This is a genomic window from Streptomyces sp. NPDC057438 (assembly GCF_042802995.1).
Taxonomy (GTDB): domain Bacteria; phylum Actinomycetota; class Actinomycetes; order Streptomycetales; family Streptomycetaceae; genus Streptomyces.
In genome coordinates this window covers 1-113,100 of sequence record NZ_JBHVDD010000020.1, presented here as the reverse complement: position 1 = coordinate 113,100, position 113,100 = coordinate 1, and the positions used below count along the sequence as shown (strand labels likewise).

Genomic DNA, 113,100 nt, shown 5'->3' with positions numbered 1-113,100 from the left:
AGGCCTGGCGGTCGCGCGCCGGATCCGGGCCGGCATCGTGCACGTCAGCGACCAGTCCGTCGCCGACGAGCCGATGGTCCCCTTCGGCGGTGTGAAGCCTCCGGTCACGGCCGCTTCGGCGTCCGCTGGTGCATCGAGGCTTTCCCCGCCCGTACCTCCTCACGGAGGTACGGGCGCTGTGGCGTTTCCGGCCGATCAGCCCCCCGGGGTGCCGTCGGCGCTCCGCTGCGCACCATCCGGCGCACTCACCGTCAGCCCTCTGACCGCCCGGCGGAATTCGATCGGGGACCGGCCGGCGCGTTGGGCGAAGTACTTGCTGAACTGGGAGGCGGTGACGAAGCCGAGGTGGTCCGAGATCTGGGCCGCGGTCTCCTCGCCGTGCGCGAGCAGGCGCTTCGCCTCCAGCACGACCCGGCGGTCGATGAACTCCTTCGCGCTGAGCCCGGCGTTGGCCAGCGTAGCCCGCGCGAGGGTGCGCCCCGAATAGCCCAGCATCCTGGCGTAGTCCTCCACTCTCCGGGTGTCGGTGAAGTGCTGTTCGACCGCGTCACGGAAGCGCAGGTAGGTCTCGTCCGGGTCCGGCGCGGAGTCGCCGGCCGGGACGGTGAGATGGGCCAGCCGCAGCAGGAGTACGGCGAGGAGATGGCGCAGCGCCGCGATGTGCACCTCCAGGGGCAGGTGGCCGAGCGCCTGGAACTCGCTGCTCAGGTGCTCCGCGGCCATGGTCACCGCCTCCGCGTCGGCGGTCACGGGGGTGGTGACGACCGGTGCGTGCGGGTCGTCCACCCGGGCGGCCGTCGCCGTGGCCGCGTCCAGCACGTCCTGCCGGAAGAGGACCAGGGTGCCCTCGGCCCGGGTGACGTCGCCCCACTGGTGCACCTGCCCCGGGCGCGCCCACAGCCAGTCCCCCGGCCTCAGGGCGTAGCCGCTGAAGTCGACGACCTGCCGGAGGTCTCCCTCGGTGAGCGTGAGCAGATGATGGAAATCGGGGCGCTGGGGCCCTGCCAGGCTCTGCGCGGGAACGCGGCGCCGCAGCTCGGCCAGTGACATGACCTCGACTCCGGCGGGCGTGCCCGCGGGTGCGGCGAAGGGGAGCTCCGGGATCTCCCGCGGCGCGTCATGTCGGTTTTTGGCCATCATCAGTCGGAAGTTTATCCGGCTTCCTGCCTGACATCGCCCTATGTTGATCCTGTCGCCGCGAACCCGGGACCTCTCCCTGGCGGAAAGAGGAAAGGGAGACGTGTGGCGACGACGTGGGTGGGAGCCGCGTCGGCCCCCGTTCTCGACGCCCGCCGCGCGTGTGCCGCCACGGCTTCGCTGCGCCCCCGCGTCCCTTCCGCCGCCGCTCACCCCGTGCCGCCCACGCGCGCGGGCTGGAGCCGGGCCGCGCAGTCCGGCGACCGTGGGCGGAAGGCTCGCCGACGGTGCCGCTCGGCTCCGCCGGCGGCCACCTGAACCCGTCATCCGTGGCACCGGAAAGGACCCGTACGCCGTGAGTACCGCGCCCCGTCCACTCGCCCCGACGGCGAGCAGCACTCCCACCCCGACCGCCTCGCCCGCATCGCCCGCATCGGCCACAGCGGCCCGCGAGACCGTGCGCGCCTGGCTGGCGGAAGCAGACCGCGTCCTGATCGCGGCCGGCGCGGGTCTGAGCGCCGCCGCCGGCTACGACTACGGCGACACCGAACGCTTCCGGGAACTGCTCCCGGCGCTGTACCGGCTCGGCCTGCGTTCGCGTTACCTGTTCGGGGCGCCCCTCCCGGCGGACATGATGTGGGGCTACTGGGCCGTCCACATCGACGACATCCGCTACGGCTCCGAGCCCAACCGTCTCTACCGCGCGCTGAGGGAGAGCGTCGGCGATCGTGACCACGGGGTGATGACGTCCAACGTCGACGCCCTCTTCGCCCGCAACGGCTTCGAGGCGGACCGGGTCTTCACCCCGCAGGGAGACTACGGGCGCCTCCAGTGCACGGTCCCGTGCTCGCGGGAGACCTGGCCCAGCAGACCCTTCCTCGACGCGATCCTGGCCGCCTACGACCGTGACACCGGCCGGGTGGCCGACCCCCGGGCGCTGCCGCGCTGTCCCCGCTGCGGCGCCGACGTCTTCCCCAACGTCCGGGTCGGCCCGGAGTTCGTCGACGACGCCTATCTGCCCGCGGGCCGGCGGCTGGTCCGGTGGCTCGACGACGCGCCCGCGGACAGCGCCTTGCTCGTGGTGGAGATCGGGGCCGGATTCAATACGCCCGGCGTGATCCGCCGTCCCATGGAGAACCTGGTGCGCCACACCCCTCGGGCCCGGCTCGTCCGGATCAATCCCGCCCATCCCGACGTCCCGTGGGACCTCGGGGCACGAGCGCTGTCCGTGCCTTTCGGAGCGGACTTGCTGCTCGACGGACTCCGCCCCTGACACCCGGGCGGCAGCGCCCCCCTCGTCACCACAGGAAGAGAGGCACCATGTCCGAGGAATCCGCCACGTCCCTCCCCGCCATCGCCGTCACCGGTTCCACCGGGCGGCTCGGCGGGCGCGTCGCCCAGCGGCTGGCCGCACGGGGAGTCCCGCAGCAACTCCTGGTCCGCACCCCGGAACGCGCCCCACGGCTGCCCGGCGCGGTGGCCGTGCGAGCCGACTACGCCGATCGGGGTGCCGCGCGGGAGGCCCTCCTCGCCACCCGCACGGTCTTCATGGTGTCCGCCTCCGAGAGCGCCGACCGGCTCGCCCAGCACAGGGCGTTCGTGGACGCCGCGGCGGAGGCGGGCGTCCGGCACCTGGTCTACGTCTCGTTCTACGGTGCGGCACCCGACGCCGCCTTCACACTGGCCCGGGATCACTTCCACACCGAGCAGCACATCCGCGCGAGCGGCCTGGCGTACACCTTCCTGCGGGACAACTTCTACGCGGAGTTCGTCCCCGATCTCGTCGGGGAGGACGGTGTCATCCGTGGCCCGGCCGGGAACGGGCGCGCCGCGTTCGTCGGGCAGGACGACATCGCCGACGCCGCCGCCGCGGTGCTGCTGCGGCCGGACGACCACGCGGGCTCGACCTACGACCTGACAGGCCCCGAATCCCTCTCGCTGGACCAGGCCGCCGCCCTGCTGTCCGAGCGGTTCGGGCGCACCGTCACCTACCGGCAGGAGACGGTCGAGGAAGCCTACGCCTCCCGCAGTTCCTACGGCGCCGCGCCGTGGCAGCTGGACGCCTGGGTGTCCACCTACACGGCCATCGCCTCCGGCGCTCTCGACGGGGTCAGCGACGCGGTCCCCCGCCTCACCGGCCGCCCCGCCACGTCCCTCGCCGACGTCCTGCGCGGGACGGAACGCTGACCCGGCTCGCCGACCGCGCACCGGAGCAGCAAGTCAGTTATTGACCATAGCAGGGCGGTCTTTGTCCCGGTGGTCGTCGCCGTCCCGGCATAGTTTGAACACAGGGAGCCGCGATCGCCGGCCCACCATCCCCCTCGGATTCCACAGCAGGAAAGACAGTCATGAGCAACGCGAAGAACACCGTCCTGCAGGCCGCCGCCGAACTGTTCGAAGACAAGGATCCCTCCGCCGTCGACCGCTGGGTGGCCGCGGACTACCGGCAGCACAGCGCGCTCGCCGCCGACGGCCCCGAGGCCCTGCGCGGGCTCGTCGCCGGGCTCGGCGAGGACTTCCGCTACGACGGCGCACGCGTCATCGCCGACGGCGACCTGGTCGCCCTGCACGGCACCTACCACGGCTTCGGCCCGGACCCGCTCGTCGGGTTCGACCTCTTCCGCGTCGATGCCGACGGCAAGCTGGCCGAGCACTGGGACGCCCTGACCCCGCTGGTCGAGGACACGGTCTCCGGCCGCTCCCAGACCGACGGCCCGGCCGCGGTCACCGAGCCCGACAGGGCCGACGCCAACCGTGCCCTGGTGGCCGAGTTCGCCGAGAAGGTCCTCGTCGGCGCCGACTACTCGGTGCTCACCGACTACATCTCCACCGAGACCTACCACCAGCACAACACCGAGGCCGCCGATGGCCTGGACGGGTTCGGCGCGGCGGCGGCCACCTGGGCGGAGGCGGGCAAGAACCTCGTCTACAAGAAGGTCCACAAGGTCGTCGCCGAGGGTGAGTTCGTGCTGACGCAGTCCGAGGGCGAGTTCGGTGGGGCGGTCGCCTACTACGACCTGTTCCGCGTGGCCGACGGCAAGATCGTCGAGCACTGGGACGTCATCGCACCCGTCCCGGCCGAACTTCCGCACGGCAACAGCCTGTTCTGACCGTCCCGCCATGACATCGCCAGGATCGCGGGGCGCGTCGAGTGATCCCTCCGCCGATGGCTCGGCCCTGCGCACGCCCGCGCGTGGCCGGGCCATCGGCACCCCCCGTACCCGCCCACCCGGAGCCCTTGATGATCCCGATCCGCGCCGAGTCCGACGCCCTCGCCGGCGGGGAGGCACGAGTACTGCCCTTGTCCGCGTACCGGGCGGCGGTCGCCCTCGACGACCCGTTTCGCCCGACGGCCGCGCCGGCCGCCGGCTCCCTGCGGGACGCGCATGCGCGCTCGGCACTCCGCCTGCTCAGCAGCGACCCGGCGGTGTCCCGGCCTGCACCCCGACTCGCTGAGGAACCTCGCCGACAGCGCACCCCGGACGGAGTCCGACGCGGCGACGGCCCGCGGCGTGCTGCGCGCCCTGCTGACCGTCCGCGATCCCGGCCCTCTGCCGGAGGGGGCGGACCGGGAGCTGGACGCCCTCCTCGGCGCGGAGCGCCGGCTGCGGCCCAGGTTCTCCCCCCGGGAACTGCCCACGATCGAGACCGAGTTCCCCGGCTGGGCCCACCGGTCCGGCGGCCCGGACCGTGCTGTGGCGGGGCGACATCACCGCGTTGACCGCGGACGCCGTGGTCAACGCGGCCAACAGCCGACTGCTCGGCTGCTTCCGGCCTCGGCATCCCTGTATCGACAACGCCCTCCACAACGCCGCCGGACCCCGGCTGCGCGACGACTGCCACACGATCGTCACGGCGCAGGGAACCCGGGAACCCACCGGCACAGCCAAGATCACCCGCGGCTACCACCTTCCGGCCCGCTACGTCCTGCACACCGTCGGTCCGGTCGTCCAGGGCGAACCGCACGCGTACGACGCGCAGGCGCTCGCCTCCTCCTACCGGGCATGTCTGGACCTCGCCGCGCAGGTGGAGGACATCCGCACCCTCGCCTTCTGCGCCATCAGCACCGGCGTCTTCGGCTACCCCAAGGAAGAGGCCGCGCCGGTCGCGCTGCGGGCCGTCGGGGACTGGATCGCGGCACGGCCGGACCGCTTCGACCGCGTGGTGTTCGCCGTCTTCGAGGACGCCGACGAACAGGCCTACCGGCACGCGCTCGACGAAGGCACCCGCCCCTGACGCACGCCGTGCTTTGCCGGTGGCCGCGCCGGGTGGAATAGTGGTGCGCTGCGGAATCGGCGGAGCTTACGGGGGCGCGATGAGCCGGGCGGTGACCGCAGCCATGCTGCGGGTGACGGATGTACACAAGTCGTACGGCCGAGGTGCCGGCACCGTGCACGCGCTGCGCGGCGTTTCCTTCGAGATCCCCCGGGGGGAACTCGTCGCGGTGAAGGGACGGTCCGGGTCGGGCAAGACCACCCTGCTCAACATCGTCGGCGGTCTGGACGAGCCGGACAGCGGACAGGTCACCGTCGACGGACTGGATCTGCGGGAACAGGGTGAGGACGCCCTCCTCGCGCTGCGCCGGGAACGCATCGGCTTCGTCTTCCAGTCGTTCGGCCTCCTCCCCCTCCTCACGGCAGCCGAGAACGTGGGCGTACCGCTGCGGCTGCGGAGGGCGGACCCGCGTGAGCGGCGGGAGCGTGTCGACCTGCTGCTGTCTCTCGTGGGGCTCGCGGACCATGCCGCGCAGCGCCCGGGCGAGTTGTCGGGCGGTCAGCGGCAGCGCGTGGCCATCGCCCGCGCCCTGGCCAACAGCCCCTCGATCCTCATCGCCGACGAGCCGACCGGGCAACTGGACGCGGAGACGGGGCACTCCGTGATGGAGCTGCTGCGCGCGGTCGTCCGCAGCGAACAGATCACGGCTCTCGTGGCCACCCACGACGCGACACTCCTCGACCTCGCCGACCGTGTGCTGGAGCTGAGGGACGGGGAGATCACCGAGGTCACGAGGAGCTAGGCACCGTGTCCGCGGCCGGGCCCCGGCCGTGCCGGTCGTCGCGGGCCTCGTCCGGGCGGACGGTGATGTGGTCGGGCTCCAGTTCGAGGGCGACGCGGTCGCGCATCCCCAGGGCCCGGGTGTACTCGGCGGGCAGTTGGAGGCGGCCGGCCCGGTCGAGCATGGCGTATTCGCGGGCGACCACGTTCTCCTGGCCGGTGGCGGAGTCGACCTCGCTGTGGCGCAGGACCTCCGTCGAGGTACGGCCGTCCCGGATGGCCACCGTGCGGCGGACCTCGCCGGCGACGGACTGGTCGTGGGTGACGATCACGATGGTGGTCCCCAGCTCCTCGTTGGCCGTGCGGAACGCCGCGAAGACCTGCTCGCCCGTGTGGGAGTCGAGTTCGCCGGTGGGTTCGTCGGCGAGCAGGACCGCGGGATCGTTGGCGAGGGCGACCGCCAGGGCGACGCGCTGCTGCTGGCCACCGGACATCTGGTGCGGCCGCCGGTCACGGCAGTCGGCGACGCCCAGGAGGTCCAGGAGTTCCCCGGCACGTTCTGCCCGGGCCCGGCGCCGGCCCGCGGTGCGCGCCAACTGCAGGGGCAGGGCGACGTTCTGCGCGGCGGTGAGATACGACAGGAGGTTGTGGGAGGTCTGCTGCCGTACGAAGCCGACGGTCCTGCGGCGGTAGGCGAGGCGTTCCTTGGAGGACATCGCGCCCAGGTCGTGGCCGGCGACGCGGGCGGCACCGGCGGTGGGTCTGTCCAGCCCCGCCAGGATGTTCATGAGCGTCGACTTGCCACTGCCGGAGGCACCGACCAGGGCCATGAGTTCTCCCTGGCGAACGAGGAGGTCAAGACCCTGCAGGGCCTGGACCTCCACACCGTCGGCGGAGAAGATGCGTACCACCCGGTCACAGGTGATCAGGGCGTCGTGCCCGTACGCGGCGGCGTCGCGCTCGGCGCGGGCACGGTCGGCGAGTTCGTGGAAGGTCGGGCTGCTGGTCATCGGCTGCTCCTGGGCGGTCGAAGGGCACGGGCCGGAGCCGGTAGGGCTCGGTCCCGGGGTTCTGCTCCCTGTCCGGTCCCGTACGTCGCGGACCGTCCATGCGGTCGCGTTCGTCGAGGTGGTCGCGCTCGTCGTCGTGGTCGCGGTCGTGGTCGCGGTCGTTGCGGCGGTCGAGGGTGGTCCCTGCGCGTGAGGTGATCCGACTAGGTGTCACCCAGCCGCAGTTCACGCACCGACCCACGTCGGCCGGCCCACCATGCCTGCCCGGCGGGCACACCGACGGCCAGCACCAGCACGGTGAGTGCCGGAACCGCCAGGGACAGCGGATCGGTGCGCAGCGCGGCCCCCTCGGCGGCGGACGGGGACGCCAGGGCGATGGCCGAGAGGTCGATGCCGGGCGACAGCAGCTGAATGCCGACCCAGCCGGTGAGCACGCCGCCCGCCGCCGCCAGGAGTGCTTGTGGGAGGGCCGTGAGGATGAGCAGCCGGCGGCCCTGGGACCGGGTCATGCCCATCGTGCGCAACCGGGCGAGCAGGGCGCCGCGTTCGGGCGCGGTGCGCAGCACGGTCAGCACGAGGGCGAGTACCGCGTACCCGGCACTCGCGGCGACCGCGACACCGTACAGGCGTTCCGCGCCGGACTGCAGCGGTGAGCCGACATGCCGGTCGAGTTCCTCGGTGCGCAGCCGGACGGCCGCCGCGGTGCCCTGCGTCGCCGCGCGCAGAGTACGGCCGTTCAGTGCGTCACCGGTCAGCAGCAGCGTCGTCGTGGGCGCCGCGCCGCGGGGCAGGCCGGCTCGGTCCACGATCAGGAACTCGTCGCCGGACAGGGCCGGGGTGCGGTCCCTGACCAGGGCGATCCGGACGGTGACGGAGGTGCCGTCCGAGAGCAGGACGGAGTGGGGTCCGGTGCCGTACTCGTCGACCAAGCCGGGTGAGGCCAGCGCGGGCAGGGGCCGGTCGGCGCCGCCCGCCGTACCGCCGTCCTCGGGCTCCAGACGGGCCGCGTCGAACGGCCCCAAACCCGTGTGGCGCGACAGGCGCGCGTACGTGTCGGGGTCCACGCCGGCCAGCGGCAGTGGCCGGCTGCCCTGTTCCGGCTTCGCGTCGTAGCTGACACTCGCCTCCGCCATGTCCCGTACGCCGGGCATCCGTTCCACGCGGCCGGGCAGGCTTCGAGGCAGTGCGCCGGTGATGGTCTCGACGCGGCCGTCGGCGCCGACGTCGAGCAGTGCGGCCTGGTCGCGGGCCGCCGTGACCCCGGCCAGGACCGAACCGCCCAACGCCGCCGTGGTGAGGGCGCTGAGCAGGGCGAGCAGGGGCAGTACGGCGAAACCGGGGGCGCGGGCCACCTGGGCCAGCGACAGCGGGATCACCAGGCCCCGCATTTGCGTCGCCGCCCGGCTCAGCGCCCGCAGCGGCAGCGGGTGGAGACGGGCCAGCAGCAGCGCCGCGACCACGCCCGTCAGCAGCGGGGCGGCGGCCACCAGACCGGTGCTGCCGGATCCCTGCCGGCGCAGTGCGACGACCGCCCCCGTCGCGATCACCAGCACAGTCAGTTCCGCCACCGTACGGCGCCGCGACGGCCGGGCGGCGGCGACGTCCTCCCGCCCGTCGTGCATCCGCACGGTGCGGTGTTCCACGACGGCCCGCAGGGGGAGCGCGGCGCAGGCCAGCAGGGTCACGGCGAGGGCGGCCGCGAGGGCGGGCCCGGTGCGCGCACCGGGCAGGGCGAGCAGCGCGGCGGTCAGTCCGAGGGCGCCCGCCGGCACGGCGACCACCGCCGTCTCCGCGAGCAGCCGCAGGGCCAGACCGGTCAGTGAGGCGCCGCGGGCCCGCAGCAGAGCAAGTTCCGCGCGTCGGCGATCGGCCGCGACTCCCCCGGCCATGGACAGGACGATCACGGCGAGGCTGCCGGCCCCGAAGGCGGCGAGGAGCAGCAACGGGACGATCCCCGACCGCAGTCGGGCATGGTCCGCGAGGACCTCGTCGAGGTTCGTCTGGGCCTCCAGATCTTCGTCGACGGCCGACCGCAGTCGCTGCACTCCCGGGCCCGACTCCAGGGCGGCCACGGCGGACGCCAGACGGTCGAGATCGCGGGCGTGCAGGGTGGCGATGTCCGGCGCCACCTGCCAGTACCGCTCCGGACGGCCGGGGGTGCCCAGCAGCGCCGGGCCGGCGCCGGGGGCGAGAAGCAGGCCGCCGAGCCAGTGGACCTCCGTCGGCGGCTGGTTGGGCAGCCGGCTCAGCACGGGGGTGCGCAGCACCGGCAGTGCCGACCAGTAGGCGCCCTCGGGGGCGCGCGGGACGACGATTCCGGTGACCCGGACGGCGAGCGGGGCGTCCGCCGGGCCCGGTACGTGGATCACCGATCCCACCCGGATGCCGAGCTTGCGGGCGGTCTCCACGGTGACGGCCGCCTCGACCCGCGCGGTCGCCGAGGTCACCGGCGCTCCCGAGGTGCGCGGCAGCCGGCCCGCGCTGAGCCGGGCATGGGAGGCCAGGTCCTGCTGGGCGGCCAGCACCAGTTGGGCGGGATACCCGGCGGGTCGGGGGAGCCAGCGGTCGAACGCCTCCAGGGACTCGGTCGTACGCACCCCGTACGACGACTGCGCGCGGTCGGGTACGAGGGGCGACTCGGGGGCGGCGAGAACCTCGGCCCGCGCCGCGGCCAGCGGACCGGGACGCATGGCTGCTTCCATCTCCTCGACCGATTCCATCCAGGACAGTGGCACCTGCACCTGCACGGTCGTCCGGTCGGGCAGGGCCTGCTCGACCGCCCGGCGCAGTCCCGCGTCCCCGTACCGGTCGACGGCACGCGGGTACGCGGCGGCCAGCGCGGCGGTCACGGCCACCAGGAGCGCGAGGGCCACGGACGTACCGGCGAACGCCCTCAGCCGGGTCCACAACCCGGACCGAACCCGTGGCGGCACCGCCTTCGTCACCCCGCCCTGAGGGGGTACCGGCTGCGCGGTCACTGCGTCACCTCGTCCCTGAGCGTCGTCACGGGTTTCGCCCGCCGCACGGCGAGGGCCACGGTCACGAGGGCGGGCCCTGCCGCGAGGGCCACCAGCAGTGCGGTCAGCGGCAGGAGCGGGAGTTCCACCAGCACCGGCGGGACCGGACGGGTGGCCCGCCCGGTCAGGACGACGAGGGGAACCAGCGCATGGGTGAGCACCGCGCCCAGCACCGCGCCGACCAGCAGCGCCAGGGTCACCAGCACGCCGTGCTCCACGGCGACGAGCCGGGTCAGCCTTCGACGCGGTGTCCCCAGGGCGCGGAGCACGGCGAACTCGGCGTCCCGGGACCGTATGGCGCCTGCCGCGCTGACGGCGAAGCCGAGCGAGGCGAACAGCACCGTGACCGCGGCCGCCGCGATCAGCGCCGCCTCCGGTGCCGCCCCGAACGGGTCGCCGCGCAGTTCCGCCGCCGTCTCGTCGCGCACCGTCACCCGTTCCGGATCGACGTCGGGCAGGGCCCGTACGGCCGCTGCCGTGGCGCGGGGCTCGGCCGTGCTGAGCCACCACTCGGTGGGCTTCAGGCTGGTCCCGTAGCGGGCCTGCAGTACCTGGTTCACGGCCCGGAGATCGACCAGCAGCGCCCCGCCGTCCCGTGCGGTGGCCTCGGTGGTGGGCAGGGCGCTCGCGGTGCGGACGATGCGGACGGGCACGGACCGGCCGTCCAACGTCACCTTCATGCGCTGTCCCTCGCGCGCGCCGGAGGCGGTGAGGAACCGGTCGGTGGCGACCGCGGTGATCTCGGGCGCCCGGGGCTGGGCGACCTTGAGGCGGACCTCCAGCGGCAGGGCGGGCGGCGAGATGCCGGACGGCTGGTATCCGGTGCTGTAGGTGAGGGTGACGGGTGCGGTCGACGTGAGCCGGGGGCGGGTCGGCCGGGCGTCGTCCTCGGGCGCGCCGGCCAGGTCGGCCTCCACCGCGGTCGTCCACTTCGCCGGCAGGGACAACTCCCGGACGTCACCGTCGGCCGCCGTCGCGGTGAGCGCGCCGAGGACCAGGCGGTGCCGCTGGGCACGGTCGGTCGGCTGGGGCGTGCTCAGGGTGAGCCCGGTCAGCGCCAACGGGCCCCGAGCGCCGTTCAGTTCCGGGGTCAGCCGGTGCGAGCGGCCGTCGGTGCCGAGGCGGCCGGACGGTATCTCGTAGGTGGTTCCGTGCCGGTCCCGCACCGTCAGGGTGACATCCGCGCCCGGTCCCCGCCCGGTGCTGTGCAGGGCGGCGGTCAGCGTGAGCCGGGTGGTGCCCTTCGGTACCGCGACACCGGCGGGTGCTCCGCGCGGCGCGAGCCCGGCGAACATCGGACCGTCCGTCAGGTCGTGCCGGGCCGGCACCACCCCGGCGGCCTCCGTCGTGTTGACGGCCAGGACGGTCGCGTTGCGGCTGCCGGAGAGCGACACCGTGCCACGGAACGCGGGGGCGACGGCGTCGACGTGCGGAACGTCCGCGTAGACGTCGGTCCGGCCCACGTCACCGCTCCCGGAGCCCTGGACGCGTACGTCGGCGCCCACCCGGAAATCGGCCTGGTCGGCCTGGGAACGGTGCCAGGAGGCGTTCTGCCCGATCGCCATCACGCCCAGCGCCACGGAGATGACCAGGAGCAGGACCGGACCCGCGCCCCGCATCGGCCGGCGGCTGAACTGCCAGCCGACCATGGCCGCGGTCAGCCCGTGCCCGCGGGTCACCAGCCGTTCGCCGACGCGTGCCAGCAGGGGCAGCAGCCGCAGCACCAGCAGCGTTCCGGCGAGCAGTACCAGGGCGGGTGCCACCACCAGCAGCGGGTCGACGCCGAGGACGCCCCCGCGGTCGGCGGTGACGGCACCGGAGTCCTGGTCGCCCAGCAGCCAGAGAGCGACACCCGCCACGGCGAGCAGGCCGACGTCCGCCCCGGCCCGCAGCGGTGCGGCCAGCGCCTGTGCCCGTGTGCCGACGCTGCCCGCGTACGACGCCCGCCACGCCGGGACGGCCACCGCCAGCGCGCACACCGCGGCCACCCCCGCGGCGACCGCCCACACCTCCGGCCGGCCGCCGGCCGGTACGTCCACGCGCACTCCGGTCCCGCCCAGCGCGCCCTGCCCGGCCAGCAGCCGTGTCAACGGCCCCGACAGCAGAGGCGCCACCACCACCGCGGGCAGGGAGATCAGCAGGGACTCCAGCGCGGCCAGACCGGCCAGCCTCGCCCGGGTGGCCCCGCGCGCTCGCAGCAGCCGGGTCTCGGCCGTCCGTTCGGAGCTGAGCAGCCGGGCCACGAGCAGCAGGGCGCAGGCCGCGAGCAGGCCGAGCTGGCCCGCGACGATCAGCATGCTGGAGCGTGTGACGAGCAGGGAGCGTTCGATGCGGTCCAGCACCTCCGGCAACGCGGTGTCCGCCGCGGTCGCGCTGCTGAGCGCGGGGCTCTTGCGCAGCTTCGCGCTGCCCGAGCGGGCCGCCTCGCGCAGCGCGCCGATCCGTTCCGTCGTCAGCGAGGAGTAGTCGGCCGACACCAGCCAGCCGGACGCGCCGACGCTCACCCGCCCCGACGCCGGCACGCCGGCGGCCGTGAGCAGGGGGCCGTACGTCGTGTAGCTCGACGCCTCCGCACCGCGCCCGCCCAGGTCGTCCAACTGCCAGTAGGGTGCCCGGACGTCCACCGGCCGGTACACGCCGGTGATCAGCACACGCACCGCCGGGCCGTTGAGCCGGTCGGTGACGGTCAGCCGGGCGCCGGGCTCCACCCCGAGCCGCCGGGCGGCGCTCTGCGGCAGGGCGGCCTCGACGGTCCCGGCGGTCCCCGCCTCCCGGGGCAGCCGCCCGGCGACGGTCCGCACCTGTGTGCGATCCAGTGCCGCGAAGAAGGTGAGGTCCGGGTTCTCGCCGTGCTCGGAGGCCGGCCGCAGCGCGGGCGGCAGGGCGTAGGGGCCGGACCGCAGCAGGGTCCGCACCCGCAGGGGCAGCCCGTCGAAGACGGTGCGGGCGCCCGCCCGCACCGCTTCGTCGGCCGCCCGCCGCTCATCGGCCGGCACGTCGGCCTTGAGCACCAAGGCGGTCTCGGCGGCGGTCCGTTGCTCGGCGAGCGATCGCCGCAGCGCCGCGTCGCCTATCGCGCCCGAGTAGGCGGTGAGCGCGGCCAGCACGGCCGTGGTCAGCAGCACGGTCAGCAACACCGCACCGACGAGGGCGCGATACGCCCACGCCCGCAGCACAATGAATCGCAACGCGCCCGCAGGCACCGCTCGCTCCCCCACCAAACCCCCCGGTTCCAACCACACCCCGGGTCGTGGGTCAGCGACGACGGCGTGCGGATGCAGAGAGCATTGTAGGACTGACTTTGCTCATCTTGTGATCGGATACGGCGTATCTTGCGGGTGTCTACGGTGATCGACATGTCCATCGGCCTCGTGTGTCATCGACGTGATCGCCGACCGCGGCATCGATCAGGGGTGCTTCGCCGACGAGGGAGGACGTCTCTCCCGCCGGGAACGCGGCACCGAGCTGATCGGCGAGCGTGTCGTCGGCCCTCCCGACGAGAGGCCGAGCGAGCGCGAGTTCGGCTTCCGCGTGCACCGGTGGAGGCGGTCGCCAGTCCCTCGCGGACCGCCCGGAGACCACTTCACCGCACCCTGGGGCACCGCGCCGCCGGAATTGAGTTGCCAGGCCCCCGACGGGGGCCGAACGATGGTTCTTCGTGACAGCCCATGGACAGACACCACCCAGCGATGCCGCACGCCCCGTCGCCCTGGTGACCGGCGTCGGCCGAACCGTCGGCATCGGCGCGGGCGTCGCTGTCCGGCTGGCCGAGGCCGGGTGGAACGTGGCCTTCACCTACTGGACGCCGTACGACGCCCGCATGGCCTGGGGCGCCGAGGCCGGCGCGGCCGACGCCGTCGCCGAGGCGTTGGCCGAACGGGGTGCCGAGACTCTGGCGGTGGAGGCGGACCTCGCCGACCCGGAGGCGGCGGCGCGGGTCTTCGACGCGACCGAGCGTCACCTCGGCGGTGTCACCGCCCTGGTGATGTGCCACTGCGAGTCGGTCGACTCCGGCCTGCTCGACACCACGCTCGAGAGCTTCGACCGACACTTCGCGGTCAACGCGCGAGCCGGCTGGCTGCTGATCCGCGAGTACGGCCGCCGCTTCCAGGGCACTCCGGGAACCGGCCGTGTCATCAGCCTGACCAGCGACCACACGGTCGGCAACCTGCCCTACGGCGCGAGCAAGGGCGCACTCGACCGCATCACGCTGGCGGCCGCCCGTGAGCTCTCCCACCTCGGGATCACCGCCAATGTCATCAACCCGGGCCCGGTGGACACGGGTTGGATGTCCGACGGCATCCGGGAGCACGTCCTGTGCCAGACGCCACTGGGACGCCTGGGCAGCCCGCAGGACACCGCGCACCTCGTGGAATTCCTGTGCTCACCGCAGGGACAGTGGATCAACGGTCAACTGTTGGTGAGCGACGGCGGTTTCGCCGGCTGACCGGGCGGTTCCCCGTCAGTCGTCGCAGGAGACTTCGCTGTCGCCGGGATCCCCGAGGCAGACGTCGCTGCCGTCCTGGCCGTCGGAGTGGTCGTTGCCCCGGATACCCTCCTGGGCGGCGAGGCGGTCGTTGCCCGCGCCGCCCGTCATGATGTCGGAGCCCGCGCCGCCCCACAGTTCGTCGGCGCCGTCCCCGCCGTACAGCGCGTCGTCACCCGCGTCTCCTTCCATGACGACACGGACGTCGCTGGACAGCGCGTCGAAGGTGTCGTCACCCTCCTTCCCGTAGAGGTAGGCGCGTGTTCGGGTGGTCTCCAGGGTCACCGTGTCGTCGAGATCCCCCGTGTCGACGGACAGGGCCCGGACACCGGTCGCGCAGGACACGGAGTGGGGGGTCCGCTGGGTGCACCCCGCGCCGGCGGTGATCGTGTCGCTCTCGTCGGAGATGACGACGGTGCCGCCCGACGGACTGATGGTGATGTGGTTCGCCTTGCCGTCCGCGGCCGTCACGTAGATGAACGCGAAGTTCGCGGTGACGCCCGTCGCGGCGTGAGCCTGTCCCGCCGGCAGCAGAACCGCCGCGCCCACCGCCGCCGCTGTCGCCGCCGCCTGCAACCCCTTGCGGGTCGACGTTCCCATGCTGCTCCTGTTGTCGAGGTGTGCTTCGCCGGCCGCTCGGTCGGGCGGCGGCGATCCGCCTCAGCCTGCTCGTCGCGCGCCCCGGTCACATGGGGGCCCGGCCCCCAACTATGGACGGCCCGTGCCGGGGCACCTGTTGCGCGGGAGGCAGCGCTCCCGTGCAACCACGGCGCTCTGTGACGCGTATGAACCAGTGACCACGACTGACCCACGTCCCGCGTGACACGCGCAGGGGAGCACCGCTCATGGCAAACGTTGTCAGCGACGGGCCGGGACAGCGCAGGGACGGAGTGAACTCCATGCTGACCACGTGGTGTTCACGGAGTACGGCACCGACGGAGGAGAGATGACAGCAACGGGGGCCCGGGCATGAGCGGCGTAGTGATCCACCTTCCGCACGGCAGGGAGAGCGACGGGAGCGGTGACGCCCCCTCGGCGGGGACCGGCGGCCGCACCACGCGCGGGGGCCGGGCGGAACACCGGGCGGGGCCCGTGACCCTGCGGCTGGGGCCGGGTGGCGTGGCACGGTTCGGGCGCGGTTCGGCCGACGCTCCCGTCGAACTGCGGCTCGGTGATCCGGCGGTCTCCCGGCTCGCGGGCGAGATCCGGGTGACCGAGGATCACTGGCAGTTGAGCAACTTCAGCGCCGCCCACAGCTACCTGGTGGAGAACCCGGAAGGGGCGGGAGAGTATCTGCGCGTCCCGCCGCGCCGGGTGGGGGCGCCCATTCCGTTCGAGTTCGCCCGGGTGGTCCTGCCCGCCCGGGAGTCGACGGTGAGCTTCCAGGTGTTCGCGCCGGATCACGCGTACCTCGATCCGGACCGGGCGCAGCACGCGGGCGGCCCGTGGGGAACACAGACCCTCACCGCCTACTCCCTGGACGAGACGGCCACCTACTTCCTGGTCCTGGTCGCGCTCTGCGAACCCCGGCTGCGCGACGAGTCGGCGGTCGCCGTTCCGACCACGCCCCAGGTCGTCGAACGGCTCAGGACCTGTCCGGAGTACGGCGGACTCACCGCCCGCGCCGTCAGCTCCCACATCGCCTACCTCGCCGAGGAGAAACTCCGGCTGGACGTCCCCGCCGCCATCGAACCGGGACAGGGTGCCCGCCGCAACGGCAAGCGTGAGGCGATCGTCGGGCTCGCGCTCCGATTCGGTCTGGTCCACGAGGAACACCTCGCCCTGCTGCCTCCACGAACGGCGGGGAGCCTCGGGGCGCGGGCGTGCGCGACGTGAGCGCGTCCCTGGAGCGGCCCGCGCCCGGCTACCGGGTCGGGAACTGGGAGGTCGGCGAACGGATCGCGAGTGGAGGCTGGGGGACCGTCTACGAGGGTCGCTGCACGATCCCCGAGGACTCGGTGCCGGACGCCCGGTCCGGAGAAGGACGGGGACAAGGACAAGCAGGGCAGGGGCCGGAGAAGGAGCACGGGCGGGTCGTCGCGCTCAAGTTCCTGCCCACCGCCGGGCTGGCCCCGCGTCAGGCGCGCGTCCTCATGGAGACCGCCCGGCGCGAGACCGAGATCGGGCGCCGGACCCGCCATCCACGGCTGATCCGGATGCTCGACTCGATCGTCCTCAGCGAACCCGGCGACCCCGTTCTCGACGGATCCGTCGTCCTGGTCATGGAACGGGCCGAGCACAGTCTGCGCCGGCTCCTCGAACGGGACGGGCCGGGGCCGGCGGAGGCCGAGCGTGCGCGGCTCCTCACCGAGATCTGCGAGGGACTGGCCCATCTGCACGGCACCGGCTGGGTGCACGGAGACCTCAAACCCGACAACGTCCTGATCATGGCCGACGGTTCGGTCCGGCTCTCCGACTTCGGTCTCGCCGTGGAACTGGACGGCACCCACGGCTACATGCCGCCCCTGGGCACCCCTGACTATCTGCCCCCCGAGCGCTGGCGCGCCCCGCTGGGCGAGCGCGGCGTGCGGGTACGGCCCAGCAACGACATCTGGGCCCTCGGCATCATGATCCACCAGATGTTCACCGGGGGTGCCTCACCGTTCCCCGGAGCCACCCCGATGGCGCGCGGGGCAGCGGCCCAGGAGTACGCCGAGGGGCGCGCGCCGCTGCGGCTGGACAGCGCCGTCCCGCCCCACTGGCGCGAACTGGCCGCCGACTGCCTGGCCCCGACACATGCCGAGCGAGCCGTCCACACCGCCGAGAGCCTGCTCGCCCGGATGCGGACGGCGCCCGTCCCGGCATCCGGTGGCCGGCCGAAGCCGCTGCTCGGTCTCGCCCTGGCCGCCGCGTTGTGCGGGGCGGCAGTCGTGGCAGTCGCCGGCTGGGCGTACACCTCCGGCGGCGGGGTGTCCGGGGGCCGGCACGCCTCCGAACCGGCGGACAAGGTCGCCGTGTTCAACGTCGTGGAGCTGTGCCGTGACCGGGCCGAGGACCGCCTTCCGGCGTGCAGCCTCGGCCTGGCCGTGGATCCCGCGCTTCCGTACACCGTCGAGAACGTCGTGGCGACCCGGGTGTGGCACGGGGACGTACTCGCTGTCGACTGTCACATGCGTCGAGGGACGCCGGTCAGCGACGAGACCGGCGTACGCTCGACCCGGTGGTTGCGGGTCCGTCTCCCGGACGGGGCACCGGACCCGACGGCCTGGCTGCCCGCCGTGCGTACCAAGGACGGTCCGGCCCTGCCCGAGTGTCCCTGAGCCGACAGCCGACCGGTCACCTGGGTACTTCGTCGGCCCCGCAGTCACGGATCACACGGCCGTCGTTGTCCTTCGCCTCGTCGTTGCCCCAGCGCGCGAGGTAGTACGCCGACACGTAGGCACGGCCCTTGCCGCCGGGCGCCACCTCGTCGAGATCGGTCAGCAGCCACCAGTGGTTGTACGCGCTGCCCACCTGGAACTTGGCGCCCTTCTTCTTGCACAGGACGTAGTTGGTGCCCTTGTAGAGCTTGCCCTGGGGCGCGCACTGGGGCCTGCTGTCGCCCACGCAGTCGACGGCGGCGTAGCCGATCCCGTCCGCGAAGGTGTCCACCCAGTACTTGGACGGCTCGCTCCCGCCGCAGGCGTTGGTGCTGGTCACCCGCGGGAACGCACCGTCCGGCGACAGCCGGTACTCGGTGCCCTGGATCACCGGGTGGACGATCTCGTCGTTCTCACCGTTGTTGTCGCCGTTGGTGTCGTAGAGCTGCTCGTAGTGCAGATGCGCCGAGGTCGTACCCTCCAGACCGAGCCGCCCGAGCGTGGTCCCGGAGGCCACCCGCTGTCCGACCTGTACGTCGACGCGGTCCATGTGCAGATAGACCGTGAACCAGCCGTTGCCGTGGTTGATCTCCAGGCCGCCCGGGTCGAACCGCTCGGTGACCGTGCCGGCCGCGGACGCGGCCACCAGGGAACCGAGGGTGTTCCCGTCCACCCGGTACATGTCGATCTTCTTGTCGTCGGGCGCATGGCCACGGTACGTCTGCAGCTGCCAGGTCTGCCCGCAGGCGAAGGGCAGCTTGAAGTCGGGCCTGGCCGCCGGTGCCGCGGGCGCGGCCGGTGGCGCGGCGTAGGTCGCCGAGGCCATGGCCGCCAGAGCCGTCAATACCGCCACGAGCATGCCCAGGACCGTGGCCGCCCGGCCCGGACCCCTCCCTCGTCGTAACCGCACGGAACCCCACTCCTCACTCACGCCGGTCCACATGACCGTCCCGTCGGCAGGCTGTCCCATCCGGCGCGGAAAGACACTCCCGCACGTTACGGATGGCCTCCGGCGCCGCCCCGGCCCCGACCGTGGAGGCAGGCCTCAGGCGCCGGTGACCCCGTCGATCTGTTCGCGTATGAGGTCGGCATGGCCGTTGTGCCGGGCGTACTCCTCGATCATGTGCACCATGATCCAGCGCAGGGAGACACCGTGGTCACCGACGTGACCCGCTTCCTGCTCGGGCAGCCGACCGGCCTCGTCCAGCGACGCGTCGGCGACCAGCTCACGGCTTCGGGCGATCTGCTCGCGCCAGGTGGCCGTCGCCTCGGCGAGGCCCAGTTCCGGCCGCAGGGCGAACCCGTCACGGTTGTCCTGCCCGTACACCGGCGGCACCGACCGACCTGCGAAGACGCGCTGAAACCAGTTGCGTTCGACCTCGGCCAGGTGCTGGACGAGACCCAGCAACGTCATCGCCGACGGTGCTGCCGCGGCGCGGCGTGACTGTGCGTCCGTGAGGCCCGCGCACTTCAGGGCGAGCGTCGCACGGTGAAAGTCCAGCCAGGCCTCCAGCATGGCCCGCTCGTCGGCCTGCGCGGGTGGGATCGGCCGTCCGTCCGGTGTCGTCGTCATGGGCACACTCTGTCGGCCGCGGTCACCGTCCGCCATGGTCTTCGCCGGGGACGAACACGCGGCGGGCCCGCCTCGGCCAGGGGGCCCCGGACGCCATCGAGCAGGGGACCCGATGCGACGAATTCCGGTCACACCTCTGTTGCGTGGCCGAATCCAGTGCAAAGCTGTGTCGGCGGTGGCCTCCATTCCCCCGTTGGAGGCCACCACACCTGGCCCCGCCCGCGCGCTCCTGCCCGGGCGGGGCCGCGTCGCCCCTCCCGCCCTCCCCACGGGAGGGTCGACGGCTGCGCCGCGGAGTCCGGCGAGCGCGGCACACAGATCAACGGGACGCTGCCGGCGACCGAGAATGTCCGGGAATCGACTCGCTCACACGGACCCGGTCCTCGTACGCGCGTCCGACCAGGCCCGGGGTTCCCCGTCCACGGCCGGGTCGGCCGGTCCGGGCAGCCTGTCGTGGCCCGTATCCGGGACCGGGCACCCGTCGGCCTCCTCGGCGCTCTCGCCGAGGAACCCGCCCGACTGGTGCTGCCACAGTTTGGCGTAAGCGCCCTCCGACGCGAGCAGTTCCTCGTGGGTGCCCTGCTCCACGACGCTCCCCCGGTCGAGGACGACGAGCCGGTCCATCCCGGCGACGGTACTCAGGCGGTGGGCCACCACGAGGGCCGTGCGTCCGTCCATCAACCGCCACAGGGCGTCCTGGACCAGGAGTTCGCTCTCCGAGTCCAGCGCACTGGTCGCCTCGTCGAGCAGCAGGATCGGAGCGTCACGCAGGATCGCGCGGGCGAGGGCGACACGCTGGCGCTGGCCGCCCGAGAGCTTCACCCCTCGCTCCCCCACCAGCGTGGCGAAACCGTCGGGGAGCTGGTCGGCGAACTCCGTGACGTGCGCGGCCGCCGCCGCCGCACGGACCTCCTCGTCGCCGGCGCCCGGCCGGGCGAAGGCGATGTTGTCCCGCAGGCTGCGGTGGAACATGGCGGGCTCCTGCGGGACGTAGGCGATCAGTGAGCGCAGGTCGGCCTGACGCAGTCGGCTGATGTCCTGACCGCCGATCGCCAGGCGCCCCTGGTCGATGTCCGACATGCGCAGCAGGAGTCGGGTGAGCGTGGTCTTGCCGCCGCCCGACCTGCCGACCAGGCCGATCCGCGCGCCCGCAGGCACGTCCAGGTCGAGGCCCCGGAAGATCGGCTTGGCGCCCGCGTGGGCGAAGGTCACCGCGTCGAAGCGGATGCCGGTGTCCTTGGGTGCGAGCTGTTCGGGTTCCGGCGGGTCGAGCACGGTGGGCGGATCCAGCAGCAGCTCGGTGAACTGCGCGGCCTCGGTCATCGAGCTCTCCAGCCGCCGGTAGATCTGGTTGAACTCGAACATGATCTGGGTCGCGTTGGAGTAGTAGGTGAACGCGATCACGATCTCCTCGACTCCCTGGCCCGAGCTGCCGAAGGCGATGGCGACCACCAGGCCCAGCACATTGGTCAGCACGGACATGGGGGCGATCAGGGTGTCGACGCGCAGGTTGCCGTAGTCCCAGGACCTCAGCGTCAGCCGCCGGGAGTCCGCGACCCGGCTTCGGTGTTCGTCGGCCTCCCGTCGCTCGGCCGCGAACGCCCGGATGGTCTCCATGTTCATGAGGCTGTCGGCGACGTGGCCGGAAACCCGGGCGATCGCCGCCTCACGGTCGTGGACGAGCCGCTGCCGTCGCCGGATCAGCGGCGTCGCGGCCACCACGGTCAGCGCGATCATCACCAGGAGGCCGACGACGAGCATCGGTTCGTAGCTCCACAGCACCACGGCACCGAACAGCAGCGGGACGAGACTGCCCACGATCCGGTAGGTCAGCGTGTCGACGAAGTCCTCGAAGCGCTTGCCGAAGCTGAGGACGCGCTTGGTCAGGGAGCCGGCGAAGTTGTCGTGGAAGAACGCCGCGTCCTTGGCGAGGAGTTCGTCCATGCCGCTCACGTACAGGTGTTCCATGCCGAGGGCGTCCACTCGGTTCAGGCAGTGCTGCCCGACGCGCCACACGGCCTCGGCGAGCAGCAGCGTCACGCCGAAGCCCAGCACGTACGGCAGAGCCGAACCGAGCGTGAGACCGTCGTCGGCCGCCTGTGCCGCCAGCTTGGCGATCAGCAGCGGGGCGACATAGCGGATGCCGATGTTGCCCACGGCCGGCAACAGCAGCGCGGGCAGGGCCAGTCGTCGTAGTCGCAGCAGTTCCCGGCCGTAGTGGCGCAGCGCGAGAACGACCGCGCTCCTGCCCGGCGCCGGCCCTCGCGTATCTGTTGTCCCCATCACACTCCCGGAGGTTCGGAAGTCGGAAGTGTCCCGTCCGGGGAGGTTTCCGGTCCAGGCATTTAACGCGGAACGGCGATAATCGGACACCCATCGCCGTGGTGCGCGCGCCACCCACGACAGGAGGCGGGAGGCGGGAGCCGGGAGGCGTGCGACACGCGGACAGGTCCGGCCCGGCAGGGCGGACCCGCCCGTGGTGCCGCACGAACCCGCCCGCGGTGCGCACCCGGCACCGCTCCCGCGCGGTCAGCCCGTCACGAACGTCGTCATGCTGCGAGCGGGCAGCGTGGCGGTGAAGGTCCCGTTGGACACACCGGTCGCGGCCTGGGGTGCGACGTTCCTGCCGGCGTCGGTCAGCCAGGACGAGACGCGGGACGGCGCACCGCTCGTCAGGGTGAACTGCTGACTCACCGTCGCAGCTCCCTTGTTGACGGCCACGACGGCCACGACGGCCACCGTGGAGCCGGTGCTCCGGTACGCCGAGACGTACACGTCCGACGTCGGCCTCGGCGTCGCGTCGATCCGTACGTAGCCGGGCCGGACGAACCGCGCGAAGTGGGCCATGCAGGCGCCGCGCTTGCTGATCCGACCGTCCTCGCGCATGGGACCGTAGCCGCGCCGGATGTACCACCAGATGTACGCCTGGAACTCGGCGTCCACCATGGCGCGGTGCATGTGCTCGCCCACGTCGAGCGCCTGGGGCCACAGGTCCGCCGAGTCGCTGCTGTTGGGGTAGTAGACCTCGGTCATCCAGAGCTCCTTGCCCCCGCCCTTCTGCTTGAACAGGGGGTAGGGGAAGTTCGAGAACGAGGTGCCGTAGAGGTGTGCGCCGACGATGTCCAGGTTGGCGAGTGCGGCCGGGTCGTTGAGGATCGGGTCCGACATGTTCTTCAGGTACTGGAACGACTCCGGCGCGATGACCCGGGTGCCGATCGCGCCGGCGTTCTCCCGCAGGAACCGGACCATCTCGGAGGGGGTCCACCACGTCCAGTCGTGCGCGTAGTCGGGCTCGTTCTGCACCGATATGCCGTAGAGGTTCACGCCGTTGTCCCGCATGTACGTGGTGAAGTCGTTGAGGTGCTGGGCGTAGGCGCCGTACATGTCGTACCTGAGGCGCCGGGCGTCGGTCTGACTGCCGCGGACGAAGGTCTCGACCATGCGCGCGGGCGGATTCCACGGCGACGCGATGACGGCCGCCCCGAGCTGGGCCGCGCGTTTCGCCGTCGCCAGGTCCCGGCTCCAGGCCGCCCGGTCCTCGGGGACGGGAATCCGCAGCAGCGACAGCCCCAGTTGCCCCTCTCCGGCCCCGAACGCCGTGTCCCGCTGGGCGGTGGTGAGGTCTCCGATCCACGCCGTGTGGGTCATGCCGCCGAAGCCGCGGATCGTCTGGCGCCGCGCGGCCGGATCGATCACGGCCGTCGCGGCCACGGCTTTCGTGGCCCCGGCGGCCGGCGGCGCGACGGCGGTGAGGATCGGCAGGGCTCCCACCGCCGCCAGCACGGTCCTGCGGCTCGGTGATCCCCGGTGTCCGTACTCGGGCTCGTTCCGACGCTCGGGCTCGTTCCGACGCTCCGTCATGTCTTCTCCTCCTGGCAGCCGCCCCGGCTCGAACCCCTCTCGCCCCCTCACTCATGGGAGCGCTCCCACGCGTAGTTGGCGACGCAACATCGAGCCATTTTTCGACGCGCCGCCGCTGCGTGCCCTTCCTGCCCGCCCGAGGCTCGGAGGGGAAAGGTGCCGCACTTCCCGCGGCCGGGCCACTCCGCTCCCCGACGGGCGAATACACTCTGCGCCATGTCGAAGCCTGACAAGCTGCTCGTTGACGTCGCCGCCCTGGTCGAGTCCAAGAAGAGCTACCAGATGTCCCTGACCGTGATCACCAGCGGTGCCGTCATCACCGGTCGACTGGCTCCCGAGACGGTGTGGAGACAGCGGGTGTCGGACGTGCTCAGGGATTCCGATCGCCTGGGCGAGTTCTCCGCCATGTTCGACGCCCAGGAAAGGGCGGACGGAGCGCCCACTCATCTGCACTTCCACGTCGCCCGGATCCTTCAGGGCACCGTGGGCATTCCGGAGACAGGGGGGATGTACCGCGTGGCGATCGAGGACGTCAGCGCCTGGACGGTGGGCGACTTCAGCTATTCCGACAGCTGAGCAGCCGCCGGTCCGACCGCACCGGTGACGGTGCGGTCGGAGTGCGCGGTCGCCCTGGCCGACCGCGGCACGGCGGCCCGCCTCCGGACGACCGGCTCCCTCCCGCGGGCCTTCACACGGACGCCTCGCGCGGGTCAGGCCTTCTTCGCGAAGACGAGCACCTCCGTGGACCCGACGCCCATGGGCGCCAGGAAGCCCGCCTCCAGGGTGCAGTCGAGGGTCTCGAAGAGGTCCACGCAGGTCTGGCGCGGCATGGGAGCCGGATAGGAGTCGTGCCCCGAGCCGCCCTCCGCCGCCCAGGCGCGTACCGCCGCCGGGTCCAGGCAGTTCTCCGTCATGACGTCGAAGACGATCCGGCCACCGGGCTTGGTCACGCGTGCCATTTCCAGGAAGTAGCGGGAGGCGCAGAGGAAGGTCACGGTGTTGAAGACCTTGTGGGCCTGAAGGAGGTCGACGCTGTCGTCGGGTGTCGGGGCGAGACTGCTTCCCTCGGTCGGCTGGGCGACGACACCGAACGTCTCCACCAGGTGGTCGGCCCAGGGCTTCGCCGTCTCGTAGATCTCGTAGCGGTCCGGCGAGCACTCCTTGAGCGTCTTCTCCAGGTACCGACCGGACCCGGGGCCGATCTCCAGCACCCTGCGCGGGTCACCGGCGAAGACCCCGCGGGCGCGCAGTTCGTCGATGGTCTTCTGCGTGGCGCCGGGCGTTCCGTTCATGACCTCGTCGATGTGGTCGCCGATCGACCTGCCGGACGCCCGCGCGGCCCGCATCGTCGCCTCGAACGGGAGGAAGTCGTCGACGCCACCCAGATTGTCGGTGCTGCGCACGATGTCGAATCCGGCGCGCCCCAGGAGCCGCCTGACACCGGACTTCACTACTGACGGACCCTTGCCTATCGCATTCATCAGGCATCCCCCCAGATCGTGTCCACCTTCGGCGTCAGCATAGGAGTGCGATGGCGGGCGCGCAGTGGGATGACGAATTCACTCATCGGCTGCTGTAGGCCGATACACCACATCAGGACCGTATGACCGATATGCACCTCACTGTCGAGCTGGGCCTCGTTGGCGAGGCCATCCCCGGGGCAGGGCCCTGTGGCAGGCCCCGGGTCACGCTGCCTCGGCTGTCCCGAGACCTGACGGAAGGGTTCCGGGACATGGCCGATGCCTCGGAGTGACTCAGTCGTCCCGGCGGAGGAGGTACGCCGACAGGGCGCGCAGCTCGTCGACGGCCGTGTTCCGCGGCGAGAGGTCCGTCAGTGCGGCTTCCGCCGCCGCGACGTGACGTCGCGCCTCGACGAGCGCCGCCGCACGGCCTCCAGCCGCCTCGACGAGGAGGGCCGCCTCCCGCGGGTCCGCCTCCGACGTCAGCAGCTCGGCCAGGCGCCGCGCTTCGGGGGACGCCGAGTCGAGCGCGGCCAGCACGGGAAAGGTCTTCTTGCGCTCGCGGAGGTCGCCGTGCACGGGTTTGCCGGTGATCTCGGGGTCGCCCCAGATGCCCAGCACGTCGTCGACGATCTGGAACGCCAGGCCGAGTCGGCGGCCCGCCCGGTCGAGAGCCGCGACCGCGGTCGGTGGGCCGCCACCGAGCAGGGCCCCGAGCGCTGCCGCACAGCCCAGCAGCGCACCGGTCTTCCGTTCGGCCATGGCCCGGTACTCCGCCGGGCGCACCCGCTCCGGCCCCGTCCAGGGGCGCGCGGCGAACAGCAGGTCGTCGGCCTGCCCGTGCACCAGGTCACCGAGCGCCGCCGACAGGGTCCGTGACGCGGCCGCACCCGCGTCCGCGGTGGCGAGCGTCTCGACGGCGAGCGCGAACAGGGCGTCGCCCGCCAGGACCGCGGGCCCGGTGCCGTACGCCTTCCAGACCGCCGGGCGACGACGGCGGTCCGTGTCGCCGTCCATGATGTCGTCGTGCAGCAGCGAGAAGGCGTGGACCAGTTCCACCGCAACCGCCGCGGGCACCCCGGCCCGGGCGGGGGCACCCACCGCCTCGGCGCCCAGCACGGCCAGTGCCTGCCGTACCCCCTTGCCACCGGACGCGGCAGCGGGAGCTCCGCCCACCTCGCACCAGCCGAACGAGTACGCGGCCATCTCGCCCACCCAGGGGTGTGTCCGGCCGACCGCCTCGCGCAGCGCGGGCCGCACCAGCTCGCGGCAGCGTTCCAGGACGAGCGGGGCGTCGACCGTCAGCCGCAGGGGCGTGGAGAGCGTCGTCACCGAGCCGCCTCCACCCGGACGCCGTCCCGCGGATGGGATCGGATGCCGAGTTCGTCGTGCGCCCGCGCCACCATCTCCCGGGCGTGCCGCAGTCCGATCCTCTCCAACTCCCTTGCCAGTGACGCCAGTTCATCAGCTGTTTCCTCATGGTCGCGGCCGAGCCGGGCGAGTGCCTTCGCCAGCCCCAGCCGGGCCAGTGCCTGGCCGCGTGGCTCGCTCATCTCGCGGAACTCGCCCAGCGCCAGCTCGTAGGTCTCCCGCGCCTCGGCGTAACGCCCGGCCCGGTAGTAGACGTTGCCGCGCATCTTGTGGTTGTAGGCCAGGGCACTCGACAGCCGCATCGCCCGACAGGTGGTCTCCGCCTCCGACAGCAGGGCGAGCGCGCGCTCGACGTCCCCGTCCCGTGCCGAGACGATGTCGGCGAGGCCGCGCAGCGCCCAGGCGTGACCACGCCGGTCGTCGGCACCGGCGGCTATCCCGGCCGCCTCCTCGAACAGCGCGTACGCGCTGTCGAACGACCCCCGTTGGCGGTGGATCTGCGCGATGCCCTCCAGGGCCCACACCGTGTGCCGCGCCTCGCCACGCCGCCGGGCCTCGGCCAGCAACTGCTCGTGCAGCCGGGCGACGGCTTCGTAGTCGCCCTGGATCCTGCCGGTCTCGGCCAGCCCCGCGAGGGAGTAGCCGCGGACGACGACATCGCCTCCCCTCGCACCCATTTCGGCCGCGAGACCGAGCAGCCGCCGGGCCAGTGCGAACGAGCCCCGCTGACGGGCCAGGGTGCCGCCGCTCCAGAGCGCCCAGGCCATCGCCCCCTGGTCCCCCGCCGCCCTGGCCGCCCGGTAACTCGCCTTCCACGCCTGGTCGGCCTCGCCGATCTGCCCCAGCCGCCGGTGCGCCTCGGCCACCGCGAGCCCGGAGCGGGCCGCCTCGCCGTGCTCCCCGGCGTGCTCGGCCTCTCTCAACTGCCGTGTGCCGGCGGCCAGTACCTCGGTGAGCGAGGAATTCACGGACAGGGTGGTCAGGGCGCCCTGATATTCGGGGGCGAACGCCTTGCCGTACATGGTTGCCTTTCGGTCCGGTCGCATGCGTCAGCGCGGGTCGTCTATACATGCGATCTCTACACACCGTGTATACACAATGCGTATAGACGGTCGGAGAGGAGCTCGGTGGCCCCAGGGGCCTCAGCTTCCTCTGTTACCGATCAAGATGCCGTGCGCGCCACGAAGGTTGCCCGTGAGGCGCAGATCACCTTGCGGACCGATCCGGAGAACAGACCTCGGAGACGCAGCGATCCCCAACTCGGCAGCCGGACCGTCGACTTCGGGACCGCGCGACGCGGGTACGGACTCCCGGGCGGCACTCGCCGTCCGAGAGGCCGGCCGACGGCGGGTCAGGAGCCGGTCAGTCGTCCTGCGTTCGCACGTCGCTCGGCAGACAGATCTGACGAGCCCACAGGCCCAGCAGCGCCACACCGCCGACCAGCAGGGGCACCGGGTCGGCGGCGGCGGGCGCCAGCACGTATCCCAGCGCCGTGACCGTGCAGACGGTCAGGGGTACGAACGCCGCGGCGCCCTCCATCCCCGACCGCAGCGCCGGGCGTCCTGCCCCCAGGACGCTCGCCCCGCCGGGCACCCATGGGCCGACGGCGACGATCAGCAGTCCCGCGGTGACACAGACGTCGGCCCAGTGGAAGGACAGCACCTCGCTACCGCCCGGATCGGCCGGCGACAGCGGCAGACTGTCGCCGATCACCATGAACGCCACTCCCACGATCGCCGCCCAGACAGTCGCCCGCTGGTCGTCGCGCACGAGACGCCGCAGGGCGAGCAGGAATCCGAGGAACACGACCTCCGCGGCCCACAGGATGCCGAGCATTCCGGTCCCCGGACGCCACTCCTCACCCGCTCTGCCCAGGAGCACCCAGCCCGCCATGAACGCGGCCCCGGCCATGACCGCCCCGTCGAGCACGCGCCGCAGCCAGGCCCGCCATCCCGAACCGGCGTCCGCCGCGGCCACCAGACCGGCCATCCCCAGCCCGACCGTGATGGTCACGCCCACGATCACGGTCAGACCGGCCGCCCCATCCGCCTGCGGTGCCTGAGCGGGTCGAGCCGACAGCGCGGCGAGCGCGGCGCGGTAGACGCCCCCGGCGGCCGCCGAGCCCGCCACGAGCAGCAGACGCGTCCGTGCTCGCCCACGCACGCCCCGTACCCGCAGCAGCAGGGAGAGGGTCAACACCCAACAGCCGACGGACGGTCCGAGGGACATCATCCGCACCCCCAACCTCTAGGGTCCTTCCGATGGTTCTCCGCGATGTCACGGCGCCCGGCGCACCCTCTCGCCGCGCCCCGGACACGCGGACCTGACCCGCGGCAGCAGTTCATCCGGACGTCGCGCATGTCCAGCTATTTCCCCAACCTCGGCATGCAGGTGTCCCCTTCGAGCGGTGCCCGCCGTCAGGGACTCCCCTCCGGCCGCCGGATCCGTACGCAGACCGTACGGAACGCACATCCGCACCGAGCGACGAAATCGCCAGATTCACTCGTGTTGCGTAAGGAAGGCCCACGAGCTTGCGGGATGCGCATCGGTGGGCGCCGCGCACGTGGCCCGGTGTCCGTCCTCCTTCGCCCCTGTCACAGTGCGAGGGGGCCGAGTTCGGCGGCCGTCCGGGCCAGTGCGCGGACCGTGGGGCTGTCGGCGGTGGTACGCCAGGTGAGCGCCCGTTCGAGGGCGGGGGCGTCCCGCAGCGGCAGGAAGACGACGCCGGGGGGCCTGTTGTAGCGGGCGGGGCCACCTCGCCCAGCGGGTGGACGCAGCGTCCCGCGGCGACCAGGGTGAGGATCTCGTGGAAGGTCCGCGCGGCGGGCTCGCGGGGGATGCGGTGGCCGAGCGGGGTGCGGGTGGGGACCATGGCGGAGACCCAGTACTCGGGGGCGTCGGGGCCCCGGTCGACGACATGGTTGCCGGCGAGGTCCTCCAGGGACGCCGTACGCGCGCGGCGAGCGGATGGTCGGCCGACACGGCCAGCACGCGGCCCCCGGTGAGCCCGGTGGGGCCGACGGTGAGGTCCGGCTCCACGACGGGCAGCCACAGCGCATGCGCGTCGTGCACGCCGGCGCGCAGGGCGGTGAACGCGTCGTTGCCGTTGGTCTCGCCGCACTCCACGGCGCATTCCGGGTGACGGGTGCGGAACGCTTCGACCAGAGGCCGTAGTTCGTGTCCGGCGTGGCCGAAGACCCCCAGCCGCAGGGTCCGTCCCGTGTTCCGGCCGGCCGCCTGGGCCCGGGCGAGTCCTGCGTGGACCGTCTACGAGGTCAGATATCACGACGCCACCCCGCTCACGGGCTCTGCGCCCAGCACCTGAGACCTGCGCGGCCGGAGTCACGCCCCACCTGGGACATGCACCACCTGAGACAGCGACCGCGGAGGAGAACCGGCTCCCTGGCCGACTACGCGCTCCGCCCGGGGCCCGCGACCGACACCGTGCGGGAGCTGCTGGGGCGGCCCGCGCGTTCCTTCGCCGCGTGGGCGCGTGAGAACGCGCCCGCCTTCGGCGGCTGAGTCCGGCGCGCTTACCGCGCCTCGCGGGGCCAGGGCCGCCGGTGAGCGTCCAGACCCCGCGAGGCCGGGCTCACACGCGGTCGGCCGCGATCAGGACGTACTGGAAGGAGCCGTCCCGGTAGGACTCGATGAACGCCTTCTCGATGCCGGTGACCAGCGAGGACGTGGCCCGCAGTTCCCAGTAGGGCAGGGTTTCCGGGGTGAGGTCGACGATGGTCTGCGGCACCAGCCTGTTGTCGGCCATGGCACGCAGATACTCGCGGCGCGAGTGGATGTTGCACTCGAAGTGGGCGTTGATCTCGGAGACCCACTTGGACGGCTGGCCGTAACGGGGGTTCCAGCAGCCGGTGATGGTCACGTACCGGCCGCCCACCTTCAGGAAGCGGGAGTGCTCGGCGAACAGGTCGTGGAGGTCGACGTACATGGTCGACTCGTTGTTCCACGAGGCGGCGACGCTGCCCTTGTCGAAGGGGGTGTCGAGCATGTTGCACACGCGGGAGCGGACGTGGTCCTCGACGCGCAGTTCCCGCGCGCGCCGGTTGCCGAAGTCGGCCTGGGTGGCGGACAGGGTCACCCCCTCGACCCGGCTGCCGAAGCGGCGGTGGGCCATGATCATGGATCCGCCGCGCCCGCAGCCGGCGTCCACGAGGGTGTCGTCGGGGCCGACGGGGCCGAGGTGGTCCAGGAGAAACTCCGCCTGTGCCGACTCCAGTCGGTGCAACTCCGCGATGAGCTTCTTCTCGTACTCGCTGTGGGCCGGGTCGCCGAGCGCGGCCTGGTCCACGTCGCCGATGCCGTAGTGATGGTGGTAGAGACCGTCCACGTCACCGAGGCGGAGGTTGACGGGACGGGCCTCGTTGTTCCAGTAGCGGGCGATGTCTCCCTGGTACGGCGTCGCCGGCCCCGGGATCTTCGCGGTGGGGGTCGCGGGGGCGGTCGGGGTGGCGGTCGTTTCAGTGGTCACAGAGATATCCGTTCTTCACCAGAAATCGGGCAGTGTGTAGCGATAGGTATTGGTGCGGTGCCAGTCGTGGTTGCCGTCGACCCAGGCGGCCACGCCCTTGAGGAAGCGCAGGACCGGGGGCAGGGGGCAGGCTTCCGCGAGTTCGGCCGAGGCCGCCTCGAAGGCGTGCTGGAGTTCGTTGTGGACCTCGACGGCCTTCAGATAGGCATCGCGCACGGACAGCTGCTCGCGCTCCGCGATCACCACCGGGAGGTTGAGGTGGTGTCCCGGGCTGTCGAGTTCCTTGGTGTACGAGTAGAGGTCGTTGACGATGGTGGTCGCGTTGCCGGCCAGGGCGATGACCCGTTGCATGTCGGGCCGGGCGTGCAGGTCCGCGGGCAGTTCGTAGCCGCCGACCGTGTCGGTGATCGTGGGGCAGGGGCGGAAGTTGTTGAACTGGCGCATCGCCAGGTACTCCCAGACCTCGGGGACGTGGCCGGTCTGTGCCCAGGCGGCCTCGGCGAGGTAGCCCATGTGCAGCCGCGCCATGTCGTGCCGGTAGCGGTCGGCCTGGGAGGGCGTGGACGCGCCGACGAAGTAGTCCATGGCGCTGCGGTACGCCCGGCGCGGGGCGTCCGAGGTGAGGGATTGCTGCCACGCCGGCGCGTACTCCGCGGTGGTGTGGAAGTGGTCGAGCGCGGTGTGGGCGAGGAGCAGGCGCCCGCCGAGACCGACGGGGGACCCTCCGTGGTCCTCGCAGTAGCAGTCGTCCACCGCGTTCTCGGCGACCATCAGTCTCGTGGCGAGCATCAGGTGGTCGACCGTGGGGGCGTCGGGGTGGCAGGCGACCATGTAGCGGCCGACGGAGAAGCCGTCGAACTGGCCCTCCCACTCCTCGGGATAGAGCTGGACCTCGTCCTCGGCCCAGCGCTTGATGCGGCGGCTCACCTCTTCGACGCGCACGGGGTCGGGCTCGGGCACGGGGTGGTGGTAGAGCCCGGGGACGGCGCGCCCCTCGGCGGGTGGGGCGGGCTCCGGGGACACCAGGCGCGGGATCGCGGGCTCGAACCGGCCGGCCACGGCGAGCGAGGCCGTCCCCGGTCCGGTCGGTCCCCGCAGGATCCGCTGCAGGGCTGTGACGGCCTCGGTCGTCTCAGGCGTGTCCCGTACGGCGTCGGGCGCCGGTGTGGGCTGGGGCGGCGGTGGGGGCGGCGGCGGGGCGAGGATGGCTACCGGCGGGTGGAGTGCGGCCAGAAAGCCGGGGGTGGCCGGCGCGTCCGGCCGGCGGGCCGGGGCAGCTGGCCCGGAGACCTCCGGTACGGCTGTGGTCGGCCTCGGCAGCTGCTCAGAGGGGGATGGTCCGAGGGGCCCGGAGTGGGGCATCGGCGGCGGCTCCTTGGTACGGCGGGGTGGGCGCTCCGTTGTGCGGGGAGCGGGTGTCGGGCGTGCACCTGCGACGGGTACGGGGTTCAGCTCGCTCTCGGAGCGACCTGCACGTTCTCCATCACGCCCAGGGCGTCGGGCAGAAGCACCGCGGCGGAGAAGTAGGTGCTGACGAGGTAGGAGATGATCGCCTGTTCGTTGATGCCCATGAACCGCACGGAGAGCCCGGGTTCGTACTCGTCCAGCAGGCCGGTCCGCCGCAGGCCGATCACGCCCTGGCTCGTCTCGCCGGTGCGCATCGCGATGATGGAGCTGGTCTGCTCCTTGCTGATCGGGATCTTGTTGCACGGGAGGATGGGCACGCCGCGCCATGCGGGGACGGACTGCCCGTCGAGATCGACCTGGTCGGGGTGGAGACCACAGGCGTTGAAGCCGCGTCCGATGGCGGCGATGGTCCTGGGGTGGGCGAGGAACATCTTGGTGCCGCGCCGTCGGCAGAGCAGATCGTCCATGTCGTCCGGTGTCGGGGGTCCGTGCCGGGGCTGGATCCGCTGCTTGAAGTCGGCGTTGTGCAGCAGCCCGAACTCACGGTTGTTGATCAGCTCGTGTTCCTGGCGCTCGCGCAAGGCCTCGACGGTGAGCCTGAGTTGTTCCTCGCTCTGGTTCATCGGACCGTTGTAGAGGTCGGCGACCCGCGTGTGGACCCTGAGCACGGTCTGGGCGACGGAGAGCTCGTACTCGCGCGGTTGCAGTTCGTAGTCCACGAAGGTGCCCGGCAGATCGGGCTCGCCGACATGGCCGGCCGCCACGGTGATCCGGGCCTCGCCGTGTTTGTTCTGCGGCCGACGGGTGCGGGAGGCGAACTCGTCGATGTGGGCCCGCAGATGCGGCGCCGTGGCCTGGACGGCGGTGAAGTCGGCGCGGGAGAGGGTGAGGAGTGTGCCGGCGGTCTCGGCGGTGACCGTGCAGTCGTGGCGGGCGTCGGGGTCCGACAACGCGTTCTCGCCGAAGTGCTCGCCGTCCGCGAGCACCGCGATCGTGGTCTTCCCGCCGTACCTGCCCTCGGAGGTCTGGCTGACCCGGCCGTGGGCGATCAGATGGATCCGGTCTGCGGGGCTGCCGCGTTCGACGAGCACTTCACCCGCTGTGAAGTCGCGCTGCGCGCAGCGGTCGGCGAGCGCGTCGAGGACGTCCCTGTCCTCGAATCCGCGTAAGAAGGCCAGCTCACCGAGTTCTTGCGGGATGACCCGGACCGTGGCGCCCTCCTGGACGAACCCGATGCGCCCGTTGCCGAGAGTGTGGCGCAGCCGTCGGTTGACCCGGTAGGCGCCGCCCTCGGCCTCGACCCAGGGCAGCATCCGCAACAGCCAGCGGGAGGTGATCTCCTGCATCTGCGGGGCGGACTTGGTGGTGGTGGCGAGGTTGCGGGCGGCGGCGGTGCTCAGGGACTGCTGCGGCGTGGCTGGAGCGGTCTGCGCTTCCGGACTGCTGTCGACGGACATCGGGGGTCTTTCTCCTATGCGCGACGGGCTGTCAGGCGCACACGGGTGCGCCGACCGGGAGACAGGGAGGGGTGGGCAACGGCGAGAAGGATCACTGGAATCCGTTCACCTGCAGAAACCTAGCCTCCGAACCGCCCATATCCACCAGGCGGACGAGATGCTTACCTCGAAGCAGTGACAATCAGCGCGATGCGTTTATCCGTCCGCTGTACGTGACATCCCGTCCTCCCACAGGGCCGCCGCGGTCGGCATCCCGCCGGGCTGGGAACCCGCCGCGGCATGGGACCCGGACACACCCACCGACACCGTGGGCGGACTCGGCACCATGACCGTCCGCCGGGATCGCGTGGCCCGCGGCCCCCGTTCCGGCCAGGACAATGCGCCGGCGGTGGCGTACATCCGTACGGGATGCTGCATGCGTGATCGACCGAGAAGCCGCCGTACGCATGGTCGAGGAACAGTCGGCAGGTGGCTACCGCGCCCCGTGCTTTTCAGGGCCCACAGATGCCTGGTCTTTCAGGGGCGCGGGGAACTGCGCGAGAAGGACCACCGGGCCCGCAGCCGAGAACGCACCCCGGACGGCTGGGGCCCGTCCGACGCGACGCCGCGGAGATCCGTCAGAAGGGCCCTAGGCCGGTTCGTGGTCCGTGTGCGCGGCGTAGCCCAGCACACGGGCCTTGACCAGGTCGGCGATCCGCGGGTCGCGGCGACGGAACGCGGCGACCTACTCCTCGCGCTCCTCGGCGTGGGACTGCGGCGGGGCTGCCCGTCCTGACGCCCGCCGAGGCTCTGGAGTACGTGGGCTCGCTGCTGGACGGTGGCCCCGGGCCGTCTCCTCGCGGTGGCCACCGGCGCTCTCGTCGCCCCCTTCGACCCGGTACTGGCTGTGAAGACCATGCGCTCCGGTGTGTGCGGCAGGGCCGGATGACCGATGGTCGCCAGGGCTACCCGTGGGTGGCGGGAGGTGTGGCCGGTCCGGTGTCGGGGCGGGTGCTGTCGGACGGCTCGGAGGCCTCGCAGGTGATCTCGTCGCGCGGGGTGTAGTGGGTGCGGAACGGCTCCCGCCGCACTTCCTTGCCGTCGTCGTAGAAGACGCGCTCCACGGTGACGTCGAAGCCTTCGAGCGGTGTCTGGGGCACGCATTTCTCGTCGGTGCGCACCTTCTTGCCCGGCGGCTGCACATGGGTGCGCGGACCCTTCACCGACCTGATCTCGTCGTAGTGCCTGGTGCCGATGAAGGTGATGGTCACCGAGGTGTCGGTGGACTCGGCCTGGATGTAGATGGCCTTGCCGGAGTCGTTGGTGAACCTGAGGTCGAGGCTGCCCCAGGCGACCGTCGCCTCACGGCCCTCCGGGTATCGCTCGATGTAGAAGGAGTGGGCGCCGTGTTCCACGGGCTTGACCCCGGCGAAGAACATCGCGTTGTACACGGTGGTGGCCACGGCGGACACACCGCCGCCTGCCGCCTTGGTGAACTGGTCGTCCAGGATCATGATGCCCTCGACGAAGCCGTTGGCCTCGGTGCGTTGGCCCACGGTCCGGTTGAAGCTCCAGGTCTTGCCGGGCATGACGACGGAGCCGTTGATGAGCTGCGCGGCCCGCCCGATGTTCTTCGTGCGGTAGGGGGCCGGTTCGAAGTTGACGGTGAAGGAGGACATCTTCTGCGTCAGCCCCAGCCCTGCGGCGTTCTCGCGGGTCACCTCGGGCTGGATCCGCCGCGCGGCCACCTCTCCGGTGCGGGCGGAGCCCGTCCTGGTGAGCAGGGGCAGCACTGCCTCGCTCAACGCGGTGTCGCTGATCTGTACGCCGGTCCGGGCGTCCTGGACCACCACGGCCCGGTCGCCGTCCAGCCTCAGTCTGGCGTTCTCGGCCGTGGTGGTGACGGCGGCCAGGGGGCCGGCGACAGCGGGGGCGGAGCGCAGGCCCTTCACGTCCAGCTTCGGCTCCAGCCGGCCGGAGCCGTCCGGCACCATCCTCAGGTGTTCGCCGAGGACCGCCTGGTCGACCGTGAAGCGTCTACCGGCCGCGGTGAGGGTGACGGGCGCCGACATGGCGGGCTGAGCGAAGTCGCGCACCGCCCGCCGTACCTCGTCCGCCGCCACCTCGGGCTTGGTCTCGCGGGCGGGAAGCACCGTGACCTTGTCCGCCGCGCCGTGCAGGAAGGAGGTCCGCAGGGTGTCGACGGCGGCGTCCGCGTCCAGCGCGTATCCGCTGTGGGCGGCGACCTGCGCGACCCGGCCGTCCGCGAAGGTGACGGCGCCGTCGCGGACCTTCTGGTCGAGCGTCTTCGCCAGGTCCCCGAGAGCGGTGTGCGCCTTGTCCTCGTCGAGGCGTACGACCGGCTCGACGTCTCCCCCCGAGCGGAAGAAACCGCCGACCACGCTGACGGGGTCGGACGCGGTGCGCGTCGCCCGGTCCACGGTCCGCGCGGCGTCGAAGGCGAGTCCGGCCTGCCGCGTGTCGACGGTGCCGCTACGGTCGCCGACCCGCACGGCCAGCTCGCGCGGGCCGGCGGCCGCCAGGTGATCGTCCAGCTTGCGGATGGCCTCCGCGCGGCTGAGGCCCCCGATGTCCACCCCGCGCACCGTCGTCCCCGCCTCGATGTCACCGCCCGTGACGAGCAGGCCGGCCAGATACAGGCCGCCGAGGCCGACGGTCAGGGCGCCGCCCGTCAGGACGGGGGACGGCAGGGAGGCTATTCGCAGACGCATGGGGCTCCCGGACGGTTCTCGGTAGGCGGTGCGCGCGATGGCGTGACGCCGTGGGCGGGTCGGGCACCTCAAGCTACCCATAACGGACCACAAGGACGTATGTCGCAGAACACGTATGGTTCAGATCACCTCGGCGACATCACCTCGCGGGGACACACGGTGACCACGCGGTGACCCCTGGCACGCATGCGCGCGCCGGGGAGGGCGCGCCCCCGCCGGCCCTGGACACCGCGAGGCATCACGCCGATCATCGGGTACCGGCCCGGGCCCGCCGGGCCAGACTCTCAGTCCGCCAGGGACCATCTCTCCCATCCACGGAAGCGAGGTCGTGTGCACGCCGACGCCGACAGCACCACCGACGCCCCCTCCGGGCCCCGCTCCGGCTCCGGCTCCGGCTCCGGTCATGACAGCTCGAGCGACGACCTCGGCACCTGGTCGATCGAGCAGCTCCGGTCGTTCACCGAGCGGGCTCAGGGCGGTGAGTTCGAGGCCGTGCGGGTCGTCGCGCAGCAACACGCCTATGGCAGCGTCGAGTCTCCCGAAGCCTGCCGCGAGTGGGCCAGACTGTCATTGCGGGCCAACCAGTGCATGAGCAGCGACCGTTCATGGGATCGCGCGCGCAAGGCACACCAGAACTTCATGCTCCGGATGTGGGTGATCGAACGTCTCGGCCCCGATCCCGGAGACCGGCACTGGGACCCCGAGGCATTGGCAGCCGACACCGTCAGCGCACTCGCACTCACTCCCGCCGCGGCACGGGCCCTCGCAGGTCACTGGCGTGACCTCCCGATCGAGAAGATCGGCGAGCTGAGGCGACACAAGAACCTGACGGCTCATGCGGGCGAGCTTGCCGGCCACCTGTCTCCCGGGCCGGTACGAGACCTGCTCCTCACCTGGTCGGAGACGCGCCCTCACCTGCCCTGACGGCGGCGACGAGTATTCCGAATGCCGGCCCGAGCGCCTCACCGCGGAACACGTTTTGCCGTACCGGCAACAGGAGTGGCCGAGGGGGAACGCGGTGGGCGACGGTGGGACCATGACCGACAACATCGCAGCAGACTTCCTCGTGTCCGACGTCGTCCCCCCTGCCGACGGCTACGTCGGTGACCCATCGGTGCGGGCGGAGTGGGACAGCCGTTACGCCGACCGGACACAGTTGTGGAGCGGTCGGCCCAACGGCGCACTCGTGGCCGAGACCGCCGGGCTCACCCCCGGACGAGTGCTCGACGTCGGCTGCGGCGAGGGCGCGGACGCCGTCTGGCTCGCGCGCGGCGGCTGGGACGTGACCGCGCTGGAGGTCTCCGGTGTGGCGCTGGCGCGGGCGGCCGGGCACGCGCGCGACGCCGGCCTCGCGGTGCGGTGGGTCCACGCCGAACTCGCCGAAGCGGCGCTCCCGCCGGGCTCCTTCGATCTGGTCTCCGCCCAGTACCCGGCCCTGCTGCGCACCCCTGATGCCGCGGCCGAACGGGCGCTGCTCGCAGCCGTCGCACCGGGCGGCGTGCTGCTGCTCGTGCACCACGCCGGCATGGAGACACAGCAGGCGCACGAGGGCGGTTTCGACCCGGCCGACTACGTGTGGCCCTCGATGGTCGCCGAACTGCTCGACGACGACTGGGAGATCGAGGTGGACGAGCAGCGGCCGCGCGTGGCGCCCGACGGCGGCGCCGGCGCGCACCACACCGACGACCTGATTCTGCGAGCACGCCGACTGCGCTGACCTTCTCCCCTCACGACGCGGTCGCCGTCGCCCCGCACGGCGAGGCCGCATCAGCAGCCGCCGTGCGGGTGGAGGGCTTGAGCCTGCGTCGGCCCGGCTCAAGCCCCCCACCCTGCACGGCGGCTGCTTTCCCGCCACGAGGCTGTCGACGCCCTCGCCCGTGCCGGTGGCGACCCGCTGGGCGTCGAGAAGCGTGCCGTCCGAAGCGGTCCTGGCCCGCGTCAGGCACCAGGGTGTGTCCTGGGACGGGCCGGGAGAGGTCAGGTCGCCCCGTGCCGTGCCGTCAGACGTGCCAGGTCGGCGCCCGAGATCTTGGGCATCTCGCCCGGACCTGCCAGGCCGACGTCCGCCAGGCCCTCCCTGAATGACGTCCGCCAGGCCCTCCATGAATGCTGCCGGGAAGTCCGCGGCACTGATGTCGATCTCGAACAGCGAGCGGCTCGCGTCGAAGCGCAGAGCCGGGTAACCGACCTCGTCGAGCAGTCGGAGGTTGTCGTCGGCAACCGTCTCCCGGCCTGCGAGAGCCTCCGCCTCCAGCCATCGGGGATCCCTGGTGGATCCGGTCGGACCGGACGCAGGACGTCCTGCGGGACGCCGTAGGCATGGCCGCCTTCGCACCGCACCACACTCGCGCGTGCCGTGGAGTCACACCTGTGCTCCCCCGCCCTCGTCCACCTGCCCCCGCGTTCTCCGTCACTACGCGCGGGAACGCGTTAGGTTGCGTGGTGGCGCGAGTGCGCCGGGGGACGGGAGGAAAGAAGGGGCGGGAATCGCGGAGCCGGACCGCTCCGGCCTGAGCCTGAGCCCGCCCCCCCCCAGGACACCGTCATGACAGTGACGTGCAGGAGGGTTCCCGGCATGACGACCAAGTACGACGTCAAGCGCGCGCTCAAGAGGTGCTATGCGCCGAGGAACACCGACTGGGAACTCGTCGACATCCCCGAACTCCGTTATCTCGCCGTCGACGGGCACGGCGATCCGAACACGGCCGACGCCTACCGCCACGCGGTCGAGGCCCTCTACGCCGTCGCCTATACCGTCAAGTTCACGAGCAAGCGCGAGTTGGGCCAGGACTTCGTCGTGGGCCCGCTCGAAGGACTGTGGTGGGCCGACGACATGGACGACTTCCTGGCCAGGCGCAAGGACAACTGGCGGTGGAGCATGCTCATCAACGTCCCCGACTGGATCACCGACCGCATGATCGAGGACGCCCGCCGGACCGCCCTGGCCAAGAAGGACCGGCCCGCCGTTCAGGACGTGCGGCCGGTGACTCTGCGGGAGGGGGCCAGCGCCCAGGTCCTCCACATCGGCTCCTACGACGACGAGACACCCGTCCTCACCAGACTGCACCGCGACTACCTCCCCGCCAACGGCCTGCGGGAGGCGGGGCTGCATCACGAGATCTACCTCAGCGACCCGCGCAGGACCGACCCGGCCAGGCTGAGAACGGTCCTGCGGCAACCCGTGGAGCGGTGCCGACCCACGGAGCGGTGAGGCGTTCACCCCTCGTACCTCACCTCGTCCCTCACTGCCTCGTACTTCACTGCCTCGTGCCCCACTGCCTCGCGCGGCGCCTCGTGACAAGGGAGCGGGCCATGAGCAGGGCGGCCGCGAGGCCGAGGGCGAGGGCGTAGAGCAGGGCGACGGCCACCGCCACGGCCGGCGCGCCGATCTGCGACGGGCGCAGGAAGTCGTACGGCATCGTCGCCGCGCCGGCCCCGGAGAGGCCGCCCACGACGACCAGGTACAGCGCCGGCCAGCAGGTGAGCAGGACAGCCTCGCGCCGGCTCGGGGCGAGGGCGTACGGGCCGGTCAGGAACTCCGCGACCACCCAGACCGGTGCGACGGCGTGCAGCAGGACCGTGGCGGCACGGGCCCCCACGTCGTCGTGGGCGCCGAACCATGTGCCCGACGGGCTGCTCGGCGCGATCACCGTGCAGTAGACGAGCGCGGACAGGACCACGCCGACCGCCGCCGCGCCCCGGATCCGTTCGCCCCACACACCGTCTCCGGGCCCGCGCGCCAGCCGCCAGGTCTGCACGGCCGCGGCCAGGACCGCCGAGTCGACGGTGAAGTAGAGCAACGGGGGCTTCGGGTCGGCTCGTTGCAGGAACTGGCAGATCACACCGGCCGTGAGCGTGGCGGCGGCCAGGCCGCCGAGCCGGCGGGCCCGCCGCCGCCGGGACGCGACCGGGTCGGCGTCGGGGGCGGGGTTCGGGGTGAGGAGGGTCATGACGAGGTCGTTTCGAGGACGCGGCCCAGTCGTGTCGTCGCGGAGGCGACGGCGGGGAGGGAGTGCCAGAAGGCGTGCGGACCGGGGACGCTCAGCAGGTGCGCCGCCCATCCGTGGCGCTCGGAAGACGACACCAGGGACGCCACTCCCTCGCGCGGTGACAGCGTGCTCCGCTCGCCGCGTACGACGACCAGCCGGCGCTTCTCCGTGCCCGGCCGACGGCGTCCCCCGGCCACGAGGTCCTCTCCGAGGCGCGCGGCCCGCAGGGCGTTCGCGAGGAGCAGCAGATCACCGCGGCGCCGGGTGACCGGCTCGGAGTCCGGGCGGTCCTCCAGGGGGCGGGCGGCCCCGGGGACCGTGGCCGTCTCGTCCAGGTAGGACTGGATCAGACGGTTCTCGCGGCGCACAGCGGCCAGCAGGCCCTTGGCACTCCAGCGTCGTATCGCGACCGGTTCCACCAGGACGACCGTTCTCAAGGGCGGTCCGGTGTGGTCCGTGCCGGACACGGCGGCCATCGCGGCGGCGAACGACGCGCCGAGCGAGTAACCCAACACGCCCGACACACCCGACGCGCCCGACGCACCCGCCCCTCCCGATCCGCCACCGGAGGCGTCCGCACCGAGGACGTCGGTGGCCGCCCGCAGCATGCGCCGTGCGGGGACCGTGAAGTCGCCCCGCAGCAGGGCGCGTCGTTCGGCGGGCAGCAGCCGGGAGGCGGCGAACCCGGCGCCCGGCGTCTCCACGACCACGAGTCGTGCCCGCAGGATCGACGCGATCAGCCGGAACCGCTGCATCTCGAAGGGTTCCACGAATGCCAAGAAGCCCTGTGCGACCAGGAACGTCGGGTCGCCGGCCTCCTGTCGGCCGTCGACGACTCCGAGGAGGGTCTCGCCGCGCGGGCCGTCGGCCGTGGTGACACGGACGGCCTGCCACGGAGGAGTCGCGTGAAGCGTGGGTGTCACGACCGTTCCTCCCCCTCCCGCTCCTTCGCCTCGTTGACGCGGTGGAACGTCAACGCGGCCCGTACGTCCGGGGAGTTGAAGAAGGTCTCGTACGCGCCCGACTTCACGTAGTCCAGCACCGGGTTGCGCTCCGCCCAGGTCTTCGCGGAGACGCCCGTCGTGACGTCCGGCCAGTGCGCGGTGTCCTCGCCCCAGGCCCGCACGAACGCCTCCAGCTCGGTCTGCCACTGCGTCATCATCGGGAAGAAGGTCCGCTCCGCGTCGACCGGGATCCGCAGTCCCAGCAGCCGCTTCACCGAACCCGCGACCTGCCGGTGCGCCCGGGGTCCGTTGCACATCCGGTAGCAGCGCAGCCAGTCGTACGTCTCGGTGAGGTGCTTGCGCTTGAGGCAGCTGTCCATCAGCCGGCGGAAGGGGCCGGTCGAGTCGCTCATCTGCCGGTGGGAGGCCTGGAGGTGGGCCTGTTCCCCGTCGGCGGCGAGGAGCACCCGCCGCAGGATCTCCGGAGGCTCGTTCACGTTCAGCGGGTCCGCGGCCAGCCACACCGCGGCGGCGGCCAGGAACAGTTGCGCATGGCCGTGGGTCAGCTCGGTCATCCCGTACAGGCTCATGTCCGGCACGTGCTGCCTCAGGTACAGCATCGCGCCCATGCCGGTGCGCACCTCGACCGGTCCGTCGAACCGGGCCGGGTCGACGATGGTCAGCGGGCGGTAGCCGGGGCCGGACGGTGTGTTCAGATGGAAGTCGACGATCGCGCCGTCGAACTCCGCGAGGTCCTCCGTGTCGAGGTCCCGCAGCAGTTCGGGGTCGTCCATGATCTCGAATTCGAGCCGGCCCGGCAGCGAGACCTGCTCGTCGAACACCCGGCTGCGCTTGCCCTGGTCGTCGATCAGGAGGTACTTCATCATCGTGTGGACTCCCTCTTGAGCCTCGGGGGACGGACGCTCCATACGCCGTGGATCTCCTTGCCGCCGGCCACCGCGGACTGCGTGATGTCGCCGCCGAGGCGCCGCAGTCTGTCCCGCATGAACGCCAGTGTGCTGCCGTCCACGCACCACGCTGTGTCCGGGATCAGAGGGAGCGGGTCGCTGATCCTGAGGTGGATCATTCCGTCGGACACCTCGCCCGACACCGTGACCGGCCGTTCGTGGATCTCCCGGCGTGCCATCGCCTGGGCGGCGTTGCTGACGACCGTGGTGATCAGCTGGCGTACGAGTTCCCGGTTCGCGGGGCGCAGTTCACCGAGCTGCAGCCGCGTGGTGAGCCGCAGGCTGTGGTCCCGCGCGAGTTGGGCGAGGACCGCGTCGAGAGCGATCTCCTTGTCGCCGGCGTCCCAGGCCCGCTCGTCGGCCATCTCCTTGACCAGGGTGATCATGGGCGCGAAGTCGGCGGCGTCGATCCGCACCTGGGCGCTGACGCCCTCGTCGTCGGCCAGGGCCCGGAAGAGCGAGCGCGCCCCGGTGTGCATGTCGTGGAAGTCCTGTGCCAGTCGGTCGCGGGCCTCGTTCATGGCCACGGCCACCTCCTCGCCGCCGGCTCGCAGGGACCGGTCGCAGTCGCGTGCCTTCAGGCCCACGAAGTACGGCAGTACGCAGGCCGCCCAGGCCAGCGGCACCATCTCGGGGCTCCACCGCCCGAGATGCACCGACAGCCCCACCACGGCCACGAGCACCCCCGTGACCAGCAGCCAGCCGTAGGCCCGCAGGGTGACCAGGAACCGGGGCAGGCTCTGGTTGGCCGAGTAGTAGGTGCCGTCCGTGAGTACGTGGAAGATGCCGGAGTTGGCGTAGGCGAGGGCCACCGCGAGGGCGGCGACCTTGCCCCAGCCCGGGTCGCCGGGGCCGGTGAGGAACAGCACGGCGAGCACGTTGACGGGTACGGCGATGCCGCCGAGCAGCCCGGTGGCGTTGAGCAGGGTGCGCTCCCACTGCCAGTCGTCCTGCCAGGAAAGCAGCATCCGCACCACGGCGAACCGGGAGCGGGCGCCGCCGTGCGCCTGGCCGTCGAGGTAGATCTCCAGCGTCGTCTGCACCACGCCCACCGACAGCAGCGCCCACGCGAGCGGCCGGGCGTCGTCGGCGTATCCGAACAGCACGGCGAGGACGGCGAGCAGGAACCCTCGCGTGGCGAACGGCCGGACCCGGTCGTAGCGGTGGATGCGGGCCGCGGTCACCCGGGTCGACCACACGCTCATCGGCGCCGGCGCCCTCAGGTCCCACACGATCTGGGCCCAGGGGCCGGTCGGCCGGTTCTGCGCGGGCAGGAAGTCGACCAGCGACAACCGGTCTTGCCGGGACAAGGACATTCTTCGTACCCCCGTGACGTTCGTCGGGTTCTGACGCTGCGCACAGTGTGGGGCAGCCCTCGCGCGGGGGGTCGTGGTTTTCACGACCCCGGTGCGGTGGGACCGCGCTGCGCTTGCCCAACTCCCTCGTTGAGCTGGCCTGTTCACGATTTCCACGAGTCCGGCCCGAGACCGCGCGCTATTCCTTCTCGCCAACGGTGGGGCGGTCCACGGTCCGTCCCCACGCCGCGATCGGCGACGGAGGAATCCATGGCCATCACACGACGACCCCGCAGGCCCCGGCGCAACTGGCCGGTCTGCGCCACCACCGGCAAGCGACGTCTCGGCGAACGCAAGGACGCCCGGCTCCTCCTGGCGGCCGCCCGGCGGTCCAGGGCCCGTGCCGAACTCCACGGCATGCGCCCCGAGTGGACCGTGGTCCGGGCCTACCGCTGCCCCCACTGCTCCGGCGGCTGGCATCTGACGTCCGTGGCGCGCCGGGCAGGTGCGGCATGAGCAGGCACAGACCGGTCCCGCGCACCGTCCCCCTGTTTCTCGCGCTCGTCTGCGCTCTGGCCGCCTGCGCCCTCACCGCCTGCGGATCCGTTCCCGGGCCGACCGCGTTGACCGTCGCCGTCACCGGCAGCATGGCCGAACCGGCCCCCTGGGCACCGGTGGTGGACGACATCGCCGTCCGTCACGCCCTGAACGCGGTCGATCCCGGCGACGGAAAGGTCTCCGTGGTCGTGTCGACCAACCCGCGGGTCACCGAGGTCGACCTGACGCCCCTGCGGGACGCGCGGGAGGTGGAACAGGACCAGGCCGCCGCCGGGGAGAAGGCCCGCGCCAAGGCGGCGGGGCTGCGCTCGGCGATGACCGGGGGCCGGCCCGCGGCGGACGGGCTCGACCTCCTCGGCACCTACCGCCGGGCCCTGCGTGTCACCCCGGCCGGCGGCACGGTCGTCCTCGTGTCGTCGGGTGTCCAGACCGTCGATCCGCTCGATCTGCGCACGCTCGGCTGGGACTTCGATCCCGGCGCCGTCGTGCGGGACCTGAAGAACCGCTCGCTGGTGCCCGACGCGGCCGGGCGGCACGTCGAGTTCGTCGGTCTGGGCATCGTCTACGGCACCCAGCCGGAGCTGCCGCTGCCGGCCGCCCGGCGGGTCACCGCGCTGTGGCGGGCGGTGTGCTCGGCCTCGGGAGCGGCGTCGTGCACGGTGCGCGACGACGACGTGCCCCGGCTCATGTCGGCGTCGGAGAGGCCCGTCCCGGTGGTGCCGGTCGGCGCGAGCCCCACCTCCTGCAAGGGCACCTACGTGGTTCCCGCCTCGGTGACGTTCACCGCGGACGACGCGCATCTCGCGCCCGGTGCCGACCGCTATCTGGAACCGATCGCGGACAGCCTCGAACGGTGCGGCTCCGACGTCGCCGTACGGATCACCGGCCACACGGCCCAGGTGGGCACCGGGGCGAGCGGCTTCACCCTGTCCGACCGGCGGGCTCGGGCCGTGAGCGAGCGCCTCGTCCGGCTCGGCGTCTCCCCCGACCTCATCGGATCGGTCGAAGGGGTCGGATCCACCCGGCCCCGTGTCGACAACATGCCCGGCGGAGTCTTCGCCGAGCGACTGGCCCGCCAGAACCGGCGGGTCGAGATCACCGTCACCCCGCAGGAAGGACCCGGCCGGTCATGACATCCAGCAGCCCTCAGGGCGCCATGAGTCCCCCGCACGTCACCCACTCCGCGGCGCCGCACGGGCGAGGCCCGCGCATCCCGCTCGGCGAGACGCTCACCTCCGCGCTGGGGATGGGCCCCATGCCGTTCACGAAGATCGTCCGTTGTCACGCGCTCGTCGGCGAGGCCCGGCGGATCGGCCGGGACCGGCCGGCCGACGCGTGGACGCACTCCGAGGACAGTCTGCGCGGGGTCGCCGAGCGCCGCGCCGACGCGTGGGCCAGGGCGGAGATCGCCAGAACCGTCGAACCCGCCGTCGCGACGATCAAGGGTCTGCACGCCGAGGCCCGCTTCATCGACCACCAGCTCACCGCCCTGCGCGAGCGCCGCTACGTCGGCCCGCACGGCGAGTCCTACTCCACGCCCGAGGCCCACGGCCACCACGCCGACTGGTCCGCGCAGGTCGAGGGGGAGGAGCAGGCCGGCTCCCGGGCGCACCGGCGGTTCCCGCCCCGCGCCAGGAAGCTGCTGCTGTGGCTCCTCGCACTCGACGTCGTCGTCCTGACGTTCCTGATGGCCAAGTTCCTCAACGTGGACCTGCGCAGGGCTCTGATGTCCGCCGACAGCGTGCTCCGCTCGGTCACCGCACTGCTGTTCGGGATTCTCGGCACGGTCGGGGTCGCGCTGACGATGAAGCTGTTCGGCAGACGGCACCGCGCGTACCGGGCCGCGCACGGCGGCTGGGACCTCGGCGGGGGCGGCTCGTCGAAGGGCGGCGTGCGGACCCTGGTGGCCGAACTCCTGCTGTGCGGCCTCCTGGCGCTGGCCCTCGGTGCCGCCATGGCCTGGCGCCTCGTCCTCGACGGCCCCTCCGACGAGCGGTTCCTCACGGGCGTCATGGCCGCGCTGTTCGCCCTCGTGATCGGCGCGGTGGCCTATCTGTCCTACCAGTCGGAGTTCGCGGACGGCTCGACGACGACCGAGGCGATCGACGTGCTGGCCCCCCAACTGCACGGCACGCACCGGACCGAGGAGGCGTTGCGTGCCAAGCGGGAGATCCTGCTGCGCCAGGCCTCCCGACTCACGGCCCAGTTGGTACGGGACTGCGCGCGGCTGCGGACCGAGGCGCGCCGCCGGGCCGTCGAGAGCGCCGAGGACAGGGCCATCAGGTACGCCCGTTCCGTCCACCAGCACTGCGGCCACGGCAGCGCGCTCCCCACCCCTCGGCTGTCCCTCGGCGACCTGGACCTGGCACTGGCCCAGGCGACATCGTGGACGGACATCGAAGCCGTCCCTGCCACGGCCCCCCTCGGCGACAACGACGGCGACGGGCAGGGCGACGAGGGTCTGGCGGTGGTCGCATGAGCCTGTGGAGCAAGGCCAAGAAGGCCTGGAACGTCGGCGAGATCATCGCGACCATCACGGCCGCGGGCCACGCGCCACCACCGCCCGGCATGCCTGACTACCTGCACCAGCAGTACGCGGAACACAGCAGGACCCGTACCGAGCAACTCGGCCGGGACGCCCGACGCCTCACCGCCGAGGACCGCCGGCCCACGACGGGACTGACCCTCGACCGGGACAGCGCCCGGCGGTTGCGCGGCAGGAAGTAGGGCGGGCGGCGGCCCGGGTGTCCGGGCTGCCCCCGCTGGGCAGGTGTCCGGGGCCCCGCTACATGGGAACGGGCCGGGGATCGATCCACAGCGCCTCGGAGACGGCGCACAGTTCGCCCTCGGCCGTGATGAGCGCGACGCCCATCGTGTGTTTGCGGCCGGACTCCGCCAGCAGCCAGGCGAACACGACGTGCGGCTCGCCCGTCACGACCGGCCGCAGGACCGATCCCGTCAGGGATGCGGTGACCGCGCCCGGACGCTGGGTGCCCAGGAAGCGGCCCGCCCAGTTGCCCGGGCAGTCCAGGACGCCCCAGACCAGTCCGGCCGGGAGTCGGCCGTCGCGGTCGGCGAAGACGGGGGACGGGACCCAGGCGGCGGCCACGAGGCCCGGCTCCGGGACCGGCGCGCAGTGCACGCGCAGCCCTCGGTCCGGGGCGCGCAGGCCGCAGCCGAAGCAGTCGACCACGCCCGACGGCGGATCGGACCGGAACCGCTCGGACGCGTCGGCCGCCTCCTCCCAGGAGGGCGCGGCCGGCACGTCGAGCGACAACTCGGCGGGGTGTGCCGCGGCGAGGGGACGCTCCGCCTCGCCCAGCCGAACGCCCCCTTCCACCGTCTCCGCGACCGGCAGGGCCACGCCGACGGGCGCCGGTCCACGGAAGTCCACCCGTGCCGTCCGCACGTCCAGGCGCTGCGCGAGCGCGCCGGCGACGTAGCCGCCGAAGGCGACCCCGGGGTAGCCGACGTACAGCTCCGGCACCACGATCGCGTCACTTCTCGTCATGATCCCCACTTCACCACACGCCGGGGACCGTGCTCCTCCGACGGGGCCGCACCTCGTACGGACCCGGCCTCGTCGGCAGTGACCTCGTGGGGTGTGCCGGGCCTCGTGCTAGCTCGTCCACCGGTGGGCGACGTCGACCACGACACGGTCGTCCAACCGGAGCACGCGGAACGGCAGTCGGGCCCGGACGCCGAGGCCGACCTGGGTCTGGCCCTCGAAGGTGCCGCCGAAGCGGGTGTCCCGGAAGGTGCTGTAGCCGCTGACGTCGACGCCGGGCAGACGCTTGCCCACCACGCCCGGGTACGTCGGCTCGCCGGCCTCCAGGTCGTAGCTCCACGCGCCGATGCGGATGTCGAGGATCGCTCCGCCCTTGACGGGTATGTACTGGCCGCCCCCGTCCGTGTAGAGCCGCTCCACGTACTGGACGTGGTAGCTGATCCGGCCGCCGCCGGGTACGTCGAACACCATGCGGTCGTAGCACGCGTGCCGTCCGGTCCTGATGTCCCGCAGGTGGTCGGCGCCCACCGCGGCGCCGCCCTTGGCGCCGCTGCCCCAGCCCGTCGGGCAGGCCGCCACGGCGCGCGTGGTCTGTGTCCCGGTCTCGGCACCCGCGGTGCCGGCCGCCGTCCCCAGCGTGGTGCCCGCGAGCACGAGCACGGCCGCTGCCGCTCCGATACGTCGCATGTCGTACCCCTTGATCATGTTTTGCGGTGTAGCTCTGGTGCCGAGTGAGACGGCTGGGTGCGCGGGATGGTTGCACGCCGGACGAGGACGGAACCGGAGATCTTGCCGGTACGCGTCGCGGCGTGGCGGAGTCAGGGGCCTGTGGCGGGTACGGCCGTGCCCAGCAGGGCTTTCGTCGCCGCGTGCCGAGGAGCCGCGAAGACATCGGCGGTGGGTCCGGATTCGACCGCCCGGCCCGCCTCCAGCACGGTGACGGTGCTCGTGCGGTCGGCGATGAGCGGCAGGTCGTGGCTGATGAGGACGAGGGTGGTGCCGTCCCGTTCGCGGAGGTCCGTCAGCAGGTCCATGATGGCGCGCCCCGTGTCGGTGTCGAGTGCGGAGGTGACCTCGTCGCAGATCAGGACGTCGGGTTCGGCGGCCAGGGCGCGGGCCACCGCGACCCGCTGCCGCTGCCCGCCCGACAGTTCGTGGGGGTAGCGGTCGGCGAAGGCGGGCGGCAGGCCGACCTGTTCGAGGAGGTGCTCCACGCGCTCCGCGGTCTCCCCGGCCGGGCAGCGGCGGTGCAGTCGCAGCGGACGCCCCACGGCGTCGCCGACGCGGCGGCTGGGGTTCAGCGCGCCGAGCGGGTTCTGGGTGACGAGTTGCAGTCGGCGTCGCTGTTCTCGGGTGCGTCCGCGCAGGCCCGTGCTCAGGGCGGTTCCGGCCAGGTGGACGGTGCCGGAGGTGCCGCGCTGGAGTCCTACGACGGTACGGACCAGGGTGGTCTTGCCCGAGCCGGAGACTCCCACGATGCCGACCGCGGCGCCGGGGGCGACGGTGAGGTCGACGCCGGTGAGCGCGGGCGTTCCGCGGAACGACACGTGCAGGTTCCGTACGTCGAGGGCCGGACGGGCCGGACGGGCCGCGGAGCTCGGCGGGGCAGGGGCGGTGCGGGTCGTGAGCACGGGCGCGGGCACGGGCACGGGCACGGGCAGGGGGCTCGACGGGCGTGATCGCGTGCCGAGTTCCACGATGTCGTCCGCGAAGCGCTCGACCACGGCGGGGTCGTGGCAGGAGAGGATCACGGCCAGGTGGTGCTCGCGGGCGAGTTGGCGCAGCAACTCGGCTATCTCGTCGCGCAGTTCGGGGTGGAGGCCGGCGGTGGGCTCGTCCAGGAGGAGGACGTCGGGGCGGCGGGCCAGGGCGCGGGCGAGGGCCACGCGGCGCTGTTGTCCGCCGGAGAGGGCGCCGGGGCGGCGGGTGGCCAGGCGGCCGTCGTCCGGAAGGCGGACCTCGGCGAGGAGTGCGGCCACCGCCTTCGGGTCGCGGTCGACGGCGAGTTCGCGGACCAGGGTGCGTACGCACATCCGGGGGTTGAGTCCGGAGCCGGGGTCCTGGCCGACGTGGGCGAGGCGGGTGCCGCGCAGGGTGCGCAGTTCCCGGTCGGTGAGGGCGAAGACATCGTGGCCGAGGACGTCGACCCGTCCCGACGTGCGGGTGGTGCCCGGCGGGAGGAGGCCGGTGAGGGCGCGCAGCAGGGTGGTCTTGCCCGCGCCGGAGGGTCCGGTGAGGGCGACGAGACGGCCGGGGCGGGCGGTCAGGGACGCCTCTCTCAGCAGGTGTCGGCCGTCGGGTGCGGTGACGGTGAGGCCGCTGACGCGGACCGCCGGGGAATCGTCACGGGCGTCGTGGCGGGGAGGGTTCTCCGCTTTCGCGTACCGGTCGCGGTCGTGGCTCACAGGACGGTCACCGCCTTCCGGCCGGTCTGGGGGGCGAGGGCGGCGGCCGCGAGGTTGACGCCGAGGGCGAGCAGGCCGATGGCGATGCTGGGGGCGACGACGGACCAGGGGTTGAGGAGGAGGCCGGAGGAGTTCTCGCGGATCATCAGCGCCCAGTCGGCGGCGGGTGGCTGGGGGCCGACCTGGAGGAAGCCGGCGGTGGCGACGAGGTAGACGGCGGCGACGAAGCGCAGGCCGAACAGGGCCAGCAGCGTGGCGCGCAGGTTGGGCAGGATCTCGCGGACGACCAGGTACCAGAGGCGTTCGCCGCCGGCGGCCGCCGCCTCGACGTACCCGGCCTCGGCGATGGGGGTGGCCGCGCTCGCCGTGAGCCGGACGGCGTAGGGCACGCCGAGGACGACGGCGGCGGCGATGACGGCGAGACGGCCGCCGTCGGGCCAGGACAGGGTGACGAGGAGGATGCCGAGCACGGCCGGGAGCAGCATCAGGACGTCGGCGGTGCGTTCCACGAGGCGTCCGACGAGGGGACGTACGGCTCCGATCGCGCCGAGCACCGCGGCCGTGCCGGTGACGAGGAGGGCGACGAGGAGGGAGGAGAGCACGAGATCGCGGCCGCCGGCGAGCAGGCGGCTGAGGACGTCCCGGCCGAGCTGGTCCCCGCCGAGGAGCGCCGCGGAGTCGGGGGTGGCGTAGGGGGCGGTCACCGGCGTGTCCACGGCGTGCGGGGCGATCCAGGGGCCGACGAGGGCGAGCCCGACGAGGAGCAGGGCGGGGGTGACGCGCAGGGCGGCTCTGAGTGTCACCGTCGGCCTCCCGTCGCGAGGTCCCGGACCAGGTCGGCCAGGAGAAGGACGGCGGTGATGACGGCGCCGGAGAGCGCCGTGACGCCGGCGATGACCGGGCTGTCGCGGTCGCTGACGGCGGAGGCCAGGACGGAGCCGATCCCGGGGTGGTTGAAGATGGTCTCGACCACGACCGCGCCGCCCAGCAGCATGCCGGTGGAGGTGGCCAGGCCCGCGGCGATGGCGGGCAGGGCGCCGGGGAGTACGTGGTGGGTGAGGACGCGGTGGGGCGGCAGTCCGTCGAGGACGGCCGTCTCCACGTGGGGGGCGCGGGCCTCGTCGGCGAGTGCGGCGCGCACGATGCGTGCGTTCCAGCCGGCCTGCGGGACGGTGAGGGCGAGGGCGGGCAGCACGAGCATGGTCCAGTCGGCGGGGGTTCCGTCGGCGCCGGTGAGGGTGACGGCGGGCAGCCATCCGGTCCACAGGGAGAACACCAGGACCAGGGCGACGGCGACGACGAACTCGGGCAGGGCGAGGACCGCCGTCGCCGTGCCGGAGACGGCACGGTCGAGGCGGCCGCCGGGGCGCAGTGCGGCCCAGCAGCCCGCGGTGAGGGAGACGACCGCGGTGAGCAGCAGGGCGAGTCCGCCGAGGAGCAGGGTGTTGGGGAAGGCGCTGGAGAGCAGGTCGGTGACCTTCTCGCCGCGGGCCGAGGTGCCGAGGTCGCCGGTGGGCAGACCGGTCATCCAGTCCCCGAAGCGTTCGAGCAGCGGGCGGTCCAGGCCGAGCAGCGCACGGCGGGCGGCGAGGTCGGCGGCGCTCTCGCCGCGTTCGGAGGTGGCCGTGGCGGCGTCGCCGGGCAGCAGTTCGACGGTTCCGAAGACGAGGGCGAGGAGCAGCGCGAGCAGGAGGAGGCGTTTCAGCAGGACCGCGCCCACTCGGGCGAGGACCAGGACAGGGGTGCGCGCCGACCGCCCGCCCGGGGTGACCCGGGAGACGGCCGGCGCGGCGGTGTCGGGGGTCAACTGGCCAGCCACGCGCCTTCCAGCTGCACCCTTCCGTACCCGGGCAGGGTCGGCAGCCCGCGCACCTTGGCCCCGGCGAGGTCGATGCCGTCGGCCATGCCCCACAGGAGATAGCCGGAGGCGTCGTACTCGATCTTCTGGACTTCCTTCAGCAGGGCGGTGCGCTCGGCCGGGGCGGCGGTGCCGATCGCCTTCTCGTACGCCGTGTCGAAGGCCTTGTCCTTCCAGCCGGCCTCGTTGGTGCCGCTGTCGGAGACCATGGTCTTGCTGGCGAAGAAGACGACGGAGTCGTTGGTGCCCCAGTAGGTGGTGTAGAGGTCGCCCTTGAGCCAGGTCTTGTCCCAGAAGGTGGCCGATTCCTGCTTGACGACCTTGATCTTGACGCCGGCCTCGCGGACCTGGGTGGCGAAGAGGGTGGCCGACTCGGCGAGTCCGGCGATGTCCTCGGTGGTGTACAGCTCGTAGGTCCTGGAGGTGTCGAACTTCGCCTCCTTCAGCAGGGCCTTGGCCTTGGTGAGGTCGCGGGTGCGTTGCGGCAGGCCCTTGTCGTAGGCGGGGTCACCGGTGCCGAGGACGTCGTTGGCGACGGTGCCGTAGCCGGAGAGCACCTGCTTGACCATGGCCTCGCGGTCGACGGCCAGGCGCAGTGCCTCGCGGACCCTGGGGTCGGCGAAGGGGCCGTCGGCGGTGCGCATGACGAGGGGCATGGCCATGTCGTTGGGGCGGCGGACGGCCTGGACGTCCTTGCGGCTCTCGGCGGTACGGGCGGCGACGGCGCCGACGTTGGAGGCGAGGTCGATCTGGCCGGCGAGCAGGGCGCTCGCCATGGCCTGGGGGCTCTCGAAGATCTTGACCTCGATGGCGTCGAGGTGGACCTCGCCGCCGTACCAGTCGTCGTTGCGGACGAGGCGGGCGTTGCCGCCGCGGAACCAGTCGAGTTTGAACGGGCCGGTGCCGGGGGCCTTGGCCACGTCCTTGTCGGTGGTGCCCTTGGGGATGACGAAGGTCGTGAGGCGTACCAGCAGGGGCAGTTCGGCGTTGGCGTAGTCGGAGACGATGACGACGGTGTCGGTGCCGTCGGCGGTGATGTTCTTCGCCTGGATGCCGGGCAGGCGGGAGGCGCCGGAGGGGGTGGCGCGCAGTCGCTTCAGCGAGAACACGACGTCCTCGGCGGTGACCGGTGTCCCGTCGTGGAAGGTGGCGCCCTTGGCGAGGGTGAACCGCCAGGTCTTCAGATCCTCGGAGGGCTTCCAGCTCGCGGCGAGGCGGGGCTCGGTGTTGGGCTTGGCGCCGGGGACCGTGAGGGTGTCGTAGAGCAGGCTGATGATGAGGTAGTCGCTCTCGTTGGCCTGACTGCCGTGCGGGTCGCGGGTGATGGCCCCGGCCCGGCCGAGCGCTCCGACGCGCAGGGTGCCGCCCTTGCGGGGCTTGGCCGAGTCGCCGGTGGCGGACGCCGTGGGCTTCTCGTCGTCGCCACCGCAGGCGGTGAGCAGGACGCCCGCGCCGACGGCGCCGCCGGCCCAGAGCAGTTGACGTCGCGTCAGGTCCACTTGTCCCTCAATTTCCCGCTGTTGGCTTGATTTGCTTAGCCTTACCTATCTTGTGCGGCGGCTGTATGACAAGGCCACCCCGCATGTGATCTTCATCAACTTAGGCAAGCCTTCCCTGACCATCTAGGGGCTGGCTATGTTTCCGGAGGTCGACCGGAGCCGCACCTGACCCACGTGGCCCACCTCGGGCGGCCTTCTTCGCCATGCCCGCCGACCTTCTTCCACCACCCCACCCGTAGCCCCCTGCACCGCGCCCGCACACGCATTCCGCACCGGAACGGACGGACCCCCATGCCCACGGGTAGCACTCCCGTACGTCTGCTCGACCGCGACTCGGCGGCAGAACTGACCGCCGCCGCGCATGCCCTCCTCGCCGCACATGACGGCGATTCCACCCACCCCGGCCTGCTGGCCCAAGTCCCCGCCGTCGCGGCCTCGTTGAGCGGACCGATCCGCCACGCCTGCCGCCCCGTCGAGACCGCCGACGGACTGTTCGTCCTGCGCGGCCTGCACGTCGACGACGACGCGGTGGGCCCCACCCCGGACCACTGGTCCACCGCCGGGAACGCCGGCGCCGTCCACGACGTGGTCCTGCTCCTGCTGTCGACCGTGATGGGCACCCCCATCGCCTGGGAGGGGCAGCAGGACGGCCGCTTCGTGCACAACATCGTGCCGAGCCCCGGCCACGAGGAGGAGCAGACCGGCGCCAGCAGCAGCGTGCTGCTCAGCCCGCACACCGAGGACGCCTTCCACCCGGGCCGCGCCCATCTGCTGATCCTCGGCTGCATGCGCAACCCCGACTCCGTCGCCACCACGGCCGCCGGCATCAGGAACGTCGAACTCTCCGACGCCGACGTGGAGTTGCTCAGCCGCCCGGTGCTGCCGATCCTCCCCGACGACGCCTACGAGGAGGCCCAGGCGTACCAGGGCGACCCGCCGCCCGTGCCCACCCTGTGGCAGTCGCGGGAGGGCCTGACCCTGCGCTTCGACCCGGCGTACACCCCGCTGGACCAGGCGCCCGACGACCACCGCGCGGCCTACGCCCGCCTGGAGGACGAACTCGCCCGCGTCAGCGTGGCCGTCAGCCTGGAGCCCGGCGAGGTCCTGGTCGTGGACAACGACCTGGTGGTGCACGGGCGGGTTCCCTTCAAGGCCCGCTACGACGGCACGGACCGCTGGCTGAAACGTTCCTCCGTACGCACGAAGGGGCGCCGGACGCGACCGCCCGCCGAGGAGTCCGAGCACGGCTACGGACAGGCCGCCGTGGAGGCCCACGCATGACCGGCACCGACAGCACCGGAGGACCCGCGATGACGCCCGACGACACGACCCTGCGCATCCTCAGCACCAGCGACGTGGCCGGAATCGACATCTCCCTCGCCGACGTCGTGTCCGTGGTGGAACAGGCCTACCGCACCCTCGCCGACGGACAGTCCGACAACCCCCGCAAGCTCACCGTCAAGCCGCAGGACGGCCACTCGGTGGCGTACGCGATGCTCGGCCGCGACGGCGTGCGCGGCGTGGTCGCGGTGAAGACCTCCTACAAGCACGGGCTGCACGAGGACCGCGACAAGCAGCACTACTACACGACGCTGACGCTGTACGACGACGAGAGCGGGCTGCCGGTCGCGATGCTGGACTGCGGCCGGGTGGGCGCCCTGCGCACCCCGGCGGTCTCCGCGCTGCTGGCCCGCGAACTGGCCGTCCCAGGCGCCCGCAGCGCGCTGGTCATCGGTACCGGCACCCAGGGGCGGCTCGCCCTGCCGTTCCTGCTGACCACCCTGCCCGGCCTGGAGCGGCTGATGCTGTCCGGGACGCACCCGGACGGCATCCGGGCGGTGCGCGAGCAGCTGCGCGCGCACTTCCCCGACCGTGAGCTGGAGGTCGTGACGGATCTGCGGGCGGCGGCCGCGGACGCCGACATCGTGCTGGCCACCGCCGGCCCCAACACCCCCGCCTCCGTGGACGCCGAGTGGCTCAAGCCCGCGGCCCTGTCCGTCCTCATCGGCTACGGCATCGCACCCTCGACCCTGCACCGCGCCGACCGGGTGATCGCCACCAGCGCCGCGCAGATGCGGGTCACCGGCGTGGACATGGCCGACGCCGACGGACGACTCCCCGAGGTGGACGCCGAGTTCCCCGAGGTGCTCGCCGGCCGCGCCGAGGGCCGCACCGACGCCGGGCAGCGGATCTTCGCGTACAACAGCGGGCTCGTCGTCACCGACATCGCCCTCGGCCACCGGTTCGCCCAACTGGCCCTCGCCCAGGGCCTGGGCACGGCGGTGCCCCTGTGGAAATGACGACGGCACTCCCCTCGCACACCACGCCCGAGGTGCGAGCCCTGCTCGGCGACGCACTGCTGCACGAGCTGAGCCACGGTCTGCGCGGCCCGTTCCACGTGCTGCTGGCGGAACGGTTCGACGCCAACGCGGCCGCCTTCCGCCGGGCGTTCGCCGAGGCGGGCGTGGACGGCCGGGTGTACTTCGCGAAGAAGGCCAACAAGGCGGCCGTCTACGCCGAGCGGGCCGCCGTGGCCGGACTGGGCGTCGACGTGGCGAGCCAGGGCGAGCTGCGCGAGGCCCTGGCCGCCGGAGTGCGCGGCGAGGACCTGGTGGTGACCGGCCCCGCCAAGGCGGACGGCCTGCTGCGTGTGGCCGTGCTCCAGGGCGCCCTGATCGCGGTGGACGCGCTCGACGAACTCGACCGGCTCCTGTCACTCGCGGAGCAACTCGGCCGCACCGCACGGGTGCTGCTGCGCAGGCTGCCCCCTCGGCAGCCGCACAGCCGCTTCGGTCTGGACGACGGCGAGCTGGAGCCGGCCCTGCGGCGGTGTGTCACCGGCCCCGCCGACATGGAGGGCTTCAGCTTCCATCTCTCCGGCTACGACACCCGCCAGCGCGCCGATCTGGCGGCCGAGTCGATCGGGCTGTGCGTGCGGGCCCGCGCACTCGGGCTGCGCGCGGACCGGATCAGCATCGGCGGCGGCTTCGCCGTGGACTACGTCGGTGCCGAGCAGTGGCGGCGGTTCGAGGAGAGCCGGCGTCCCGAGCACTTCCACGCCGAGAAGTCCTTCGGTGGCTTCTACCCGTACCACTCCCCCGTCGCCGGCGCCGACGCCCTGCGGACGATCCTGGCGACCGCCCCGGCCGGTGCGGACGAGGGCACCACCCTCGCCGGGCTGCTGCGGGCGGCCGGTGTCACCCTGCTCGTCGAGCCGGGCCGGGCCCTGCTGGACCAGGCCGGATTCACCGTGTTCCGGATCCAGGGCGTCAAGGAGCGCGACGGCTACGCGCTCCTCACCGTCGACGGCAGCAGCCTCAGCCTCTCGGAGCAGTGGTTCGACAGCGAGTTCCTGCCCGATCCGGTGCTGGTGCCGGCGGGTTCCGGTCCGACGGCCGACGCGGGCCCGTACCCGGCCTGCGTGGGGGCGGCGACCTGCCTGGAGTCGGACATGCTGACCTGGCGGAAGATCCCGTTCCCCGTGCGGCCGGCCACCGGTGACCTGCTCGTGTACCTCAACACGGCCGGATACCAGATGGACTCCAACGAGTCGCCGTTCCACGACCTCCCGCTGCCCCCGAAGGTCGTCGTCGAGCCCTCGGCCTCCCCCTTCCGCTGGCGCCTCGACCGCCACCCCCACTGAGAACGCCCCAGGAGCCCTCCATGGACGACCCCCTGTACCGGCCGCCCGTCGTGCGGCAGGTCTCCGAACTCATCGGCGCCACGCCGCTGTTCGAGCTGGCCCGCACCGAGAGCGACACCCGGCTGCTGCTGAAGCTGGAACAGTTCAACCCGACCGGCACCGCCAAGATACGCATGGCCCGGCAGATGGTCATCGACGCCGAGGAACGCGGTCTGCTGCGCCCCGGCGGCCGGATCGTCGAGTCGACCTCCGGCAACACCGGGCTGGGCCTGGCCGTCGTGGCCGCCGAGCGCGGCTACACCTTCACCGCCGTCGTCGACCACCACGCCGCCGTGGACAAGCTGCGCGCGATGAAGGCACTCGGCGCGGAGCTGGTGTACGTCGCCGAGGAGGGCGACGGGGACCTGGCCACCGCCGCCCGCGAGGAGTTCGCGGAGAAGCTGGCCGCCGAGTCCGACAACGCCTACTTCACCGAGCAGCACAACAACATGGCCAACGGAGTGGGCTACCACCCGGTGGCGCGGGAACTCCACGCCGCGCTGGACGGCCGTATCGACATCCTCATCGGGGCGGTCGGCACCGGCGGCGGACTGTTCGGGACCGGGGGCCCGCTGCGGCAGACCGTGCCCGGGCTGCGGATCGTCGGCGTGGAGCCGAAGGGCTCGATCGCGTTCGGGCCGCCCGCGCACGACTACCACCAGTCGGGCACCGGCACACCCGAGGGCGCCACGATCGGCGCGATGGTCGACTACTCGCTGCTGGACGAGGGCGTGAAGGTCGGCGACATCGAGGCGTTCGCCACCGCGCGGGCCGTCGCGCGACGCACCGGACTGCTCCTCGGCGGCTCGGCGGGCGGCGTCGTGCACGCGGCCCTGACCCGGCTGTCCGTGCTGCCGCCCGGCACGACTATGGTCGCGTTGATCAACGACGGCGGGGAGAAGTACATGGACACCGTCTTCGACGACGACTGGATGGCCGCCCGTGCTCTCCTCTCCCCCCAGGTGGAGCGGGAGATCGACGAGCTGCTGACCAAGCTCCGCCGCACCCCTTCACCCGAACCCCCGCAGGAAACCGCCTGATGCCACCCGCCCTGACCCGTCTCCTCACCGACAGCCGCGCCCTGGCGACCCTCGCCGTCCCGCTCGCGCTCACCCAGCTCGCCCAGGTCGCGCTCACCACCACCGACACGATCATGATGGGCCTGCTCGGCACCGAGGCGCTGGCCGCCGGCGGTCTCGCGCTGGTCATCTTCAACCAGCTGCGGACCATGGGGGTCGGCCTGGTGACCGCCGTCGGCAACCAGGTCGCCGCGGCGGACGCGCGCACCGAGTCCCAGGGCACGGAGGGGGGCGCCGGCGCGGCGGAAGCCGCTCACGAGGAGGTCCGGGACCTGGTCCGGGCCAGCCTGCTGCTGTCCACGCTCGCGGGACTCGCGGGCGCGCTGCTGATGGTGGGGATCGGGCACGCCGTGGTCCACCTCGGCCAGGACCCGGACGTCGTCGACGCGGCGAAGCCCGTCCTGTACGCGTTGGCGCCCGGACTGCTGCCCTGCCTGTGGTTCCAGGCGATACGGCAGTTCACCGTCGGCATGCGCCGCCCGCAGGCGCTGCTGCGCATCACCATCGCCTCGATCGCCGTCAACGCCGGGCTCAACTGGGTCTTCATCCACGGCACTTGGGGCCTGCCGAAGCTGGGCCTGCCGGGCATCGGACTCGCCACGACCTCCGTGTACGTGCTGTCGTTCCTGGCGCTGTACCTCTCCGCCCGGCGCGATCCCCGGCTGGCGCCGGTGCTGTCGCTGAGCATCTGGAAGACCCGCCCGGCCACCCTGCGCCGCCTCACCGGGCTGGGCGCGCCGATCGCCGCCACCTACGGCTCCGAGGCCGGGTTCTTCTCCGTCGTCGCCCTGCTGGTGGGCAGTTTCGGCACGGCCGCGCTGGCCGCGCACACCGCCGTCAACCAGCTTGTCTACATCGTCTTCCAGATCGCCGTCGGCCTCTCCCACGCCGCGTCGCTCGGGGTCAGCCGTGAACTGGCGCTCGGCAACACGGCCGCCGCCCAGCGGCTGAAGTCCACGGCTCTGGCGTGCGCGGCCGCCGTCATGGCGGTCGTGGCGCTCCTGTACGCCGCTGTGCCGGGCCTGGTGCTGGCCCCGTTCTTCGAGGGCGAGAGCCGCACGGCCACCGACCTCGCGACGAGCCTTCTCCTGATCGCCGCGGTGATGCAGTTCTTCGACTGTGCGCAGAACATCGGCGTCGGCCTCCTGCGCGGCCTCGACGACACCAAGGGCGGCTTCCGCATCACGCTGGTCGGCTACTGGCTCGTCGGCCTCCCCGCCGCCCTGCTCCTCGGCTTCACCACGGGCTGGGACACGACAGGAATCTGGCTGGGCCTCCTCACCGGCCTCGCCACCACCGCGCTCCTCCTCCTCCGCCGCTTCAACAGGGGCGTACGCCAGCGGAACACGACGGCGGCGATGGCGGCGCCCTGAGGCCGCGACCCGTGACCGGGCGCGGTGCAAGGTGTCGTCCTTGTCAATCCTCGTGCGTCACACCGAGGTCGTGGCGCATGGCGGTTCTCATCTGCCGGAGCATGTCCCAGACCTCGTACTGCGCCCGGGCCGCGGTCTCCATCGTCTCCCCTGGTTCGGGAGCACCACGTTCGAGGCGCTTCACCTGGCCGTAGGCCTTGTTCAGGGCTTGGTTGACGGCGCTCGCCCGCATGAGGACCTCTTCGGGGGCGATCATCTGCGCCTCGGAGTAACGATCGCGATGCGCGTTCTTCGCTTCGTCGAGTACATCTCGGTCGTCGTCCTTCACGCCACCTTCTTTCATGGCGTGCAGGTGTCCGTTGAGTGCGGTGGTGAACTGCCGTGCTTCTCGGTTGAGTTGCACATAGCAGTCACGTCGCAGTGAACGGTTCTCGCGCATCTCCTCGTGGTCCCGAACGAGCTCTATCTCCCGGCGCTTCACCCGTTCGGAGCCCCGCTGGGTGAGCAGTGCCCCTCCCAAGGTTCCTGCCACGCCTGCCACCGCGATGACCACCGAGCTGAGATCCACCGACGCATCCTCGTGAGACTGTTCGGCCTCGTGCCTGCCGCACATGGCCCGGACCGCCCAGTCTGCCGCTCCGCGACGCGCCTCGGCCGTGCGCTTCTGCAGACGGTCGGTGTCGCCGTGGGCACAGACGGGCGGAGGCGGCCTGAGGTCACGCCTCCCGTGGTGTCGGGGCGGGCCGTTCCCCCGAGCCTCGGATGATGAGGCGGGTGGGGACCGTGATGGTGCGGGCTCGGGTGCGGTCGCCGTCGAGGCGGGCCAGGGCTGTGGTCGCGGCGGTTCTGCCGAGTTCCTCGGGGTTCTGGGCGACCACGGTCAGGGCCGGTTCGAGGGCGTCGGCGAGGGCCACGTCGTCGAAGGCGACGACCGCCACGTCCTTGCGTCCGGTGCGGGCGAGTTCGGTCACTATCCCCAGGGCGACGATGTTGTTGCCGGCGAACAGGGCGGTGGGCGGATCGGCCAGGCCCAGGAGTTGGGACGTGGCGACGGAGGCACCGCGCTGGTCGTGGGCGTTGGTGATCAGGGCGCGGTCGGCGGGGAGGCCCGCTTCCTGGAGGGCCGAGCGGTAGCCGGCCAGACGCTCGCGGCGGGTGTAGAGCTTGGTGGGGAGGTCACCGATGAAGCCGATGCGGCGGTGGCCGTGGGCGATCAGGTGGGCGACGCCGTCGTGGGCGCCCGTGCGGTTGGTGCTGACGACGTGGTCCGTGGCCAGGGCCGCCCCGGGGCGGTCGAGGAAGACGACGGGCAGCCCGGCGGCGCGGTGCGGCTTGAGGTGGGAGTGGTCGGCGCCGACGGACGGCACGACCATGAGGATGCTGATGCGGCGGGCCAGGAACTTGTCCGTCAGGGCGCGTTCACGACCCGGGTCGTCGGCGCTGGAACCCATCAGCAGGGTCAGGCCCCGGTCCCGGACGGTGTCCTCGATGCTGCTGGCCACGGCCCCGAAGAAGGGGTTGCCGAGGTCGGGGATGACCAGTCCGACGGTGGTGTCGGGGCCCCCGACCCGGATGTTGCGGGCCATGAGGTTCGGCTGGAAGCCCAGCTTGGCCACCGCGGCCATCACCTGTTCCCGGGTCTGGGCGGAGGCCGGTCCGTCCTCGTTGAGCACACGGGAGACGGTCTTGGCGCTGACGCCCACTTCGCGGGCGACGTCGGCCAGGGTGGGGCGGCGGTTCGCTGCCATGGTGGAACGGTCTCCCTGCGCTCGTCGGTTCCGGCCGCGGCCTTCGGCCGGAACCCGTGAGTGTCTCGAATCGTGGCGGCGTCAGTCGGCCTGGACGCCCGCGGCCTTCGCCGCCGCGGAATCCGCTACGACAGTATCCCCGGCCTCGTCGACGGTGAGCGCACCAGTCATGATGGCGACGACCTCGGCCATGGAGTAGTCGGAGGGCTTGATCACGGCGGCCCGCCTGCCGAGGCGGTGGACGTGGATCCGGTCGGCGATCTCGAAGACGTGCGGCATGTTGTGGCTGATGAGGACGACCGGCAGACCCTTGTCGCGGACCCGGCGGATGAGGTCGAGGACCTGACCGGACTCCTTCACACCGAGGGCGGCGGTGGGTTCGTCCATCACGACGACCGAGCGGGCCCAGGCCACCGAGCGGGCGACCGCGACGGCCTGGCGCTGTCCGCCGGACAGGGTCTCGACCGACTGGGTCAGCGAACGCAGACCGATCTTCAGGTCGGCCATGTGCTCGGCGGCCTCGTCGCGCATGCGCTTCTTGTCGAGCATGCGGAAGACGCTGCCGAGGACGCCGGGCCGGCGCAGTTCGCGTCCGAGGAACATGTTGGAGGCGATGTCCATGGAGGCGGCCACGGCGAGGTCCTGATAGACCGTCTCGATGCCGTGGGCGCGGGCGCTCTGCGGCCCGGAGAAGGTGATCGGCTCGCCGTTGAGCCGGATCTCGCCCGCATCGGGGGTGACCGCGCCGGTGAGGGCCTTGATCAGGCTGGTCTTGCCCGCTCCGTTGTCACCGATGACGGCGAGGACCTCACCCGGCAGCAGGTCGAAGTCGGCGCCGTCGATGGCGGTGACGTGGCCGTAGCGCTTGACCAGGCCGCGGGCCTGCAGAACGGGCGTGACGGTGCTGGTGGCGGTCATCGTGCCTTCTTCCGGGAGATCTGGTCGACGGTCACCGCGAGGATCACCAGGACGCCGGTGATCAGGGTCTGGTAGATGGAGGCGACGCCCATCAGCTGCAGACCGTTGCGGAACACACCGACGATGAGGACGCCGATGAAGGTGCCGAGCACCGAGCCGCGGCCTCCGAAGAGGCTGGTGCCGCCGAGGACCACGGCGGTGATGCTGTCGAGGTTGTCGGTCTGTCCGGCCTGCGGGTCGCCGACGCCGGTGCGGGAGATGAGCAGCAGGGCGGCGATGCCGTACAGGATGCCGGCCACGGTGTAGACGCCGATGGTGAGCCGGCCCGTGCGGATGCCGTTCAGGCGCGCCGCTTCGGGGCTGTTGCCCAGGGCGTAGACGTGACGGCCCCAGCCGGTGCTGCTCAACGCGTAGGCGAGCAGCAGGAACAGGGCGATGGTGACCAGGGAGCCGTAGGTGATGTCGGTCTTGCCGAGCGGGAAGGTCTGCCCGAGGGCCGTCAGCGGGCCGGGCAGGTTGGTGACGGTCTGCTCCTCGGAGTAGATGTGGGTCAGGGCGAACGCCACGTTGAGCATGCCGAGGGTGACGATGAACGGCGGCAACGGGATCTTCTGCACCAGCAGCCCGTTGAGCAGTCCGAAGCCGCCGCAGACGACCAGGCCCAGGGCGATGGCGGCGAGCGGGGGCAGGGAGCCCTCGGCGGCCATCTTGGCGATCATGATGCTGCCGAACGCCATCACGGCACCGCACGACAGGTCGATGCCCGCCGTGAGAATGATCAGGGTCTGTCCGATGGCGAGGGTGCCGACGACCATGACCTGCTGCACGATCAGCGAGAAGTTCCCGCCGGTGAGGAACTGGTCGGACGAGAGGGAGAAGAAGGCGCAGGCCAGGAGCAGGGCGACCAGGGGGCCGGTGGTCGGTGCCGTGAGCAGCCGGCGGGCCGGGTGCGGTGCTTTGAGCTCGGCGTACGGCGAGGACGTGCCCGGAGGTGTGGTCGTGGCAGTCATGCGAAGTCCTTGTCGGAAGACAGAGGTCGTCGCCCGCGCTGATCGGGGAGACCGGCGGACAGGAGGACGGGCGGGCGGCCGCCCCGGTCGGAGGGAGGGGCGGCCGCCCCGCTGAACGTGAGGCCCGGTGGTGCGGCCTCGGGGGCGGCTCAGCCCCAGCAGTTCTCCAGGCCGTAGACGGTGTCCTTGGAGGTGACCCCGTCCTGCGGCTTGTCGGTGATCAGGGTGACGCCCGTGTCGGTGTAACCCGACGCCTTCTTGCCGTCCTTGGCGTACGTGACGACGGCCTTGACGCCCTCGGCGGCCATCTTCAGCGGGTACTGCTGCGAGGTCGCGGCGATCTTGCCGTCCTTGACGGCCTGGGTGCCGGTGCAGCCGCCGTCGACGGAGACGATCAGGACGTCCTTCTCGCGGCCCTTGGCCTTGAGCGCGGTGTACGCGCCCAGCGCGGCCGGCTCGTTGATCGTGTAGACGACGTTGATGTCCGGCTCCTTCTGGAGGCAGTTCTCCATCGCCGTCTGGCCCTTGGCCTGGTCGCCGCCGGTGTCCTGGGCACAGGCGACGTCCTTGTCGGTGGCGCCGAAGCCCTTGAGGAATCCGTCGTGCCGCTGGACGCCGACGGAGACACCCGGTGCGAGGTCGAGGGCGGCTATCTTCGCGGTCTTGCCCTTCATGGCGGCCTTGGCGTACTCGCCGATCAGCTCGCCCGCCTTGAGGTTGTCGGTGGCGAACAGGGCGTCGACGGCGCTCTCGGGCTCGGTGGGGGTGTCCAGGGCGATCACGAGGACACCCTTGGCCTTGGCCTTCTCGATGGCGGGCACGATGGCCTTGGAGTCGCTCGGGGTGATCAGGATGCCCTTCACACCGGCGGCCACCATGTTCTCGATGGCGGTGACCTGACCGGCGTTGTCACCGTCGAACTTGCCGGCCGCCGTCATCAGCTTGACGCCCTCGGCGTCCGCGGCCTTCTCGGCACCTTCCTTCATCTTCACGAAGAACGGGTTGGTGTCGGTCTTGGTGATCAGACCGACCTTGACCTCGCCCGAACCCGAATCCGAGCCGGTGGAGGTGGAGCCCGAGCCGGATCCGCAGGCCGTCAGGGTGAGGGCCGCGACGCCCGCGACGGCGGCGGTTCTGATGAGGGAGGAGGACAGGCGAGTGGTGCGAGACATGTTCGACTCCTGTGGGATAGCGGACGGCCCGGGATCAGGTTCGGTGCGTACCGTCCGGGGTGTCATCGTTGACTTATGTCATCGTTGACACTGCCTGGCGAGGATGATGGACTCCGTCTCCCGGAAACGTCAATGCCCTGCACTCGTCACAAATCGGCAACGTAGGCGCCCGTCGCCCCCGCAGCCGTCCGGCAGGGGTGCCGGGGAGCGTCCGGTAGGCCCGTCGTTCGTCAGAGAAGAGCAGCTCATGAGCCCGCGTCAGATCACCGTTCTGGGAGAGTGCGTCGCGGACGCCTTCACCGAACCCTCCAGCGCCTCGAACGAACTCGCCCTGCGCGTCCTGCCGGGCGGCGGCCCCGCGAACACGGCCGTGGCCCTGGCCCGGCTGGGGACCCCGGCCCGTTTCCTCGCCCGGTTGTCCGGCGATGTGTTCGGCCGCCTGTTCCGGGCCCATCTGGAGGCGTCCGGGGTGGACCTGTCGAGTGCCGTCCAAGCCGCCGAACCCAGCACCCTGGCCGTGGCGGAACTGGACGCCCAGGGACAGGCCGCGTTCTCCTTCCACGCCCAGAACACGGCCGACTGGCAGTGGACGGCCGCGGAGCTGGCCCGGGTGGACCTGTCCGCCACCGCCTGTCTGCACACCGGGTCACTGGCCCTGGTACGGGAACCCGGCGCCGCGGCGGTGGAGGAATTCCTGGCGGCGGCCGCCCCCGCCGCGACCATCAGCATCGACCCCAACGTCCGCCCGCTGCTCGTGCGTCCCGAGGTCTACCGGGCCCGGCTGGCCCACTGGTGCACCCTCACCGATGTGCTGCGGCTGAGCGAGGACGACCTGGAACTGCTCCTGCCGGGCACCCCGCCCGAGCAGGCATGCGACATCTGGCACGCGGCCGGCGCCCGGCTCGTCGTGATCACGCGCGGCGCCGACGGCGTACTGGCCTCGCTCGACGGCGAGCGCGTGCGGGTGTCCGCCGTGCGGACCTCCGTCGCCGACACCGTCGGAGCGGGCGACTCCTTCACCGCCGGGCTGCTGCACCACCTCGGCACCCGCGGTCTCCTCGGCGGCCGACTCACGCGGCTCGGTCTCGACGACGTGGCGGAGGCGTGCCGCTTCGCCGTCCGGGTCGCGGCCCTGACCTGCTCGGTCGTGGGCCCCAACCCCCCGTGGGAGAGCCAGCTGGCGCAGCTCACCACGGCCGACCTCGTCTGACGTACGGCCGCGCCGACCACGCGGCGGCGCGGTCGGACGGTTGACGCACCGGCCGGAGTCACCCCATCATCGGCCCACGCGATGTCATCGTTGACATGAGTCGGCGACGACATCCGGTCGGCGTCGACGACGACGGCTCCGGGAGGACGTCGCGCCGCCCGTGACCGGCCCGCCGAACCGACCCCCGACCCCGGAGGCACCGCACCGTGAACAAGACCCTGCTCGCCGAGTTCACCGCCCGCGAGGGCACGGAGGACGAGGTCACCCGCCTGATCGTGGAGTACGCCGAGAAGGTGCGCCAGGAGGACGGCAACCTCGCCTTCGACGTCTACACCAAGGCGTCCCACCCCCGCGCCTTCTGGATCTTCGAGGTGTACCGGGACGAGGACGCCTTCCGGGCCCACATCGAGGCCCCGTACGGCGGCCCGTTCAACGCGGCGCTCACCCCGCTGATCGAGGAGGACGCCTCGGTACTGACCTTCCTCGACCCCGTGACCCCGTGATCCCGTGATCTGACGCGGCCCCTCGCTCCCGTCGGCCTGCAGCGCGACACCGCGACACCGACGGGCCCGCCCCGGACCCGAAGTCCGGGGCTGCCCGTCCGGCGTCGTCCTCAGCCGCCGCCACCGCCCGGCACCGCCTCGCGGCGAACGGTGTCCATGCGGCTCGCCGCCACGGCGGGCGGCGACGCGGCGGGCGACGACGCGGCGGGCGACGACGCGGCGGGCGACGTGAACCGCGACGGAGACACCACCGACGCGACGAGATTCTGACGCCGCGTCAGTCGCAGCAGTCGCAGCAGCACTTGCACGGATTGCAGCAGCCGCCACCGCCACCGCACCCGTCGCCCGAGCCGCCACCGGAACCGCCCGAACCGCCGGACCCATGACCGCCGCCGCCCGAACCGCCGGAGTAGCCGCCCGAGTTGCCGCCGCCCGAGCCGCCGGACCAGCCGTCGCCCCCGGAACCGTCACGGCCCGAACCGCCGCCGCGGTTGTCGTTGCCGAACGGGAACTCCCCTTCGTCCGGCCCCTCGTCGTCACAGGTGCAGCAGTTCGAGCACAGGCCGCAGGAGCGGCACAGCCTGCGCCACTGGCCGCACCGCCGGCACTCTCCCTCCCTCGGCCGACCCGACATCGCCCGAGCGCCCTGCGGGGCCGCGTCCGCGAGCACGCCCGCACCGCAGGCCGCGTCCGTGCCGGACCCCACGGCGGGTTCCGTCGCCGGACGGAGTCCCAGCCAGGGCAGCATCCGCAGGCCCCGTCCCTGCGGGCGGTGCCGGTGGTGGCGGTGGCGAGGGTCGAAAGCACGGTCGACGGCACGCTCCAGCTCGCCGCCCAGCAGCGCCCGCACCAGCCGGTCGTCCACGAACTCGGCGTCGCACAGGGCCAGTCGGATGCCACGCACCGCGTCGTCGCACAGGCGGCGCACCTCGGCGCGGTCCGCGCCGGTCACGGCGATCGGGTTCCAGGCACCGGACGCCCGGTCCGCGTCCAGGTCCTCCACCGCGTCCAGCAGATGCGCCAGCCGGCCGAAGAGACGGCCGGCCTCCGCCAGCGGTTCGGCGTTGACGGGCCGGCCGGCGAGTACCGCGGTGTGCGCGAAGGCGGCGGCTGTCGCCGTCTCCGTGGGTTCCGTGACCGTCAGCAGTGAGCCGCCGGGGCCGGTTGCCCGCTCGATCTCCGGCTGGCGGTCGACCGCGGCGAGGAGCACGGCGGTGTCGAAGCCGAGCCGTTCACCGCCCGCGGCGCCCGCACGGTCCCAGCCGTGGGCGATTCTGCGGGCCGCGAGGGTGACCGGGCGGCGCCCCAACAGGCCGTCGCCGTCGGCCACATGGTCACGTATCTTCGCCGCGGCCAGCACCAGCGACACCGTCGCCGCCAGTCGCGCGCCCTCGCCCTGGGCCACGTCCGCCGAGCGCATGCCCCGCAGCGGGCACGGGCCGGCACCCCGCCGCCAGTCGCCGGTGCGCTCCGACTGCGCCTCGGTCAGCACCGAGACGATCAGGCCGTCGTAGTTGGTGGCCACCCGCGCGAACTGGCCGTACTCCCCGCGCAGCGCCAGGCACAGGCCGCACAGATGCGCCATCCACTCGGTTCGCATGCCGTCACCCAGGCGATGCCGGCACGGTCTGATGATTCCGAACACCGAAGTTCTCCCCCGCAGATACAGCCACCCGGACACGGCCGGACACACGGCGCACGGACGTGGGCCGCCCGACCGCCCGACAGGCACGGCCACGCGTGACATCGACGCGCGGCCGACATCCTAAATGGTGGATTCCGTGCGGTGCAGGGCGGAGGCGGGGAGAACGGTCACGGCCGGGCCGAGGCGGACAGCGCGACGAGCGTGGTCACGGCGTCCCGCAGCCCGGAGGGCCGCAGCAGTTCCTCGGGGGTACGGCGGCCCCAGCCGGGCCCGCACAGCAGGACGGGCGACTGCCGGCGTGCGCCGCGGCCCCCCCACCGGGTCGCGGCGGTGTGCTGGGCCAGCGGCAGGCCGGCGGTGCGCCGCGACTGGGCCCACAGGGCGACCGCGGCCGGGCCGATGCGCCGCACGGCTCCGTCCAGCGCGTCGGCCGGGACCGCGCCACCGAGCATCAGCGCCGGTACGCGTGACTCGGCCAGCGCGGCGCTGAGGGCCTCCAGCGGCAGTGTGTGGTGCTCGTCGGGAAGGCAGGCCAGCAGGACGGGCGGGGCGTCCCCCTGCGGCTGCGGCGTGGCGGCGTACAGGTGGCGCAGCGTGGTGGAGATGTGCCAGGACAGCAGGTGCTCGACCTCCACGTACCGGTCGCCGGACGACTCCCACTTGCGGCCGACCGCCCGCAGCGTGGGAGCGATCACTTCCTCCCACGCGACGACGAGCCCGTAGGCGCGCACCACCGTCAGCAGCTGCTCCTGGACGGCGGGCGCGTCCAGCCGGACGGCGGCACGGGCCAGTCCCCGGCATTCCTGCCGTACGTCGCCCAGCGGCAGGGCGGTGGCCGCGTGGGACCCGCCGAACGCTCCGGGCCGCCCGGGCTCCTCGGGCCCGGCCGCTGACGCACCGGCGTCGCGACGCGCGGTGCCCGCCGCGACGGGCGCGTCGGCAGCGTGTCCCCGCGCCCGCCGCATGGCGGCGCGGGCGGCCTCCGCCGGAGGGATGCCGGTGGCCGTCAGCCGGCACATCTCCTGCAGCATCGCCACGTCCTCGGGCGACCAGCGGCGCTGGCGGCCCGCGGCCCGCACGGCGGGGCCCAGCCCGTAGCGGCGGTCCCAGGACCGCAGCGTGGTCGGCGACACTCCCAGCTGGCGCGCGAGGAAGCCCGTCGTCACCCCGTGCGGGAGCGGCTCGCCGACCGGGTCCGGCCCCGGCGCGGCGCGCGGGTCCGGTGCGGTCGACGGGGAGGGGCTGTGCGGCGGAGGGCCGGCGAGTCCCGGCGAGTGCTGTTCCGGCACGGGTTGCCGCCTCCTTCCGCCTGCCGCGCACCCGGGTGGTCCACGCGGCTTCACTTCCGGTGGACGTGCCCGTACGGATGCACACGAGGGCCAGCCCTCGTCACCTCCCTCAGCCGGGGAAGCGTCCCGTGGAGCGCAGGTGCCAGCGCCGCTCCGCATAGGCGAGGTCGTCGCGCCACAGCCGGCCCGCGGCGGCCCGCATCAGCGGCCGCAGCAGCGGGGCCGCCCTGCGCGCCACCGCGAACCCCGGCCGGTCCGACGCCGCCACCACGGCCTCCACCACCGCCGTCCGTGGCCGCCCCAGGTCGTCGGGGGCCAGCGGCGTCGCATGGCTCTCCACCACCGACCCCTGCCCCTCGCCGTCGGTGATGTGCATGACGACCGTGCGCGGCTCGGGCGCGGTGAACACCGCCCGCACCGGTACGACGAGCCGCCCGGCGAGCTTGAACGACACGTCGACGACGAAGGCGTCCTCCTCGCCCGCGGGTACGTCGGCGACGGTCAGGTCGACGAAGGAGTACGGGTGGAACCAGGCGCCGTGCCACGGGTCCAGCCGGTTGGCGACCACGTCCTCCGGCTCACAGGTGCCGATGCCGACGTAGACCGCCGACAGCGACGCGGCGGGGGCCGGCCGCACCGGTACGACGGGGGCGTCGAGCGGCGCCTCGCCGCCCACGTCGTCCAGGCGCACCCACACCAGCACGCCGTCGTCGTGGGCGGGCAGGGGATCCCAGCCGGCGAAGGACGATCCGGGCAGGGCGAGTCCGTGCCAGTGGCAGACGAGGGTGCCGCAGCGCACGGGGCTGTCCTTCAGCGGCGCGCCCAGATGGGGGCAGACTCCGGGACCGGCCACCAGCCGGCCGTCCGCGTCGCGCCACAGCACCACTTCCCGGCCGGCGATAGTGCGGGCCAGGGGCCGGTCCTCGCGGAGGTCCCGGGTCGCGCCGACGACGTACCAGTTGCCCGACGGGCGGGCCTGCGCGCGTTTGAGGGCGTGGGCGATGACGGCCGGGCGGGCCTCGCGCCAGGTGGGCCGCTGCCGTTCCCAGGCCACCGGCTCGCGCCGGAGGGACAGGGGGTACCGTCCACGGTGGACGGGACGTCGGGGGCTCACGCGACCTCCTCGGGCAGCGGGTTCGGTGCGGTGCTCACGCCGGCCCGCAACTGTCCGGCGGCTGGCGGCACGGCCGCCGCCGGAGGCCGTGTCCTGCGGGCCCCGGCCCGCCCTCGCAGCCGGGCCGCCGTCACGCGTACGAGCCCGTCGGCGGCGACCGCCGCACGGCGCCGCCGGGGGACCCCGGCCCGTCGGTGCAGCACCGCGTACCCGTCGTCGGCCACGGCGTCCAGGATGCCTCCGTAGAGCACGAACGCGGTACGGATGCACGGCCGGGAGACGGGGTCGAGCATGGCGAGGCCGGGAGCGGCCTCGCGGTAGACGCCGCGGGTGAGGTCCTCGAAGGCCCGCAGCGCCCGGGTGATCCGCCCGTCGTCCCGGCCGGTGCGGCGGCTCCAGGACAGCAGTTCGCGGTCCACGTCGTGCGCCGCCAGCAGGTCGGCGGGCAGGTAGACACGGCCGCGGTCGAGGTCCTCGCCCACGTCGCGCAGGAAGTTGGTCAGCTGGAAGGCGAGCCCCAGGGCGGCCGCGTGCGGGGCGGCCTCCTCGCGCGGGACCACCGTTCCCAGGATCGGCAGCATCTGCAAACCGATGACCGCGGCGGAGCCGTGCGTGTAGGCGCGCAGGGCGTCGTAGGTCGGGTAGTCGGTGACCTCCAGGTCGCTGCGCATGGACGCCATGAAGTCGCTGAAGTGCCGGTGGTCGATGGCGTACCGACGGGCGGTGTCCGCGAGGGCGAGGACGACCGGCTCGGTGCTGTCGCCGTCGCGCAGGCCCTGTTCCAGGCGCTCGTGCAGGAGGCCGAGGTCGGCCGCGCGGCGGTGTCGTGGCAGGTCCGTGTCGAGGGAGTCGACGATGTCGTCGGCCCAGCGGGCGAAGCCGTAGAGCGCGTGCACGGCGGGGCGGCGTTCCACGGGCAGCAGCCGGGTGGCGAGGAAGTAGGTCCTGCCGTGCCGGGCGTTGAGGCGGCGGCAGCACGTGTAGGCGTCGCGCAGGGCCGGCTCGGTGATGCCCGCCGCGTCGAGTTCGCGGGCGGTCATGAGGTGGGTCCTTCCGGTGCGGTCGGCGCGGTGCGCGCGCGCCGGGGTACGGGGGCCGCGTGCCGTCCGGTGATCCGGGCGGCGGCGAGCTTGCCGGACAGCAGGACGGTCGGCACGCCGACGCCCGGTGTGGTGCCGCAGCCGGCGAGTACGGCGTTCGCGGTGCCGCGCACGAGGTTGCGGGGGCGGAACGGGCCGGTCTGCGCGAAGGTGTGGGCGGCCGAGAAGGGGGTGCCCGCGGCGTGCCCCTGGGCGTGCCAGTCGGCCGGGGTGACCAGGGCCTGTTCCTCGACCGCGGCGGCGATGCCGTCGAATCCGCGCCGCTCCAGCTCCCGCAGGACGCTGTCGCGGTAGCGGGGGGCCAGGTCGCCCCAGGCGGCGGCGTCCGGTCCGATGTCGGTGTTCGGGCAGGGGGCCAGGATGTAGTGGAGGTGGTGGCCGGGCGGGGCGAGGGTCGGGTCGGTGGCGGTGGGGCGGGTGATCAGCAGCGACGGGTCGCTCATCAGGCTGCCGGTGCGGGTGAGTTCGTCGAAGGTGCGCCGCCATGCGGCCCCGAACGACAGAGTGTGGTGGGCGAGTTCGGGCCAGGTGCGGTCGGTGCCGGCGTGCAGGACGACCGCCGACGGCGCGTGCCGGATCCGCAGCGGGCGACGCGGGGTGCGTCCGAGGAGGCCGTAGACGGCGGGCAGGTCGGCGGTGAGGACCACGGCGTCGCACGGGATGCGTTCCTGTGCGGTGACCACGGCGGTGACGCGGTCGCCGGAGCGTTCCAGCCGGACGACCTCCTGCCCGAAGCGCAGGTCGGCCCCCGCCCCGGCGGCGGCGTCGGCCATGGCCTGCGGGAGCGCGTGCATGCCGCCGCGGGGGAAGTAGACACCGGCCACCGTGTCCATGTAGGCGATCACGGCGTACGCGGCGAGCGCCCGCGCCGGCGGGACCCCGGCGTACAGGGCCTGGAAGGAGAAGACGCGGCGCAGGCGTTCGTCGCGCAGGTGGCGGCCGATGCCCGCGTCCAGCCGGCCGAAGCCGCCCAGTGCGGCGAGCCGGGCGAGGTCGGGGGTGAGCAGCTGGAAGGGGGAGTCGAAGTTGGTGTCGATGAAGCGTCGCAGCTGTGCCCGGTACAGCTTCTCCAGCCAGCCGCGCAGCCGCCGGTAGCCGGCGGCCTCCTCGGCGCCCGCGAAGCGTTCGACCTCCGCCTCCATGGCGTCGGCGTCGGTGTGCACGTCGATGCCGCTGCCGTCGGCGAACAGGGCCCGGTAGGCCGGGTGCAGGGGAATCAGGTCGACCCGGTCGCGCAGGTTCTCGCCGACCGCGGCGAAGGCCTCGTCCGCCAGGTCCGGCATGGTGAGCACGGTGGGGCCGGTGTCGATGCGGTAGCCGCCGCGCACCAGGCGTCCGGCGCGCCCGCCGGGCGTCGTGTCCCGTTCGACGAGGGTGACCCGGCGGCCCGCGCCGAGCAGGTGCAGGGCGGCTGCCAGGCCGGAGAGTCCGGCACCGACGACCACGACGTGGTCCGTGCGCCCGGGAACGGTCCGGTTCACCGAGCCACCTCCTCGACGGCGCCCGGCAGCAGCGGGACCGGCAGGCCGTCCGCGGGCCCGCGCGCGGCGGAGGGAGGCGCCGGGGGCGGGCTGCCGGCGGTGGTGTGCAGCAGCTCCCGCAGGCGCAGTCGGCCCTCCGTCTCCAGCGGGGCGGAGTCCAGGTGGCGCAGGCCCTGGGCGACCAACCGGTCGATCTTCGCCTCGACGAGGTCGCGCGCGCCAGTGCGGACGAGGACGTCGACGACCTCGGCGAGCCGGCTCTCCGGCAGGTCGGCGTCGCCGAGCGACTCCCGCAGCACGGTCAGGGCATGCCGGTCGCCGGCCGCCTCGGCCCGGGCCTGGGCGACGGCGACCAGATAGGTGGGCTTGCCCGCCCGGATGTCGCCCCCGGTGGGTTTGCCGCTGTGCCGCGGGCCGCCGAAGACGTCGCCGAGGTCGTCCCGGAGCTGGAAGGCGATGCCGACGCACCGGCCCGCCGAACACAGGGCCCGGGTCCGTGCGGCGTCCGCGCCCGCCAGGGCCGCTCCGAGGGCCAGCGGACGCTCCACGGAGTACAAGGCGCTCTTGAGGCAGGCGGCGCGGATGGCGCGGGCCAGCGACCTGGAGGAGGTGGCCTGGCCCTGGATGTCCAGGTACTGCCCGGCCACCATCTCGGTGCGCATGGTGCTCCACAGTTCGCGGACGGCGCGGTCGGTTTCCGGCGTGGTGACGGTGGCCGCGACGATGTCGTCCGCCCAGGCCAGGGCCAGGTCGCCGGCGAGGATCGCGGCGGCCTCGCCGAAGCGCGCCCCGTCCGCGGGAGCCATGCCGCCGGCGTACTGCGCGGCGATGTCGGCGTGCAGGGCGAGCCGGCCGCGACGCAGCCGGGAGCCGTCCATGACGTCGTCGTGGACCAGCGCACAGGTCTGGATCAGTTCGAGCGCGGCGCCGACGCGCAGGGCGGCCTCGGTCTCGGCGGCCCCTCCCCCGCACGCGCGCAGGGCCCACCACACGAAGCGCGGCCGCATGAGCTTCCCGCCGTCCAGGGCGAACCGCGCGACGCGCTCCGCGAGGTCCGCCGCGAACACCGGGTCGAGGGCGGTGGCGCGCTCGGTACGCTCCGCCAGCAGGTTCTCCAGCACGCGGCGCACGGCCCCCGGGACGTCGGCGTCGACGGTGTGCGGTCCGCCCGCGCCGGGCGACGGATGCGGGTGCTCCTCCCGCCGGGTGCCGGATGGGGCGCTCCGGCCCCCGGCGTCGCCGCTCGCGGGCTCGCCCGGCGGCGCCGCGCGGGTCGCGGGCGGTGACGCTGCCACAGGGTGGTCCTTCGCGTCGCTGGGGCCCATCACGGTTCCTTCCGTCGCCGACACAGCGGTACCTGCCTCAACGCCTTCCGCGGCAGGGGCGCCCGCGGATGCGCCGGAGGAGTGAAAAGGTGCGGTCCGTGCGGGGCCCGAGGGCCATTTGTGCGACGAGGTCGCGACGAGGTCTCCCCGTTCCTACGCAAAGCGCTGCACAGGCGATGCAAGTTGTGGCCCCTTCTCTTGTTCTCGCAGGGTGGAGGAGTCGTCGGAGCCGAGCGACGCGCGCCCGACGCGGACGGCACGGGTGCCCCCGGAGGCCCGCCCGTCACCCCCGCGGGGTGCCACGGACACATCCCGCACCGCACAAGGAGCAGACACCATGAGTGCACAGCAGACCGCCGAGGAGACCCACGACGGCGTCGCGCTCCGGGCCCCGGCGGAGGACTCCCTGGAGCGGGAGGAACTGGCCACCGGGTTCGTCGCCGGGGACGAGGGGTGCCTGACCGCCGCCTACCACCGGTGGGGCGCGCTCGTGTACACCCTGGCCCGGCGCTCCCTCGGCGACGCCCGGGAGGCCGAGGACGTCCGGCAGTCGGTGTTCCTCGCCGCCTGGCGGGGACGTGCCGGCTACGCCCCCGAGCGCGGCGCCCTGGGGGCCTGGCTCGTCGGCATCACCCGGCGCAAGATCGCCGACGCCCTGACGGCCCGGACGCGGCAGGCCGAACTCGTGGCCGCGGCCGGAACACGCATGGCTGAGGCCCCCGTGAACCGCGACACGCTGCCCGACGCCGTGCTCGACCGGGTTCTGATCGGCCGCGAGTTCGCCAGGATTCCGGCCCCGCAGCGCCGAGTGCTCACCCTCGCCTTCTACGACGACCTGACGCAGGCCCAGATCGCCGAGGTCACCGGCTGGCCGCTGGGCACCGTCAAGAGCCACGCCCGGCGCGGACTGCAGCGCCTGGGCCGCAGCCTCCGGGAGGGCGGCGCCGACGATCACCCGGCGTAATACGCTCCACGATCGGTGCGAGATGAACGGCATGGGCCTGGCCAGGCTTACGGACCAACGCCCCCGACTCGAAAACCCGGTGCGGGCCGCTTCCCCGGGGCACACGCAGACCATGCGCCCCGCACTCCCGGTCCCCCGCACACCCTCCACCCGGCCGAGAATCCGGCCGACAATCCGGTCGAGCCTGCATCCGCCCCGGCCCCCGGCGCGGAAAGCTGACAAGAGGCCGACGGCCGCACGCGTTCCGCCGGTGCGGCCGGACAGGGAGGGAGCCGCAGGTGCTGAAGGCTGACGTGGCCATCGTGGGCGCGGGAGCGGCCGGACTCTCCCTCGCCCACCGGCTGTCCCGCGGCACTCCCGGCGACCGCCGCCTCTCGGTCCTGCTGATGGACGCCCCGCCGGGACCGTTGCGCCCCCCGGTCCGTACGTGGTGCTTCTGGGAGGAGGGACCGGGCCCGTACGACGCCGCCCTCAGCGCCGTCTGGCGGCGGCTGCGGGTGCGCACACCCGAAGGGCGGCTCCTGGACCGGGACATCGCGCCCCTGACGTACAAGATGATCCGCTCCGACGACTTCGAGGATCTCGTCGGCCGCGACCTGGCCCGCAGCGACGAGGTCCGCCGTGTCGAAGCGGCGGTCGAGACGGTGGACGGTGTCACCGGGGGCGCCGAGATCCGGGCCCGTACCGGCGAGGGCGCTCCCGTGACGGTACGCGCCCGCTGGGTCTTCGACTCCCGGCCGCTGGGGAGTCTGCCCGCCGCCCGCACCACCCTGCTGCAGCACTTCCACGGCTGGTACGTCCGCGCCGAGCGGCCCGTGTTCGACCGCGGCACGGTGGAGTTCATGGACTTCCGGGTCATGCAGCCGCCCGGCGGGCTCGCCTTCGGCTACGTCCTGCCCACCGACAGCCGCCGCGCACTCGTGGAGTACACCGAGTTCTCCCGTGCCGTGCTCTCCCCCGACGCGTACGACACCGCGCTGCGCCGCTACACCGATCAGGTGCTGCGACTCGGGGACTTCACGGTCGTCTCCACCGAGACCGGGATGATCCCCATGACCGACGCGCGCTTCCACCGCCGGTCGGGGCCCTCGGTGTTCCGCATCGGCGCGGCCGGCGGCGCCACCCGGCCGTCCACGGGCTACACCTTCTCCGCGATCCAGCGCCAGACACGGGCGGTCGCCGCCGCGCTGCGTGCCGGCCGACACCCGCTGCCGCCCCCCGCCCACCCGGCGCGCTCCCGCGCGATGGACGCCGTACTGCTCAGAGCCCTGGACAGCGGCCGGGTCGACGGCGCCGCCTTCTTCTCACGACTGTTCGCGCGTGTGCCGGCGGAGCGGCTGCTGCGCTTCCTGGACGGCGAGACCCGCCTCCGCGAGGATCTCGCGCTCGGGATCCGCACGCCCGTCCTGCCGATGCTGCGCTCCGCCGCGGAGCTGTCCTGGCTGCCCCGCAGGCCCGCCCCACAGGCCGACCCCGGCAGAGCGTTCCCGCGCGGTGGTCCCGGCCACCCGTGAACGGCACGCCGCCCTTACCCACCGCCCGATCCCGTCCGCCCTCCCGCCCGACCTTCGTGCACCAGCCGAGGAGACACCGCATGACCCTGCTCCGCGACGAGGACCTGGCCGCCGCGTTCGACCATGCCTCGCGCAGCTACGACACACTGGTGGCCGCCAACCCCGGCTACCACGCGCATCTGCGCCGCTCGGCGCGCCGTCTCGGTCTGCCGCGGCCCGGCACCGGCCTGCGCGTGCTGGACCTCGGCTGCGGCACGGGTGCGTCCACCGCCGCGCTCAGCGCCGTGCTCCCCGGTGCCGAGATCACCGCCGTGGACGCCTCGGCGGGCATGCTGGAGCGGGCGGCCCGCAAACCCTGGCGCGAGGGGGTGCGTTTCGTGCGCGCGCCCGCCGAACGTCTGGTGGACGCGGGTGCGGAGGGGCCGTTCGACGCGGTGTTCGCGGCCTATCTCTTCCGGAACGTCGCCGACCCCGACGCCGTCCTGTCGACGGTGCGCGAGGTCCTGGCACCCCAAGGGCGCCTGGCGGTGCACGAGTACACCCTCAGCGGCCGGGCCACCCACCGGGCGGTGTGGACGGGGGTGTGCCGCGGCATGGTGCTGCCCGTCGCCGCTCTCCTCGGCGACGGAGACCTGTACCGCCATCTGTGGCGCAGCGTCGTGGACTTCGACACCGCGGAGGTCTTCGCCGACCGGGTCCGCGCCCATGGCTTCGACACCGTGCGGGTGCTGCCTCTGCCCGGATGGCAGACGGGCATCACGCACACGATCGTCGCCCGCCGGCCGGCCGGCGCCGAGGACGGCCGATGAGGACCGCCCTGAGCACCGGCGCGACGAGGCACGGCAGGGACAGGCGGGCCCGCAGGCTGGACGCCGTACCGGGCGCCCCGCGCTTCACGGGGGCCCGTGCCCCGTCCGTCGGCGTCGTCGGGGGCGGCATCGCCGGACTGGCTGCCGCGACGGCCCTGGCCGAACGCGGCACGCGGGTCACGCTGTACGAACGGGAAGCAGACCTCGGCGGGCGCCTGGCCGGGTGGTCCACCGTCCTGTCGGACGGCACGACCGTCACCATGAGCCGCGGCTTCCACGCGTTCTTCCGCCAGTACTACAACCTGCGTGGTCTGCTACGGCGCACCGACCCCGGTCTCGCCCGTCTGAAAGGGCTGCCCGACTACCCGTTGCGGCACGCAGACGGACTCCACGACAGTTTCCGGCACGTCCCGCGCACGCCGCCGTGGAGCGCGCTGGGCTTCGTCGCCCTCAGTCCCTCCTTCGGCCTGCGGGACCTGATCCGTATGAACCCGGTCGCCGCGCTGCCCCTGTTGGACGTCCGGGTCCCGGCTGCTTACGAACGTCTCGACGACGTCAGTGCCCGCGATCTCCTGAAAGCGATCCGCTTCCCCGAGGCCGCGCAGCACCTCGCCTTCGAGGTGTTCTCCCGCAGCTTCTTCGCCGACCCCCGTGAGCTGTCCGCGGCCGAGATGGTCCTCATGTTCCACATCTACTTCCTCGGCTCGTCGGAGGGGCTGCTGTTCGACGTGCCCGACGAGCCCTTCCCCACCGCCCTGTGGGACCCCCTCGCCGGCTATCTGCGCGGCCACGGCGCCGGCCTGCGCACCGGGACCCCGGTCGAGACGGTCGAGCCCACGGCCGGCGGCGGCTTCGTCGTCACCGCCGACGGGGAGGAGCGGTTCCACGACGCCGTCGTCCTGGCCCTGGACACGGCCGGCCTCCGCTCGCTGGCCGGACGCTCCCCGCGCCTGGCCGACGCGGCGTGGCGCGCGCGGGTGGCGAGCCTGCGGAACGCGCCGCCGTTCCTGGTCTCCCGCCTGTGGCTGGACCGGCCCGTCGCCGCCGACCGTCCCGGTTTCCTGGGCACCAGCGGCTACGGCACGCTCGACAACGTCAGCGTCCTGGAGCGCTGGGAGGGCGAGGCGGCGCGCTGGGCCGCCCGCACCGGCGGCTCGGTCGTGGAACTGCACGCCTACGCCCTGTCCGACCGCTCACCCCGTGACGTCGAACAGAAACGTCTGCTGGAGCAGTTGCACCGCGTCTACCCGGAGACGCGTGAGGCGACCGTGCTGGACGAACGGCACGAGTGGCGGGCCGACTGCCCGTTGTTCCCGGTCGGCGAGTACCACGACCGGCCCACCGTCCGCACCAGCGATCCCGGGCTGGTGGTGGCCGGGGACCTGGTCCGCACCGGCCTCCCGGTCGCCCTCATGGAGCGCGCGGCCACGAGCGGATTCCTCGCCGCCAACGCGCTGCTCGAACGGTGGGGGGTCAGGGGCCAGACCCTGTGGACCGTGCCCGACCGGGGCCGTGGTCCGCTGCTCCGCGGCCTCGCGCGACTCGAACGCCGCACGACGTAGGCGCGATCCCCGGCAGCACGAAGGGCAGGTCAGGGGGCGGCCCCCGCATGGGTGGCCGTCCCGTGGGCACCCGCACGGAACGGTGCCGGTGGGGCCCCTGTGGTCCTGCCGCGACGCCGGTCACGTGCCGCACGCGAAAGGGGCTGGCCGACCATGACACGCCCGCACGAAGAGGCTGACGGGCCCGACGGGTCGCATCGGCGTCCGGAGGGCCTCAGCGACGCCACGGTCGAGGCGCTCGGTTCGTTGTCCAAGGCCCTGGAGACCACCGAGCGTGCCCGGGGGCACCTGTTCTCCTTCCACCAGCTGACCGGAACGGCGGACCTGGAGCTGGACCGGGCCACGTCCCTCCTCCGCGAGGCGGGGCACCACGAGTGGGCGCGCCGCGTCGAGACGGAGGTCCTGGGACGCAACGTCATTCCGGGCCACTGGACGTTCCAGATCGTCGAGGCCTACGACCGGACGTACTACCAGGCGTTCAAGGACCTGGAGCGCGAAGCGGTGGACCGCCTCGCCGCGGGACGCGACCACCTGTACGAGGCGGAGATGAAGGAGTCCCGCCGCACCCACGGCCACCCGGACCACACCTACGCCCCCGACAGCCCGGACACCCGCCGCCCGACCGCACCTTTCGACCGGCGCGGGTGATGCCGCTCCGGCCGGCCCGACGCGGGCGCCCGCGTTCCTGGCACCGCCTCAGGGCGTGTGTCCCTCACGGCAGGGCCACGGCGCTGTAGTCGTCGGCGCACGAGTAGGTGAAGCTGCTGCCCGGTGTGCCGGAGGCGAAGTCCATGACGCCGTAGTGGAAGTGGTTCAGGGTCGTGTCGCTGCGGTCCAGTCGGACGTCCCTCGGGCGCTCCGGTGTACCGCTGCGGTTCAGACACGATGTCCGGGGGTTCCGCAGCGTGGAGTCTCCGGCCGACGCGAAGACCAGTTGCAGACCGGCGGACGTGCGGTCCGCGGTGAGGACGACGGCGAAGAACTCGTCGCTGTAGCGGGAGATGCCGATACGGGGCACCGTCGCGGTGCCCAGTTCGGCGTCCGTGTAGTCGCCCTGGCAGGAGTAGCGCAGCGCGTATGTGCCGGACACGATCAGCGGGAAGGTGAGCGTCCCGTCGAAGGCTCCGGGCCGCGCGGTCTCGGCGTCCCACGCGGTCGGACGCACCGTGAACGTCCCGTCCGCTCCCCGCACCACCAGACAGCTGGTGTCCGCCGCGCGCAGATCGGCCTCGCCCCGTGCCCGCAGTGAGACGGCCAGCTGATGGCCGTCCGCCTTCACGCGGGTGACCGTGGCCGCGTACACGGGGTCCCGGTAGCGGGACACCCCCCACGCACCCGCGGTGAACGTCGGCGGCCGGGGTGGTGCCGCCGACGGTGCCCGGACCTGCTCCGCCGGGGTGCCCGCTCGCGTGCTGTCGCTCCCGGGCCGCGAGGTCCCGCCGGACGGCTTCGCGTCACCGAACGGTTCGGCCGAGGCAGAGGCCGAGGCCGTGACGGTCGCGGTCGGCGCGGCGGCCGCTCCCCCGCCCCCTCCCCCGTCGCCCTGCCGGGCCAGCGACACACCCGCCACGACGAGCAGGCTCGCCCCCAGCACCAGGGCCACGGTGAGAGCGAGCCTCCTGCCGGGGACCGAGACGGGCGCGGGACCTCGCAGAGGGTCGATCGGGCTGGTGGGAGCATGCGCGGCCGCGGGGCCCGCGAAGGTGACGTGCGCGGTCGCCGTCGGCTGCTGGTGCGTGCGTGCGGACCGCGGATCGAGTGCGGTCGGCGGGTGGGTGACGGCCAGCAGGCCCTCCGAACTCCGGCGCACCGACCGGGCGACGGAGTCCGGGAGCCACCGGTAGGTGCCATGGCCGTCCGGGCGCGGCAGCGCCGTCAGCATGGCGGGGACCTCGGCCGGCGACGGACGGCCGGCCGGGTCCCGGGTCAGGCATTTCCGTACGATCGTCCGCAGGTCGGGCGGCAGGGAGGCCGGCGAGAGGGCGCGCCCGTCGACGGAGTCGGCGGCGAGCGGGGTGCCCTGCGCGGAGAGCACGGGCTCGCCCGCCGCCTGCGCGAGCACGACGCCGAGGGAGAACATGTCGCTCCCCGGACCGACCCGTTGGGCGAGCAACTGCTCCGGGGAGGCGTAGACGACACTGCCGACGAACTGGCCCGTCGCGGTCAGCCCGACCTGCCCCACGGACCGGGCGACCCCGAAGTCGACCAGGCGGGGCCCGGTCTCCGCGAGGATGATGTTGGACGGTTTCACATCGCGATGCACGATCCCGGCGGCATGGATCGCCGTCAGCGCCTCCGCCAGGCTGGCCGCCAGGACACGCACACTGCTGTCGGGTAACCGCCCGTGCGTGGCCAGGACGTCCGCCAGGTTCGGGCCGTGGACCAGCTCCGTCGCCAGCCAGGGCACGTCCGCCTCGGCGTCGAAGTCCACGAGCTGCGCGGTGTGCGGACTGCGGACCGCGCGCGCGACCGCGATCTCACGGGCGAAGCGCTCGCGGTATCCGGGTTCCGCCGAGAGTTCGGCCCGGATCGTCTTGAGCGCCACGAGCAGACCGCCGCCTCTCCGGCGGGCGAGGTAGACGCTGCCCATGCCGCCCGCGCCCAGACGGCCCATCAGCTCGTACGGGCCGACGTGCCCAGGGTCCCTGCCATGCCGAAGCGGCTCCACCACGCTGCACCCTCACCCGTCCGTCGATGCCCCGGAGACAGCCACGCCGTCTGCCGGGAGCCATGACCGGGGGTCGGGGCGGGGCCACGGACGCGGCACGGCCGGAAGACCCGCGCCCCCGTGCCGCGCCGGCTCCGATCACCGGGAGCCGAGAACCGTGAGCCGAGGTGACATTCTGACCAGCCGTCCACCGACCGCCACAGGGCGCGCGGCAGCGTAGGGGGCGCGCGGACGCATCGAAGAGGGCGACATCACGCCCCCTACCGGGGTAGCACCGTCACAGTGTCACAAATCCGTTCGAGGACGGTTTCCTCTCGATGTCAGCCGGTCACAGCGCCGTTCCCGTGCGGCACTATCACCGGACATTCTGATTCCCGGGGGGCTTCTCATGACTTACGCAGCTCGTTCACGCCGCACCACCGCCGTACTCGCCGTTCTCTCGCTCGGCATCCTCGCGCTGACCGCCTGCAAGGGCGACACCGACCAGGACGCGTCCGCCCCGGGCACGACGGCGAGCCCGTCCGCCACGGAGGGCGGCAAGGGCGGTGGCAAGGACACCGACAAGCCCTCGACGGCCGGTCAGGGCGAGGGTGACGGCGAGGACTCGTCCGGTGGCGCCGAAGGCACCCCGGCGACCTCGGAGCCCGGGACCGACGACGACCAGGACGGCGGCGTGGGCATGTGCGAGACGACCGACCTGAGTTACAAGGTCACCGTGGCCTCCAAGCTCGTCAACCACGCCCTGCTGGCCGCGACCAACAAGAGCGGTGACCCGTGCCTGCTGCCGGCCGACGACCTGGTGATCACGATCCCGGGGCTGGACGGCGCCGCCGAGCACATGGGCCCCGAGGGCAAGGACTGGATCATGAAGCCCGGCGAGACCGCCTACGCCGGGATCCTGTTCGCCCGCGCCGACACCGCCGGCGGCAAGAGCGCCGACAAGGTGGAAGTCGCCCTCACCGCCGCCGAGAGCCCGGCGACCGTGACCATCGTGGACGGCCCCGTCACGGTCAACGACGGCCAGGTCACCAGCTTCTTCGGCACGGCCGAGGACGCGCTCACCTACTGATCGTCAGGGATCGGCATCGTCCGGGCAATTGACCCGACGATTGACGAATCGTACGGTCGTACGGTCATTGGACGGACTCCGACCTCCACGGACCCCTCATGACCGCACCGCTGTACGTCCGGATCAGGCGGGAGATCGAAGCCAGGATCCGCGCCGGGGAACTGCCCCCCGGCGCACGGCTCCCGACCGAGAAGGACCTCACCGCCCAGTACGGCGTCAGCCGCGCCACGGCCCAGCATGTCCTCAACGGCCTGGCAGCGGCAGGGCCGGCGGTCCGACGACGGCGCCACGGCACGTTCGTCGCCGATGTGACCCGCCAGACCGACCTGCTGAACTTCGTCACCCCCGCGACCGCGGCCAAGGGCACCCCGGGCCGGCACGACGTCGTCTCCGCACGGGTCGTCAGCCGCCGACGCCGTCCTGCGCCTGCCCGGCGCCGCCGCGGACACCGCCGTGGTGGAACCGGTCCGCCGCAAGCTCGATGTCCGCGAGGAGCCGCAGTCCGTCGAGCGCCACGTGGTGCTGTTCGCGGCGGCCCCCGACCTGCTGAGCGAGAACCTCGAAACCCTCGTCACCCTCCCGTATGTGCGGCGCAGGGGCGTGCCGATCGACCCTGTCCGGCCCTGTCTGGACCCGGTCGTCCTCGACGAGCACGACGCCGCGCTGCCGCACAGCGGGATCGGCGCGCCCGCGCTGAGGCGGCGCAGGGAGTTGCGTACCGACGGGAGCACCGTCGAGGGGGTCACGACCGTCGTCCGTCCGGGAACCGCCGAGTTCTTCCTGGAACCTCCGGTCCCGACGGCGTGAGCGGCCCGAGCGGCATGCCCCGCCCTGCGAACCGAGAGGAGACACGCAGACCATGAAGGTCATCGTCATCGGTGCCGGTGTGCTGGGAGTGAGCGTCGCGAGGCATCTCGCCGTCGCCGGCGCGGACGTTCTCCTGCTCGATCGGCGGGGAGCCGGCACCGGCACGTCCGCCACCACCTTCGCCTGGACCAACTCCAGCCGGAAGCCGCACCCCGCCTACCACCGGCTGAACCTCGCGGGCATGGAGGGGCACGCCCGCCTCGCCGGTCAACTGCCCGGCGCACCCTCCTACTTCCCCAGCGGAGCCCTGCAGTGGGCGGACGCCGCGAACGAGCCGCGACTCGCCGACAACGTGGCACGACTGCGGTCCCTCGGCTACCCCGCGCACTGGGTCACGGCCGACGAGGCCGTCCGGATCGCGGGCTCCCTGCGTGTCCCGGCGGCCGTCACCTCCCTCGCGCACTTCCCCACCGAGGGATACGTTCTGCCGGACCTGTTCGTCAGAAACCTGCTGGCGGACGCCGAACGGCACGGAGCCACGTACGCGACCGGCGAGGTGGAGGCCGTCGACGACGGGCCGGACGGAGTCGCCGTCACCCTGGCCGGAGGCCGGGTGTGCCGAGGCGACTGCGTCGTCCTGGCGGCGGGCCGCTGGACCCGGCGGCTGGCCGCGCGGGCCGGGATCGACGTCCCCATGGTGACGGACACCGCGCGCGGAGCGCAGACCGTCGGTCTGCTCGGATACGCCAGGGAGCCGCGACTCGACCTGCGGTGCGTGATCCACAGCCCCGGCCTCAACCTGCGCCCGGCCGCCGGCGGACAGACCGTCCTGCAGGCACTCGACCTGAACGCGGCCGTCGATCCGCGGGACCCCCCGTCCGCCGACGGGGACCTCGCGAAGGCCCTCGTCCGGCGGTTCCGCACGGTGCTGCCCGACCCCGCCCGTACTGTGCGCGTCGATCTGCGCGTCGGCATCCGGTCGTTGCCCGCGGACGGTCACACCATCGCCGGCTACGCCTCCGCACGGTCCCGCGTCTACTGTCTCGTCTCGCACAGCGGGGTCACCCTGGCACCGGTTCTGGGGCGCCTGGCCGCGGCCGAGATCACGACCGACCTGGCGCAGGATCTCCTGGGGGCCTTCCGTCCCACCCGGTTCACCGGCGTGGCCCGTGCGGACATCGACGTGGACCAGCGCGCCGTCGGACTGGGTGAGCAGTAGCGGACGGCATCCAGGACCAGGGCCTGCCCGGCAGCCCTCGCCGGGCAGGCCCTGGTCCGGCGGCTCAGCGCTTGAGCGTGAAGGTGAAGTCGCCGGAGGTCCTGCCGCCCAGCCGTACCGCCGACACGATCTTCCCCTCCGTCGCCAGTCTCCCGACCTCGGCCCGCGAAAGACCGCACCCCTCGGCGATGAGCCGCACCGGCCGGACCGGGATCGGCGCCGCGAAGCGGACCGCGACGTCGATCACCTCGCGGTCGAGGTGATCCGAGCCGCCGGTGTCGAGCCGCCAGGCGCCGTCCCAGTCGAGGGCGATGCGATTACGGCGCCGCACGGCCGGATCCATGAGCAACTCGGCCGTCAGGGCGAGGTCGTTGGCATGCAGCCGCTCCAGCAGCTCAGGCCGGACGGAGCGCACGTTCGTCCGCTCCAGGATCGTGATCTTGGCCGTGTCCCCGCACCCCGCGCAGAGCGCGAGGAGCCAGACGTCGATCAGCTTGTGGTGGGCGTTGACGCGGAACTTGCCGTTCGCCCGGAAGCGGTCGGACGCGCACGCGTGGCAGCGGCGGCGAACGAGCGGCAGGCAGGTGGGCATGACGAGCCAGTTGTCGAGCACAGAGATACACCGGTTCCAGTGAGAAGTCCGCAGCAAAAAGCAGCGCGGCGCACGGGTGCGACGCGCGACGAATCAGCGCTCGGGAGGTCTCACACGGTGTACAACGGCACGTCCTTACCCAGACGACGGATGACTTGGCTCGGCAGCACGGTAGAGCGCACAGGGCCGCCGCTCCACTGCTTTTCCGGCGGTGCGGAGCGCTTCGACAGGAGCGGAGGTTGGCCGCGGCCCATTAAAGTGATATCACTATGCTAAATAGCGAGGCGGATGCCCCACCGGGGACCGGCCTCGCCCGGCATCTCTGGCCACTCATCTCGGGGAGAACACCATGAGCACACACGACCGCACACCGAACGCTCCGGACGCGATGGACCTCCCCGACATGCCCGAGCCGCGCGTACGGGAGTTCCCCGCCCACTCCATCGGGGGCGGGCTCGCCCTGCTGCTGGGGCTGGTGGGCCTGGCCGCCGGCGTCGGTCTCGTGGTGCTCGGAGCCGTGTCCACCTCGTCCGGCGTGAAGGCGGCGCTGATCGTCGGCGGGATCCTGCTGGGTGTCGCGGCGTTCCTCGCCATGTGCGGCCTCAACATGGTGGCCCCGGGCGAAGCCCGCGTCGTCCAGCTGTTCGGGCGCTACAGGGGGACGATCCGCACCGACGGCCTGCGCTGGGTCAACCCGTTCACGTCCCGGGTCAAGATCTCGACGCGGGTACGCAACCACGAGACGGCCGTCCTGAAGGTGAACGACGCCTACGGCAACCCGATCGAGCTGGCCGCGGTCGTGGTGTGGAAGGTCGAGGACACCGCGCAGGCCTCCTTCGAGGTGGACGACTTCCTGGAGTTCGTCTCGACCCAGACCGAGGCGGCCGTACGGCACATCGCCATCGAGTACCCCTACGACGCGCACGACGAAGAGGGTCTCTCCCTGCGCGGCAACGCGGAGGAGATCACCGAGAAGCTCGCCGTCGAGCTCCACGCGCGTGTGGAGGCGGCGGGTGTGCAGATCATCGAGTCCCGCTTCACCCACCTCGCGTACGCGCCCGAGATCGCCTCGGCGATGCTGCAGCGGCAGCAGGCCGGCGCCGTGGTCGCGGCCCGGCGCCAGATCGTCGACGGGGCGGTCGGCATGGTCGAGGCCGCGCTCGCCCGCATCGCCGAACAGGGCATCGTCGAGCTCGACTCGGAGCGGAAGGCCGCGATGGTGTCGAACCTGATGGTGGTGCTGTGCGGGGACAGGGCCGCACAGCCCGTGCTCAACACCGGGTCGCTGTACCAGTGACGCCCCCCTCACCCGACGACGGGCCGGGCGCCGACCCGGCCCCGAAGCGGTCGGCCGCACAGCGCAAGCAGGTGCTGTTGCGGCTCGACCCGCTGGTTCACGACGCACTGGCCCGGTGGGCCGGAGACGAGCTGCGCTCCACGAACGCGCAGATCGAGTTCCTGCTGCGCAGGGCGCTGTCCGAGGCGGGGCGGCTGCCCGGGGCGGCGGGGCCGCTGCCCCGCCGGGGCCGTCCACCGAAGTCGTCCGGTGCCGGCGAGAACCCGCGGCAGCCCGGAGAGGACGCGTGATCCGCTCCGCGCACGACCGCCCCGGCCGACGCTAGGGCCCGTCCGACGGGTCTCCGTGGGAGAAGGAGCGGCGTTCGGTGCGTGCTCTCGGCGTGCCGGGCGGAAGACCTCGTACTGGACGTACGTGGGCTTTCGCCCGGTGCGGGGAGAGGGCGTGCCGGGCGTCGCGACGCCGCGGAGATCCGTCAGAAGGGCCCTAGTCCCGCCGGACGGCGGTGTTCTGGCAGGCGTGCAGCAGCCAGGTCCCGTCTGCCTGCCTGGTCATGACGTACAGCGGCGCGCCCTCCGTGTCACCCTCCGCCGAGTGGTAGACCTGCCGGACCTTGACGGCCGCCACGTCCGGGCGCAGGAACTGCGTGTGCGCCACCTCGTACGTGACCTCGCCGTCCCACACCGCACCGGGCAGCACCTCCCGGGTGAACTCGGCGATGGCGGGTAACCCGATCAGGACCTTTCCGTGGGCGGTCGTCCACAGGGCCTCGGGGTGGAAAAGCGCGAGGAACCCCTCGACGTCCCTGGCGCGCTGGGTGCGTTCGACGGTGGCCACGACCTCTTCGACGGCCTTCATGTCCGCGGCGTCCGCGGTCTCGGTGTTCATGAGGATCACTCTGCGACCTCGACCGGGCTTGAGGTCAAGGGGGCGAAGAGAAGAAGTGGATCGTGTCGGCCGTCCGCGGGCCGCCCCGCGGCGTCCGAGGGGCCCACACCGCACCCCTGCCGATCGGAGGGTGATACCCCGCCGGGTGGCTGGACCTGCGGCTCCGTGCGCGACCGGGGCCATTTCGGACTCTAGTGTCGTGTCGGCAGGGCGGGACGGCGAGGACGAGAGCGAGCGCACGTGATCCGGGTTGTGGTGGTGGACGACGAGGCCCTGGTCCGTTCGGGGTTCGGGCTCATCCTGGGCGCCTCCGAGGACATCGAGGTCGTCGCGACCGCCGGCGGGAGCGGAGCCGTGGAGACCGTACGGCGGGCGCGGCCCGACGTGGTGCTGCTGGACATCCGGATGCCGGACGTCGACGGGCTCACCGTGCTCCGGGAGCTGCGGACGATGCCGGACGCTCCGATCGTGGCGATGCTGACGACGTTCGACGCCGACGAGTACATCCTCACGGCACTGCACTCCGGCGCGGCCGGTTTCCTCCTCAAGGACACCGAGCCGGACCAACTGGCCCACCTGGTACGCACCCTGGCCGCGGGCGGCGTGGTGCTGTCCCCCAAGGCATCGCGGACCCTGCTGCACAGCCACCCCGGCAACGCCTCGGCCGTCGACGAGGACGCGGCGCGGGTCCGGCTGCTCACCTCGCGCGAGCGCGACGTCCTCGTCCTGGTGGCGGAGGGGCTGTCCAACGCCGACATCGGCGCCCGCATCCACCTCGGTGCCGGCACGGTCAAGGACCATGTCAGCGCGATCCTCACCAAGCTGCGGGTGACCAGCCGGGTGCAGGCGGCTCTGCTGGCACAGCGCGCCGGGCTTCTGGACGAGGGCCGGCGGCCGGAGGCCGGAGGATGAGCCGGGCACGCACGGTGTGGGAGCGAGTACCCACGCCCGTCATGGACGTCGTCCTGGCGGCCGTGGCCGCCGTCGACGTGTGGCTGAACCTGTGGGACGAGTCGCGGGCCGGTCTCGCCCTGGCCGCGCTCGGGTGTGCCGCGCTGGTCCTGCGGCGCAGGTTCCCCGTCGGCGTCTTCCTGCTCACCCTCCCGATCGCCCTCACCCAGGAGGTGGCCCTCGCGCCTCTCCTGGCCCTGTACAGCCTGGCCGAACGCTCCCGCGACCGCCGTCTCCTCGCGGGAGGCGTCGCTCTGGTCGCCGTCGCGAGCAGCACCCCCTGGCCGCTCGCCGGGCTCGCCGAGGTCGGCCGGACGATGACGCTGATCACCCTCGTGTACAACCTGGCCATTGCTGTCGTCCCGGCCCTCGTCGGGCAACTCGTGCAGGCGCACCGGGATCTGGGACGGCGACTGGCCGAGGTCGAGGAGGCCAGGGAGCAGGAGCGGGCCCTGCACGCCCAGGCCGCGCTCGCCCACGAACGCACCCGGCTCGCCCGTGAGATGCACGACGTGGTCTCGCACCAGGTCAGCCTCATCGCCGTACAGGCCGGTGCCCTTCAGGTCTCCACCAGGGACACGGACACCAAGGAGGCCGCCCGCACGATCCGTTCGCTGAGCGTCACGACGCTCGACGAACTGCGCACCATGGTCACCCTGCTGCGCGCGACCGGCGGCCACGCCACCGAGCTGACCCCCCAGCCCACGCTCGCCGACCTGCACGACCTGGTCGGATCGAGCGGCATCCAGGCGCGGTTGACGGGCGCCCTCCCGCCCGGCGTGGGCACGCCCGCCCAACGGGCCCTCTACCGCACGGTCCAGGAGGCGCTGACCAACGTCCGCAAGCACGCCCCCGGTGCCACCGCCGCCGTCGAGCTGTGGCACGACGGCGACCATGTCGGAGTGACCGTCACCAACTCCCCGCCCACCAGCCCCTCCCTGGCCCTGCCCGGCTCCCGGCTCGGTCTGGTCGGCCTGCGGGAACGCGCCGACATCCTGCGCGGAACCCTGGAGTCGGGTCCGGCTCCGGAGGGCGGCTACCGGGTGCGGCTGCGGGTCCCCCTCGGCACGGACTGAGGCACGTTCGGCACGGACTGAGGCACGTATCCCGTGCCGGGGGGCCTCCCGGCGGGTGAGCGGAACGCCGGACCGGACCGATCGGCCCGTAACCTCACGTCCTCGGGTAAATCGTCAACGCCCCGTGGCAGCCCACGTGTTGGAGGTAGCTTCGTCGGCATGAGCAACGACATCCGCATCGACCGTGCCCCGTCCGCCGGGGGCGGCATCCAGATCACGGTCAGCCTTTCCCCCGCCGTTCTGGCGAAACTCCAGCAGGACGGCTCCTGGACGGAGTCCATCAAGGAGGGCCAGGTCACCGGCGACGGACCGGCCATCACCCAGATCGAGTTCAAGGTCGCGTAGGACCCGTCCGCGGGCTGTCGGTGCGCGGGCCGTACCAGTCCAGGCACAGCACGATGGCGTCGTCCCGCACATGACCGCCGGAGGCGTCGTGACCACGGCGACCAAGGGCGCGCACGACCCTCGGTGCCGGCGCGGCGGGCTCCCCGGGAGGCGTTGACCAGGAGCGTGGCCCTCAGCGAGGCGTCCACGTCGTGCCCCAAGGCGTCGGTGATCTCTTTCCCCGGAAGCGCCGGCATGACGTCTGTGGCCCTCGCCTCAGGCGGGTGTGCGTCGAGCCTCACGCCCGGCCGCGGGCGGCGGTGCCGTCGGCGCCGGGCGGGTCGGACAGGGCGAGGCGGGCCGTGATGCGCTTGCCGACCGACGCCTGCTCCACGAACAGGTCCTCGGCGACGGCCTTGACGATCTCCAGGCCGTGCTGGCCGACCCTGTCGGGGTCGGCGGCGCGGGCCGAGGGAACGGTGGGGTCACTGTCCCAGACGACGATCTCGACACTGTCGGCCGTGATGCGCAGTTCCATCAGGACGGGTCCGGGAGCGTACTTGCGCGCGTTGGTGACCAGCTCGCTGACGACCAGTTGGGTGAGGTCCCGCGCGCGAGCGCTCACGGGCAGGTGGCGTTCGGTACGGGCGTGGTCGAGGAAGTCGATCGCGTGATGGCGGGCGTCGGCGATGCAGGCGTCGTCCCCGTCCAGGGCGAAACCGGCGTGCAGCAGCGGACCGTCCGGCGCGGTCGAGCCGTCACCATCGGCATAGGACCCCACGAGCCTCGCCCTCATTCCCCGTACCCACGCACGCCAGTACCCGCCATACCGTCACTTATGCCACCGCAGGCGCCGCTCGACACAGCCGCCCGGGTGTGTCCGGCCCGGACGGTGGGGCAGAATCATCGGTGAACGCCCTGACCCGGGGCCAGCCTAAGCGAGTCGAGGAGACGGTGACCGCCATCGAGAATGCGGACCGGCCAGGCCGGCTCTCCGTCGCACACCACGTGGTCGACGACGTCCGGGTCGTGACCGTGCGGGGGGAGATCGACCACGACGTCAAGGACCTCTTCGACGAGGCACTGCTCGCCGGGGGCGACGCGGCGACGCCTCCGCGGATCGTGGTGGACCTCGGCGGCGTGACCTTCATGGACTCCAGCGGCATCAACGTCCTCGTCGCCGCGAACCGGCGGGTGAGCGGCGGGCGGGGCTGGCTGCGTATCGCGGCCGCCCAGGAGCCCGTACTGCGAGTGCTGCAACTGGTCGGCGTCGACACCTTCATCCCCTGTCACCCCACCACCGAACAGGCCCTGTCCGCCTGACCTGCGGTCCTCGTGGTCCTCGTGACCCCGTGGCCCTCGTGGTCCTTCTGGCCCCGCGGTCCTCGTCGATCATGTCGGTTCCTGCGGTTCACGTCGGCCGGGACCGGCCGGGTGGGGTCATGGCCCAGCGGATGGTCCGGGTCAGGACCTGGCCGGTGGGGCGTACGGCGAGGTTCTCGACCACCGGTACCCGGGGCAGCCGGAGCATGCCGCGGGCCCAGGGCGGGAGGAGCGCGACGGCGTTCGCGGCCAGCCCACCGTAGAAGGGCCGTACGGCGAGGGGCAGGGGAGGCTGCAACAACAGGAAGCGGGCGGCGGCCCGGGCCTCGGGGGTGGCCTTCAGTTCGTGCCGGTAGGCCGTCAGCCGTTCGGCCAGCTCGCGGCGGTCGCGGGGCGGGTCGCTCACCCCCAGCGCGGCGGCGACGCGGGCGGTGTCCGCCACGTAGGCGTCGTAGTCGGCGGCGTCCAGCGGATGGGCCCCGAACTGTGCGTGGGCGCGCAGGAAGCTGTCCGTCTCTGCGGCGTGCACCCAGCCGAGCAGATGCGGATCGGCCGCGTGGTACGGCACCCCCTCGGCGGTCGTCCCGCGGATCCGTTCGTGGATGCCACGGACGTGGTCGACCGCCCGCTGGGCGTCTGCCGCGTTGCCGTAGGTGGTCACGGCGAGGAAGGTGCTGGTGCGCTGCAGCCGGCCCCAGGGGTCGCCCCGGTACCCGGAGTGCCCGGCCACCGCCGCCATGGCGAGCGGATGCAGGGACTGCAGCAGCAGAGCGCTCAGCCCGCCGATGAACATCGAGGCATCCCCGTGCACGGTACGGATGGGGCGGTCGGGGCCGAACCAGCGCGGGCCGGGGGTGTCATGGATGCGGGCACGCGTGGCGGGCCCGTCGGGCCCGGCGACACGGCGGAACAGGGCCTGGCCCAGCTGCGCACGGACTGTGGTCAACACGGTCGGCCTCCCCTCTCCTGTGTCCAGTGTCCGCGATCCCGGCCGTTACCCGGCGGCAGCGCGGACGCGCCCTACCGGTCGGCCGGTGGGCCCGGGTCCGGCGGTCCCGTCGTGCGTGCCGGGCCGGGCAGGACCGCGTCGGGATGGTCGGCGGCGTAGGCACGCAGCACCGATGCGAAGTCCGGGTCGGGAGCCAGCCCGAGGGCGGCGGCGCGCGTGGTGTCGAAGGCGGAGGGCCAGGAGCCCACGATGGCCTCGACGGCGGGGTCGGGCCTGACGGTCACCAGGTCGGCGACGGCGTCGCCGGCCACCTTCCGCAGCGTGGCCAGCATCTCGGCGACCGAGACCGTGAGGGCCGGGAGGTTGACCGGCAGCGCGCCGGCGAGCCGCCCTCTGCCCACCCCGCGCTCCGCCTGGGCGATGCGCAGGACCGCCCAGGCGGTACGTCGCGGTGAGGCCAGGGCCACTCGCAGGCCGGGGCTGACGGGACAGACGGCGGCGTGGCCCGCGAGGGGTTCGCGGACGATGCCGGACAGGAAGCCCGAAGCGGCCGCGTTCGGTCGTCCGGGCCGCACCACCACGGTCATCAGCCGGGCGACACGACCGTCGACGAAGCCGCGCCGGGTGTAGTCCGCGATCAGCTGCTCACAGACGAGCTTCTGGACGCCGTAGCTCGATCGCGGCGTGGGCAGGGTCGACTCGCTGACGACGGGCGGAAGCGGGAGGGCCGGGTCCGGACCGTAGACCGCGACGCTGCTGGAGAAGACCAGGCACGGCGTCGGCCCGCCGGCGGCCGTCTGGGCCCGCGCGGCTTCGAGAAGGGCCCGTGTGGTGTCCACGTTGGCACCCATCCCGAGGTCGAAGTCGGCCTCGCACTCGGCCGAGACGGCTGCCGCGAGATGGATGACGACGTCCACGGGCCGGGCGAACACGTCGTCGAGACGGCCGGTCAGGTCACCGTGCACGATCTCCACGAGCGGGTCGGACGAGGGCGGCAGCCCGAGCGGCACGATGCGGTCGACGAGCACCAGGCGGTCGACCGGTGCTCCGCGAAAGGTCCGGGTTCCGAGCAGTGCGCGGGTGAGCTGTCGTCCCAGGAAGCCGAAGCCGCCCGTGATGACGATCCTCATACGGCGTCCTTCCCTGCGGTCGGTCGGGTCCGGGTATGCAGCATGCCCACGGACGCCCGCGGGAACCGGCGGACGGCTCCGGACGGCGCAGGCGCAGCCGGACTCGTGTCGCAGGGGCCGCCGTGAGAGGACACCACGGCGGTCCGGCTCGTGGGAATCCCGAAGGTGGTTCACCGTGGGGGAGAACACGGAGAACGTTCCTGTTCGCACCGTCCGCGCCACGGCCTCCCGGCCTCGGCCCGCCCGTGCCCGTCCGCCCCTGGGAGCGCGTACGCCCATGACCACCCTGCCCTCCGGCCCGCCCCCGTCCGGCCCTCCCGACAACGGCCCCGCCGTGACGCGTACGGAATTCGACGCCCTCTTCGACCGGCTGCGCAGCTGGGGGCGCTGGACCCCGGCCGACCGCGGTGCCGTCAACCGGATCACTCCGGACCACGTGCGACGGGCGGCCGCGCTGGTGCGGTCCGGCACGGTCGTCCCGATGGCCCTGCCGTGGAACACCGTGCCCGGTCCCGACAACAGCAGGCCGGCCCTGCACCACATGACCGAGCTGGGCGACGTCGAGCCGCCGGAGCCCACCTGCAACAAGGACTTCATCGCCGCGGACTACCACGGCAAGGGGGTCAGTCATCTGGATGCCCTGTCGCACATCGCCTACCGCGGCCGGCTCTACGGGGGGCGGGACGCGCGGGAATCCGTCGATGCCAGGGGCGCCCGCTTCGGCGCGGTCGCCGCGCTCGGCCCGTTGGTGACCAGAGGTGTGCTGATCGACCTGCCCGCCGTGCTCGGCCGCGACTGGCTGGAACCCGGTACGGCCGTGCACGCCGACGACGTCCTGGCGGCAGAGCGGGCCCTGGGGGTGACCATCGGCGAGGGCGACGCGGTCCTGCTGCGGTCCGGCCGCTTCAGGCGCCGTCGCGAGCTGGGGCCCTGGAACCCCGACGCCGCCAGTGCCGGCCTGCACGTCGATGCCATGCCGTTGCTCGCCGGGCGCGGCATCGCGCTGCTGGGCGGCGACGGCGACAGTGACGTCCGGCCTTCTCCCGTGGAGGGCGTGTCCTCCCCCGTGCACGCCCTGGCCATCGCCGCCATGGGCGTACCCCTGCTGGACAACCTCGACCTGGAGGCGCTCTCCGCCGCCTGCGCCGAAGCCGGCCGGTACGCCTTCCTGACCGTCGTGGCACCCCTGAACGTGCCGGGCGGCACCGGGTCGCCCGTCAACCCGGTGGCCGTGCTGTGACCTCGCCGCAGGGTCGCGTCCGCTGTCCCGCGGGCCAGGACAGCCCTTCGAGCGGCCGGAGGTACCCGTTCTCACCCGAAGCGCAGGATGCGTGGGGCGAAGGTGCCCTCCGGGCCGTCGGCGCGGCCGACCGACCACACCGTCCCGGTGCCCGGCACCGGCGCCAACTGCAGCCGCGCGGAGTCTCCCTCACCGGCCACCGCCGGTTCGCCGTACTCGGTGAACGACTGTCCGTTCCAGGCGAGGAAGTCGGGCCCGGGGACGAACGGCGGCTGACTGCCCGGCGGGCCCCACTTCTGCGAGCGTGCCACCGCGACCCAGGCCAGCGCACCGGAGGCGGCGGGTGTCAGTGACGTGACCGAGCCGAAGTCGGTGGGCACGGTCACGTGGCTCCACGTCTGTCCGTCGAAGCGGACCAGCAGGGGCGGGACCGGCCGTCCCACCGGTCCGCCGACGAAGCCCGCCGTGCCGCCCGCCCACACCTCCGTCGGCGACACCGCGAGCACGCTGCCCACGGCCGACCGCGGGAACCCGTCCACGATCGTCTGCCGCCACGCCTGCCCGTCCCAGTGCGACACGGCGGCACCCGAGCCGGTCGCGCCCGCGGCCCAGACGTCGTCGGCCGCGAGGATGTGCAGACCGTAGACGGCTCCGGGCGGCACCGGCACGTCCCGCCAGGCGCGTCCGTCCCGGCGCAGCAGCGCCTGCGCTCCCTCCCGGGAACCGATCAGCCAGGTCTCGCCGCCGCCGGCCACGACCTTCGTCAGGACGACGCCGCGCGGCGGCCGGGTCTCGGACCACGTGGCGCCGTCGGACCGGAGCAGCCGGGTGGCCCCCGCCGCGTCGCGCCCGACCGCCCAGACCTCGGCCGGTGAGGTCCCGGCGACGGACAGCAGCTCTCCCTGCCAGCCGATCCCGGGCAGCGCCCGTCGCTGCCACGCGGTCCCGTCCCAGCGCAGCATCAGGGGGAAGCCCGGCGCCTCCCGGCCCACGGCGTCGGTTCCCACGGCCCACGCCCGGTCGGGTCCGAAGGCCACCGCCTCGTTCAGCCCGGCCTGGGGGCGTACCTGTGCGGGGACGGGGACGTGCTGCCAGGACAGGGTGTCGGCCGCTGCCGAGGTCATCGGGTGAGCAGGGTCAGGGCGGCGGCGAGGGCCGCGACCAGAAGTCGGCGTGCCATGGTCAGCCTCCCAGCCGCTCGCTCATCAGGTTCGGTTTCGAGCCGTAGATCTCGGCGGTCCCGAAGGACATCAGCGAGGCCCCGGCCCTCGCCAGCGCACGGGGCTTGACGTCGATCGCGTTCTGCCGCTCCGGGCCGTACGAGAAGGTGGTGCGCGAGCCGTCCACCCGTGCGTACTTCGACCGGAAGGCGCGGTCGCTGCGCACCGGCAGCCACAGCGCGCCGTCCGGGCCGCGCACCATCGCCTCGGCGCCGGTGTCGCCCAGCGGTGGGTGGGTGGTGCGCCAGCCGTGCCGGTCGCCGGTCATCAGGTAGGTGCGCGCCACGCCTTCGGTGTACCGGCTGCCGCCGATCGTGACCCGGCCGGACGGTTCGAGCAGGACCGTGTGCACGTTGCTGTCCGGTGGCAGCGGCACGTCCGCGTCGCGCCACGCCGTGCCGTCCCAGCGCAGAATGGCGCTCCCGGTGCTGGTGTCGGCCCAGGCCCACACGTCGGAGGCGGTGCGCGCGGTGATCCCCATCAGGTACCGCACACCGTCGGGGGCGGCTTGCGTGGTCCAGCCGGAACCGTCGTGGCGGAGGATCTTCAGCCCGGAGTCGTCCTCGCCGACCACCCACGCGGCACCCGGTACGGCGGTGAAGTCCTGGTAGGTCCACAGGGTGCGGGGTACCGGGAGGACGCTCCAGCCTCCCGCCGTCCGGCGCAGGATCTCCGCCGCCCCGGCGCGGGTGCGCAGGATCCACACCTCCCGGTCGACGAACCGCACTTGCTCGAGCCCGCCCGGCTCGCCGGCGCCGGGAAAGGTCGTGTCGCGGTTCCGCGCCGAGCCGTCCCACCGGTACAGCACCGGTCTGAGTCCGTCGGCCGCGGTCTCGTATCCGGTCGCCCATGCCTCCCTGGGTCCGCGGGCGGCGAGATCGGTCACGGTCACCGGTGGGGCCGCCGCCGGCACGGGCAGGGGCGTCCAGCTCCTCGGCGTCACGGCCGCGGCCGGTGACACCACCGCCGCGCACACGATCACCAGACAGACGACGACCGCACGGAGACCGTTCATGAGACCCCCCAGAACGCGAAGGTCGCACACGCTATTGGCGTACACCCGCCGGTGAACAGACGTCATCCGGCCGATCGCGCCTCGCCACGGCGGTCGCGGCGGTGGCACAGCCCCTCGTCCGGAGGCCCCCCGGCGACCACCCTGGCCCCGGTAACGGTCCGCCCCGATCCGGCGCCCGCGGTAACGCCCCGGATCCCGTTCGGCCCTGCGGCGGCTTACTGTCGACTATGTGAGTGATGGCAGTGATGTCACGCCGGGTGACGAGTCGTCCTTCGACCAGGTGCTCAGTGGCACGGTGCGGCGTACCGGGGCGCTGGCAGCGGGCATCTACCTGCTGTCGGCGGCCGATCCGGTCCTGTGCCTGGCCTCGGTGTGCGGGGTGCCGACGATGGCGGTGGCACCGTGGCGCCGGGTGGCGGTCTCGGCCGCGGGCCCGCTCTCCGAGGCGGTGCGGGAGGACCGCCTCGTCTGGGTGGGCCGGCAGGAGGACATGGCCCGTCTGTACCCGAACACCGCGGCCGGCCTGCCCTACCAGTTCGCGCTGGCCTTCACTCCTCTGCACGGGGTCCGCCGCTGGGGAGCCCTGGCTCTGGTGTGGCCCAAAAGCCACCCGCCCTCGCTGACCCGGCGGGAACGCGGGAACGTTCTGGCCGGCGCGAGCCGCCTCACCCAGGTCCTGGACCAGACGCCCGCCTCCCGCGACATCCCCGACGAGCCGCGTGCCGTCCCCCTGCACCGGCCCGGCCCGGACCCGGCCCAGGCCGGACTGGCCGCCGCCGACCTGCTGCAGCGGATGCCCGTCGGCGCCCTCGGTTTCGACCTCCAGGGCCGCATCACCTACCTCAACGACGCAGCCGCGCAACTGCTCGGCCGACGGGCCGACCGCCTCCTGGGCACCCTGCCGTGGCAGTCCGTGCCCTGGCTCGACGATCCGCTCCACGAGGACCACTACCGGACCGCCGTCCTGACCCGCGAACCCGTCGCCTACACCGCGCTGCGCCCGCCCGACCACTGGCTCGACATCCGGCTCTACCCTGACGACAGCGGCATCAGCGCCCTCGTCTCACCCCGCCCCCACGGGCCGACGGCGGACACGTCACCGCCCCGCGTCACCCCGGGCCCGGCCGCCACGCCCACGGGAACCGGCACCGGACGGATCCACCAGCTGATCCACCTGGCGGCGGCCCTGAGCCAGACCGTCACCGTGGCCGACGTCGTCAACGTGGCGGCCGACCAGATCCTGCCCGCGTTCGGCGCCCAGGGCATGGTCCTGGCCGCCGCCGACGCCGGCCGTCTGAGGATCACCGGGCACCAGGGCTACGACCCACGCAACGTCGCCCGCCTGGACGGCCTGCCCCTGGACACCGATCTCACCCCCGCCGGGCACGTCCTGCACAGCGGCTTCCCCGCCTTCTTCGCCGACCCCGCCGAGATGGCCCGCGCCTACCCCCGGGCTTCGGAACTCAGCGGCAAACGGGCCTGGGCCTTCCTGCCCCTGCTGGTCTCCGACCGCCGCGTCGGCTGCTGCGTCCTGTCGTACGACGACCCGCACCCCTTCAGCGCCGGCGACCGCGCCGTCCTCGTGTCACTGGCGGGACTCATCGCCCAGGCCATGGACCGCGCACTGTTGTACGACGCCAAGCACGACCTCGCCCACGGTCTGCAGCAGGCCCTGCTCCCGTCGGCGCTGCCGGACTTCCCCGGTCTCGCCGTCGCCGCCCGCTATCTGCCGGCCGCGCACGGCATGGGGGTCGGCGGCGACTTCTACGATCTGATCCGGCTGGGCGACTCGACCGCCGCCGCCGTCATCGGGGACGTACAGGGGCACAGCATGCACGCCGCGGCCCTCATGGGCCAGGTCCGTACCGCTGTCCACGCCACGGCCGGCGCGCTTCCCGGCGAGGTGCTGGCCCGCACCAACCGCGTACTGACGGACCTGGAGACCGACCTCTTCGTCTCCTGTCTGTACCTCCACATCGACCTCGACGGGGGGCGCCTGCACCTGGCCAGTGCGGGACATCCGCCCCCGCTCCTGCGTGAGCCCGCTCCCGCACCGCGGACCCTCGCGCTCACGGTGGAGCCGGGCCCCCTGCTCGGCATCGGTACGGGTGCGGAGGCCGACTATCCGGTCACCACCCTTCCGCTTCCCGCGGGAGCGGTCCTGGCGCTCTACACCGACGGCCTCGTGGAAACCCCCGGCACCGACATCACCGACTCCATCGCGGCCCTCGCCCGCCGGCTCACGGCCCACGGCGACCAGCCGCTCGACGACCTCGCCGACAGCCTCCTCCAGCACGGCGGCGCGCACCGGGCCCGTACCGACGACGTCGCCCTGCTCCTGCTGCGCAACCGGTAGGCGGCGGCCGTTCCGCTTCGCCCCGGCCTCCGGCAGACGGGTGGAGGAGGGAGAGGTCCGGCCGAGTCTGGTGTTCGCGGGCTTTTGGGGGTAGACGGGCCCGTGTACCGATCAAGGCTCAGGAAGCGGGCGGATCGCATGGACGAGGCTGCCCACCACGACAGCCCCCTGCTGGACGACGGGCTGATCAAGAGCTCGGCGATGTACCACGGTGACCCCGGCGACATCGCTCGGGGCCGTGCCCTGGCCCGGGCCTTCCTGGGGCGCCTGCAGTCCGTCCTCGACCTTCCGGTGTCCGCCAGAGCCGTGGGAACCGTTCAACTGGTCGTCAGCGAGCTGCTCACCAACGCCTGCAAGTACGCGCCCGGCCCCTGTCTGCTGGACCTGGAGGTGTCCGGCGGTGCGGTGCGGGTCACCGTCTGGGACAGCGAGCCGACACTGCCGGTGGCCTCGGCCGCGGAGCCGGAACGGGTCGGGCAGCACGGGCTGGAGATCGTCGTCGCCGCGTGCGAGAGCTACGAGGTGCGCCGGGAACCGGTAGGCAAGAGCACGATCGCCTCGGTCGTCCTCGCGGAGGAGCCGGGTGCCCGCCCGGCCGGACGTGATCCGTAGGACAGCTGGAGCGCCGCACCCCCGCGGGCTCCTGCACGACACATCTTCATCGACCTTCTAGGCGCAGCCCGGCGGCTCCTCGTCGGCCGGTACGAACTGCAGCGTGGGCATTCCGGCGGCGTCGAAGTCGGCGGTGTCCGGGCCGATCAGGGTCATGTAGCCGGCGACCCTCTCGGTCCCCGGCGGGGGCGGCTCCCCCTGCACCCGCTCGCCACCGGGGAGCACGATGTCGAGCACCCACCAGCGGCCACCGAAATGCACCCACTTGATCCCACAGTGCGTATTGATGTCATACGGGTACGGGGTCTGCTCCTCGGGCTTGGCCGGGCCCTCGCGCCACGTGCCCTTGACGACGGTGCGGGCGGGCAGGGTGGGTCCGGAGTACGCCTCGTCATCCGGATCACCGGACGAGGCGGAGCACCCGGCGAGCGACAGCACGGCGCTCAGGAGCAGGACGGCGGATCCACGCGAAACCTTCATGCTCCTCGGACGCCACGAACAGGCGTTTCGTTCGAACCGCGACCTCGCGAGGTGACCGGGCTCGACGGGTCGGGTGCGCCTACGGGGTGACCGGGGCGAGCCTGGCCCGGAACTGCCGTAGAGAGGCGGGCTGTTCGGTGATGCGCAGGCCGGGGATGCGCGAGGCGTCCCGGACCGTGCGAGCCGTACGAGTCAGCGCCTTCCCGACGTGGTCCCAGCTGCGGGCGTAGGTGCGGCGGGAATCGCCAGGCGCAGCAGCCCGTAGGGCGCGCTGGTGAGCGGGTTGCCCTGCGCGTCCTCCGTCCCCAGGTACAGGGACCCCAGCTCGACCCCGCGGATGCCGCCCCCCCCAGGTACAGCCGGCAGGACAGCGCCTGCGATCCCTGGCCACCGCGGTCGGCCAGGAGACCGCCCACGACCCCGACGGCTCGGTCGCGGCCCGGGTGTGGGCGGACCGGGACTGGTCACCCCACCGCTACGAGGTCTATTGCACCTTCCTGCACGCGGCCGCCCGGCAGCCGGCGGGCACCGGCATGTGACCCGTCGGCGCGCCGGCCGACCTGCTCGAATGCGCGATGTTCCACGTCGCGTGGACCTGACCGCCACCGAAGTCGCGGTGGGTCATGGGGCGGCGGGCAGGCAGGCGCTGGACGACGGATCCCGTCGGCACTCGACGCCCCGTGACGGCAGGTACCAGGCCAGGGAGACGGCTGCCGTGACCAGGCAGAGCGCGCCCACGACGCGCAGGAAACGGCTGCCCCAGCCGTTTTCCGGCCACCCCAGCACGAGCAACAGCGCCACCCACGACGCCGGCAGACCGAAGAAGACCGGCCCTCCGACGAACGCCGCCCAGTCGGCTCCGGACCATGGCGTGACCCCCTTGTCCCCGCGCCTGATCGCCCTCCGCGCGGGTTCGATGGTATGCCGGGTCCCGCCCCCCTCGTCGCCCTCGTTTTCCTTTCGGACGCTGCGGGCTCAGCGGTAGTCGAGCTCGGCGAGTTCGGTGGCGAGCCTCCTGGGCAGGCCCGTGCGGCCGAGCAGCGGCAGGGCGAGGTTGCGGGCCGCGCGGACCAGGGGGTTGCGGGTGGTGGCCGCGCGGGTCATCCGGTCGGTGAAGGCGACCACCCGCTGGGCGACGGGGCGGCGGCGCGCCTCGTAGCCGTCGAGCTGTCCGGTGGCGAAGGCCCGGCCGAGCGCGTAGCCGTCCTGGATGCCGGTGTTCATCCCCTGGCCGCCGGCGGGGCTGTGCACATGAGCGGCGTCCCCGGCCAGCAGCAGGCGGCCGGCCCGGTAGCGGTCGGCGACGCGATGGTGCACCCGGAAACGTGACGACCAGGCCAGCCCGCTGACCCTGGCCTGTCCGGGGGCGCGCTCGTCGAGCACCTGCTGGACGAAGGCGAGATCGGGGGCGGCGGGTGCGTCGTCCACGGTGGCGACCACCCGGTAGTGCCCGCCGGGGAGCGGGGCGACGACGGCGAGGCCCCTGGTTCCGAAGGTCAGGGAGACCTCGGCGGGTCCCGGCGTCCAGTCCATCTGTACGTCGGCGAGCACGAAGGACTCGGCGTAGGACCTGCCGGTGAACCCGATGCAGGCCGCCTCACGCACGGTGCTGTGCATGCCGTCGGCACCGACGGCGTACGCCGCGCGCAGTTCCTCGCCGGTGGTCATGGTGAGCGTCACGCCGTCGTCGTCCTGGGCGGCCGACGCGACCTCGTAGGGGCGGTGCACCTCGTGGCCGAGCGCGCGCAGCCGGTCCAGCAGCACGCTCTCGGTCTCGTACTGGGGAACCATCAGGGCGTAGGGGTGAGGTGTGGGGAGCTGGTCGAACGGAACGGTCAGCAGTCGGCGGGCGCCGTCGCGGACCGCGAAGCGGGTGATGCGGATGCCTCGCCGGACCAGCTCCTCGGAGGCGCCCATTTCGTCCAGGACCTCCAGGGTGCGGGCGTGGACGACAGCGGCTCGTGAGGTGTTCGCGCCCTCGGTCAGACGGTCCAGGACGACGAAGTCGATGCCGGCGGAGGCGAGGGTGACGGCGAGCGCCAGCCCGGTGGGACCGCCACCGACGACGGCGACCTCGGTACGGGCGGGCAGGGCTGTGGTGTCCATGACGGGGCCTTTCGTTCTCGAGTCAGGGGCAGTCCGTACACGCATGCCAACGCTTGTTGGCCAACGCTTGTTGACATGATGAGCCGGTCCGCACTGGGATGTCAACATGCGTTGGCCTACACTTGTTGGCATGACGCGAGGCACCGAGACCACCGGCACGGACAAACGCTCCGACCGCACGAAGGCCGCGATCCTGCGTGCCGCGCGGGAGCGGTTCGCCGCCCAGGGCTACGAACGCACCACGATCCGGGCCGTCGCCTCCGACGCCGGCATCGACCCCTCGATGGTCATGCGCTACTTCGGCAGCAAGGCCCAGCTGTTCGACGCGACCCTCGCCATCGACCTGCGGCTGCCCGACCTGACGGACGTTCCGGCCGATGAGGTGGCGCAGGCTCTGGTGCGGCACTTTCTCGCCCGCTGGGAGGGCGACCCCGCGGACGACGCGCTGCTGGTCCTGCTGCGCTCGGCGGTCACCAACGAACAGGCCGCGGCGCGCATGCACGAGATCTTCGCGGCCCAGGTCGCCCCGGCGCTGGCCGCGGCCCTCGGCCCGGAACTCGCCGCCCGCCGCGCCGGTCTGGTCTCCGCCCAGCTCCTCGGTCTCGGGCTGACCCGCTATCTGCTGCGGCTCCCCGCCGTGACCGCCCTGACGCCGGACGAGATCGAGACCGGACTCGCACCGGCCATCCAGGCGCTCCTCTCGCCGAACTGACGCCGCGCCGCCGCCGTCCCGCCCGGTGGACGGCGCGGCGGCCGCCGATCGGGTTGAGCGGCAGCCAGGTGCGGTTGTTCCCGGCCTCCCCAGGCGGTTGGATTCAGGGCGGGGTCACTGTTCACGCGAACGAGAGGCACCCGGTCCGGGGCAGGGCTCCGGAGCACGCAGACAAGTGGCGATCCGTCCAGGGAGTCCTCGGGTGACATGGTCGACGGGGGTGCTCGGGTTCGTCGCCGGGCTCCTGATCTCGATGGCCACCTCGCCCGTGGGCGTCTCCGGCGCGGTCTTCCTGCTGCCGGTCCAGGTCAGCGTCCTCGGAGTGCCGAGCCCCGCGGTGACCCCGACGAACCTGCTCTACAACGTCGTGGCCGGCCCGGGCGCCCTCCTGCGTCACTGGCGTGCCGGGCGACTGGGCGGCCCGTTGACCCGCCTGATCATCGCCGGTTCCGTGCCCGGTGTGATCATCGGGGCGGCGATCCGCGTCTTCGCCGTGCCGGGCCCCCGGGTGTTCCGGCTGCTCGTCTCCGCGCTGCTGCTGCCGCTCGGACTCTGGCTGTGCCTGCGCACCCTCCGGCAGGCCCCGCCGAAGGCCGCCCGTCCGCCGTCACCCCGGGCGACGACATCGCTGGCGCTGGCCGTCGGCGTCGCGGGCGGCATCTACGGGATCGGGGGCGGCTCCCTGATCGGTCCCGTCCTCGTCGGCCGCGGCACACCGGTGGCCACCGTCGCACCCGCCGCCCTCGCCTCCACGTTCGTGACGTCCGTCATCGGCGCGATCACCTACGGGCTGCTCTCCCTGACCACCACCGGGGACGTCGCCCCCGACTGGCTGCTGGGCCTGTCCTGCGGCGCCGGAGGCCTGGTCGGCGGTTACGCCGGCGCCCGTCTGCAACCCCTGCTGCCGGAGAGCGCGCTCCGCCTCCTGCTCGGCACCCTGGCCACCGGTGTCGGCGCCCTGTACGCCGTCCAGGTCCTGCGCTGACCGGACCGCCTCCCGGCGGGCCACGTCACCGGTCCGGGTCACCGGTCCGGGTCACCGGTCCGGGTCACCGGTCGGGGTCACCTGTGCCAGGAGCGTCCGGACCGGGAAGCAGCTCGACGTCCCGGGGACTCATGTCGGAGCGGACCCGTACGAAACGGACCGGATGACGGTACCGGCCCGCGTCGAAGGCCGCGTCCGCGACGAACTCGGCGACCATGTCGGGCCGGACCGGGCAGTACTCCACCTGGCTGCGGGAGCCCCACCCCGCGCGGAAGTGCCGGCCGTGCCAGGGGTGTTCCGAGCCCGCTCGGGTCAGTCGCCGGCCCAGCTCCTGCCGGGCCTCGGTGTCCAGCGGGGTGGTGAGGGCGACCATGCGCAGCTCACCGGAGCCGTCGTAGCGGCCCAGCACGAGGGTGAGCGGATGCGTCGGGGAGCCGGTGACCGCGCCGATCACGGCTTCGGCGGTGATCCGGGCGCGCACCTTGATCCAGGCCCGCCTGCCGGGCAGATAGGGCTGCGCGAGACCCTTGCAGACCACCCCCTCGATTCCGGCCGTGCCCCAGACGGGGTCCAGCCAGTCCCGTGCCGTGGTGCGGTCGGTCGTGTGCGGACACAGCGTGAACGGGGCGGCGAGCACACCGTGGGCGAAGAGGTTCTCCAGCACGGCCCGTCGCTCGCGGTACGGCCTGGCCAACTGCTCGTCGCCCGACGCCTCCAGCACGTCGAAGACGATCAGGTGGGCCGGATGGCGGGCGGCGGCCCGCACGGCTCCGGCGCCCCGGCGGCTCGCCCGGCTCTGGAGCCTGGGGAAGTCCAGCCGGCCCTCGTGGGGCACGACCAGCTCGCCGTCCAGGACGAGCGTCTCTCCGAGGTTGGCGGCCGCCACGGCGATGTCCGGAAAGGCACCGGTCAGGTCCGATCCCCGGCGGGACTGGATCAGCGCGTGCCCGGGGCGCGCGAACAGCAGGGCGCGGAACCCGTCCACCTTCTGTTCCGCGACCAGTCCGCCGGGCAGGCCCCCCTCCGACGGAAGGATCCGCCGTGTCGCGGCGAGCATCGGCTCGATCGGAGGGGTCAGTGCCACAGGGCCACATGTACGCGGCTTCCACCCGGCCCGCACGCCGGGCGGCACCGGACGGACGCACACCGACGCGAGCGGCGGGCTCCGTCCGGGTCTGCCGCGGGGCGGGCTCATCGCGGCGTGCGGTGGTACAACGGGGCTGCGATCGACACGGCGGACAGCACTCGGCCGACGGGCCCAACGGCTTTCCACGAAAAGGGAGTTGGTCATGACGGCGGAGAACATCGACGAGGTCGTGGACGGGCTTGCCCAGATCGTGCGGGAGGCCGCCCGCTCCGGTGACCGGGTCGGGTACTTCGCGGCGCTCTACCGGCAGGTGACCGCCGAGGTCCGCACGGGCATCCATGCCGGGCTGTTCGAGGACGGCGCCCGCATGGACCGCTTCGACACGCTGTTCGGCAACCGCTACTTCGAGGCGTACGACGCCTGGCGTCGCGACCGGGGCGGGCCGCGGTGCTGGCGTCAGGCGTTCGGGCTCCTCGACGACGGCGACACCGTCATCGTCCAGCACCTGCTGCTCGGCGTGAACGCGCACATCAACCTCGACCTTGCCGTCGCCGCGGCGCGGACCGCCCCCGGCGAGGCCATCCACGCGCTACGGCACGACTTTCTGCTGATCAACGACATCCTGGCCCGGGTGGCGCTCACGGTGCAGGACTCGGTCGGGGCCCTGTCGCCGCTCATGTCGCTGCTGGACCGGGTCGGCGCCCGCACCGACGAGCGGATCCTCGACTTCAGTGTCCGCCAGTCCCGCGCGGAGGCGTGGCACAACGCCGTCCTGCTCGCCGGCCAGAGCGAGGCGGAGCGCGCGGCCACCGTCGAGCGGCTCGACGTCCGGGCGGCCGTACTCGCGCGGCTGGTGGCGCGGCCGGGTGGTCTCGTGCGACCGGCCCTGCAGCTGATCCGGAGCACCGAGAGCGACGACGTACCGGCCGTCATCGCTCATCTGGACAGTGCCGTCGAGTGACCTCGGCGCGGTGCCGGGCGCCGGGCCCACCCGTCAGGGCCGGGTCGGCCTCACCTTCGTCTCCCTGCCGTTCACCCGCACGGTGACCTTCTTCTTCCGGTCCGGTGCCCGGTCGGCGACGATGTCGTACGACGTGACCTTGCCGTTCCGCCACGCGCAGGCGATCTCGTAGCCGCCGCGGGCGCGCAGGCCGGTGAAGGAGCCCTCGGCCTGCCAGTCGTCGGGGAGGGCGGGCAGGAGGTGGATGACACCGTCGTGGCTCTGCAGGAGCATCTCGGCGACGGCGCCGGAGATGCCGAAGTTGCCGTCCATCTGGAAGGGCGGGTGGTTGCAGAACAGGTTGGGCAGCGTGTTGTAGGTCAGCAGTCCGCGCAGCATGACCTGGGCGCGCCGCCCGTCGCCGAGGCGGGCGAACAGGGCCGCCCGCCACGGCCAGGTCCAGGAGCGGCGGCTGTCGCCCGACACCGTCGCGGCCGTGAACGGGACGCCGTCCTTCTCTCCGCACCGGGCTTTGAGCGAGACGAGTGCGGCGGCCGCGAAGTCGCGGTTCTTCGGGGTGATCTGACGGCCCGGATAGACGGCGAACAGGTGCGAGGTGTGCCGGTGGATGTCGGTGGGGCTGTCGATGTCCTCCTGCCACTCCTGCAACTGGCCCCACCTGCCGATCTTGTTGGGTGCCAGGCGCGCCTGCATGTCCGCGACCTTGGCCCGGTAAGCGGGGTCCGCCCCGAGGACCGCCTCGCAGTCGAGGTAGTTCTGGAACAGGTCCCAGATGATCTGCTGGTCGTACATGACGCCGTCCTCGCGCGGCCCGTGCTCGGGCGACCAGCCGTCCGGCGCGACGAGGAGTCCGTCCGCGCGCTCCTTGAGATGGTCCTCCCAGAACTCGCAGATCTCCTTGATCATCGGATGGGCTACGGTGCGCAGGTAGCCCATGTCCTGGGTGAACGCCCAGTGCTCGTAGAGGTGTTGGGCGTACCAGGCACTCGCGACGGTGTTCCACTCCCAGGCGTTGCCGCCGAAGATGCTCTGACTGGTGCGGGCCGTCCAGCCGCGGGTGCGGGCACCGAAGGCGTTGCGGGTCGCCACGCGGCTGGGCACCGCCACCTGTTCGACGAATCCGACGAGCGCCTTGTGGCACTCCGACAGGTTCGTCGTCTCCGCTCCCCAGTAGTTCATCTGGATGTTGATGTTGGTGTGGTAGTCGGATGCCCACGCCGGCTGGTTGCTGTCGTTCCACAGGCCCTGGAGGTTGGCGGGCAGGCCGTCGGGGCGGGAGGAGCTGATGAGCAGGTACCGGCCGTAGTCGAACATCGACTGTTCGAGTGTCGGGTCGGCCTTGCCCGCCGCGTAGCGTGCCAGCCGTGCGGCGGTGGGCAGGGCCATGACATCGGCGTCGGAGGTGCCCCAGGCGACCGAGACCCGGTTCATCAGGGCGCGCGTCCGTGAGGTGTGCCGGTCGCGCAGCCTGTCGTAGGGCCGGGCCGCCGCCTTGGCGAGCGCCCGGTCGATGGCCGCCCGCGGATCGCCTCCACGCCATCCGGCCGCGGCGTCGAGTCGGTAGTCGGTCCGGGCGTCGAGGAGCAGCGTCAGTGTGGTGCAGTCACTGAACCGGAGCGTCGAGCCGTCGGCGCTGAGGTCGCCGTCGGCGTCCACGACCTGGACGGTGCACGCGTGCCGGAGGCCGTTGCCCATGACGCCGGTGAAACCGATCCGCCGGGCTTCGGGGTCGACGGAGGTCGGGGCCCGGTCCTGTCCGGACGTCAGCGCGATCGCGCCGGAGAGTCCCCGGGCGCTGTCGGAGGTGTAGCGGAAGACCATGACGTCCGCCGAGCGGCTGGCGAACGCCTCACGCAGAACGCGCCGTCCCGGCGGGCCGAAGCGGGTGACGTGGAGACCCTGCACGAAGTCGAGGGCGCGCTCGTAGTCGACGACCGTCCGCTGGGCGCGTGTGTCGAAGTCCGCGCCCGCCAGCGCGATCTCCGCGATCTGGAGAGCGGTGGCGGAGGCGCCGGGGGCCAGGGTGAGGCGGTATACGCGGTAGGCCGTGCTGTTGCCGATCCGGAAGGTCCGTCTCTCGCCGCGGCCGGCGAAGGCCTCCTGGGGGTCCTGCGTGTCGAGGGCCGTCCACGCGTGCCCGTCCTGTGACGCCTCCAGGCGCCATCGCCGGGGGTCCTCGTGGGGTCGGTCGGGGGCCGAGGTCAGCGTGTACGAGGTCACGACGGCGGCACGGGTCAGGTCGGCCTGCCAGACGACGGCCGGTGCGGCGGCGCCGACCCGCCAGACGGTGGCCGGATCACCGTCCACCGAACGGGAGATGTCCGTGGCCCGGGCCCCCGTTCCCGACCCCTCGGAATGGCCGCTCGGTGACGACAGGTAGGTCGCGCCGGCCCCGCCCAGGTCGACCCCGGCGAGGCCGATCTCGCCCACCTGGAAGTGGCTGACGCCCGCCTTGGGGACGAAGTCGAACCGGTAGAAGCGGTAGGCGGCGCTGTCGGCGCAGGTGAACTCCTTCGTCCGGAAGCGGCTCTCGAAGGGCGCGTCCAGGGTGCGGCGGTCCAGCGGGGTCCAGGTGTCGCCGTCGACGGAACCGGAGAAGGTCCACTCCTGGGGGTCGCGCTGCGGCACGTCGTCGGCGCTCGTCAGCCGGTACGAGGCGACCGCGACGGGGTCGGGCAGCTCGACCTGCCACCGCACCTTCGTACCGGGCCCGTCGATGCACCACTTGGTGGTCGGGGCACCGTCGTACGTCTTGTCGACACCCTCCGACGCGGAACTGTTGTACGGGCCCCCGGGGGCCGTGACCTTCGGACGCGGACACCAGGCGAAGGTGACCACCATGTCACCGAAGTTCCGGTAGGAACCGAAACCGGTCATGCCGGTGTCGAAGTCGCTGTCCGGCTTGCCCGCGAGAGCGTTGTCGTAGTTGTTGACGCCTCCCCACAGGCTCTGTTCGTTGAACTGGATGCATTCCTCGTCGGGATCGGCGAAGAGCATGGCGCCGAGCCGGCCGTTGCCGATCGGCAGTGCCTGCGACTGCCAGTCCGTGGCGGGGACGCGGTACGTCAGTGCCTTGCGGGAGAGGGCCGGCCACTGGACGGGCGCCGTGGCGTCGGCCCCGGCGGCGACGGCTCGGTCCATGGGGGTACCTCCGGTGAGCTGAGTGATCAACGGGGCGAAGGCGAGGGCGCCGCCGAACTTGAGAATGCCCCGTCGCTGCGGGTCGGATTCATTGATCACAGTAAGATCTCCCAGCCCATTCATCGGCTCTTTCACGGGGAAATGACAACCACATCGACCTCTGCCAGGGGCGCAATCATCGTCTCCGGTCGATAGATCGGATGTCTAGAGGGAGGTGGCACCGAATACCCGAGGCCGTCGCTGCGGGCGGGACACGGCCGGGCGAGACCGGCCCCCTGCCTCCCCGGCCGCACGCCCCGCACGGACCCTCGCCGCCCGCGGCTCCGACGGGACGTCAACTCGATGGTGGAGCGCTCCAGTTGCCGACCACATCGAGTCGCCGCGCGGCACGGCGACGGCATGCCGCGTTCCTTCCCACGCACGGAATCGACCGTTCACCGTCCCGGGCGTGGGGGCCGCCTCTCCCCGCCTTCCCAGGGACGGCGAAAGCGGTCGGAAAAGCCAACTATGCTCCCGCCCATGAACGAGGACGACAGAGGGCCCGAAAGACGAGTCGTCGACGGGCGCTTCGAGTTGGAGAGCCGCCTCGGTGGCGGCGGGATGGGGACGGTCTGGCGGGCCAGGGACCTGGTGCTGCACAGGCTCGTGGCGGTCAAGGAAGTCCGCCCGCCCGACCGGGACCTCGCGGAGTACGACCCCGAGGGCGCCCGGCTGCTGCGCGAGAGAGTCCTGCGCGAGGCCCGGGCCCTGGCCCGCATCGACCATCCGAACGTCGTCACCATCCACCACATAGTCGACGGCGGTGAGGGCACCTACCCGTGGATCGTGATGGAGATGGTCAGCGGCGGCTCGCTGGCCGACCGGCTGGCCGAGGGCCCGATGCCGCCGACGGAGGCGACCCGGATCGGCCGACAGGTACTGGCCGCGCTCACCGCCGCGCACGACGCCGGTATCCAGCACCGGGACGTCAAGCCCGCCAACGTGCTCATGCGCCCCGACGGGCGCCCCGTCCTCACCGACTTCGGCATCGCCGCGATCCGAGAGACGAGCGGTCTCACCGCCACCGGCTCCGTCATCGGCACACCCGACTTCATGGCACCGGAACGCATCTCCGGGCACGAGGGCGGCTCCGCCTCCGACCTGTGGTCGCTGGCGATGATGCTGTACACCGCGGTGGAGGGCCACCACCCGCTGCGCCGGGGCAGCACCCTGGCCACGCTCGCCGCGGTCCTCAACGACGACGTGGCGCCTCCCGTCCGCGCCGGCGCCCTGGGTGACGTCCTGATGAGCGTGCTCGTACGGGATCCGTCCGCGCGGCCGTCGGCAGCCGTGTTCGACGAGCGACTGGCCAAGGTCGAGGCCGGGCCCACCGCAGCGGCAGCCTGGTCCGAGCCCACGTCGTTCCCGCTGACCCCACCGACGCCCGCCACCGGCCCGGTCCCTCCGCACTCGGGCGGCTTCACGTCGCCGACCGCGTACACCGGTTCCGGCGCCGCCGTCCCGCCGCCCCCGGTCGGGCTCGGCAAGAGCGGTGCCGACCCGGCGCGTGCCACGACCGCCGGTTTCGGCCCGCCGCCGTCGCCGTACCAGCCGTCCATGGGGCAGCCCCCGTACCAGCCGGTGACCGCGCCCGTGGGCCCGCCCCGTCCGCGCGGACGGCGTACCGGCGCCCTGCTGAGCATGACCGGAGCTTCCCTCGCCGGTGCTCTGCTCCTGCTGTGGTGGCTGCTGCCCGCGGGGGGCGACGGCGACGCGGACGCGGGGGACTCCCCCACCACCTCCGCGACCACATCGGCCGACAGGTCGACCCCGAAGCCGACCTCCTCACCGGCCGACGCCGACCCCACCGAGGTGCGGTCGCAGGACTCCACGGAGCCGGGCGACATGCTGACCCCGGACGGCATCCGCACCGCGATCAAGGCGTTCAAGAAGGAGACCGGCCGCGACACCTTCGGCGACTTCTCCGTCTACCCGGACTTCGTGTCGGCGCGGCTGATGGTCGAGGGAAGCGACAAGAGGTACGACTCCTACACCTACCGTCCGGGGCAGGGCGTGGAGAAGGGCATCATCAAGGGCACCCTGTCCGGCGGTGAACAGCCCGTCGACCTCGACGACTTCGACTGGGACAAGGTCCCCGCGCTCCTCAAGGAGGCGGAGAAGAAGCTCAACGTCCCCGACCCGGAGAACCGTTACCTGCTGGTGAGACAGCCCAACGACATCTTCGACACCCCGGCCGGGATGGCCGTCTACTTCAGCGACGAGTACAGCCAGTCCGGCTACCTGGAGGCCGACACCAAGGGCAAGGTGACCCGCGTCTACCCCGCGGAGAGCTGACCCCCTTCGTCGACCCCGCGCCGGTCCCGCACGACTCCCCCACAGCTACGGCGCCCCGAAATCGTCTCGCCCGTGATCACCTCGTCGAGTACGGTCACCGGGTTGATCTCCGCTGCCGGAGGCCGCGCGACGCGCGCGGGCGGCCTCCTCGGCGGTGCCCCGGCCGAGAGAGGGTCCTCACATGGCATGTCGTATCAGTGAACTCGTGCTCGGCTGCCGCGAACCCGACGTGCTGGCGCGGTTCTGGTGCGAGGTCCTGGACTACGTCGTCCTCGACCGCGAGGACGACGGCACGCTGGAGATCGGGCCGCGCGAGGGATTCGGCGGACCCCAGCCGACGATCATCCTCAGCTACCGGGAGGAGCCGGAGCCGGGCAAGTCCCGGCTGCACATCGACGTCAACGCCACCGACCGCGACCAGGACGCCGAACTCGAACGCCTGTTGGCGCTCGGTGCACGCCCGGCCGACATCGGACAGACCGGCGACGAGCAGTGGCACGTCCTGACCGACCCCGAGGGCAACGAGTTCTGCCTGCTCAAGGCACGCCTCAACCCGCTCTGAGGGACGGTCGGTCAGGGTCGCCGTCCGGCACCGCCCGGGGTGAGGGCCGGCTGGGTCTCGGCTTGTTGGAGTTCCACCAGCAGCTCGCGCTGGCCGACGAGCAGTTCGGTCAGGATCCGGCGGGCCGCGCGCAGCAGGTCGGCCACGTCGCCACCGGCGAGTGCGTAGCTGACGGTGGAGCCCTCGCGGATGGAGATCACGATCCCCGACCGGCGCAGCACCGCCAACTGCTGCGAGAGGCTGGACGGTTCGATGTCGATCTCGTTCAGCAGGTCGCGTACGGCCAGGGGGCCGCCCTGCAGCAGTTCCAGGACCCGGATGCGTACCGGATGCCCGAGCATGCGGAAGAACTCGGCCTTGGCCTGGTAGAGGGGGACCTGCATGAGAATCGCTCGCTCCCTGGCGCGTGACGGGCTCATTCCGGGCGCGGTGGCCCCGTGGGCGTCACCGCGCGGTCGGCAGTGTGGAAGCCGGTGGTGCGGTCCATCCTCGTGGATCGGGCGCCGCACACCCAGGGGATTGACCTGATCTGGATATACCCAGTTGAAGAAGTCTTCAAGTCATGGGCGTGCGGCGCCGCTCTTCACGGAGTTGTCTAGACGTCGAGTTCCGCCCCGATGCGCCTGAGCTGATGGCGGGCCATCGCCAGGTTCGACTTCATCCGGTCGAGCACGAGGTAGAGGAACAGCCCGTTGCCGCCGCGGCCCTTGAGCGGCTGGATGATGTGGTACTGGCTGCCGAGGGTGATCAACATGTCCTCGATCGCACCCGTGAGTCCGAGGTGCTCCATCGTGCGGGTCTTGGCACGGATCACGTCCGTGTTGCCCGCAGCCGCGATCGTCAGGTCGAGGTCCTTGCCTCCCCCCAGCGTGCCCAGCGCCATGCCACTGGTGTAGTCGACCAGCGCGGTCCCTAACGCGCCCTCGATCGACGTCATGATCTCCTTCAGGGAAATCTCCGCATTGCTCATGACAGCGTCTCCTCTGGTCGATGCGCGGCTCGGGAGTCACCCTTCCGCCGCCGGGTGCAAGGACCCTACGAAGCGCTGCCGGCCGGGACTCCCGAAGTTCCGGTACTGAACGAGCAAGCCCGGAACTGGTGGATCACCGCATCACTTGGGACCGCGGATGACAGGCAGGCGGTTCATCTGTGTCGGGCGGCAGGTCGGGCAGCGCGCGTCCGTGGACGCCGAGGCTCCGATGCG

The 113,100-nt window shown here is 72.7% G+C and carries 100 protein-coding genes and 3 pseudogenes; 48 read left to right on the top strand and 55 right to left on the bottom strand.

The features are described 5' to 3' along the window. A pseudogene (locus ACFU5F_RS14555) lies at window positions 1-144 on the top strand (aldehyde dehydrogenase family protein); the annotation flags it as partial. A gap of 51 nt (window positions 145-195) precedes the next feature. Here the strand turns inward: ACFU5F_RS14555 and ACFU5F_RS14550 are convergent. Beyond that, window positions 196-1,140: a helix-turn-helix domain-containing protein gene (locus ACFU5F_RS14550; protein WP_383886749.1), complete on the bottom strand. Its 945-nt coding sequence runs from the start codon at window positions 1,138-1,140 to the stop codon at window positions 196-198. Between the two features lie 352 nt (window positions 1,141-1,492). Here ACFU5F_RS14550 and ACFU5F_RS14545 point away from each other — a divergent pair, with 352 nt between their 5' ends. From ACFU5F_RS14545 to ACFU5F_RS14525, 5 genes are all read left to right on the top strand, one after another. Next, window positions 1,493-2,410, top strand: a complete 918-nt coding sequence (locus ACFU5F_RS14545; protein WP_383886747.1) for an NAD-dependent protein deacetylase of SIR2 family — start codon at window positions 1,493-1,495, stop codon at window positions 2,408-2,410. 47 nt (window positions 2,411-2,457) lie between these two features. Then, window positions 2,458-3,324 carry an SDR family oxidoreductase gene (locus ACFU5F_RS14540; protein WP_383886745.1) on the top strand — a complete coding sequence of 289 codons (867 nt, stop codon included), beginning with the start codon at window positions 2,458-2,460 and terminating at the stop codon, window positions 3,322-3,324. A 161-nt stretch (window positions 3,325-3,485) separates the two neighbouring features. Beyond that, complete coding sequence (locus ACFU5F_RS14535) at window positions 3,486-4,247, top strand: nuclear transport factor 2 family protein (RefSeq protein ID WP_383886743.1); 762 nt, start codon at window positions 3,486-3,488, stop codon at window positions 4,245-4,247. 607 nt (window positions 4,248-4,854) lie between these two features. Next, complete coding sequence (locus tag ACFU5F_RS14530) at window positions 4,855-5,373, top strand: macro domain-containing protein (RefSeq protein WP_383886741.1); 519 nt, start codon at window positions 4,855-4,857, stop codon at window positions 5,371-5,373. Between the two features lie 79 nt (window positions 5,374-5,452). Next, complete coding sequence (locus tag ACFU5F_RS14525; RefSeq protein ID WP_383886739.1) at window positions 5,453-6,154, top strand: ABC transporter ATP-binding protein; 702 nt, start codon at window positions 5,453-5,455, stop codon at window positions 6,152-6,154. Here ACFU5F_RS14525 and ACFU5F_RS14520 read toward each other — a convergent pair. The 3 genes from ACFU5F_RS14520 to ACFU5F_RS14510 all read right to left on the bottom strand — a co-directional run bounded on the left by ACFU5F_RS14520 (window position 6,141) and on the right by ACFU5F_RS14510 (window position 13,338). After that, window positions 6,141-7,142 (bottom strand): ATP-binding cassette domain-containing protein, encoded by a 1,002-nt coding sequence (locus tag ACFU5F_RS14520; RefSeq protein ID WP_383886737.1) that lies wholly within the window; start codon window positions 7,140-7,142, stop codon window positions 6,141-6,143. The genes ACFU5F_RS14525 and ACFU5F_RS14520 overlap by 14 nt on opposite strands. A gap of 203 nt (window positions 7,143-7,345) precedes the next feature. Next, a complete protein-coding gene (locus ACFU5F_RS14515; protein ID WP_383886735.1) occupies window positions 7,346-10,120 on the bottom strand; it encodes an ABC transporter permease in 2,775 nt (924 codons plus the stop codon). Further along, complete coding sequence (locus ACFU5F_RS14510; RefSeq protein ID WP_383886759.1) at window positions 10,117-13,338, bottom strand: FtsX-like permease family protein; 3,222 nt, start codon at window positions 13,336-13,338, stop codon at window positions 10,117-10,119. Before ACFU5F_RS14510 ends, ACFU5F_RS14515 begins: the two co-directional genes overlap by 4 nt. Before the next feature lie 479 nt (window positions 13,339-13,817). On the opposite strand from ACFU5F_RS14510, the gene ACFU5F_RS14505 reads away from it, so the two are divergent. After that, the gene (locus tag ACFU5F_RS14505) at window positions 13,818-14,606 is read left to right on the top strand and encodes an SDR family oxidoreductase (protein WP_383886734.1); all 789 of its coding nucleotides are present in this window, start codon (window positions 13,818-13,820) and stop codon (window positions 14,604-14,606) included. A 15-nt stretch (window positions 14,607-14,621) separates the two neighbouring features. Here the strand turns inward: ACFU5F_RS14505 and ACFU5F_RS14500 are convergent, their stop codons facing one another. Beyond that, window positions 14,622-15,245, bottom strand: coding sequence for a calcium-binding protein (locus ACFU5F_RS14500; RefSeq protein ID WP_383886732.1), 624 nt, complete (start codon window positions 15,243-15,245; stop codon window positions 14,622-14,624). Between the two features lie 369 nt (window positions 15,246-15,614). On the opposite strand from ACFU5F_RS14500, the gene ACFU5F_RS14495 reads away from it, so the two are divergent. Continuing rightward, window positions 15,615-16,481 (top strand): serine/threonine protein kinase, encoded by an 867-nt coding sequence (locus ACFU5F_RS14495; protein WP_383886730.1) that lies wholly within the window; start codon window positions 15,615-15,617, stop codon window positions 16,479-16,481. Then, window positions 16,469-17,905 carry a serine/threonine-protein kinase gene (locus ACFU5F_RS14490; protein WP_383886728.1) on the top strand — a complete coding sequence of 479 codons (1,437 nt, stop codon included), beginning with the start codon at window positions 16,469-16,471 and terminating at the stop codon, window positions 17,903-17,905. Before ACFU5F_RS14495 ends, ACFU5F_RS14490 begins: the two co-directional genes overlap by 13 nt. 16 nt (window positions 17,906-17,921) lie before the next feature. Here ACFU5F_RS14490 and ACFU5F_RS14485 read toward each other — a convergent pair whose 3' ends face one another. From ACFU5F_RS14485 to ACFU5F_RS14470, 4 genes are all read right to left on the bottom strand, one after another. Next, a complete protein-coding gene (locus tag ACFU5F_RS14485) occupies window positions 17,922-18,803 on the bottom strand; it encodes a M23 family metallopeptidase (protein WP_383886726.1) in 882 nt (293 codons plus the stop codon). 186 nt (window positions 18,804-18,989) lie between these two features. Continuing rightward, window positions 18,990-19,517 carry a DinB family protein gene (locus ACFU5F_RS14480; RefSeq protein ID WP_383886724.1) on the bottom strand — a complete coding sequence of 176 codons (528 nt, stop codon included), beginning with the start codon at window positions 19,515-19,517 and terminating at the stop codon, window positions 18,990-18,992. A gap of 366 nt (window positions 19,518-19,883) precedes the next feature. Next, window positions 19,884-21,800: an ABC transporter ATP-binding protein gene (locus tag ACFU5F_RS14475; protein WP_383886722.1), complete on the bottom strand. Its 1,917-nt coding sequence runs from the start codon at window positions 21,798-21,800 to the stop codon at window positions 19,884-19,886. Window positions 21,801-22,046: 246 nt separating this feature from the next. Then, window positions 22,047-23,378 carry a glucuronoxylanase gene (locus ACFU5F_RS14470; protein WP_383886720.1) on the bottom strand — a complete coding sequence of 444 codons (1,332 nt, stop codon included), beginning with the start codon at window positions 23,376-23,378 and terminating at the stop codon, window positions 22,047-22,049. A gap of 216 nt (window positions 23,379-23,594) precedes the next feature. Here ACFU5F_RS14470 and ACFU5F_RS14465 point away from each other — a divergent pair, with 216 nt between their 5' ends. Next, window positions 23,595-23,954 carry a hypothetical protein gene (locus tag ACFU5F_RS14465; protein ID WP_383886718.1) on the top strand — a complete coding sequence of 120 codons (360 nt, stop codon included), beginning with the start codon at window positions 23,595-23,597 and terminating at the stop codon, window positions 23,952-23,954. A 134-nt stretch (window positions 23,955-24,088) separates the two neighbouring features. Here ACFU5F_RS14465 and ACFU5F_RS14460 read toward each other — a convergent pair whose 3' ends face one another. The 5 genes from ACFU5F_RS14460 to ACFU5F_RS14440 all read right to left on the bottom strand — a co-directional run bounded on the left by ACFU5F_RS14460 (window position 24,089) and on the right by ACFU5F_RS14440 (window position 29,419). Continuing rightward, window positions 24,089-24,859, bottom strand: a complete 771-nt coding sequence (locus tag ACFU5F_RS14460) for a methyltransferase domain-containing protein (RefSeq protein WP_383886716.1) — start codon at window positions 24,857-24,859, stop codon at window positions 24,089-24,091. A 273-nt stretch (window positions 24,860-25,132) separates the two neighbouring features. Then, a complete protein-coding gene (locus tag ACFU5F_RS14455; RefSeq protein ID WP_383886714.1) occupies window positions 25,133-26,170 on the bottom strand; it encodes a polyprenyl synthetase family protein in 1,038 nt (345 codons plus the stop codon). Next, entirely contained in the window at window positions 26,167-27,231 is a 1,065-nt protein-coding gene (locus ACFU5F_RS14450; RefSeq protein ID WP_383886757.1) for a tetratricopeptide repeat protein, read from the bottom strand. Before ACFU5F_RS14450 ends, ACFU5F_RS14455 begins: the two co-directional genes overlap by 4 nt. A 340-nt stretch (window positions 27,232-27,571) precedes the next feature. Further along, complete coding sequence (locus tag ACFU5F_RS14445) at window positions 27,572-28,441, bottom strand: hypothetical protein (protein ID WP_383886712.1); 870 nt, start codon at window positions 28,439-28,441, stop codon at window positions 27,572-27,574. Between the two features lie 267 nt (window positions 28,442-28,708). Beyond that, the gene (locus ACFU5F_RS14440) at window positions 28,709-29,419 is read right to left on the bottom strand and encodes a LysR substrate-binding domain-containing protein (RefSeq protein ID WP_383886755.1); all 711 of its coding nucleotides are present in this window, start codon (window positions 29,417-29,419) and stop codon (window positions 28,709-28,711) included. A 150-nt stretch (window positions 29,420-29,569) separates the two neighbouring features. Between ACFU5F_RS14440 and ACFU5F_RS14435 the strand changes: the two genes are divergently transcribed. Beyond that, the gene (locus tag ACFU5F_RS14435) at window positions 29,570-29,731 is read left to right on the top strand and encodes a hypothetical protein (RefSeq protein ID WP_383886710.1); all 162 of its coding nucleotides are present in this window, start codon (window positions 29,570-29,572) and stop codon (window positions 29,729-29,731) included. Between the two features lie 70 nt (window positions 29,732-29,801). Here ACFU5F_RS14435 and ACFU5F_RS14430 read toward each other — a convergent pair whose 3' ends face one another. The 5 genes and pseudogenes from ACFU5F_RS14430 to ACFU5F_RS14410 form a co-directional block, all read right to left on the bottom strand. Further along, window positions 29,802-30,695 carry a geranyl diphosphate 2-C-methyltransferase gene (locus ACFU5F_RS14430; RefSeq protein ID WP_383886708.1) on the bottom strand — a complete coding sequence of 298 codons (894 nt, stop codon included), beginning with the start codon at window positions 30,693-30,695 and terminating at the stop codon, window positions 29,802-29,804. Between the two features lie 15 nt (window positions 30,696-30,710). Then, window positions 30,711-32,057, bottom strand: coding sequence for a family 2 encapsulin nanocompartment cargo protein terpene cyclase (locus ACFU5F_RS14425; protein ID WP_383886706.1), 1,347 nt, complete (start codon window positions 32,055-32,057; stop codon window positions 30,711-30,713). A gap of 86 nt (window positions 32,058-32,143) precedes the next feature. Next, complete coding sequence (locus tag ACFU5F_RS14420) at window positions 32,144-33,559, bottom strand: family 2B encapsulin nanocompartment shell protein (protein WP_383886704.1); 1,416 nt, start codon at window positions 33,557-33,559, stop codon at window positions 32,144-32,146. A 628-nt stretch (window positions 33,560-34,187) separates the two neighbouring features. Continuing rightward, window positions 34,188-34,313: pseudogene (locus ACFU5F_RS14415) on the bottom strand (GntR family transcriptional regulator); the annotation flags it as partial. 190 nt (window positions 34,314-34,503) lie between these two features. Further along, entirely contained in the window at window positions 34,504-36,270 is a 1,767-nt protein-coding gene (locus ACFU5F_RS14410; RefSeq protein WP_383886702.1) for a VanW family protein, read from the bottom strand. A gap of 330 nt (window positions 36,271-36,600) precedes the next feature. Between ACFU5F_RS14410 and ACFU5F_RS14405 the strand changes: the two genes are divergently transcribed. The 3 genes from ACFU5F_RS14405 to ACFU5F_RS14395 all read left to right on the top strand — a co-directional run bounded on the left by ACFU5F_RS14405 (window position 36,601) and on the right by ACFU5F_RS14395 (window position 39,481). Beyond that, complete coding sequence (locus ACFU5F_RS14405) at window positions 36,601-37,194, top strand: hypothetical protein (RefSeq protein WP_383886700.1); 594 nt, start codon at window positions 36,601-36,603, stop codon at window positions 37,192-37,194. A gap of 112 nt (window positions 37,195-37,306) precedes the next feature. Beyond that, window positions 37,307-37,987 (top strand): class I SAM-dependent methyltransferase, encoded by a 681-nt coding sequence (locus ACFU5F_RS14400; protein WP_383886698.1) that lies wholly within the window; start codon window positions 37,307-37,309, stop codon window positions 37,985-37,987. A gap of 858 nt (window positions 37,988-38,845) precedes the next feature. Beyond that, a complete protein-coding gene (locus ACFU5F_RS14395) occupies window positions 38,846-39,481 on the top strand; it encodes a GyrI-like domain-containing protein (RefSeq protein ID WP_383886697.1) in 636 nt (211 codons plus the stop codon). Between the two features lie 46 nt (window positions 39,482-39,527). On the opposite strand, the gene ACFU5F_RS14390 is transcribed toward ACFU5F_RS14395, so the two are convergent. From ACFU5F_RS14390 to ACFU5F_RS14375, 4 genes are read right to left on the bottom strand one after another with little or no spacing between them, the layout of a single operon-like run. Continuing rightward, window positions 39,528-40,220 carry a Pr6Pr family membrane protein gene (locus ACFU5F_RS14390; protein WP_383886695.1) on the bottom strand — a complete coding sequence of 231 codons (693 nt, stop codon included), beginning with the start codon at window positions 40,218-40,220 and terminating at the stop codon, window positions 39,528-39,530. Next, a complete protein-coding gene (locus ACFU5F_RS14385; protein ID WP_383886693.1) occupies window positions 40,217-41,182 on the bottom strand; it encodes a hypothetical protein in 966 nt (321 codons plus the stop codon). Before ACFU5F_RS14385 ends, ACFU5F_RS14390 begins: the two co-directional genes overlap by 4 nt. Continuing rightward, window positions 41,179-42,090: a hypothetical protein gene (locus ACFU5F_RS14380; protein ID WP_383886691.1), complete on the bottom strand. Its 912-nt coding sequence runs from the start codon at window positions 42,088-42,090 to the stop codon at window positions 41,179-41,181. The genes ACFU5F_RS14385 and ACFU5F_RS14380 overlap by 4 nt, the downstream gene beginning before the upstream one ends. Further along, window positions 42,087-43,487: a sensor histidine kinase gene (locus ACFU5F_RS14375; protein ID WP_383886689.1), complete on the bottom strand. Its 1,401-nt coding sequence runs from the start codon at window positions 43,485-43,487 to the stop codon at window positions 42,087-42,089. The genes ACFU5F_RS14380 and ACFU5F_RS14375 overlap by 4 nt, the downstream gene beginning before the upstream one ends. Window positions 43,488-43,736: 249 nt before the next feature. On the opposite strand from ACFU5F_RS14375, the gene ACFU5F_RS14370 reads away from it, so the two are divergent. From ACFU5F_RS14370 to ACFU5F_RS14355, 4 genes are read left to right on the top strand one after another with little or no spacing between them, the layout of a single operon-like run. Then, window positions 43,737-43,982 carry a hypothetical protein gene (locus tag ACFU5F_RS14370; protein ID WP_383886687.1) on the top strand — a complete coding sequence of 82 codons (246 nt, stop codon included), beginning with the start codon at window positions 43,737-43,739 and terminating at the stop codon, window positions 43,980-43,982. Continuing rightward, complete coding sequence (locus ACFU5F_RS14365; protein WP_383886685.1) at window positions 43,979-45,157, top strand: OmpA family protein; 1,179 nt, start codon at window positions 43,979-43,981, stop codon at window positions 45,155-45,157. The genes ACFU5F_RS14370 and ACFU5F_RS14365 overlap by 4 nt, the downstream gene beginning before the upstream one ends. After that, entirely contained in the window at window positions 45,154-46,503 is a 1,350-nt protein-coding gene (locus tag ACFU5F_RS14360; RefSeq protein WP_383886683.1) for a hypothetical protein, read from the top strand. The genes ACFU5F_RS14365 and ACFU5F_RS14360 overlap by 4 nt, the downstream gene beginning before the upstream one ends. After that, window positions 46,500-46,751, top strand: a complete 252-nt coding sequence (locus tag ACFU5F_RS14355) for a hypothetical protein (RefSeq protein ID WP_383886681.1) — start codon at window positions 46,500-46,502, stop codon at window positions 46,749-46,751. Before ACFU5F_RS14360 ends, ACFU5F_RS14355 begins: the two co-directional genes overlap by 4 nt. Before the next feature lie 58 nt (window positions 46,752-46,809). Here the strand turns inward: ACFU5F_RS14355 and ACFU5F_RS14350 are convergent, their stop codons facing one another. The 6 genes from ACFU5F_RS14350 to ACFU5F_RS14325 all read right to left on the bottom strand — a co-directional run bounded on the left by ACFU5F_RS14350 (window position 46,810) and on the right by ACFU5F_RS14325 (window position 53,294). After that, window positions 46,810-47,535, bottom strand: a complete 726-nt coding sequence (locus tag ACFU5F_RS14350) for a hypothetical protein (protein WP_383886679.1) — start codon at window positions 47,533-47,535, stop codon at window positions 46,810-46,812. A gap of 108 nt (window positions 47,536-47,643) precedes the next feature. After that, window positions 47,644-48,219, bottom strand: a complete 576-nt coding sequence (locus tag ACFU5F_RS14345; protein WP_383886677.1) for a hypothetical protein — start codon at window positions 48,217-48,219, stop codon at window positions 47,644-47,646. Window positions 48,220-48,350: 131 nt separating this feature from the next. Further along, a complete protein-coding gene (locus ACFU5F_RS14340; RefSeq protein WP_383886675.1) occupies window positions 48,351-49,937 on the bottom strand; it encodes an ABC transporter ATP-binding protein in 1,587 nt (528 codons plus the stop codon). Beyond that, window positions 49,934-50,740: an ABC transporter permease gene (locus ACFU5F_RS14335; protein WP_383886673.1), complete on the bottom strand. Its 807-nt coding sequence runs from the start codon at window positions 50,738-50,740 to the stop codon at window positions 49,934-49,936. The genes ACFU5F_RS14340 and ACFU5F_RS14335 overlap by 4 nt, the downstream gene beginning before the upstream one ends. Then, complete coding sequence (locus ACFU5F_RS14330; RefSeq protein ID WP_383886753.1) at window positions 50,737-51,657, bottom strand: ABC transporter permease; 921 nt, start codon at window positions 51,655-51,657, stop codon at window positions 50,737-50,739. The genes ACFU5F_RS14335 and ACFU5F_RS14330 overlap by 4 nt, the downstream gene beginning before the upstream one ends. Window positions 51,658-51,740: 83 nt before the next feature. Beyond that, the gene (locus tag ACFU5F_RS14325; RefSeq protein WP_383886671.1) at window positions 51,741-53,294 is read right to left on the bottom strand and encodes an ABC transporter substrate-binding protein; all 1,554 of its coding nucleotides are present in this window, start codon (window positions 53,292-53,294) and stop codon (window positions 51,741-51,743) included. A 291-nt stretch (window positions 53,295-53,585) separates the two neighbouring features. Here ACFU5F_RS14325 and ACFU5F_RS14320 point away from each other — a divergent pair, with 291 nt between their 5' ends. Genes ACFU5F_RS14320 through ACFU5F_RS14300 form a run of 5 tightly spaced genes read left to right on the top strand, consistent with a single transcriptional unit; the run spans window position 53,586 to window position 59,428 of the window. Next, complete coding sequence (locus tag ACFU5F_RS14320; RefSeq protein WP_383886669.1) at window positions 53,586-54,575, top strand: TauD/TfdA family dioxygenase; 990 nt, start codon at window positions 53,586-53,588, stop codon at window positions 54,573-54,575. Then, window positions 54,572-55,594: an ornithine cyclodeaminase family protein gene (locus tag ACFU5F_RS14315; RefSeq protein ID WP_383886668.1), complete on the top strand. Its 1,023-nt coding sequence runs from the start codon at window positions 54,572-54,574 to the stop codon at window positions 55,592-55,594. The genes ACFU5F_RS14320 and ACFU5F_RS14315 overlap by 4 nt, the downstream gene beginning before the upstream one ends. Then, the gene (locus ACFU5F_RS14310) at window positions 55,591-56,937 is read left to right on the top strand and encodes a Y4yA family PLP-dependent enzyme (RefSeq protein ID WP_383886666.1); all 1,347 of its coding nucleotides are present in this window, start codon (window positions 55,591-55,593) and stop codon (window positions 56,935-56,937) included. The genes ACFU5F_RS14315 and ACFU5F_RS14310 overlap by 4 nt, the downstream gene beginning before the upstream one ends. Window positions 56,938-56,957: 20 nt before the next feature. Beyond that, on the top strand, window positions 56,958-58,016 hold the full coding sequence (locus ACFU5F_RS14305; protein ID WP_383886664.1) for a cysteine synthase family protein: 1,059 nt from the start codon (window positions 56,958-56,960) through the stop codon (window positions 58,014-58,016). Further along, window positions 58,016-59,428 carry an MATE family efflux transporter gene (locus ACFU5F_RS14300; protein ID WP_383886662.1) on the top strand — a complete coding sequence of 471 codons (1,413 nt, stop codon included), beginning with the start codon at window positions 58,016-58,018 and terminating at the stop codon, window positions 59,426-59,428. The genes ACFU5F_RS14305 and ACFU5F_RS14300 overlap by 1 nt, the downstream gene beginning before the upstream one ends. Window positions 59,429-59,471: 43 nt before the next feature. On the opposite strand, the gene ACFU5F_RS14295 is transcribed toward ACFU5F_RS14300, so the two are convergent. From ACFU5F_RS14295 to ACFU5F_RS14275, 5 genes are all read right to left on the bottom strand, one after another. Further along, the gene (locus ACFU5F_RS14295) at window positions 59,472-59,996 is read right to left on the bottom strand and encodes a hypothetical protein (protein WP_383886660.1); all 525 of its coding nucleotides are present in this window, start codon (window positions 59,994-59,996) and stop codon (window positions 59,472-59,474) included. Between the two features lie 148 nt (window positions 59,997-60,144). After that, a complete protein-coding gene (locus tag ACFU5F_RS14290) occupies window positions 60,145-61,176 on the bottom strand; it encodes a LacI family DNA-binding transcriptional regulator (RefSeq protein ID WP_383886658.1) in 1,032 nt (343 codons plus the stop codon). 81 nt (window positions 61,177-61,257) lie between these two features. After that, window positions 61,258-62,094 carry an ATP-binding cassette domain-containing protein gene (locus ACFU5F_RS14285; RefSeq protein WP_059078042.1) on the bottom strand — a complete coding sequence of 279 codons (837 nt, stop codon included), beginning with the start codon at window positions 62,092-62,094 and terminating at the stop codon, window positions 61,258-61,260. Further along, on the bottom strand, window positions 62,091-63,104 hold the full coding sequence (locus tag ACFU5F_RS14280) for an ABC transporter permease (RefSeq protein WP_383886655.1): 1,014 nt from the start codon (window positions 63,102-63,104) through the stop codon (window positions 62,091-62,093). Before ACFU5F_RS14280 ends, ACFU5F_RS14285 begins: the two co-directional genes overlap by 4 nt. Window positions 63,105-63,253: 149 nt before the next feature. Beyond that, entirely contained in the window at window positions 63,254-64,276 is a 1,023-nt protein-coding gene (locus ACFU5F_RS14275; protein WP_383886653.1) for a sugar ABC transporter substrate-binding protein, read from the bottom strand. A 247-nt stretch (window positions 64,277-64,523) separates the two neighbouring features. Between ACFU5F_RS14275 and ACFU5F_RS14270 the strand changes: the two genes are divergently transcribed. Further along, on the top strand, window positions 64,524-65,486 hold the full coding sequence (locus ACFU5F_RS14270; protein WP_383886651.1) for a carbohydrate kinase: 963 nt from the start codon (window positions 64,524-64,526) through the stop codon (window positions 65,484-65,486). Between the two features lie 206 nt (window positions 65,487-65,692). Next, a complete protein-coding gene (locus ACFU5F_RS14265) occupies window positions 65,693-65,989 on the top strand; it encodes a putative quinol monooxygenase (protein ID WP_383886649.1) in 297 nt (98 codons plus the stop codon). A gap of 277 nt (window positions 65,990-66,266) precedes the next feature. Here ACFU5F_RS14265 and ACFU5F_RS14260 read toward each other — a convergent pair whose 3' ends face one another. The 6 genes from ACFU5F_RS14260 to ACFU5F_RS14235 form a co-directional block, all read right to left on the bottom strand. Then, window positions 66,267-67,634, bottom strand: a complete 1,368-nt coding sequence (locus ACFU5F_RS14260; protein ID WP_383886647.1) for a DUF5685 family protein — start codon at window positions 67,632-67,634, stop codon at window positions 66,267-66,269. 167 nt (window positions 67,635-67,801) lie between these two features. Further along, the gene (locus tag ACFU5F_RS14255) at window positions 67,802-68,800 is read right to left on the bottom strand and encodes a MerR family transcriptional regulator (protein WP_383886751.1); all 999 of its coding nucleotides are present in this window, start codon (window positions 68,798-68,800) and stop codon (window positions 67,802-67,804) included. Window positions 68,801-69,032: 232 nt separating this feature from the next. Beyond that, on the bottom strand, window positions 69,033-70,037 hold the full coding sequence (locus tag ACFU5F_RS14250) for a DUF5914 domain-containing protein (protein ID WP_383886645.1): 1,005 nt from the start codon (window positions 70,035-70,037) through the stop codon (window positions 69,033-69,035). After that, window positions 70,034-71,077, bottom strand: a complete 1,044-nt coding sequence (locus ACFU5F_RS14245; RefSeq protein ID WP_383886643.1) for a phytoene/squalene synthase family protein — start codon at window positions 71,075-71,077, stop codon at window positions 70,034-70,036. The genes ACFU5F_RS14250 and ACFU5F_RS14245 overlap by 4 nt, the downstream gene beginning before the upstream one ends. Further along, a complete protein-coding gene (gene crtI, locus ACFU5F_RS14240) occupies window positions 71,074-72,618 on the bottom strand; it encodes a phytoene desaturase family protein (protein WP_383886641.1) in 1,545 nt (514 codons plus the stop codon). The genes ACFU5F_RS14245 and crtI overlap by 4 nt, the downstream gene beginning before the upstream one ends. Further along, window positions 72,615-73,943, bottom strand: a complete 1,329-nt coding sequence (locus tag ACFU5F_RS14235; RefSeq protein WP_383886639.1) for a polyprenyl synthetase family protein — start codon at window positions 73,941-73,943, stop codon at window positions 72,615-72,617. The genes crtI and ACFU5F_RS14235 overlap by 4 nt, the downstream gene beginning before the upstream one ends. Window positions 73,944-74,280: 337 nt before the next feature. Here ACFU5F_RS14235 and ACFU5F_RS14230 point away from each other — a divergent pair, with 337 nt between their 5' ends. The 5 genes from ACFU5F_RS14230 (at window position 74,281) to ACFU5F_RS14210 (ending at window position 79,440) form a co-directional block, all read left to right on the top strand. Next, the gene (locus tag ACFU5F_RS14230) at window positions 74,281-74,907 is read left to right on the top strand and encodes a sigma-70 family RNA polymerase sigma factor (RefSeq protein ID WP_383886637.1); all 627 of its coding nucleotides are present in this window, start codon (window positions 74,281-74,283) and stop codon (window positions 74,905-74,907) included. 278 nt (window positions 74,908-75,185) lie between these two features. After that, entirely contained in the window at window positions 75,186-76,421 is a 1,236-nt protein-coding gene (locus ACFU5F_RS14225; RefSeq protein ID WP_383886635.1) for a lycopene cyclase family protein, read from the top strand. 80 nt (window positions 76,422-76,501) lie between these two features. Next, the gene (locus ACFU5F_RS14220) at window positions 76,502-77,230 is read left to right on the top strand and encodes a class I SAM-dependent methyltransferase (protein ID WP_383886633.1); all 729 of its coding nucleotides are present in this window, start codon (window positions 76,502-76,504) and stop codon (window positions 77,228-77,230) included. Continuing rightward, entirely contained in the window at window positions 77,227-78,792 is a 1,566-nt protein-coding gene (locus ACFU5F_RS14215; protein WP_383886631.1) for an FAD-dependent oxidoreductase, read from the top strand. Before ACFU5F_RS14220 ends, ACFU5F_RS14215 begins: the two co-directional genes overlap by 4 nt. Window positions 78,793-78,945: 153 nt before the next feature. Then, entirely contained in the window at window positions 78,946-79,440 is a 495-nt protein-coding gene (locus tag ACFU5F_RS14210) for a hypothetical protein (protein WP_383886629.1), read from the top strand. Window positions 79,441-79,504: 64 nt separating this feature from the next. Here the strand turns inward: ACFU5F_RS14210 and ACFU5F_RS14205 are convergent, their stop codons facing one another. After that, window positions 79,505-81,463: a serine/threonine-protein kinase gene (locus ACFU5F_RS14205; RefSeq protein ID WP_383886627.1), complete on the bottom strand. Its 1,959-nt coding sequence runs from the start codon at window positions 81,461-81,463 to the stop codon at window positions 79,505-79,507. A 385-nt stretch (window positions 81,464-81,848) separates the two neighbouring features. Here ACFU5F_RS14205 and ACFU5F_RS14200 point away from each other — a divergent pair, with 385 nt between their 5' ends. The 4 genes and pseudogenes from ACFU5F_RS14200 (at window position 81,849) to ACFU5F_RS14185 (ending at window position 84,555) form a co-directional block, all read left to right on the top strand. Then, window positions 81,849-82,529 carry a DUF4232 domain-containing protein gene (locus ACFU5F_RS14200; RefSeq protein ID WP_383886625.1) on the top strand — a complete coding sequence of 227 codons (681 nt, stop codon included), beginning with the start codon at window positions 81,849-81,851 and terminating at the stop codon, window positions 82,527-82,529. A gap of 98 nt (window positions 82,530-82,627) precedes the next feature. Further along, a pseudogene (locus ACFU5F_RS14195) lies at window positions 82,628-82,771 on the top strand (GntR family transcriptional regulator); the annotation flags it as partial. Between the two features lie 211 nt (window positions 82,772-82,982). Further along, on the top strand, window positions 82,983-83,336 hold the full coding sequence (locus tag ACFU5F_RS14190) for a hypothetical protein (protein ID WP_383886761.1): 354 nt from the start codon (window positions 82,983-82,985) through the stop codon (window positions 83,334-83,336). A gap of 52 nt (window positions 83,337-83,388) precedes the next feature. After that, window positions 83,389-84,555, top strand: coding sequence for an NAD(P)/FAD-dependent oxidoreductase (locus ACFU5F_RS14185; protein ID WP_383886623.1), 1,167 nt, complete (start codon window positions 83,389-83,391; stop codon window positions 84,553-84,555). Window positions 84,556-84,619: 64 nt separating this feature from the next. Here ACFU5F_RS14185 and ACFU5F_RS14180 read toward each other — a convergent pair whose 3' ends face one another. Continuing rightward, on the bottom strand, window positions 84,620-85,168 hold the full coding sequence (locus ACFU5F_RS14180) for a DUF1062 domain-containing protein (protein WP_383886621.1): 549 nt from the start codon (window positions 85,166-85,168) through the stop codon (window positions 84,620-84,622). Window positions 85,169-85,496: 328 nt separating this feature from the next. On the opposite strand from ACFU5F_RS14180, the gene ACFU5F_RS14175 reads away from it, so the two are divergent. Next, window positions 85,497-86,444, top strand: coding sequence for an SPFH domain-containing protein (locus ACFU5F_RS14175; protein ID WP_383886619.1), 948 nt, complete (start codon window positions 85,497-85,499; stop codon window positions 86,442-86,444). Further along, window positions 86,441-86,734, top strand: coding sequence for a hypothetical protein (locus tag ACFU5F_RS14170; RefSeq protein ID WP_383886617.1), 294 nt, complete (start codon window positions 86,441-86,443; stop codon window positions 86,732-86,734). Before ACFU5F_RS14175 ends, ACFU5F_RS14170 begins: the two co-directional genes overlap by 4 nt. Window positions 86,735-86,930: 196 nt before the next feature. On the opposite strand, the gene ACFU5F_RS14165 is transcribed toward ACFU5F_RS14170, so the two are convergent. Next, on the bottom strand, window positions 86,931-87,332 hold the full coding sequence (locus ACFU5F_RS14165) for an SgcJ/EcaC family oxidoreductase (RefSeq protein ID WP_383886615.1): 402 nt from the start codon (window positions 87,330-87,332) through the stop codon (window positions 86,931-86,933). Window positions 87,333-87,572: 240 nt separating this feature from the next. Between ACFU5F_RS14165 and ACFU5F_RS14160 the strand changes: the two genes are divergently transcribed. The 3 genes from ACFU5F_RS14160 (at window position 87,573) to ACFU5F_RS14150 (ending at window position 89,704) form a co-directional block, all read left to right on the top strand. Beyond that, window positions 87,573-88,244: a response regulator gene (locus tag ACFU5F_RS14160; RefSeq protein ID WP_383886613.1), complete on the top strand. Its 672-nt coding sequence runs from the start codon at window positions 87,573-87,575 to the stop codon at window positions 88,242-88,244. Then, window positions 88,241-89,359, top strand: a complete 1,119-nt coding sequence (locus ACFU5F_RS14155) for a sensor histidine kinase (protein ID WP_383886611.1) — start codon at window positions 88,241-88,243, stop codon at window positions 89,357-89,359. Before ACFU5F_RS14160 ends, ACFU5F_RS14155 begins: the two co-directional genes overlap by 4 nt. Window positions 89,360-89,518: 159 nt before the next feature. After that, window positions 89,519-89,704 carry a hypothetical protein gene (locus tag ACFU5F_RS14150; RefSeq protein WP_012998494.1) on the top strand — a complete coding sequence of 62 codons (186 nt, stop codon included), beginning with the start codon at window positions 89,519-89,521 and terminating at the stop codon, window positions 89,702-89,704. 277 nt (window positions 89,705-89,981) lie between these two features. Here ACFU5F_RS14150 and ACFU5F_RS14145 read toward each other — a convergent pair whose 3' ends face one another. Next, window positions 89,982-90,464: an ATP-binding protein gene (locus ACFU5F_RS14145; RefSeq protein WP_383886609.1), complete on the bottom strand. Its 483-nt coding sequence runs from the start codon at window positions 90,462-90,464 to the stop codon at window positions 89,982-89,984. A 173-nt stretch (window positions 90,465-90,637) separates the two neighbouring features. Here ACFU5F_RS14145 and ACFU5F_RS14140 point away from each other — a divergent pair, with 173 nt between their 5' ends. Then, window positions 90,638-91,006, top strand: coding sequence for an STAS domain-containing protein (locus ACFU5F_RS14140; protein WP_383886607.1), 369 nt, complete (start codon window positions 90,638-90,640; stop codon window positions 91,004-91,006). An 88-nt stretch (window positions 91,007-91,094) separates the two neighbouring features. Here ACFU5F_RS14140 and ACFU5F_RS14135 read toward each other — a convergent pair whose 3' ends face one another. Continuing rightward, window positions 91,095-91,955 carry an oxygenase MpaB family protein gene (locus tag ACFU5F_RS14135; RefSeq protein WP_383886605.1) on the bottom strand — a complete coding sequence of 287 codons (861 nt, stop codon included), beginning with the start codon at window positions 91,953-91,955 and terminating at the stop codon, window positions 91,095-91,097. Window positions 91,956-92,026: 71 nt separating this feature from the next. After that, entirely contained in the window at window positions 92,027-93,085 is a 1,059-nt protein-coding gene (gene denD, locus ACFU5F_RS14130; protein ID WP_383886603.1) for a D-erythronate dehydrogenase, read from the bottom strand. A gap of 277 nt (window positions 93,086-93,362) precedes the next feature. On the opposite strand from denD, the gene ACFU5F_RS14125 reads away from it, so the two are divergent. After that, window positions 93,363-94,325, top strand: a complete 963-nt coding sequence (locus ACFU5F_RS14125; RefSeq protein ID WP_383886601.1) for a cyclase family protein — start codon at window positions 93,363-93,365, stop codon at window positions 94,323-94,325. 71 nt (window positions 94,326-94,396) lie between these two features. Here ACFU5F_RS14125 and ACFU5F_RS14120 read toward each other — a convergent pair whose 3' ends face one another. Together ACFU5F_RS14120 and ACFU5F_RS14115 are read right to left on the bottom strand one after the other, a co-directional pair. Continuing rightward, window positions 94,397-95,449: a hypothetical protein gene (locus ACFU5F_RS14120; protein WP_383886599.1), complete on the bottom strand. Its 1,053-nt coding sequence runs from the start codon at window positions 95,447-95,449 to the stop codon at window positions 94,397-94,399. 58 nt (window positions 95,450-95,507) lie between these two features. Next, entirely contained in the window at window positions 95,508-96,560 is a 1,053-nt protein-coding gene (locus ACFU5F_RS14115; RefSeq protein ID WP_383886597.1) for a hypothetical protein, read from the bottom strand. Window positions 96,561-96,789: 229 nt separating this feature from the next. On the opposite strand from ACFU5F_RS14115, the gene ACFU5F_RS14110 reads away from it, so the two are divergent. Both ACFU5F_RS14110 and ACFU5F_RS14105 read left to right on the top strand, forming a co-directional pair. Further along, complete coding sequence (locus ACFU5F_RS14110; protein WP_383886595.1) at window positions 96,790-98,916, top strand: SpoIIE family protein phosphatase; 2,127 nt, start codon at window positions 96,790-96,792, stop codon at window positions 98,914-98,916. 138 nt (window positions 98,917-99,054) lie between these two features. Continuing rightward, entirely contained in the window at window positions 99,055-99,528 is a 474-nt protein-coding gene (locus ACFU5F_RS14105; RefSeq protein ID WP_383886593.1) for an ATP-binding protein, read from the top strand. A gap of 57 nt (window positions 99,529-99,585) precedes the next feature. Here the strand turns inward: ACFU5F_RS14105 and ACFU5F_RS14100 are convergent, their stop codons facing one another. The 3 genes from ACFU5F_RS14100 to ACFU5F_RS14090 all read right to left on the bottom strand — a co-directional run bounded on the left by ACFU5F_RS14100 (window position 99,586) and on the right by ACFU5F_RS14090 (window position 102,114). After that, window positions 99,586-100,008: a hypothetical protein gene (locus ACFU5F_RS14100; RefSeq protein WP_383886591.1), complete on the bottom strand. Its 423-nt coding sequence runs from the start codon at window positions 100,006-100,008 to the stop codon at window positions 99,586-99,588. A 621-nt stretch (window positions 100,009-100,629) separates the two neighbouring features. Continuing rightward, a complete protein-coding gene (locus tag ACFU5F_RS14095; protein WP_383886589.1) occupies window positions 100,630-100,809 on the bottom strand; it encodes a hypothetical protein in 180 nt (59 codons plus the stop codon). A gap of 174 nt (window positions 100,810-100,983) precedes the next feature. Then, a complete protein-coding gene (locus ACFU5F_RS14090; protein WP_383886587.1) occupies window positions 100,984-102,114 on the bottom strand; it encodes an FAD-dependent oxidoreductase in 1,131 nt (376 codons plus the stop codon). Between the two features lie 130 nt (window positions 102,115-102,244). Here ACFU5F_RS14090 and ACFU5F_RS14085 point away from each other — a divergent pair, with 130 nt between their 5' ends. Together ACFU5F_RS14085 and ACFU5F_RS14080 are read left to right on the top strand one after the other, a co-directional pair. Next, entirely contained in the window at window positions 102,245-102,826 is a 582-nt protein-coding gene (locus ACFU5F_RS14085; protein WP_383886585.1) for a TetR family transcriptional regulator, read from the top strand. Between the two features lie 202 nt (window positions 102,827-103,028). Further along, window positions 103,029-103,811 carry a sulfite exporter TauE/SafE family protein gene (locus tag ACFU5F_RS14080; RefSeq protein ID WP_383886583.1) on the top strand — a complete coding sequence of 261 codons (783 nt, stop codon included), beginning with the start codon at window positions 103,029-103,031 and terminating at the stop codon, window positions 103,809-103,811. A 64-nt stretch (window positions 103,812-103,875) separates the two neighbouring features. Here ACFU5F_RS14080 and ACFU5F_RS14075 read toward each other — a convergent pair whose 3' ends face one another. Continuing rightward, window positions 103,876-104,895 carry an ATP-dependent DNA ligase gene (locus tag ACFU5F_RS14075; protein ID WP_383886581.1) on the bottom strand — a complete coding sequence of 340 codons (1,020 nt, stop codon included), beginning with the start codon at window positions 104,893-104,895 and terminating at the stop codon, window positions 103,876-103,878. Between the two features lie 205 nt (window positions 104,896-105,100). Between ACFU5F_RS14075 and ACFU5F_RS14070 the strand changes: the two genes are divergently transcribed. Beyond that, window positions 105,101-105,859 carry a DUF5995 family protein gene (locus ACFU5F_RS14070; protein ID WP_383886579.1) on the top strand — a complete coding sequence of 253 codons (759 nt, stop codon included), beginning with the start codon at window positions 105,101-105,103 and terminating at the stop codon, window positions 105,857-105,859. A 33-nt stretch (window positions 105,860-105,892) separates the two neighbouring features. On the opposite strand, the gene ACFU5F_RS14065 is transcribed toward ACFU5F_RS14070, so the two are convergent. After that, entirely contained in the window at window positions 105,893-109,099 is a 3,207-nt protein-coding gene (locus ACFU5F_RS14065) for a glycoside hydrolase N-terminal domain-containing protein (RefSeq protein WP_383886577.1), read from the bottom strand. Window positions 109,100-109,519: 420 nt separating this feature from the next. On the opposite strand from ACFU5F_RS14065, the gene ACFU5F_RS14060 reads away from it, so the two are divergent. Beyond that, window positions 109,520-111,334 carry a protein kinase gene (locus ACFU5F_RS14060; protein ID WP_383886575.1) on the top strand — a complete coding sequence of 605 codons (1,815 nt, stop codon included), beginning with the start codon at window positions 109,520-109,522 and terminating at the stop codon, window positions 111,332-111,334. Between the two features lie 181 nt (window positions 111,335-111,515). Further along, window positions 111,516-111,896: a VOC family protein gene (locus ACFU5F_RS14055; RefSeq protein ID WP_383886573.1), complete on the top strand. Its 381-nt coding sequence runs from the start codon at window positions 111,516-111,518 to the stop codon at window positions 111,894-111,896. An 11-nt stretch (window positions 111,897-111,907) separates the two neighbouring features. On the opposite strand, the gene ACFU5F_RS14050 is transcribed toward ACFU5F_RS14055, so the two are convergent. Together ACFU5F_RS14050 and ACFU5F_RS14045 are read right to left on the bottom strand one after the other, a co-directional pair. Then, a complete protein-coding gene (locus ACFU5F_RS14050) occupies window positions 111,908-112,279 on the bottom strand; it encodes an ArsR/SmtB family transcription factor (protein WP_383886571.1) in 372 nt (123 codons plus the stop codon). A 212-nt stretch (window positions 112,280-112,491) separates the two neighbouring features. Beyond that, entirely contained in the window at window positions 112,492-112,866 is a 375-nt protein-coding gene (locus tag ACFU5F_RS14045) for a hypothetical protein (RefSeq protein WP_383886569.1), read from the bottom strand. Window positions 112,867-113,100: the final 234 nt, after the last annotated feature.

Bases quoted from the DNA above. Each gene is read 5' to 3' on its own strand.
- ACFU5F_RS14550 (WP_383886749.1), bottom strand. From the start codon at position 1,140: ATGATGGCCAAAAACCGACATGACGCGCCGCGGGAGATCCCGGAGCTC.
- ACFU5F_RS14540 (WP_383886745.1), top strand. From the start codon at position 2,458: ATGTCCGAGGAATCCGCCACGTCCCTCCCCGCCATCGCCGTCACCGGT.
- ACFU5F_RS14535 (WP_383886743.1), top strand. From the start codon at position 3,486: ATGAGCAACGCGAAGAACACCGTCCTGCAGGCCGCCGCCGAACTGTTC.
- ACFU5F_RS14525 (WP_383886739.1), top strand. From the start codon at position 5,453: ATGAGCCGGGCGGTGACCGCAGCCATGCTGCGGGTGACGGATGTACAC.
- ACFU5F_RS14520 (WP_383886737.1), bottom strand. From the start codon at position 7,142: ATGACCAGCAGCCCGACCTTCCACGAACTCGCCGACCGTGCCCGCGCC.
- ACFU5F_RS14500 (WP_383886732.1), bottom strand. From the start codon at position 15,245: ATGGGAACGTCGACCCGCAAGGGGTTGCAGGCGGCGGCGACAGCGGCG.
- ACFU5F_RS14495 (WP_383886730.1), top strand. From the start codon at position 15,615: ATGAGCGGCGTAGTGATCCACCTTCCGCACGGCAGGGAGAGCGACGGG.
- ACFU5F_RS14485 (WP_383886726.1), bottom strand. From the start codon at position 18,803: ATGCTCGTGGCGGTATTGACGGCTCTGGCGGCCATGGCCTCGGCGACC.
- ACFU5F_RS14480 (WP_383886724.1), bottom strand. From the start codon at position 19,517: ATGACGACGACACCGGACGGACGGCCGATCCCACCCGCGCAGGCCGAC.
- ACFU5F_RS14475 (WP_383886722.1), bottom strand. From the start codon at position 21,800: ATGGGGACAACAGATACGCGAGGGCCGGCGCCGGGCAGGAGCGCGGTC.
- ACFU5F_RS14470 (WP_383886720.1), bottom strand. From the start codon at position 23,378: ATGACGGAGCGTCGGAACGAGCCCGAGCGTCGGAACGAGCCCGAGTAC.
- ACFU5F_RS14465 (WP_383886718.1), top strand. From the start codon at position 23,595: ATGTCGAAGCCTGACAAGCTGCTCGTTGACGTCGCCGCCCTGGTCGAG.
- ACFU5F_RS14460 (WP_383886716.1), bottom strand. From the start codon at position 24,859: ATGAATGCGATAGGCAAGGGTCCGTCAGTAGTGAAGTCCGGTGTCAGG.
- ACFU5F_RS14450 (WP_383886757.1), bottom strand. From the start codon at position 27,231: ATGTACGGCAAGGCGTTCGCCCCCGAATATCAGGGCGCCCTGACCACC.
- ACFU5F_RS14445 (WP_383886712.1), bottom strand. From the start codon at position 28,441: ATGATGTCCCTCGGACCGTCCGTCGGCTGTTGGGTGTTGACCCTCTCC.
- ACFU5F_RS14435 (WP_383886710.1), top strand. From the start codon at position 29,570: ATGCACCACCTGAGACAGCGACCGCGGAGGAGAACCGGCTCCCTGGCC.
- ACFU5F_RS14425 (WP_383886706.1), bottom strand. From the start codon at position 32,057: ATGCCCCACTCCGGGCCCCTCGGACCATCCCCCTCTGAGCAGCTGCCG.
- ACFU5F_RS14420 (WP_383886704.1), bottom strand. From the start codon at position 33,559: ATGTCCGTCGACAGCAGTCCGGAAGCGCAGACCGCTCCAGCCACGCCG.
- ACFU5F_RS14410 (WP_383886702.1), bottom strand. From the start codon at position 36,270: ATGCGTCTGCGAATAGCCTCCCTGCCGTCCCCCGTCCTGACGGGCGGC.
- ACFU5F_RS14400 (WP_383886698.1), top strand. From the start codon at position 37,307: ATGACCGACAACATCGCAGCAGACTTCCTCGTGTCCGACGTCGTCCCC.
- ACFU5F_RS14395 (WP_383886697.1), top strand. From the start codon at position 38,846: ATGACGACCAAGTACGACGTCAAGCGCGCGCTCAAGAGGTGCTATGCG.
- ACFU5F_RS14390 (WP_383886695.1), bottom strand. From the start codon at position 40,220: ATGACCCTCCTCACCCCGAACCCCGCCCCCGACGCCGACCCGGTCGCG.
- ACFU5F_RS14380 (WP_383886691.1), bottom strand. From the start codon at position 42,090: ATGATGAAGTACCTCCTGATCGACGACCAGGGCAAGCGCAGCCGGGTG.
- ACFU5F_RS14375 (WP_383886689.1), bottom strand. From the start codon at position 43,487: ATGTCCTTGTCCCGGCAAGACCGGTTGTCGCTGGTCGACTTCCTGCCC.
- ACFU5F_RS14370 (WP_383886687.1), top strand. From the start codon at position 43,737: ATGGCCATCACACGACGACCCCGCAGGCCCCGGCGCAACTGGCCGGTC.
- ACFU5F_RS14365 (WP_383886685.1), top strand. From the start codon at position 43,979: ATGAGCAGGCACAGACCGGTCCCGCGCACCGTCCCCCTGTTTCTCGCG.
- ACFU5F_RS14360 (WP_383886683.1), top strand. From the start codon at position 45,154: ATGACATCCAGCAGCCCTCAGGGCGCCATGAGTCCCCCGCACGTCACC.
- ACFU5F_RS14355 (WP_383886681.1), top strand. From the start codon at position 46,500: ATGAGCCTGTGGAGCAAGGCCAAGAAGGCCTGGAACGTCGGCGAGATC.
- ACFU5F_RS14350 (WP_383886679.1), bottom strand. From the start codon at position 47,535: ATGACGAGAAGTGACGCGATCGTGGTGCCGGAGCTGTACGTCGGCTAC.
- ACFU5F_RS14345 (WP_383886677.1), bottom strand. From the start codon at position 48,219: ATGCGACGTATCGGAGCGGCAGCGGCCGTGCTCGTGCTCGCGGGCACC.
- ACFU5F_RS14320 (WP_383886669.1), top strand. From the start codon at position 53,586: ATGCCCACGGGTAGCACTCCCGTACGTCTGCTCGACCGCGACTCGGCG.
- ACFU5F_RS14315 (WP_383886668.1), top strand. From the start codon at position 54,572: ATGACCGGCACCGACAGCACCGGAGGACCCGCGATGACGCCCGACGAC.
- ACFU5F_RS14310 (WP_383886666.1), top strand. From the start codon at position 55,591: ATGACGACGGCACTCCCCTCGCACACCACGCCCGAGGTGCGAGCCCTG.
- ACFU5F_RS14305 (WP_383886664.1), top strand. From the start codon at position 56,958: ATGGACGACCCCCTGTACCGGCCGCCCGTCGTGCGGCAGGTCTCCGAA.
- ACFU5F_RS14300 (WP_383886662.1), top strand. From the start codon at position 58,016: ATGCCACCCGCCCTGACCCGTCTCCTCACCGACAGCCGCGCCCTGGCG.
- ACFU5F_RS14290 (WP_383886658.1), bottom strand. From the start codon at position 61,176: ATGGCAGCGAACCGCCGCCCCACCCTGGCCGACGTCGCCCGCGAAGTG.
- ACFU5F_RS14285 (WP_059078042.1), bottom strand. From the start codon at position 62,094: ATGACCGCCACCAGCACCGTCACGCCCGTTCTGCAGGCCCGCGGCCTG.
- ACFU5F_RS14280 (WP_383886655.1), bottom strand. From the start codon at position 63,104: ATGACTGCCACGACCACACCTCCGGGCACGTCCTCGCCGTACGCCGAG.
- ACFU5F_RS14275 (WP_383886653.1), bottom strand. From the start codon at position 64,276: ATGTCTCGCACCACTCGCCTGTCCTCCTCCCTCATCAGAACCGCCGCC.
- ACFU5F_RS14270 (WP_383886651.1), top strand. From the start codon at position 64,524: ATGAGCCCGCGTCAGATCACCGTTCTGGGAGAGTGCGTCGCGGACGCC.
- ACFU5F_RS14245 (WP_383886643.1), bottom strand. From the start codon at position 71,077: ATGACCGCCCGCGAACTCGACGCGGCGGGCATCACCGAGCCGGCCCTG.
- ACFU5F_RS14235 (WP_383886639.1), bottom strand. From the start codon at position 73,943: ATGGGCCCCAGCGACGCGAAGGACCACCCTGTGGCAGCGTCACCGCCC.
- ACFU5F_RS14230 (WP_383886637.1), top strand. From the start codon at position 74,281: ATGAGTGCACAGCAGACCGCCGAGGAGACCCACGACGGCGTCGCGCTC.
- ACFU5F_RS14220 (WP_383886633.1), top strand. From the start codon at position 76,502: ATGACCCTGCTCCGCGACGAGGACCTGGCCGCCGCGTTCGACCATGCC.
- ACFU5F_RS14215 (WP_383886631.1), top strand. From the start codon at position 77,227: ATGAGGACCGCCCTGAGCACCGGCGCGACGAGGCACGGCAGGGACAGG.
- ACFU5F_RS14210 (WP_383886629.1), top strand. From the start codon at position 78,946: ATGACACGCCCGCACGAAGAGGCTGACGGGCCCGACGGGTCGCATCGG.
- ACFU5F_RS14200 (WP_383886625.1), top strand. From the start codon at position 81,849: ATGACTTACGCAGCTCGTTCACGCCGCACCACCGCCGTACTCGCCGTT.
- ACFU5F_RS14185 (WP_383886623.1), top strand. From the start codon at position 83,389: ATGAAGGTCATCGTCATCGGTGCCGGTGTGCTGGGAGTGAGCGTCGCG.
- ACFU5F_RS14175 (WP_383886619.1), top strand. From the start codon at position 85,497: ATGAGCACACACGACCGCACACCGAACGCTCCGGACGCGATGGACCTC.
- ACFU5F_RS14165 (WP_383886615.1), bottom strand. From the start codon at position 87,332: ATGAACACCGAGACCGCGGACGCCGCGGACATGAAGGCCGTCGAAGAG.
- ACFU5F_RS14155 (WP_383886611.1), top strand. From the start codon at position 88,241: ATGAGCCGGGCACGCACGGTGTGGGAGCGAGTACCCACGCCCGTCATG.
- ACFU5F_RS14150 (WP_012998494.1), top strand. From the start codon at position 89,519: ATGAGCAACGACATCCGCATCGACCGTGCCCCGTCCGCCGGGGGCGGC.
- denD (WP_383886603.1), bottom strand. From the start codon at position 93,085: ATGAGGATCGTCATCACGGGCGGCTTCGGCTTCCTGGGACGACAGCTC.
- ACFU5F_RS14125 (WP_383886601.1), top strand. From the start codon at position 93,363: ATGACCACCCTGCCCTCCGGCCCGCCCCCGTCCGGCCCTCCCGACAAC.
- ACFU5F_RS14120 (WP_383886599.1), bottom strand. From the start codon at position 95,449: ATGACCTCGGCAGCGGCCGACACCCTGTCCTGGCAGCACGTCCCCGTC.
- ACFU5F_RS14115 (WP_383886597.1), bottom strand. From the start codon at position 96,560: ATGAACGGTCTCCGTGCGGTCGTCGTCTGTCTGGTGATCGTGTGCGCG.
- ACFU5F_RS14105 (WP_383886593.1), top strand. From the start codon at position 99,055: ATGGACGAGGCTGCCCACCACGACAGCCCCCTGCTGGACGACGGGCTG.
- ACFU5F_RS14100 (WP_383886591.1), bottom strand. From the start codon at position 100,008: ATGAAGGTTTCGCGTGGATCCGCCGTCCTGCTCCTGAGCGCCGTGCTG.
- ACFU5F_RS14090 (WP_383886587.1), bottom strand. From the start codon at position 102,114: ATGGACACCACAGCCCTGCCCGCCCGTACCGAGGTCGCCGTCGTCGGT.
- ACFU5F_RS14085 (WP_383886585.1), top strand. From the start codon at position 102,245: ATGACGCGAGGCACCGAGACCACCGGCACGGACAAACGCTCCGACCGC.
- ACFU5F_RS14070 (WP_383886579.1), top strand. From the start codon at position 105,101: ATGACGGCGGAGAACATCGACGAGGTCGTGGACGGGCTTGCCCAGATC.
- ACFU5F_RS14060 (WP_383886575.1), top strand. From the start codon at position 109,520: ATGAACGAGGACGACAGAGGGCCCGAAAGACGAGTCGTCGACGGGCGC.
- ACFU5F_RS14055 (WP_383886573.1), top strand. From the start codon at position 111,516: ATGGCATGTCGTATCAGTGAACTCGTGCTCGGCTGCCGCGAACCCGAC.
- ACFU5F_RS14050 (WP_383886571.1), bottom strand. From the start codon at position 112,279: ATGCAGGTCCCCCTCTACCAGGCCAAGGCCGAGTTCTTCCGCATGCTC.
- ACFU5F_RS14045 (WP_383886569.1), bottom strand. From the start codon at position 112,866: ATGAGCAATGCGGAGATTTCCCTGAAGGAGATCATGACGTCGATCGAG.